Raw genomic sequence first — 115,343 nt, 5'->3', positions numbered from 1 at the left:
ATTGCCAACTCCTTCACCCAGTTCGTGCCCGGCCACGTGCACCTGAAGGACCTGGGCCAGCTGGTGGCGCGCGAGATCGAGAAGGCGGGCGGCGTGGCCAAGGAATTCAACACCATCGCGGTGGACGACGGCATTGCGATGGGCCACGACGGCATGCTGTATTCGCTGCCCAGCCGCGACATCATTGCCGACTCGGTCGAATACATGGTGAATGCCCACTGCGCCGATGCGCTGGTGTGCATCTCCAACTGCGACAAGATCACCCCCGGCATGCTGATGGCCGCGATGCGCCTGAACATCCCGGTGATCTTCGTGTCGGGCGGCCCGATGGAGGCCGGCAAGGTGCGCCTGGCCAATCCCACCACGCACAAGATCGAGTTCAAGAAGCTCGACCTGGTCGACGCGATGGTCATGGCCGCCGACGACCAGTACACCGACGAGCAGGTCGCCGAAGTCGAACGCTCGGCCTGCCCGACCTGCGGTTCGTGCTCGGGCATGTTCACCGCCAACTCGATGAACTGCCTGACCGAAGCGCTGGGCCTGTCGCTGCCGGGCAATGGCACGGTGCTGGCCACGCACGCCGACCGCGAGCAGCTGTTCCTGCGCGCCGGCCGCACCATCGTCGAACTGGCCAAGCGCTATTACGAAGGCGACGACGAGCGCGCGCTGCCGCGCGCGGTGGGCAAGAAGGCCTTCGAGAACGCGATCACGCTGGACATCGCGATGGGCGGCTCGACAAATACCATCCTGCACCTGCTGGCCATTGCCCAGGAAGCCGAGATCGACTTCGGCATGGCCGACATCGACCGCATGTCGCGCACCGTGCCGCAGCTGTGCAAGGTCGCGCCCAACACCAACAAGTACCACATCGAGGACGTGCACCGCGCGGGCGGCATCATGGCCATCCTGGGCGAGCTCGACCGCGCCGGCCGCCTGCACACCGACGTGCCTACGGTCTATGGCGCTTCGCTCCAGGAAGCCCTGGACGAATGGGACATCGCGCGCGCGCCCAGCGAAGCCGTGCAGACCTTCTACAAGGCCGGCCCCGCGGGCATTCCGACGCAGACCGCGTTCAGCCAGGCCACGCGCTGGCCGAGCCTGGACCTCGACCGCGCCGAAGGCTGCATCCGCTCGTACGAGCATGCGTTCTCCAAGGAAGGCGGCCTGGCCGTGCTCACGGGCAACATCGCCCTCGACGGCTGCGTGGTCAAGACCGCGGGGGTCGACGATTCGCTGCTGGTGTTCGAAGGCCGCGCGCATGTGACCGAATCGCAGGACGAAGCCGTCGAGAACATCCTGGCCGACAAGGTCGTCGCCGGCGACATCGTTATCGTGCGCTACGAAGGTCCCAAGGGCGGCCCGGGCATGCAGGAAATGCTCTACCCGACCAGCTACATCAAGTCCAAGGGCCTGGGCAAGGCCTGCGCGCTGCTGACCGACGGCCGCTTCTCGGGCGGCACCTCGGGCCTGTCCATCGGCCACTGCTCGCCCGAAGCCGCGGCCGGCGGCGCGATCGGCCTGGTGCAGGACGGCGACCGCATCCTGATCGACATCCCGAACCGCGCGATCAACGTGCTCGTCAGCGACGAGGAACTCGCGCGCCGCCGCGAAGCCCAGAACGCCAAGGGCTGGAAACCCGCCAAACCGCGCCCACGCAAGGTCTCGGCCGCGCTCAAGGCGTATGCCAAGCTGGTGATGTCGGCGGACAAGGGCGCGGTGCGCGATCTGTCGCTGCTGGATTGAGCTGTTTTTCGCGTCTAAGCGGCGCCAAAACGTGGCTTGTCCCTCACGGGGGGCACCGAGCAAGGGCCGCCCCGCAGCGATGGTGCCGTCCCCCTCCACCGAAGGATGAGAGGGGGAAGCGGCGAAGCCGCTCAGGGGGTGCTATTCATACTGCACAATCAGCGGATGCTGACCTATCCCCATATCGATCCCGTCGCGCTGCAGCTCGGCCCCATTGCCGTGCACTGGTACGGACTCACCTATCTGGCCGCGTTCGGCCTGTTCCTGTTCCTGGGCACGCGGCGCCTGCGCCATCCGCCGTTCTCGCGGCTCACGGGCGAGCAGGCCTGGACGCGCAAGGATGTCGAGGACATCCTGTTCCTGGGCGTGGTCGGCGTCGTGGTCGGCGGCCGGCTGGGCTACTGCCTGTTCTACAAGCCCGGCTATTACCTGTCGCATCCGCTCGAGATCTTTGCCGTCTGGCAGGGCGGCATGGCTTTCCATGGCGGGCTGCTGGGCGTGATTTGCGCGATGCTGTGGTTTGCGCATTCGCGCCGCCGCTCCTGGCTGCAGGTCGCGGACTTCGTTGCCCCGTGCGTGCCCACAGGCCTCGCGGCCGGGCGCATCGGCAACTTCATCAACGGCGAGCTCTGGGGCCGCTTTTCGAGCCCGGACCTGCCCTGGGGCATGGTGTTCCCGCAAAGCGGCTCGATGCTGCCGCGCCACCCCTCGCAGATCTACCAGTTCCTGCTCGAAGGCCTGCTGCTGTTCGTGCTGCTGTGGCTCTATGCGCGCAAGGAGCACCGCCAGGGCCAGGTCGCGGCGGCCTTCCTGTTCGGCTATGGCCTGCTGCGCTTCATCGCTGAGTACTTCCGCGAGCCCGATGACTACCTGGGCCTGCTGTCGATGGGCCTGAGCATGGGCCAGTGGCTGTGCCTGCCGATGATGGCCGCCGGCGTGGCCATGTGGGTCTGGGCCGGGCGCCAGCCGCAGCGCAGCATCGCCTGAGGTCGCGCGCGCGACAGCGCGCGCGCTGCCCGCGGGCAGGAGGTCGGGGCAGGGCAACCCATAATGGCGCCAGGGCCATGAGGATGCGATCCTGTGGTTATCTGTCATAAGGACCTGCTGCATGAATCTCGCATCGGAATGGATTGCGCGCGGGGTGTCTAAGCTGCGCACCTCGGAGCCGGCCACGGCCGCATCCGAGGACCCCAAGCCCGCGCCCAAGGCGGCGCCCGTGCGTTCCACGCATGAACGGCTCAAGGCCACGCTGCGCCGCGGCGCGGAGGTGCTGCCGCCGCGTGTGCTGCGCCGGCTGATGGAGGACCTGCAGGCGGCTTCCGCCGAGCAGGTCAGCGAAGTCGAGGGCGGGCGCCGTGCCCGGGATGTGATCGACTGGTACGCCAGCGCGGCGCCCGAGGCGCGCCAGGACCTGTGGCTGCTGATCTGCGAGCAGTTCGGCCCCGATGCCGAGCGCTTGCAGCGCGCGCGCCAGCACTATGACGAAGCCGATTCCGAAGTCGAGCGCAGCCAGGCCGAGATCGCGCTGCGCCGCGCGCTGACCTCGGCGCGCACGCGGCTGCTGCAGCGCTTCGCGGTGCCCTCAGGCGGCATGCGCTTCCTGCTCGACCTGCGCGCCGAACTGCTGGAGTTGCCCAAGTCGGACCGGCGCTTTGCGGCGCTCGATGCCGAGCTGGAGCATCTGTTTTCGACCTGGTTCGACGTCGCCTTCCTCGAACTGCAGCGGCTGAGCTGGGACTCGCCGGCCTCTCTGCTGGAGAAGCTGATCCAGTATGAGGCGGTGCATGACATCCGCAGCTGGACCGACCTGAAGAACCGGCTCGACAGCGACCGCCGCTGCTACGGCTTCTTCCACCCGCGGCTGCCGGGCGAGCCGCTGATCTTCGTCGAGGTGGCGCTGGTCGATGATCTGTCCGACAGCATCACGCCGCTGCTCGACGAGAACGCCGCCACCGCCGACATCAGCCGCGCCAGCACCGCCATCTTCTACTCGATCAGCAACACCCAGGCCGGGCTGCGCGGCGTGAGCTTCGGCGATTCGCTGATCAAGCATGTCGCGCAGACGCTCAGCGCCGAGTTCCCGCGGCTGCGCACCTTTGCCACGCTCTCGCCGATTCCGGGCTTCCGCTCCTGGCTGGCCAAGAACGGCACGCCGCTGCTCGCAAAGATGAGCGACAAGCCGCGCGGCGAACTCGCGCGCGCGCTGGGACTGGCGCCACAGGCCACGCTCGATGCGGCCATCCTGCTCGAAGCCGCCGAGAAGGCCGCGCAGCTGCCCCAGCAGTCGCCGGTGCGCCGCGCGCTGCTGTGGTGCGCCGCGCATTACCTGGGCAAGGAAAGCCACAACGGCCGGCCGCTCGATCCGGTGGCGCGCTTTCACCTGGGCAATGGCGCGCGCGTCGAGCGCCTGAACTGGGGCGGCGATCCGTCGGCCAAGGGCGCCAGGCAGTCCTTCGGGCTGATGGTCAACTATCTCTACGACCTGAAGAAGATCGACAAGCACCGCAGCCTGCTGGCGCAGGGCCGGCTGCCGGTCTCGCGCGACATAGAAACGCTTCTCAAGGGGTGATTTCTGCGCGCGCTGAACAACAACCACCAAAGGAGACAAGCGATGCCGGATATCTCTATGCAGCGCCGCGATGCGCTGCGCGCCGCGGCCGCGGCCATGGTCGCGCTCACGGGCCGCAGCTGGGCGCAGGGGTCGGGTTGGCCGACCAAGCCGGTCAACATGGTCGTGCCCTTTCCCGCGGGCGGCGGCACCGATGCGTTTGCGCGGCCGCTGGCGGCGCAGTTCGCCAAGAGCACCGGCAAGACGCTGGTCATCGACAACCGCGGCGGCGCGGGCGGCACCGTGGGCGCGAGCTATGCGGCCAAGGCGCACGCCGACGGCTACAACTATTTCATGGGCGGCACCCACCATGTGATCGCGCCCTCGGTCTATGCCCGGCTCGACTATGACCTCGAACGCGACTTCGTGCCGCTGGCGCTGCTGGCCAGCGTGCCGCAGGTGATCGTGGTCAATCCGCGCACCGTCGGCGCCAAGACCATCCAGGACCTGATTGCCGAGCTGCGGCGCAAACCCGGCAGCTTCAACTATGCCTCGGCCGGGGCGGGCACTTCGCACCATCTCGCGGGCGAGCTGTTCAAGCTGCAGACCAATACCTTCATCACGCACATTCCCTACCGCGGCGCGGGTCCGGCCTTGCAGGACCTGATCGCCGGCAATGTCGACATGATGTTCGACGGCCTGGGCTCGTCGGCGGCGCACATCAAGGGCGGGCGCATCAAGGCGCTGATGGTCTCCGGCGCCAAGCGCAACCCCTCGCTGCCCGACGTGCCCTGCGCGGCCGAGGTCGGCCTGCCCGAGTACAACATCACCACCTGGTACGGCCTGTGGGCGCCGAAGAACACGCCCGTCGAGCAGCAGAACCAGATGATCGAGGAGCTGCGCCGGCTGGGCCAGACCAGCGAGATCAAGGCCATCTGGGCGCAAAACGGCGCCGACTACGGCAGCCTGACCAAGGAGCAGTTCGCGGCCATGGTGTCGGGCGAGATCAAGCGCTGGGCCCAGGTGGTCAAGGCCTCGGGAGCAAAGGTGGAGTGAAGGCATGTCGGGTGAAGTGAAGGTGGTGCCGCCGGATGCGGCAGGCATCGTGCGCGTGCAGCTGTGCCATGCAGGCAAGCGCAATGCGATGTCGGTGCAGATGTGGCGCGAGCTGCGCGCGGCGTTTGCGGTGTTCCAGACCGATGCGCAGCTGCGCTGCGTGCTGGTCGAGGGCGGCAGCGACGGCGGCGAAGCCGCGTTCTGCGCGGGTGGCGACATCTCCGAATACCCGGGCTTTCGCTTCGATGCGGCGGCGCTGCGCGACTTCCATGAAAACGCGGTCTGGGGCGGGCTGTCGGCCATGCTGGACTGCGACGTGCCCATCGTCGCCGCCATCTCCGGCGCCTGCATGGGCGCGGGCGTGGAGATCGCGGCCTGCGCCGACCTGCGCGTGGCGGCGCAGTCGGCGCGCTTTGGCGCACCCATCGCGCGCCTCGGATTTCCCATGGCGCCGCGCGAAGCCGCGCTGGTCGCGACGGCCGTGGGCGCGCTTACCGCGCGGCAGATGCTGCTGGAAGCAGCGACCTTCAGCGCCGCCGAGATGGCCGCGCGCGGCTTCATCGGCAGCGTGGTCGAAGACGGCGCCGTGACCGCCGCCGCCGAAGCCAGTGCCCGGCGCATTGCCGCGCTCGCGCCGCAGGCCGCGCGGCACAATAAGCAGATCCTGCGCGCGCTGCTGGCCGCACCGCTGGGCGCGGCGCAAGCCATGGCGGCGCAAGGCGTGCACGGCATGCCCGGCAGCGACGTGTATGGCTACGCCGATGGCGCCGAACACCGCGAAGGCATTGCCGCCTTCCTGGGCAAGCGCACCCCGAATTTTTGAACGTTGACGAACCTTTTGCGGGATTTCCATGCTTTCTGACGACAACCTGTTTGCTGCGCTGCGCGCCGCCTTTCCCGCTGACCTCGACGCCACCGCCATCGAAGCCATTGGCGCAGACGGCCAAAGCCTGTTCTACAGCTGGCGCGACCTGGACCAGGCCAGCGCGCGCATCGCCAACCTGCTCGCGGCGCTGAACCTGCCGGCGCGCAGCCGCATCGCGGTCCAGGTCGAGAAGTCGGTCGAAGCCCTGCTGCTGTACCTCGCCACGCTGCGCGCCGGCCATGTGTTCCTGCCGCTCAACACCGCCTACCAGAGCGCCGAGATCGAGTACTTCATTGCCAATGCCGAACCCGCGGTGGTGGTCTGCGCGCCGGCCAACTTCGGCTGGGTCTCGAAGATCGCCTTCCAGGCCGGCACGCAGTCGGTGTTCACGCTCGGCGACGACCGCAGCGGCAGCCTGCTCGAGCGCGCCGCGCACTGCAGCGACCAGCATGAGCCCGTGGCCAGCGGCAAGGACGAGCTCGCGGCGATTCTCTACACCAGCGGCACCACGGGCCGCAGCAAGGGCGCGATGCTCAGCCAGGGCAACCTGCTGTCGAACGCGCGCGTGCTCAAGGACTACTGGGGCTGGCAGAAGGACGACGTGCTGATCCACGCGCTGCCGATCTTCCATGTGCACGGGCTGTTCGTCGCCATCCATGGCGCGCTGCTCAATGGCAGCAAGATGCTCTGGTTCGCGAAGTTCGACCCGGCGGCGGTGATCGGCCGCATGCGCGATGCCACCGTGTTCATGGGCGTGCCCACGCTCTACGTGCGCATGCTGGCCGACGCGCGGCTCACGCGCGAAGCCACGGCGCACATGCGGCTGTTCATCTCGGGCTCGGCGCCGATGCTGCCCGAGACCCACCAGGCCTGGCAGCAGCGCACGGGCCATACGATTCTCGAGCGCTATGGCATGAGCGAGACCATCATGCTGACATCGAATCCCTGGACCGCCGATGCGCAGCATGGCGGCCAGTCCGAGCGCCGCCCCGGCACGGTGGGCTTTGCGCTGCCGGGCGTGGACGTACGCGTGCTGACCGATGCGGGCGAGGCCGCAGCCGTCGACGAGATCGGCAACATCCAGGTGCGCGGACCCAACGTGTTTTCCGGCTACTGGCGCATGCCCGAGAAAACCGCCGAGGAGTTCACCGCCGATGGCTGGTTCAAGACCGGCGACGTCGGCCGGCTCGACGCGCGCGGCTACCTGAGCATCGTCGGGCGCAGCAAGGACCTGATCATTTCGGGCGGCTACAACGTCTACCCCGCGGAAATCGAAAGCTTCATCAACGACCTGCCCGGAGTTGCCGAGAGCGCGCTGGTGGGCGTGCCGCATCCGGACTTTGGCGAAGTCGGCGTGGCGGTTGTGGTGGCCAAGCCCGGTGCCCGGATCGAGGCCCAGCCGCTGGTGGATGCGCTCAAGGGCCAGCTGGCGAACTTCAAGATCCCCAAGCGCTGCTTCGTGGTCGACGAACTGCCGCGCAACACCATGGGCAAGGTGCAGAAGAACCTGCTGCGTGCGCAGTACCAGGAACTGTTCAAGGCTTGACGACGGCCGGCACCGGCCGCCAGGGCCGGTGCGTTCAGCGCAGCACGAGGACCGGAACGGTCGAATGCGTCAGCACATGCTGGGTTTCGCTGCCCAGCAGCAGGCGCTTGAGGCCCTTGCGGCCGTGCGAGGCCATCACGATCAGGTCGCAATCGTGTTCCTTGGCGACGTCAATGAGCGTCTCCGCGACCAGATCCGACTTCATCACGCTGGTTTTGACCGTGACGCCACGCGCTGCGCCGGTCGCTGCGATGTCGGCAAGCTGCTGTTGTGCGCTGTGCACCCACTGGTCCTCGATGCGCTTCACATCGTCGAGGCTGGTGTAGTCACCGCCCTCGAGATAGCTGCGCGAATAGAGCGGCACGACCTTGACGACGATCACGCCGGCCTTGCACAGCGCCGCGAGTGAGAGCCCACTTTCAATCGCCTGGTCGGACAGCGGGGAACCATCGGTTGCAATGAGAATGCGTCGGTACATACGGCCTCCTGGAATGAAACTTGGATGGATCGCAGGGTAAGCTTATCTGGGTTTTCGCAATTGATGAAGATCAATACGCGTATGATGCGCCCGAGTTACGCTTGCGCCATGTCCTACAAGAATCCCGAACCGTCCCCCGCGGCGGAGACGGTAGCGCTCGATTCCGGCCCCATGTCCCCCGAAGCCAGCGCTTCGCTGCTGGACGATCCACACGAGTGGAGTGCCTTTGGGCGGCCGGTCGGGCCGTCTGCCACCCACGATCCCGAACCTGATGCCTCCCGCCCCTGGGACTCCCATGTGGTCCTGCAGGGAATGCATTGTGCCGCCTGTGCCTTGACCATCGAGGAGGCGCTGCGGCGCGTGCCCGGCGTCGAGCGCGCCGAGGTCAGCGCCGCCACGCAGCGCGCGCGCGTGGTCTGGCATCCCGCCCAGGTGCTGCCTTCGCAGTGGATGGCGGCCGTGGGGCGCGCGGGCTACCAGGCGTTTCCCGCGCGCGATGCGTTTGCGCGCGAGGTCCGCAAGCGCGAAAGCCGGCGAGCGCTGTGGCGCTGGCTGGTCGCTGGCCTGTGCATGATGCAGGTCATGATGTACGCCTGGCCCGCGTACTCGTCCAAGCCTGGCGACCTGACGCAGGAGATGGAAGCGCTGCTGCGCTGGGCCTCGTGGGTGCTGTCGCTGCCGGTGGTGCTGTTTGCCTGCGGGCCGTTCTTCTCCAATGCGCTGCGCGACGTGCGCGCGCGGCGCGTGAGCATGGACCTGCCGGTGGCCCTCGGCATGCTGATCACATTTGTCGTGAGCACGCTGGGTACCTTCGATCCCTCGGGTCCGTTCGGCGCCGAGGTGTTCTTCGACTCGCTGACGATGTTCGTGTTCTTCCTGCTCTCGGGCCGGCTGCTCGAGATGCGGCTGCGCGACCGCACCGCGGGCGCGCTCGAAGCGGTGATGAACCGCCTGCCCGACAGCGTCGAGCGGCGCGCCGCCGACGGCCGCTGGGAGCGCGTGGCCACACGCCGGCTGCAGGCCGGCGACACGGTGCGCGTGCTGGCTGGCGAAGCCTTTCCTGCCGATGGCGAGATCTGCGAAGGCAGCACCCATGCCGACGAGGCGCTGCTGACCGGCGAATCGACTCCCGTGCTGCGCCATGCGGGCGACCGCGTGGCGGCCGGCAGCTACAACCTCGATGCGGCCGTGCTGGTGAAGCTCACGGCCGTGGGCGAGGGCACGCAGTTCGCGCAGATCGTGGCGCTGATGGAAAGCGCCTCGATGCAAAAGCCGCGGCTGGCGCAGCTGGCCGACCGCGTCGCGCGGCCGTTCCTGGTCGCGGTGCTGGCGGCGGCGGCGCTGGCTGCAGCGTGGTGGTGGTCCACCAGTCCGAGCCAGGCGCTAATGGTCGCGGCCGCGGTGCTGATCGTGACCTGCCCCTGCGCGCTGTCGCTGGCCACGCCCGTGGCCATGCTTACGGCCGCGGGCACGCTGGCGCGCAGCGGCGTGCTGGTGCGCAATCTGCAAGGCCTCGAGGCGCTGGCCGCGGTCGACACGCTGGTGTTCGACAAGACCGGCACGCTCACGCGCGACGGCATGGCCGTGCGCAGCCTGCAGCCAGGCAGCGGCGTCGATGCCGCCGAGGCGCTGGCGCTGGCCGGCTTGCTGGCGCGCCAGTCGGTGCATCCCGCGTCCCGCGCCGTGGCGCGTGCCGCTGACGCCAATGCAGATGCCGCCGCGCTCGCCGACCGCTGGCAGATCATGCAGGTGCACGAACGTGCGGGCTTCGGCATGCTTGCCACCGTAAGCGACATCGAACATCCCGCAAAGCCGCGCCATCTGCGCCTGGGTTCGCTGCGCCACACGGGCGCGCTGGAACAGGCCGGATCGGCGTTGCAGCAGGTCGTGCTGACCGAAGATGGCGAAGGCGCGCCGCGCGAGCTGCTGCGCTTTGATCTCAGCGAAGACCTGCGTGCCGAGGCACCTGCCGTGGTCGCGCAGTTGCGTGCCGCGGGTATCGAGGTGATGCTGCTGTCGGGCGACCGCGATGCGGCCGTGCAGCGCGTCGCCGCGCAGACCGGCATCGCCACCGCCGTGGGGGACTGCACGCCGCAGGACAAGCTCGCGCGCCTGCAGGCGGCGCAGGCCGCGGGCCGCCAGGTTGCGATGGTGGGCGACGGCCTCAATGACGGCCCGGTGCTTGCCGGCGCCCATGTCTCGTTTGCGTTTGGCCGGGCGGTGCCGCTGGCACGGTCGCGCTCCGATTTCGTCGTGCTGGGCGACCATCTGGAGCTGGTGGCCCAGACCCTGCTGCTCGCGCGGCGCACGCTGCGCATCGTGCGCCAGAACCTGGGCTGGGCCGCCGCCTACAACGCGGTGTCGGTGCCGCTGGCGCTGGCCGGCTGGATGCCGGCCTGGCTCGCCGGCCTGGGCATGGCGCTCAGCTCGCTGCTGGTGGTGCTCAACGCCGCGCGGCTGGCGCGCGCCATGCCGCTGCAGCCATCCGCTGCCGCCGCGCCCGCCGTGACGGGGCCGGCGCCAGCGCTTTCGGGAGCCGTCTGATGGAAGTCCTGTATCTACTCATTCCGTTGTCAGTGGTCCTGGTCCTGGCCATTGTCGCCGCCCTGTGGTGGGCGGTTTACCGGGGACAGTTCGAGAGTGTGGAACAAGAGGGGGAGCGGATTCTGAGAAACGATTGACATGTATCAATACACCAGAAGTCCGATGGATGAACACTTTGCAAGCAATACAAGAGGTGCGCGATGGATGCTCTAAAAAACAGTGCTGTGCATTACGACGACAAGGTCGTAAGACAGTTTTCAATCATGGCGGTCGTGTGGGGGGTGATCGGCATGGCCGTCGGCGTGCTCGTCGCCGCCCAGCTGGCATGGCCCGAACTCAATTTCGGCGTGCCATGGCTCAGCTTCGGCCGCCTGCGGCCGCTGCACACCAATGCGGTGATCTTTGCGTTTGGCGGCAGTGCGCTGTTCGCCACCAGCTACTACGTGGTGCAGCGCACCTGCCAGACCGGGCTGTTCATGCCCAAGCTCGCGAGCCTGACTTTCTGGTGCTGGCAGCTGGTGATCGTCGGCGCCGTGATCAGCCTGCCCATGGGCTATACCCAGGGCAAGGAATACGCTGAACTCGAGTGGCCGATCGACCTGCTGATCCTGGTGACCTGGGTCAGCTACGCCATCGTGTTCTTCGGCACCATCGGCATCCGCAAGGTCAAGCACATCTACGTGGCCAACTGGTTCTTCGGCGCCTACATCATCGCCATCGCGCTGCTGCACATCTTCAACAACATCTCCATGCCCGCAGGCCTGATGAAGAGCTACTCGGCCTATGCCGGCGTGCAGGATGCGATGATCCAGTGGTGGTACGGCCACAACGCCGTGGGCTTCCTGCTCACGGCAGGCTTCCTGGGCATGATGTACTACTTCATCCCGAAGCAAGCCGGCCGTCCGGTGTACAGCTACCGCCTGTCGATCGTGCACTTCTGGGCGCTGATCTTCACCTACATGTGGGCCGGCCCGCACCACCTGCACTACACGGCGCTGCCCGACTGGACGCAGTCCGTCGGCATGGTGTTCTCCATCATCCTGCTGGCGCCGAGCTGGGGCGGCATGATCAACGGCGTGATGACGCTGTCGGGCGCCTGGCACAAGCTGCGCGACGACCCCATCCTGCGCTTCCTGATCGTCGCGCTGTCGTTCTACGGCATGTCGACCTTCGAGGGCCCGATGATGGCCATCAAGACCGTCAACGCGCTGTCGCACTACACCGACTGGACCATTGGCCACGTGCACTCCGGCGCGCTCGGCTGGGTCGGCCTGATCACCATGGGCTCGCTGTACTACCTGATCCCGCGCCTGTTCGGCAAGGACAAGATGTACTCGGTGCCGGCCATCGAGCTGCACTTCTGGATGGCGACCATCGGCATCGTGCTGTACATCGCCGCGATGTGGATTGCCGGCGTGATGCAGGGCCTGATGTGGCGTGCGGTCAACCCCGACGGCACGCTGACCTATACCTTTGTGGAAAGCGTCAAGGCGACCTATCCGTTCTACGTGATCCGCGTGGTCGGCGGCCTGCTGTACCTGGGCGGCATGCTGGTCATGGCCTGGAACACCTGGATGACTGCCATCAACGGCCGCTCGGTCAAGGTGCTGATTCCCGCAGTGAACCCGTCGCACGCCTGAGGAGCCCACATGTCTGAACAAAACAAGAAAACCAGCGGCTTCTCCCACGAGAAGGTCGAAACCAGCAACTTCTGGCTGATCGTGCTGACGCTGCTGACGGTGGCTATCGGCGGCCTCGCCGAGATCGTGCCGCTGTTCTACCAGAAGTCCACCACCGAGGCGGTGCAGGGCGTCAAGCCCTACACCTCGCTGCAGCTGGTCGGCCGCGACATCTACCAGCGCGAAGGCTGCTACAACTGCCACTCGCAGATGATCCGCCCGTTCTACGCCGAGACGCTGCGCTATGGCCACTACTCGGTGGCCGGCGAGTTCGTCTATGACCACCCGTTCCAGTGGGGCTCGAAGCGCACCGGACCCGACCTGCACCGCGTGGGCGGCAAGTACAGCGACGAATGGCACCGCATCCACCTGAACAACCCGCGCGACGTGGTGCCCGAGTCGAACATGCCGGCCTACTCGTGGCTGGAGAAGACGCCGGCGGACCACGCGACCATTGCTTCGCACATGACCGCGCTGCGCAAGGTCGGCGTGCCGTACACGGACGACGAGATCAAGGCGTCGACCGATGAGGTCAAGGGCAAGACGGAAATGGAAGCCGTGATCGCCTATCTGCAGGTGCTGGGCACCGCGCTCAAGTAGGGAGGCCACACATGGACATCATCACTACCATGCGCATCGTGGTCACGCTGGCGTCGTTTGCCATCTTTGTCGGCATCTGGTGGTGGGCCTATGCCCGCCGCAACCAGGCACGCTTCGACGAGGCAGCGCAACTGCCGTTCGCGCAGGACTGAAGCGTCCTGCCTGCATAACGAGAACCACCCATGAGCGATTTCGTAAACAATTTCTGGTCGATCTTCGTGATCGTACTGACCCTCGGCGGCATCCTGTTTTGCGCGTTGCTGCTGTTCTTCACGGGCCGCAAGAAGGTCGTGTCCGCCGAAGACAGCACCACCGGCCATGTCTGGGACGGCGACCTGCGCGAGCTGAACAACCCGCTGCCGCGCTGGTGGGTCTGGCTGTTCGTGATCACCGTGATCTTCGGCATCGTCTATCTCGCGGCCTATCCGGGCCTGGGATCGATGTCGGGCAAGCTCGGCTGGTCGCAAGTCGGCGCCTACGAGGCCGAGATGGCCAAGGCCAAGGCGCAGATCGAGCCGCTGTATGCGCGCTTCGCGGGCATGACGCCCGAGCAGCGCGCCGAGGATCCGCAGGCGATGGCCATTGGCGAGCGCCTGTTCATGAACAACTGCGCGCAGTGCCATGGCTCGGACGCGCGTGGCGGCAAGAGCTTTCCCAACCTGACGGATGGCGACTGGCTGCATGGCGGCGCGCCCGAGCAGATCCAGCAGACCATCACCGAAGGCCGTTTCGGCATCATGCCGCCGATGGCCGCTGCGGTGGGCACGCCCGAAGACGTGCGCAACCTGGCGCACTACGTGCTGAGCCTGTCGGGCAGCCCGAACGACTCGCTGCGCGCCTCGCTGGGCAAGTCGCATTTCACGGCCTGCGCGGCCTGCCACGGCATGGACGGCAAGGGCAACCAGGCCATGGGCGCGCCCAACCTGACCGACGACGTCTGGCTGCACGGCTGGGGTGAGGCGGCGATCATCGACATCGTCACCCACGGCAAGCAAAACCAGATGCCGGCGCAAAAGGACAAGCTGACCGAAGGCCAGATCGGCGTCCTGACGTCCTATGTCTGGAGCCTCTCCAACAAGGCAGGCGCTGCTCACTGAGCACGCCAGGCCGGGGGCGATGCGCGTGCATCGCCCTTTTTCCGTTCAGCGTGCCGCGCGCTGGGCGCCCCATTGAAAGCCCCCCATGACACAGAAAACCTCTCCCGCACACGATCCCCGCCCCTGGTGGAAATTCGGTTTCGTCTGGATGGTCATCGGCGGCCCGGCCGTCGTGGTCGTGGCGGGCGTGGTCACCTTCTGGATTGCCGCCACGCACCCCGATCCGGTGATCGACCCGGATTACTACCGCCACGGCAGCGAGATCAACAAGACGCTGTCAGAGACCCCCGACATGCGCCTGGCGCCCGCGATGACCGGCCGCAACCATGCGGCCACCCCGGCCGAACTCGCGCCCGTCGACCGCTGAAACCCGTCCGCGGGTTTTCCGCAGCGTCCTCCTGCGTGCTTGCCGGCAGAATGAAAGCCTGGCTGCAAAAGGAGTTCCCGATGTGGGCAAGACGCTTGATGTGGATTCTCTGGCCGGCATTTCTCGCTGCCTGCGCAATGGAAATGCTGGTGTTTGCCGTGGTCGATCCCGCCCAGATCCAGTGGCAGGGCGCCGCGCTCGACTGGAGCCGGCAGGCTTTCTACACGCTGTCCTTCTTCGTGTTCTGGCTGGTCATCAGCGCCGCCGGGGCCTTGACCTGTCTGCTCGGCCTGCGCCCGGCCGAGGTCAACAGCTGGGGCAGTGAAGGGCCCCTGCGGCATCGCCGCCGCACCCCGGTGCGTCCTTCCTGAGACGACGCCTAGTCGCAGCGCTGGCTGTTGACGATGCGCTTGAGTGCGTCCGTATCCAGGATGCGGATATGCCGCTGCTTGACCTCGACGATGCCGTCCTCGACGAATTTCGAGAAGGTGCGGCTCACGGTTTCAAGCTTGAGGCCCAGGTAGCTGCCGATTTCCTCGCGCGTCATGCGCAGCACCAGTTCCGACTGCGAGAAGCCGCGCGCATGCAGGCGCTGCACCAGGTTCAGCACAAAGGCCGCGAGCCGTTCCTCGGCCCGCATGCTGCCCAGCAGCAGCATGACGCCATGCTCGCGCACGATCTCGCGGCTCATGACCTTGTGCACGTGGTTCTGCAGCACCGTGACCTCGCGCGAGAGCTCCTCCAGCCGGTCGAACGGCATCACGCAGACTTCGGCGTCCTCGAGCGCCACGGCGTCGCAGGTATGGCGGTCGTTGACGATGCCGTCGAGGCCGATGATCTCCCCGGCCATCTGGAACCCGGTGACCTGGTCGCGGCCGTCTTCGGTCGCCACGCAGGTCTTGAAAAAGCCCGTGCGGATCGCGTACAGCGAGGAAAACGGCTCGCCGTTGTGGAACAGCAGGCTGCCGCGCTTGACCTTGCGCCGCACCGCGACGATGGTGTCGATGCGCTGCATCTGGTCTTCGTTCAGGCCGATGGGCAGGCACAGCTCGCGCAGGTTGCAGTTGGAACAGGAGGCTTTGATCGCTTGTAGACTCATTGATGGGACCTCGGGGTGGACGGGGCCAACCCCCTTTATCGCATGGAACGCCGGCGCGTGCAGCGTCCGATACCTCTGGCCGCCGCTGACATGCATCAAATTGTCGCAGGCGTGGCGTGCGCAAGTCTTGATCGACATCAAGGTCCGGCAGGGTGCCTTGCGGCACAGTAGCCCAAAGCCCAAGGAAACCCCCCATGACCGCAATCACCCCCGAGCTGTTGCAGCGCTTTGACGTGCCGGGCCCGCGCTATACCTCGTTCCCTACCGCCGACCGTTTTGTCGAGGCCTTCGGCCAGGAGGACTACATCCTGGCGCTTCAGCAGCGCCGCCAGGGCGCGCCCGGTCTGGCGCGGCCGCTGTCGCTGTATGTGCACATCCCGTTTTGCGAGTCGCTGTGCTACTACTGCGCCTGCAACAAGATCGTCACGCGCCATCCCGAGCGCGCGCAGACCTATCTGCAATACCTGGCGCGCGAGATCGCGCTGCATACCGAACACTGCGGCACCGGCCAGCCCGTGAGCCAGCTGCATCTGGGCGGCGGCACGCCGACCTTTCTGAGCGACGCCGGCCTGGCGGAGTTGATGGCGCTGCTGCGCAGCCATTTCAACTTCCAGCCCGGCGGCGAGTATTCGATCGAGGTCGATCCGCGCACCGTCACGCCCGAACGCCTGGCCTATCTGGCGCAGCTGGGCTTCAACCGCTTGAGCTTCGGCGTGCAGGACTTCGACGCCGACGTGCAGAAGGCCGTGCACCGCGAGCAACCGGCGAGCCAGGTCTTCGCGCTGGTGCAGGCGGCGCGCGCGCTGGGTTTCGAATCGGTCAATGTCGACCTGATCTACGGCCTGCCATGCCAGACGCCGCAGTCGTTCGAGCGCACGCTGGCCCAGGTCGGCGAGCTGCGGCCCGACCGCATCGCGCTCTATGCCTATGCCCACCTGCCCGAGCGCTTCAAGCCGCAGCGGCGCATCGATACCGCGGCGCTGCCGGGCGCGGCCGCCAAGCTGGCGATGCTGGCGCGCGCGCTGGAGAGCTTCGAGCAGGCCGGCTATGTCTATGTGGGCATGGACCATTTCGCGCTGCCCACGGACGCGCTGGCCGTGGCCAAGCGCCAGGGACGCCTGCACCGCAACTTCCAGGGCTACAGCACCCAGCCCGACTGCGACCTGATTGCGCTGGGCGTCTCGGCCATCGGCCGGGTAGGGGCGACCTACAGCCAGAATGCGAAGGACCTCGACGAGTACTACGACTTCCTCGACCAGGGCCGGCTGCCCGTGGTGCGCGGGCTGGCGCTGGGCCGCGACGACCTGATCCGGCGCGCCGTGATCATGGCGCTGATGTGCCAGGGCGAAGTGCTGTTCGAGGCGCTGGACCAGGCCTGGCTGATCGATTCGCGGCGCTATTTCGCAGCCGAACTGGAGATGCTGGCCGAGTTGCAGTCCCAGGGCATGGTGGAAATCGACGCCGAAAGCCTGCGCGTGACCGCGATGGGCTGGTATTTCGTGCGCGCAGTAGCCATGACGTTCGACCGCTATTTGCAGGCCGACCGCAACCGCGCACGGTTTTCACGCATCATCTAGGTACCTCTGCACAAATCCCTGCGGCTGTTGGCAGCACGGCTCGCGAGGTTTGTGCAAAGCATCCCTAGGTTTTTTTGCCGCGCGTCAGGTTAAGCTGGCCGCAGCCTGGACGGCCGCAGCGCCGTCTTTCCACCCCTCTTTCCTGCCACCATGTTGCTTAGCCTGATCTGGACTGCTGCCGTGATGGGCCTCATGGGCGGCCCGCATTGCCTTGCCATGTGCGCCGCGCCCTGCGCCGTGGTCACGTCGGCGGGGGCCACGGGGGGCAGCGTGGTGCAGGTGCATGGCCGGCGCAGCCGGCTATGGCTGCGCGGCACGCTGTTTCACGCGGGCCGGGTCGCAGGTTACGCCAGCCTGGGCGCGCTGGCCGCCGTCGCGGTCGAAGGGCTGGCCTGGCTCAATATGCGCACCACGGCCATGCAGCCGGTCTGGACCTTCATGCATCTGGGCATCATGCTCTGGGGCATCCTGATGATGGTGCAGGCGCGCCAGCCAGCATGGATCGAAGGCGCGGGCCGCGCGCTGTGGCGGCGCGTGCAGCCCGTGGTGGCGGCGCCGGGAGGCAGCTTTGCCTCGGGCTTCGTCTGGGCGTTGATGCCCTGCGGCCTGCTGTATTCGGCGCTGCTCGTGGCCGCGCTCAGCGGCGGGGCGCTGGCGGGTGCGTTGTCCATGGCGGCATTTGCGCTGGGCAGCGGGCTTTGGCTGCTGGCCGCCCCCTGGCTCTGGGGCCGTCTGCGCGGCCGGCTCAATGGCTTGCGCGCGCATTGGGGCAGCCGCGCCGCAGGGCTGCTGCTGTTTGGCGTGGCCGCCTGGGCGCTGTGGATGGACCTGGTCTACAAGCCTTCGCTTTGGTGCCGCTAGGCCGGGCATCGCAATGCCGGGCAGCGTAATGCCGGGCAGCGCAATGCCGGGCAGCGCGGTGCTGCATCAGGCCCCATCAGTGGCCCCGCTGACGCCTGTCTCGCGGGTTCCTTCAACTGGCGCATGATCGCCTGGCCCGGTGCAAAAAAGCTGCACACTATCGCAAAGCCACGCCCACCCCTCAAGAACTGGCGATAATCGTCGAAACAAACGGGCAGTTGTGCAACCTTTTGTACAGTACGCTTTCAGTGTGAACTCATCTGTCCTGATCAATCCGCAAGCCTTGCGCGTAGGCATGTACATCCAGCTGGAAGTCGGCTGGATGCGCCATCCTTTTCCCGTCAACAGCTTTCGCATTGCCTCCGATAGCCAGCTCCAGACCGTCCAGGCGCTCGGGCTGGATGCCATCCGTTATTTTCCCGACCGCAGCGACATCGTTGCTTCCGAAGCTGCGGATGCCGGCATTGCCGATGCTGTCTCCGATGCGCATGCGACCATCGATGCGCGTGTGGAGGCGCAGCAACTCCCGGCTCCCGCTTCGGATGCAGCCGCGCCAGAGCCCGAGGCAGCGCCGGCGCGCAGCGCGCAGCGCTGGCAGTGCTGCGATGCACGCTATCGCGCTGCCGCGCAGGACTACTTGCAGCTCCAGGCCAATGCCGCCACCGAACCGGCGCAGGCCATGGCCCGCGCCGGCGCCATGGTGCAGAGCTACCTGCAGGATGTGCTGCCCACGGGCGACCTGGTGATCCGGCTGCTGTCCGAAACCTCGGGCAACCGCCAGGCCGAGCATCCGATCAACGTCACCGTGCTGAGCCTGCTGCTGGGCAAGGCGCTGGGCATGGGTGCCGCCCAGTTGCAGGAGCTGGGCATGGCAGCGCTCTTGCACGACATAGGCAAGGACTCGGCGCCCGGGGCGCCTTTGCCGACGCGTGCGCAATACGAGCGCCATGTGGGCGATTCGGTGGCTCTGGCGATGGGCATGGGGGCATCCAGCGAGGTGCTGACGGCCATTGCCCAGCACCACGAATTTGCCGACGGCAGCGGCTTTCCGCTGCACCTGATCGACGAGGACCTGAGCCCGGCGGGCAAGGTGCTGTGCCTGGTCAACGCCTATGACCGCCAGTGCAATCCCGAGCATGCGCAGACCGGCCAGACCCCGCACGAGGCCTTGTCCGCGCTGTACTCCCAGCAACGCGAGCGCTTCGACGCCGTGATGCTGCGCGCCTTCATCCGCATGATGGGCGTCTATCCGCCCGGCTCGGTGGTGCAGCTCGCCGATGGGCGTTACGCGATGGTGGTATCGGTCAACAGCTCGCGTCCGCTCAAGCCCGAGGTGCTGGTGTACGACGCCAGCGTGCCGGCAGCGCTGGCGCAGCCGCTGGATCTCGAGAAGTGCGCCGGGATCAGCATCCGGCGCAGCCTGCGCCTCGACCAGTTGCCGCGCGAGGTGCTGAGCTATCTCTCGCCGCGCCAGCGTATCTGCTATTTCTTCGAACGTGCGGTGGAGCCCGGCAATGCGCAGGCGGGCGCAGCATGAGCCATCCGTTCGAAGCTTTCTGGCACCAGACTCTCGATGCGCTGCTCGAAGCCGTGTGGTTGATCGACGAAGACACGCTGTGCATCCGCTTTGCCAACCGCGCGGCCGCGAAGCTCTCGGGCTACGACCGCCAAGCCATGCATGGCATGCCGGTGCAGGCGCTGGCCGCGACGCCGCAGGACCTGTGCCTCTGGGAGGATGCGAGCCAGTGGCAGACGGGCTCGCAGACACTGACCCAGGTGCAGTGCCGCGATGGCCTGCTGCGTCCGGTCGAACAGCGCCTGGAGCGCATTGCCGGCCCCTCGGGCAGCGATTCTGGCTGGCTGCTGCTGACGATGCTGGACCGCAGCGAGCAGGCGCATACCGAGCATGAACTCGAAGGCCTGCTGTCCGACCTGCGCGCCACGCTGGATTCGACGGCCGACGGCATGCTGGTCTGCAGCCAGGACGGCAGCATCCGCGCCTTCAACCACCGCCTGGCGGCGATCTGGGACCTGCCCCGGCACATGCTGGTGGAGCGCAACGATGCCTCCATCCTCGACTACATGGCCGCCAAGGTGCTGGACCGCGAGGGCTATGCGCTGCGCCTCGAGGAACTGCGGCGCCAGCCGCTGATCGACAGCACCGACGTGCTGGCGCTCGAAGGCGGGAAGATCATCGAGCGCCGCTCCGTGCCCCAGCTCAAGCGCGGCGCGCCCGTGGGCCGGATCCACACCTACCGCGACATCACGCGCGAAGTCGAGGTCCAGGCCGGATTGCAGCTGGCAGCGCGCGTGTTCGACTGCAGCCTTGACGCGATCTTCATTGCCGATGCCGGGCACCGGCTGGTGCGTGCCAATCCCGCGTGCCTGCGGCTGATGGGCGACCACGAGGTCGCCGGACGCAGCGTGCGCGAGATGTTCGGCTGCAGCGCACCGGCCAACTGGTACGGCGCCGCGGCCCAGGAGTGGAGCAGCGGCGGCTTCTGGCAGGGCAATCTCTGGCTGGAGCAGGGCGCGCAGCAGCGCTGCGCGGTGCGCCTGTCCTGGGTGGCGCTGCGCGATGCGCAGGACGTGGTGTTCCAGACCATCGGCTTCATGCGCGACCTGACGCAGCAGCAGCAGGCCCAACAGCGCATCGAGGAGCTGGCCTTCAGCGATGCGCTCACCGGGCTGCCCAACCGCCTGAGCCTGGCCGCTCATGTGGCCCAGGCCATCGAGCGGGCCGCGGACACGCGCGAAGTGTTTGCCATCCTGTTCATCGATCTCGACCACTTCAAGATCATCAACGACTCGCTGGGCCACCAGTTCGGCGACCGCGTGCTGAAGCTGGTCGCGGAGCGCCTGCTGTCCTGCCTGCGCTCGGACGATATGCTCAGCCGGCTGGGGGGCGATGAGTTCGTGCTCTATCTGCAGGGCTGCGACGAGGCCCTGGCCGCGAGCGTCGCGCAGCGCATCCTGCGCGAGATGCTGCGCCCCTTCCTGCTGGACGGAATCGGATTCTCGGTGCAGTGCAGCATCGGCGTGGCCCAGTATCCAGGCCATGGCCACACGCTCGATGAACTGATCATGCAGGCCGATACCGCGATGTACCGCGTCAAGGAACGCGGCCGCGGGCACTACAGCTTCTACCAGCCGCAGATGAACTCGGGGCTGCTGTCGCGCATGAAGCTCGAGCATGCGATGCGCCAGGCGCTCGAGCACGGGCGCATGGCGGTTTTCTTCCAGCCGCAGGTGCATATCGGCAGCAACCGGATCGTGGGCGCCGAGGCGCTGCTGCGCTGGACCGATCCCGATTTCGGCGTGGTGTCGCCCGGGGTCTTCATTCCCATGGCCGAGGAGTCGGGCTACATCGTCACGCTGGGCGCCTGGGTGCTCGAGCAGTCGATCCGCGAGGCTGCGCGCTGGAGCGAAAAGGGACTGCCGCTGAAGGTGTCGGTCAATGTGTCCGCACTGGAGTTCCGCCAGCCCGACTTCGTCGAGCGGCTTCGGTCGCTGCTGGCGCACCATGGCCTGCCCTCCCATCTGCTGGAACTGGAATTGACCGAAAGCATCCTGCTGCAGGACGCGCAGGAGATGGCGGCGCGCGTGCGCTCGATTGCCGATCTGGGCGTGGGCCTGGTCATCGATGATTTCGGCACCGGCTACTCCAGCCTCGGCTATCTCAAGAAGCTGCCGATCGCCAAGATCAAGATCGACCAGTCCTTCGTGCGCGGCCTGCCGCATGACGCAGGCGACCGCGCCATCGTCAGTGCGATCATCAGCCTGGGCAAGGCCCTGGGCACCGAGGTCGTTGCCGAAGGCGTGGAGACGGGGGAGCAGCGCGACTGCCTGCGGGCGCTGCATTGCCATTTCTTCCAGGGTTTCCTGTGTTCTCCCGGGTTGCCGCCCGATGCCTTTGGTGCGCGCATGAGCGAGCTGGGCGTCTTGGTGGAGGACGACTGGCGCGCCGCGCTGCACGGCGGCGCCGAGGTGGACCTGCAAGGCGGCAGCGCTGAGCGGCAATAACGGCTGCTGCGGACGGCCTGCAGAGTCGTCACGCCAAGCGGGTGGCGAGGGCCCGGGCAACTGGGCTTGCCCACCACCGGCAACTGATTTGCGGCGCGGGTAATGCCCTGTATCGATGCCGCTTCTGCAAGCGGCCAGGCTCCACAATCGCTCGATATCAATCAATTCCAGCTATTGTCTGTATTTTTCGGTTGATTTCATTTAAATCGGCTGTAGGCAAAAGCCGACTGCGTCAAAACTTCCTTTCCCACAATGCGCCGTTGAAACCCGTCATACATTAACTACACATTTCGCTTTCGAGTGAATGTGTTTTGAAACAGCGGGCTGGGTGACCGGCTCGCTAATATAAAAAGGATTTTGTATGAACGAAGATCGAGTTGCAGGAAACTGGAAACAATTCAAGGGCAAGATCCGTGAGCAATGGGGCAAGCTCACCGATGACGATCTTGATGTCGTTGCCGGCAAGCGAGACCAGTTCATCGGCCGCATCCAGGAGCGCCAGGGTCTGGTCAAGGAAGAGGCGGAGAACCAGTTGAAGGACTGGCAAGCCCGCAATCCCGATTTCCGTTTCGACGATTAAACGGCCTGACAATACCAATTCATTAACTCGCGGTTTCAAACGGCAAAACCAAAAATAATCCATTTTCGCCGTGATCCGCTGGAAACGAAAATAAGGAGATAATCATGAAATTCAAGCATAAAATTACCGCTGTCTTCGCTGTCGCCTGCATGTCCTCGGTGTTTGCGGTGACTCCCGCAGAGCACAAGGCCGCCAAGGACCAGATCAGCGCCGATTACAAGGCGGCCAAAGCCCAGTGCAACACCTTGAAGGACAATGCCAAGGATGTGTGCGAGAAGGAAGCCAAGGGCCGCGAAAAGGTCGCCGAAGCCGAACTCGAGTACCGCCGCGATGCCAGCGAGCGCCATCGCCACAATGTCGCCAAGGCCAAGGCCGATGCCGACTACGACGTCGCCAAGGAAAAGTGTGACGACCTGAAGGGCAACCCCAAGGACGTCTGCGTCAAGGACGCCAAGGCCGCCCATGTGAAGGCTCTCGAAGCCGCCAAGGTCTCCGAGGCGCGCAACGAAAGCAACGTCTCTGGCACCAAGCGCGCCGCCGATGTCTCCGAAGCCCGCAAGGACGCCAACGAGAACGTGCGCGAAGCCGAGTACAAGGCAGCCCGCGAGCGCTGCGATGCCCTGAGCGGCGACGTCAAGGACAAGTGCGTGGCCGATGCCAAGCGTATCCACGGCCAGTGAGTGGATGAGCAGGCCCGGGCCGCTCGCGGCCCAGGGCTGACAGCCTGATTTCAGGCGCAAAAGCCGCAGTTTCCTTCGCCGGGAACTGCGGCTTTTTGTCGCGCCTGACTTGCATCGCAGGCAAAAAAAAGTCCGCAACAAGCGGACTTTTCAAAACAACGGATTTCCAGAAGCAGGCTTTGAAAGCAGCGGCTCTCCAGAAAAGAACTCCGCGGAGCAACGGCCCTGCGGGCCGTCATTCATGTTGGTGTCTGCAAATTCCACCAGACCGGCATCCTGAACCGGGGTTCAGGTGGGCAAGGGCAGCTTGACGTTGGGTTCATCTGACGCGAGACGATCACGCTCACCAAGCGATGTACCAAGCCCGGGCTCAATGAGCATTGGTTCAAGGAAATATAAAGCCCAGCAGATTTGCAGACGTCTTCATTGTAATCTGGATGGTCCGACCCCACTGCTGGAGGCGCAAATTTTTACAGCAGTTGCGCGTCGGCTTCAAGCGCCTGATCGAGGCGCTCGAGCAGGGCCACGATGCGTTGCGCATCGGCCTGCTGCTGGATCATTGCCGCCTGGGCCCAGGCTTCGTCTTCCGCGCTGGTTTCAGGCACGGGTTCAGGTTCGGCAGCCGCGGGCGCGGGTCTGCGCTCCAGCGTCACGATGTCGAAGGCCATGTTGAGCGCAGCCAGCACGGCCACGCGTTCGCGCGAGCGCACCTTGCCGGCGTCGCGGATGCGGCCCATGGTGTCGTTGACACGGTCCACCGCTTCAAGCAGCCGCTCCTCGTGGCCCTCGGGGCAGCTCAGCAGGTAGTTCTGGTGCAGGATCTGGACATCGAGCTGCTTCATGCGCCGGCCCCTTCGTTGCTGGGCAGGCGCTCGATCAACGCATCGACGCGGGCCCGCGCCGCGCTCAGCCGCGAACGCAGCGAATCGCGCTCCTGGGTCAAGGCTGCAACCTGCTCGGCAAGCAGGGCGTTGGTGCGCTGGAGCTCCTCGTGGCGCAACAAAAGTCGCTCCACGCGGTCGGAGATAAGGTCGAGGGGTGACGGGGCAGACATAGACGGACCGATTGTAGAACCTGTAGCCCTGGATGAACGTAAGAAACAGTAGCACAGGGAGTGGTTCCATGCGCGTTTTCTCCGTTGTCCTACAAGCATCCCATCCCAGTGTGCCCAGTACGAGCCCGGGTGTGCGAAACCCCGTGCGGCAGGGCGCGGCTACAATGGCCGCCGTTGGTGCTCATGTGCCTGGTTCGCAGGCACGCAGTTCAACGGGAAGCAGGGAGGAATGCGCGCCCGCGTTCCGTGCCTGCGCTGCCCCCGCAACGGTCAGCGGATGAGTGTTTCCAATGCTCGCCTCTTCTTCACTGCCACTGGCCTTGCGCTGGGAAGGCCTGCAAGAGTGTGCTCCGCCCAGCCCGGATACCGGCCAACGAGGTGTGGCCCGCCGTCGCCTGCGACGCGGACCGCTTTAAACCCATTTGCCGACGGGGAGGTCGGCGCCGGGTGGCTTCATGTTGATTTTCATGCTTCACGCTTTTTCCGGCACGGCAGCGCCTCTGGCTGCGTGCAGCTGCGCCCTGGCGCTTGCCATCGCCTGTTCGGGCACGCAGGCCTGGGGTGAGGTTCCGGCCATGACCGAAACCGTGGTCACGGCCGCACGCGCGCCGCAGTCCGCCGAGCAACTGCTGGCCGACCTGTCGGTGATCGACCGCGCGACCATCGAGGCCAGTGGCGCCACCGGGGTCGCCGATCTGCTGGTGCGCGTGCCAGGCATACAGATGGTGCGCAATGGCGGCATCGGCAACACCACCAGCCTGATGCTGCGCGGCGCCGACACGGCCTATACCGCGGTTTATATCGACGGCGTGCGCTTTTCCTCGCAAAGCGGCAGCGGCGGCCCGAGCTGGGAAAGCATTCCGCTGGCCATGATCGATCGCATCGAAGTGCTGCGCGGACCCGCGGCCGCGATCTACGGCTCCGATGCGATGGGCGGCGTGGTGCAGATCTTCACGCGCCGTGGCGAGCAGGCACCGACAGGGTCCTTGTCGCTGGGTCTGGGCTCGAACGGCACGCGGCGCGCTCAAGCCGGCATCAGCGGCGTGCATCAGGCCTGGGACTATGCGCTGGATATCGCCAGCGAGCGCAGCGACGGATTCGACGTGCGCCCCAGCCGCAACCCTGACCGCGACGGCTATGACAGCCTGTCGGGCGCGGCCCGCCTGGGCTGGCGCATCGATGCGCGCCACCGGCTGAGTGCTTCGCTGCTGGCCAGCGACATGGATGCGGCCTACGACAACAGTCCGCGGCTTGGCGTGGATGACCGCGCAAAGCACCGCATGCATGCTGCGGGCCTGGACTGGAGCGCGCAGTGGAGCGAGCGCTGGAGCAGCCAGCTGGCGCTGAACACGTCGGAAGACCGGTATGAAACCACGCCCACGCCCTATCTGACCACCACGCAGCTGCGCGGCTTGTCGTGGCAGAACCAGTGGCGCCTGGGCGCCCAGAGCCTCTCGGCCACGCTGGAGCGGCGCGAAGACGCGCTGCAGAATGCGCCCATCGACCGCAAGCGCGCGCAGAACGCGCTCGCACTCGGCTACCAGTGGCATGCGGGCGCGCAGCACCTCCAGGCCCAGCTGCGGCATGACGATGACAGCGAGTTCGGCGGCAAGAACACCGGCAGCCTGAGCTATGGCTACGATCTCACGCCGCGGTGGCGTGCGACGGCGACGGCGGCAACGGCGTTTCGCGCGCCGACGCTCTTCCAGCGTTTCAGCAGTTACGGCAGCGCCGCGCTGACCCCGGAAAACGGCCGCAACCTGGAACTGGGCCTGCGTTACCAGGCCGGGCGCGACGCGTTTTCCGCCACCGCGTATCGCAACCGCATCAGCGACCAGGTATCGTTCCAGACCGGTGCGCGCGGCTGTGCGAGTTCGCAAGGCTGCTATGTCAGTGTCGCCCAGGCCGAATACCAGGGCGTGACGCTGGCCGGTTCCACCCATGCCGCCGGCACACGCTGGCATGCGTCGCTGGACTTCAACGCGGCGCGCGATGGCGCCACCGGCCTGTACCTGGCGCGCCGCCCGCGCCAGTTCGGCACGCTGGGCGCAAGCCGCAGCATTGCCGGCTGGCAGTGGGCTGCCGATGTGCAGTGGAGCGCGCGCCGTTACGACGATGCCGCCAACACCCGCGTGCTGGGCGGGTATGCGCTGTGGAATCTTTCGGCCACGCGGCAGCTGGCGCGCGACTGGAAGCTGCTGGCGCGCCTGGACAATGCATTCGACAAGTATTACGAAACCGCTGCCACCTACGCCACCGAAGGCCGGCGCTTCTTCATGAGCCTGCAATGGACTTCCACGCCTTGAATTCCATACGCTGCCCGGCGCTGCTGATCACCGCACCGGCCTCGGGCCAGGGCAAGACCACGCTCACGGCCGCGCTGGCGCGGCTGCACGCGCGCGCCGGCCGGCGCGTGCAGGTGTTCAAATGCGGGCCCGACTATCTCGACCCGCATTGGCATCAGCTGGCCAGCGGCGCGCCGGTGCATTCGCTGGACCTGTGGATGACGGGCGAAGCGGACGTGCGTGCGCGGCTGCATGCGGCGGCGTTGCGCGCCGACCTGATATTGATCGAGGGCGTGATGGGCCTGTTCGACGGCCAGCCAAGCGCCGCCGACCTGGCGCGGCTGCTGGATATTCCCGTGCTCGCGGTGATCGACGCCTCGGGCATGTCGGCCACGCTGGGCGCGGTGGCTTTCGGCCTGCAGCACTTCCAGCCTGGATTGCGCTGGGCCGGCGTGCTGGCCAACCGTGTGGCCAGCGCGCGCCATGCGCAGCTGCTGCAGGGCGGAGTACACGCCGACAGCCGCTGGCTGGGCGCGGTGCAGCGCATCGCCGCCGATGCGGGCACGGCCGCGCTGCTGCCGCAACGCCATCTGGGGCTGGTCGCGGCGCAGGAACTCGGTGACGGCCTGCAGCGGCTCGACGCGGCCGCCGATGCGCTGGCGCAGACGCCGCTGGGCCAGCGCAGCTGGGAGGACTGGCAGGAATGGAGCGTGTCATTTGCACCGCCCGCCCCAGCGTCGGCAGCGGCTGATGCGCCCGAAGCAATGGGGCCGTGGCTTGCGGGCCGCACCATTGCCGTGGCGCGCGACGCGGCCTTCAGTTTCATCTATCCCGCCAACCTCGACTGCCTGCAGGCCATGGGCGCGCAGCTGCGCTTTTTCTCGCCGCTCGCCGGCGAGCGGCTGCCCGACTGCGATGCGCTGTGGCTGCCTGGCGGTTATCCCGAACTGCACGCCGCGCGGCTGGCGGCGCAGACCGGCTTGCGGTCCGACCTGCTGGCCCACTGGCAGGCGGGCAAGGCGATCTGGGCCGAATGCGGCGGCATGCTGGCGCTGTGCGAAGGCATTGCCGCGAGCGACGGCCAGTACACGCCCCTGTGGGGCCTGATGCCCGGCAAGGCGCAGATGCAAAAGCGCCTCGCCGGCCTGGGCATGCAGCAGCTGCCCACGCCCTGGGGCACGCTGCGCGGCCATAGCTTCCACTACGCCCGGCTCGACAGCTCCGCGCCCGTGGCCGGGCGCAGCGCGCGTCCCAATGCCGATGCGGCCGATGCTGGCGGTGAATGGCTGTACCGGCATGGCAGCCTGCACGCGAGTTTTTTCCATGCCTGGTTTGCGTCGCATCCGCGCGCCATTGCCGCGCTGCTGGGCGCGCACGAAGCATCGCAGGAGGGCGCATGAGCGCAGCCCGCAGTGAACTGATCCTGGGCGGCCAGAAAAGCGGCAAGTCGCGGCGGGCCGAGGAGCTGGCGCGGGCATGGATGACGCAGTCGCCCGCGCACAGCGCCTGGCTGCTCGCGACGGGCCGCGCCTACGATGCCGAGATGCAGGCCCGGATCACGCGCCATCGGCACGACCGCGCCGAGCGCGTGCCCGGCATGCGCACGGCCGAGGTACCGCTCGATCTCGCGGCGGCATTGCGCCTGCACAGCCAGCCCGGTTGCCTGGTGGTCATCGACTGCCTCACGATGTGGCTCACCAACTGGATGATGCCCATGCCAGACGCGCCAGCCCCGGCCCAGGACTGGCCAGCGCAGCGCACGGCGTTCCTGGCCGCGCTGGCGCAGGCGCCCGGGCCGGTGGTGATCGTCGGCAATGAGATCGGCCTGGGCGTGATTCCGCTGGGCCGCGAAGTGCGCGCCTTTGTCGATGCGCTGGGCGCGCTCAACCAGCAGGTGGCTGCGGCCTGCAGCCATGCAACGCTGATGTGTGCGGGCTTGCCGCTCGTGTTGAAGGCGGGCCAATGACTGCTGAATTCAGCTTACATGCAAGGGGGAGGCAGCGGGTGTCGGTGTGGATGCCGGTGCTTGCTGCTGCGCTGGGGTTGGGGCTGGGGGGCTTGCCCGCAATGGCAGTGGGCGCTGGCCCGGCCGACGGCTCGGCCGGTGCGGCGCCGGTGGCGGCTCCTGCAATTGCGGTGGAGGCGCGGGCCGGCCAGCGCGTGGCTGCGCCCATCGTTCTGACGGACGCGCGTGGCAAGGTGGTGCGGCTGTCGGCATCGCCGCAGCGCATCGTGAGCCTGCTGCCGTCGCTGGCCGAATCGGTGTGCGCGCTGGGCGCGTGCGCGCGCATCGTGGGTGTCGACCGCTATACGACCTGGCCGCCGGCGCTGGCGCAACTGCCGCGCCTGGGCGGCAATCTGGAGCCGAATGTCGAGGCGGTGCTGGCGCTGCGCCCGGACGTGGTGCTGGTGTCGGTGGCGTCGCGCGCCATTCCACGGCTGGAGGCGCTGGGCCTGAAGGTGATTGCTTTCGAGCCGCGCACGCATGCCGACGTGCGCGCGGTGCTGCGGACACTGGCGGCCATGCTGGCGCTGCCACCGGAGCAGGGCGCCGAGCCGCTTTGGGCGAGGATCGAACAAGGACTGGTCCAGGCCGCGCAGGCGGTACCCGCCCAGGCGCGCGGCCAGCGCGTGTATTTCGATGCCAGCCGCGGCCCGGTCGCCGCGGGCGAAAGCTCCTTCATCGGCGAGACGCTGACGCGGCTGGGGCTGGTGAATATCGTGCCCGCGGCGCTCGGGCCGTTTCCGCGGCTCAATCCCGAGTATGTCGTGCGTGCCGATCCAGACCTGCTGATGGGCGCGCAGCGCAGCCTGGGCGACAGCCGCGAGCCCTATCCCGGCTGGTCCTCGCTGCGCGCCATGCAGTCCGGCCGCGTGTGCCGCTTTGCGGGGACGCAAGCGGATCTGATGATCCGCCCCAGCCCGCGACTGCCCGAAGCGGCGATGGCCATGGCGCGCTGCCTGCAAAGGCTTTATCCATGAATGCCCACCGGCTGCATCCGCGCTGGCTCGCGCTGGCATTGCTGCTGGCGAGCCTGATGCTGCTGTTGCTGGGCGCGGGGGTCGGCAGCACCGGCTGGGAAAGCGTCTGGAATCTGCGCGCCGATCCACTGGCCTGGCAGATCGTGCGCGACATCCGCCTGCCGCGCACGCTCGGCGCCTGGCTGGCCGGCGCGCTCTTGGGGCTCGCGGGTGCGGTGGCCCAGGGCGTGTTCCGCAATCCGTTGGCTGACCCCTATCTGCTGGGCAGTGCCTCCGGTGCTTCGCTGGGCGTGGCGCTGTCGATGGCGGCGCTCGGGGCATCGCCGTTTGCGCTGCAGGGCCTGCTGCGCCTGGGCATCACCGGCGCAGCGTTTGCCGGGGCCGCGGGCGCGGTGCTGCTGACGCTGGTGCTGGCCAAAGGCGCGCATGACACGCTGCGGCTGCTGCTGGCCGGCGTGGTGGTGGGCGTGGTGCTGGGCGCGGCCTCGTCGATGGTGCTGCTGCTGACGCCCGAGATCCTGCAGTCCATGCAATCGTTCATGCTCGGCAGCACGGCCTTCATTGGCTGGGATGCGTGTGCGCTGATGGCTGCGGTGCTGGCTGCCGTGCTGCTTGCGGCCTGGGCGCTGGGCCGCGTGCTGGACGGGCTCGCGCTGGGCGAAGCCACGGCGCAAAGCCTGGGCTTGCCGCTGGCGCCGCTGCGTCTGCTGCTGATCCTGCTGCTGGCGCTGGCCACGGGCACGGCCGTGGCGCAATGCGGGCTGATTGCTTTTGTGGGCCTGGCCGCGCCGCACCTGGTGCGCTCGCTGGTGCGCGCCATGCACCGCTGGCTGCTGCTGCTGAGCGCCGGCATGGGCGCGGTGCTGCTGCTGGGCGCCGACCTGTTGGCGCGCTGGCTCGTGGCGCCGCAGGAGCTGCCGGTGGGCGTGCTCACGGCGGTGCTGGGCGGCAGCTATCTGCTGTGGCTGATGCACCGGCGTCCACTGCAGGAGAGCGCATGAGTACGCTGCAGGCCGGCGGCGCCTGGGCGCTGCAGACGCAAGGATTGTCGGTCTCGCTGGGCGGCCGGCCGGTGCTGCACGATCTCACGCTGCGCCTTGCCACGGGCCGCTGGACCAGCATCGTCGGCCCGAACGGCGCGGGCAAATCGACGCTGCTGCGCGCGCTGGCCGGCATGGGCGAGGCCCGCGGGCAGGTGCTGCTGCAGGGCCGCGCGCTGGCGCACTGGCCAGGGCGCGAGCGCGCAAGAACGCTGGCCTGGCTGGGGCAGAACCAGGCCGCGCCCACGGAAATGTCGGTGTACGACGTGGCCATGCTGGGCCGGCTGCCGCACCAATCCTGGCTCGCCGCGCCCTCGGCGCACGACCATGCCGCCGTCGAGCAGGCGCTGCGCCGCACGCAGGCCTGGGACTGGCGCGCGCGCAGCCTGGGCCAGCTGTCGGGCGGCGAACGCCAGCGCGTGCTGCTGGCGCGCGCGCTGGCGGTGCAGGCCCCGGTGCTGCTGATGGACGAGCCGCTGGCCAATCTCGATCCGCCGCACCAGACCGACTGGCTGCATTGCATGCGGGAACTCGTGGCGCGCGGCACCACGGTGGTGAGCGTGCTGCACGAGATCTCGATGGCGCTGCAGTCGCAGGACCTGCTGGTGCTGGCGCAGGGCCGGGTGCTGCACCACGGCCGCAGCGCCGACGCGGCCTCGCATGCGGCGCTCGAGCAGGTTTTCGACCACCGCATCCAGGTGCGCGCCATCGATGACCAGTGGGTGGCCTTGCCGCGCCTGGCCCCGCGCGCGCACCCGTCGTGACGCCTGCGCGACCTTTTACAAACGTCGCAGCTGCGGCGTTGCTCACTCTTACGCATTGGAAGTGGAAAACCATGGAAATCGAACAAGCCCCCACCGTGAAGCCCTATGAGAAGCCCGAAGGCGAACGCCGCGGGCTGGTGCTGGTCAACACCGGCAATGGCAAGGGCAAGAGCACGGCCGCCTTCGGCCTGGCGCTGCGCGCGCACGGCCGTGGCAAGTCGGTGAAGATCTTTCAGTTCATGAAGGTGCCCACGGCGCGCTTCGGCGAGCACCGCATGTTCGAACAGCTGGGCATGCCCATCCAGGGCCTGGGCGACGGCTTCAGCTGGAAGAGCCAGGACCAGGAACACTCGGCGCAGCTCGCGCGCGAGGGCTGGGAGCGCGCGCGCGCGGCCATCCTGTCGGGCGAGCATTTCATGGTGGTGCTCGACGAGATCACCTATCCGCTGATCTATGGCTGGCTGCCGCTGGAGCCCGTGCTGCAGACGCTGCGCGAACGCCCGCGCGACGTGCATGTGGTGCTGACGGGCCGGCGCTGCCCGCCCGAGATCATCGAGATTGCCGATACCGTGACCGAGATGACGCTGATCAAGCACGCATTCCAGGCCGGCGTGCCCGCGCAACGCGGCATTGAAGACTGATCCCGGGGCGGGGAAAATGACCCCAGACATGAGCCATCTTCCATCCTCTGACGCGCCCGGCGGGCTTCCCGGGCCCACGCTGGCGGCGCAGCCGTTCGATGCGGCGGACCGCGCCGCGGTCTATCGCGCCATTCACGAGCGCCGCGACATGCGCCACTTCAGCGGCGGCGTGGTGGCGCCGCAGGTGCTGCTGCGCCTGCTGCGCGCCGCGCACCACGCGCCCAGCGTCGGCTTCATGCAGCCCTGGCGCTTCTTGCGCGTGCGCGACCGGGCGATGCGCGAACGCATCCATGCGCTGGTCGAGGCCGAACGCCTGTGCACCGCCGAGGCCCTGGGCGAGCGCGAAGGCGAGTTCATGCGCCTGAAGGTGCAGGGCGTGCTCGATGCCGCCGAAGTGCTGGTGCTGGCCATGCCGCCCGGCCGCGAGCAGCATGTGTTCGGCCGGCGCACGCTGCCCGAGATGGATGTGGCCTCGGCGGCCTGCGCCATCCAGAACCTGTGGCTGGCGGCGCGCGCGGAGGGGCTGGGCATGGGCTGGGTGTCGCTGTTCGATCCCGTGGCGCTGGCCGCGCTGCTGGGCATGCCCGAGGGCAGCCGCCCGCTGGCGGTGCTGTGCCTGGGGCCGGTGCCGGCGTTCTATGCCGAGCCCATGCTGCAGCAGGAGAAATGGGCGCAGCGCGCGGACCTCGCCGACATGCTGTTCGATGAAACCTGGGGCCGGCAGGCCGCGGGTGGCGAGGGTGGCGATGTGGGCTGAGGGCGTGGGCGTGGGCGGCGCGGGCGCCGCCGCGGCGGCGCTGCTGCTGGCGCTGCTGATCGACTCCCTGTGGGGCGAGCCGCCGGCGCGCGTGCATCCCGTGGTCGGCATGGGGCAGCTGCTGGGCGGCGCCAGCCGCTGGGTGGGCGCACCCGAAGCCACCGATCCCGATCTGGCGTGCTGGGCGCGTGGCGCCTTCGCCTGGTGCCTGATGGCCGCAGGCATTGCGGCCCTCTACGCGGCACTGCAATGCGGGCTCGCGCTGGCGCCGGCCTGGCTGGCCGTGCCGCTGCTGGCCCTGCTGCTCAAGCCGCTGTTTGCCTGGCGCATGCTGCAATCCGAGGTGCAGGCCGTGGAGGCGGCACTGCAGCAATCGCTGGCCGCGGGGCGCGAGCGCCTGTCGTGGCTGGTGAGCCGCGATGTGACGCAGCTGAGCGCGGCCGAAGTGCGCGAAAGCGCGCTCGAGACACTGGCCGAGAACCTCAACGATTCGCTGGTGGCGCCGCTGTTCTGGTTTGCGCTGCTGGGCCTTCCGGGTGCGGCGCTGTACCGCTTTGCCAACACCGCCGACGCGATGTGGGGCTATCCCGGCTGGCGCGGCGGGCGCTACTGGCAGTGGGGCGGCAAATGGGCCGCGCATGCCGACGATCTGCTGTCATGGATTCCGGCGCGCATCACGGCGCTGTTGCTGGCGCTGGCCGCCGGTGGATTGCCATGGGCGCGGCTGCGGCAGGAAAGCCGGCGCACGCCATCGCCCAACGGCGGCTGGCCCATGGCCGCGCTGGCGCTGGCGCTCGATGTGCGCCTGGGCAAGCCCGGCGCCTACGTGCTGCACGCCCAGGGCCGCGCGCCCGACGCGCAGGATTTGGTGCGCGGCCTGTGCATGGCGCGCCGCGCCGTGCATTGGCTGGCCGGGCTGGCACTGCTGGCCGGCCTGGCCGCACTGGGGAGTTCCCATGGCTGACAACCTGCATGGCGGCCCCGATGCGCTGGGCGTGGCCGCGCATGATTTCTCGACCAACGCCAACAGCTGCGGCCCCTGTCCCGATGCCGTGCAGGCGTTGCAGGCCGCGCATGCGCAGCAGTATCCCGATCCGGCCTACACGGCGCTGCGCGCGCGGCTTGGCGTCTTCCACGGCGTCGATGGCGCACGCATCGTGCCGGCCGGCAGCGCCAGCGAGTTCATCCACCGCATCAGCGCGCATGCGGCGCGCCGGGGCCTGCGCCACGCCGTGCTGCCCGACCACAGCTATGGCGACTATGCGCAGGCGGCCCGCGTCTGGGGACTGACAATCTCACGCCGGCTCGCGCTGGATGGCCCTGCGCCGGCGCTGCACTGGGCGTGCGAACCCTCGAGTCCGCTGGGCCGTGCCGACCCGGCGCTGGCGCAGTGGCTCGCGTGCGCCCAGCCTGGCCCGCATCTGCATGTGCTCGACTGCGCCTACCAGCCGCTGCGTCTCGACGGCCAGCGCAGCGCCTTGCCCGCGGGCGCCTGGCAGGTCTGGACACCCAACAAGGCGCTGGGCATGACCGGCGTGCGCGCTGCCTATGCCATTGCGCCGGAAGGCGCGCAGGCCGATGTCGAGGCGCTGCTGGCCCTCGCGCCGTCGTGGGTCGTGGGCGCGCATGGCGTGGCCTTTCTCGAAGCCTGGACCTTGCCGGCGGTGCAGCAGTGGCTGGCCGCCAGCCGGGTGCAGCTCGCGCAGTGGAAAACGGCGCAGATCGCACTGTGTGCGGCGCTGGGCTGGCAGATAGAAGCTGGCAGCCTGGCGAACTACCTGGTGGCGCGCTGGCCGCAGGCCGAGGCCGCGCGCATGGGCGCGCGCCTGGCCTGGCTGCGCCGCGAACATGGCATCAAATTGCGCGACACGGGCAGCTTCGGGCTGGCCGGCGCGGTACGGCTGGGGGTGCTGCCCCCGGCATCGCAGCAGGCGCTGGCCCGGGCCTGGCAGGCTGCTGAGCTTCTCGATGGAAACACATGAAGACCCACTCGACGCACCTTCCGTTGCCCACACCCGGCCAGCGCCCGGCCCTTTGCGTGATGGTGCTCGGCACCAGCAGCGGCGCGGGCAAGAGCTGGGTGGCCACGGCGCTGTGCCGCTGGTACCGCCAGCAGGGTTTCAAGGTGGCGCCGTTCAAGGCGCAGAACATGAGCAACCACGCGCGCGTGGTGCCCGCCGCAGGCGGCGCCTGGGGCGAGATCGGCACGGCGCAATACCTGCAGGCGCTGGCCGCGGGCTGCGTGCCCGAGGTGCGCATGAATCCGCTGCTGCTCAAGCCCGAGGCCGACATGCGCAGCCAGGTGGTGTTGCTCGGGCAGGTCGACCACGCGCTGACCCAACTGCCCTGGCGCGAGCGCGGCGCCCATGTCTGGCCGCACATCGCGCAGGCGCTCGACGCGCTGCGCGGCGAGAACGATGTCGTCGTGATCGAGGGCGCGGGCTCGCCGGCCGAGATCAACCTGCACAGCAGCGATATCGTCAACATGCGCGTCGCACGCCATGCGCAGGCGCACTGCCTGCTGGTCAGCGACATCGACCGCGGCGGCGCATTTGCGCACCTCTACGGCACCTGGGCGCTGCTGCCGGCCGACGAGCGCGCGCTGATCCGGGGTTTCGTGCTCAACAAATTCCGCGGCGACGCGCGGCTGCTGGCGCCCGGCCCGCAGATGCTCGAGGAACTGACAGGCGTGCCGGTCGTGGCGACGATTCCGCGGCTGGCGCAGCACGGCCTGCCCGAGGAGGATGGGGCGCACGACGCTGCCACCGCCGACGGCGCGGCGGGCGCGCCGGTGCAGGCCACGGTGGCGGTGATCGCCTATCCGCGCGCCAGCAATCTCGACGAGTTCCAGCCGCTGCTGAACGTTCCCGGCGTGCGCGTGGTCTGGGCGCGCAGCCCGGCGCAGCTGCTGGGCGCCGACTGGGTGATCCTGCCCGGCTCCAAGGCCACGGCCAGCGACCTGCGCTGGCTGCGCGCCCAGGGGCTCGATGCCGCGCTCGCCGCCCATGTGGCGCGAGGCGGGCGGCTCTGGGGCATCTGCGGCGGACTGCAGATGCTGGGCGAGGCCTTGATCGACCTGCATGGCGTCGACGGCAATGAAGCCGGGCTGGGGTTGCTGCCGCTGGTGACGGTGTTCGATGTGGAAAAGCGGCTGCTGCATGCCCAGGTGCGCCTGCCGGACATCGCGCCGCCGTGGCAGGCGCTGTCGCAGCTGGAGTTGCAGGTCTATGAGATCCACCACGGCCAGACCCGCTTGCGCGGCGACATGCTGGCGGCCGGCATGGTCGCGCATGAACGCGTGCCCGGCTTGCTGTGGCAGAGCGCCGACGGCCGCATCCTGGGCAGCTACTGGCATGGCATGCTGGAGAACGCCGCGGTGGTGCAGGCCCTGCTGGGCGCCGACGTGCCCACGCTGGACAGTGTCTTCGAGCGGCTTGCCGCGGGGGTCGACAGCTGGTTCGCGCAGGGCTGAAAAGAGGTTGTAGGTTCACTCCTTCAACCTCAGGCGGGCTGAACTGATAAGGCGCAAAAGGGAACGGCCTCAAGCTTGGTACGTACCGACGAGGTTGTCGCAGCAGCTTCTTCTGTCCGAACCCTTCACTATGAGGAAAGCCACCATGACCCAGCAATCGACCCTGTCCCGTACCCTGCAACTGACCCTGTGCGCCGTGGCCTTCGGCGCCGCCGGCATGGCCAGCGCCCAGCAGCCCAACAAGCTGCAGGAGTCGTCGAGCACTCAGACGCCTTCGCAGGCTTCGCCCAGCCAGGCCCGCAATCCGGACGGCGTGCGCGACCACACGCCGCAAGCCACCGCACCTTCGAAGTCGTCCATGGAAGCGCGCCAGCCCTCGCAGGCTTCGCCCACCAACGCCCGTTCGACCGATGGCCGCAAGGACGCACCTGCATCGCACTCGACGAACCACGGTCCTTCGCAGTCGCAAATGGAAGCGATGAAGCCTTCGCAGGCTTCGCCCTCGACCGCCGGTTCGCCCACGGGCCGATAAGCCCTGCTGCGGCGCAAGCCGCAGGTGCTGTCGAAAAGGCCCTGCGGGGCCTTTTTCTCGCTCTGCCGCTGCGGCACCGGGAATGTAGGTTCGCTCCTGCAACCGCAGGCGGGCTGAACTGATAAGGCTGGACAGTGAACTGCCCCAAGCTCTGGAATGTAACGCCGCAGTGGTCTCGCCACCGTCCATTCTTCCATTTACCGAGGAGATAACCACCATGACATCCACCTGGTCCCGCTCCGTTCAAATGACTCTGTGTGCCGCCGCGATCTGCGCCCTGGGCGCCGTCCAAGCACAGGAGACGCCCCGGCCGCTGTCCGCCACCACCACCAATGCCCAGACGGCGACTCAGCCTGCTGCCACGGGCACCTCGGCTGCGCAAGCGCAAATGCCGTCCCAGGCTGCGCCTTCGCAAGCGCGCAGCGCCGAAGGCCAGAAGATGCAACGTGCGCCCAAGGGGGAGCGTCACCAGGGCCAGCGCGGCAAGTACGCCAACCCGCAGCAGCACGAAGCTGCTGCCGTGCGCGCCGAAGAACGCGCCGGCCGCATGCCGCGTGGCCAGGACATGGACCAGTACCAGCGCAATGCGCTGGCCCGCTGCGATGTGTTCCGCAATGCCGATGACCGTCGCTCCTGCGCCGAGCGGGTGCGCTCGGGTGAAAGCAGCGGCAGCGTGCGCGACGGCGGCATGCTGCGCGAATACACCGAGCAGGTTCCCGTGCGTCCCTGAGCGCCGCCTGGCATTGCATGAGGGCCCCGCGGGGCCCTTTTTCTTGCGCGCGGCAAGACCATGCGGATCGCGCGCGGTTGATGCAGCATCTTCGCCGATGCTGCGCCGCCCGGCGATACTCCTTTCTTTGGACTTCCGCCGGCCGGTTTGCAATGACTCGTTTTTTGCCTGAAATCCCTTCCATCCACGACCCCGCATGGAACGCGCGCGTGCAAGCGCTGATCGACCAGAAGACCAAGCCGCTGGGCGCGCTGGGAATGCTCGAGCGCCTCGCGCACCGGCTGGCCTGCATCCTGCACTCCGAAGCGCCGCGGCTCGAACAGCCGCAGATGGTGGTGTTTGCCGCCGACCATGGCCTGGCGGCGCGCGGCGTCTCGGCCTATCCCGTCGATGTCACCTGGCAGATGGTGGAGAACTTTCTCGCGGGCGGTGCGGCGGTGAGTGTGCTGGCGCGGCAGAACGGGCTGGCGCTGCATGTCGCCGATTGCGGCGTGGCGCGCGATCTGCCCCAGCGGCCCTATGTGGCCGGCCAGCCCCGGCTGTGGGACTGCAAGGTGGCGCATGGCACGCGCGACTGTTCTTCGGCGGCGGCCATGAACGCCGCGCAATGCGACACCGCCATGCACGAGGGCGCGCAGCTGGTGCGCGCGCTGCCGGGCAATGCCCTGCTGCTGGGTGAGATGGGCATTGGCAATACCTCCAGCGCCTCGCTGCTGCTGGCGCGGCTGTGCGCAGTGGATGTGGCGCAGGTCACGGGCGCGGGCACCGGGCTCAATGCCGCGGGCGTGGCGCGCAAGATCGCGGTGCTGCGCAGCGTGCTGGCCTTCCACCACCAGGCGCAGGAGCCGCTCGAGGTACTGGCCGCCATGGGCGGTTTCGAGATCGCGGCCATGGTCGGGGCCGTGCTGCAGGCGGCGCAGGAGCGGCGCGTGATCGTCGTCGATGGCTTCATCACGACGGCCGCGGTGCTGGTGGCGAGCCGGCTGCGCCCGGCCGTGCTCGAGCGCTGCGTGTTTGCCCACCGTTCGGGCGAGCCGGGCCACACCATCATGCTGCAGGCACTGGGCGCCGAGCCGCTGCTGGACTGGGGACTGCGCCTGGGCGAAGGCTCGGGCGCGGCGCTGGCCTGGCCGCTGCTGCAATCGGCTTGCGCCATGCTCGGCGAGATGGCCAGCTTCGACTCTGCCGGCGTCGCGCGCCAGCAGGCCGAAACGGCCAGCGCCTGAACGCTCAACGCCGGCCCGAGGCAGCCGGGCGCTGCTTTTTCACCACCGACTGCAGGTGGCCCAGCAGGATAGGCACCAGCGGGTGTTCGGGGTCAGGGCGCCACATCGCCTGCAGCACCGACAGCGGCGCCTTGCGGGCCAGCGGCTTGAACACCAGCCCTTGCATGCCCGCGCGCTGCAGGCAGGCGGGCACCAGCGACACGCCCTGGCCCGTGCCGACCAGCGACAGCACCGACAACCAGTGGCGCACCTCATGCCGCAGTTCGGGATCGAACCCCGCCTTCTGGCACATGCTGCGGATCACACCGAAGTACTCGGGCGACACGGCTTCGGAAAACAGGATCAGGCGTTCATTGGCCAGCTGCGCCATCGCGATCCTGTCCTGCGCCGCCAGCGGGTGGCGCGCCGGAAGGCAGGCAATGAAAGGCTCGCTGACCACCACCTGCGCGCGCATCCCTGCGGGCGGCGCGAGCGTATGCATCAGCCCCAGGTCGATCTTGCCGCTTTGCAGCGCCGCGAGCTGGTCGATGCTGTTGAGTTCCAGCAGGTCCACGCGCACATCGGGGTATTGGGCGCGCATCAGTTCCAGCGCCTCGGGCAGGCCGCGGTACATGCTCGAGCCGACAAAACCCAGGCGCAGGCTGCCGGCCATGCCCTGCGCCACGGCGCGCGTGTCGGCCGCGGCGCGGCGCGTGCGTTCAAGGATGTCGCGCGCCTGCGCCAGCAGGTGCCGGCCCGCATGCGTCAGGCGCACGCCGCGGCTGTTGCGCTCGAACAGCTGGGCTTGGAGCGTGCCTTCGAGCTGCTTGATGGCCATGCTCAGCGGCGGCTGGGAAATGCACAGGCGCTTGGCCGCGCGGCTGAAATGCAGCTCCTCGGCCAGCACCACGAAGTACTGCAGCTGGCGGGTTTCGAGATGGATCATGCGGGGTGGTGACACGGGACGGGCCGTTCCATCCATTGCTTGGAAATATGAATCAATACTTTAATAATATTTGACGCGAATGGCTTGAGTTTCCAGAATTTGTTCCATGCGGCCGTGGAGGCCGCCTGGTTTCGAGGAGACAAAGCACATGCAAACCGCCGAGGGCGCCCGCAGCGCCGCCACATCCCATCCGGTTCCCGACCGCCATGGCAGCAACCTGTACACCACCGACGCGCAGTTCGCGCCGCTGCTGCAGCTGTATCTGCCGCCCGACGTGAATGCGCACCTCCAGCCCTACCTGTCGCGCATGGGCGCGCTGGCCGGCGGCCGGCTCGATGAACTGGCTCTGGTGGCCGACAAGAACCCCCCGACGCTGGCCCACCGCACGCGCAGCGGGCGCGACGCCCAGCGCATCGACAAGCACCCGGCCTATGTGGAGATGGAGCGCGTGGCCTATGGCGAATTCAGCCTGGCCATCATGTCGCACCGCGAGGGCGTGCTGGACTGGGCCGGCAAGCTGCCGCCGCTGGCCAAGTACGCGCTGACCTATCTGTTCGTGCAGGCCGAGTTCGGACTGTGCTGCCCGCTGTCCATGACCGACTCGCTGACGCGCACGCTGCGCAAGTTCGGTGCGCCGGAATTGGTCGCCAAATACTGGCCGCAACTCACCGCCACCGATTTCGACGACCAGGCCCAGGGCGCGATGTTCATGACCGAGCAGGCCGCCGGCTCCGACATCGCCAACACGCAGACGCTGGCGCGGCGCGATGCCGACGGCGCCTGGCGCCTCACCGGCGACAAATGGTTCTGCTCCAACCCCGATGCGGCGTTTGCCATGGTGCTGGCGCGCGTCGAAGGTGATCCCGCGGGCATGAAGGGGGTGTCGCTGTTCCTGCTGCCGCGCACGCTCGACGACGGCAGCAGCAACCACTACCGCATCATTCGGCTCAAGGAAAAGCTCGGCACGCGCTCCATGGCGAGCGGCGAGATCCAGCTCGACGGCGCGGTGGCCTATCTGGTCGGCGAGCAGGGCCGCGGCTTCGCGCAGATGGCCGACATGGTGAACAACTCGCGCCTGTCGAACGGCGTGCGCGCCGCGGGCATGATGCGCCGCGCCGTCGCCGAAGCCGAGTACATCGCGCAGCAACGACAGGCCTTCGGCAAGGCGCTGCAGGACATGCCGCTGATGCGCCGCCAGCTCGACAAGCTGCGCATCCGCTCGGAGCAGGCGCGCAGCATGCTGCTGCAGACCGCGCAGGCACTGCAGCGATCGGACGCGGGCGAGGAGGGCGGCTACGCGCTGCTGCGCATTCTCACGCCGCTGATCAAGTTCCGCGCCTGCCGCGATGCGCGCCAGGTCACGGGCGATGCGATGGAAGTGCGCGGCGGCTGCGGCTACATCGAGGAGTGGAGCGATCCGCGGCTGGTGCGCGATGCCCACCTGGGCTCGATCTGGGAAGGCACCAGCAACATTGTCGCGCTCGACGTGCTGCGCGCGATCCGCCGCGAAGGCTCGCTGCCCGCGCTGCAGCAGCACGCAGCCGGGCTGCTCGCGCAGACCGATGCCGCGCCCGCGTTCAAACAGGCATTGCACGCTGCGCTCGAGCGCGCGGCGGCGTTTGCCGCGGCCGCGGTCGATGCCAATGCCGAGGGCGAGCGCCTGGCGCGCACCGCGGCCTCGGCGCTCTACAACAGCTTCACGGCGATTGCCATGGCCTGGGAGGCCAGCCGCACCGCCAGCGCCGAACGCATGCGCTGGGCCCAGCTGGTGCTGGTGCACCGCGTGCTGCCGCGCGATCCGCTGCAGGACCTGCAAATACCCGCGGACTGGGCGCAGCCGGCGCATTGAGGCTTGCGCAAGAGATTCATAAAAGGAGACAACACCATGACCACCCGTCGATTCCTGCTGGCCTGTGCGCTGGCCTGCACCGCCGCCACCCCGGCCCTGGCCCAGGGCGAGGCCTTTCCATCGAAGCCGATCAACTTCGTCGTGCCGTTTCCGCCGGGCGGGCCCACTGACGCGATGGCGCGCACGCTGGCCGCGGCACTGACCGAGGAAATCGGCCAGAGCGTGATCGTCGAGAACAAGGCCGGCGCCGGCGGCAACATCGGCGCCGATGGCGTGGCGCGCGCCAAGCCCGATGGCTACACCATCATGTTCGGCACCTCGGGGCCGCTGGCCATCAACAAGAGCCTCTACAGCAAGATCACCTACGATCCCGCGACCAGCTTCGCACCCATCATCCGCGTCGGCTACCTGCCCAACATCCTGGTGGTGAATCCGAGCGTCAAGGCCAGCAACCTCAAGGAACTGATCGCGCTCGACAAGGCCCAGCCGAAAAGCCTCAACTACGCCTCGTCGGGCAACGGCGCCTCCTCGCATCTCGCGGGCGTGCTGTTCAACCGCATGGCCGGTACCTCGCTCCAGCATGTGCCCTACAAGGGCACGGGCCCGGCCCTCAACGACCTGATTGCCGGCCAGGTGCAGATGAGCTTCACCGACATCCTCACGGCCATGCCCTACATCAAGGCCGGCCGGCTCAAGGCGATTGGCGTGGCGACGGAAAAGCGTTCGCAGGCCATGCCCGACATCCCGTCCATTGCCGAGCAGGGCCTGCCGGGCTACGACGTGAGCGTGTTCTTTGGCGTGGTGGCGCCCGCGGGCACGCCGCCCGAGCGCATCGCCAGGCTCAACAGCGCTTTCGTGCAGGCGCTGCAAAAGGACAAGGTGCGCAGCAGCTTCGCCGCGCAAGGCCTCGAAGCCGCATCGGACCAGACCCCTGAAGGCCTGGCGCGCTTCATCAAGGAAGAAATGGCCAAGTGGAAAACCGTGGTCGACGCCTCGGGTGCAAAACTGGATTGAAACCCCCATGGACACGACAAGAATCCCGACGACCGGCGCGCTGCAGGGCCTGCGCGTGCTCGATCTCTCGCGCATCCTGGGCGGCCCGCTGTGCGGGCAGATCCTGGGCGACCATGGCGCGGACGTGCTCAAGGTCGAGCCGCCCAGCGGCGACGACACGCGCGCCTGGGGCCCGCCGTTCAAGGACGGCGTGGCCTCGTACTACCATGGCCTCAACCGCAACAAGCGCCTGCAGTTCCTCGACCTGTCTTCGGCGTCGGGCCAGGAAAAGCTGCTGGCGCTGATGGCGCAGGCCGATGTGCTGATCGAGAACTTCAAGATCGGCACGATGGAGAAATGGGGCGTTGGCTACGCGCAGATGCGCGAGCGCTTTCCGCGGCTGGTCTGGTGCCGCGTCAGTGGCTTCGGCGAGGACGGCCCGCTGGGCGCCTGGCCCGGCTACGACGCCGCGATCCAGGCCATGACCGGACTGATGAGCGTCAACGGCGAGCGCGATGGCGGGCCACTGCGCGTCGGCCTGCCGGTCGTGGACATGGTCACCGGCATGAACGCGGTGATCGGCGTGATGATGGCGCTGCACGAGCGCCAGCGCAGCGGCCTGGGCCAGCTCGTCGACGCCGCGCTCTACGACAGCGGCATCTCGCTGCTGCACCCGCATGCGGCCAACTGGTTCATGGACGGCAAGACGCCGCAGCGCTCGGGCAATGCCCATCCCAACATCGCGCCCTACGACGTGCTGCAGACCGGCACCATCCCGGTGTTCTTTGCCGTCGGCAACGACCGGCAGTTCCGGCTGCTGTGCGCGCACATTGGCTGCGCGGCGCTGGTGCAGGACGCGCGCTTTGTCACGGCGGGCCAGCGCTCGGTGCACCGCGACGCGCTCAAGGCGTTGCTGGAGCAGGCCCTCGCAGGCTTCGATGGCGACAGGCTGGCCACCGAGCTGATGGAAATCGGCGTGCCGGCCGCGCCGGTGCAGGCCGTCGATGCGGCGCTCGACCATCCGCATACGCTGCACCGCGGCTTGCGCGTGGAGCTGCCGGGCTACCAGGGCGTGGGTGCGCCGGTGAAGCTCTCGCGCACGCCGGCCAGCTACCGCCATGCGCCCCTGACGCGGGGCGACGACTTCGCGTGAAACCGCCGCGGCGCCCGCGTCAGCCCTGCGGCGCGGGCGTTTTCGGCTGGAAGTCGCAGTAGCTGGCCACGATGCACTCCCAGCAGCGCGGCTTGCGCGCCTGGCAGACATAGCGGCCCAGCAGGATCAGCCAGTGGTGCGAGTCGACCGCGTACTGCGCGGGCACGCGCTTGAGCAGCTGCTTTTCGACGGCCAGCGGATTGGCGCCCGGCGCCAGGCCGGTGCGGTTGCTGACGCGAAAGATGTGCGTGTCCACGGCCATGGTCGGCTCGCCGAACGCGACATTGAGCACCACATTGGCGGTCTTGCGGCCCACGCCCGGCAGGTCCTCCAGCGCCTCGCGCGTGCGCGGCACCTGCCCGCCATGGCGCTCGATCAACCGGCGGCAGGTCTCCATCAGATGCCGGGCCTTGCTGTGGTACAGCCCGATGGTCTTGATATACGACTCCAGCCCCTCGAGTCCCAGGTCCAGGATCGCCTGCGGCGTATTGGCCACGGGAAACAGCCGGCGCGTTGCCTTGTTGACGCCGACATCGGTGGCCTGGGCCGAAAGCAGCACGGCCGTCAGCAGCTCGAACACCGTCGTGTACTCGAGCTCGGTGTTGGGCATGGGATTGGCGGCCTTGAGCGTGGCGAAAAAGGGAACGATCTGCGCAGTCTTCATGGCGGGAACGCGGGGCAAAAGCCGATTGTGGGGCAAAACCCGCTGGCCGCGCGGCGCCGTTTCCGGGGGGGGCGTGCGCCAGCGCGCGCACGCGATGTGAATTTGATGAAAAATGCAGGGTTGGCAGCCCGAACGACTGCCATTGATTTTTGTTGCTGAAACGGACCATCTATGCAATTCGCCGAGCGCCTGAACAATGTGGAGACCTCCGCAATCCGTGAACTTTTCAAGCTGCTGGGCAAGCCGGGCATCATCAGCTTTGCCGGCGGCTTTCCCGACAGCGCGATGTTCGACGTCGCCGGCATCCGCGCCGCCACCGAGGCCGCGCTGACCGAAGAGGCGGGCGGTGCGCTGCAGTACGGTGCCACCGAAGGCTACCAGCCGCTGCGTGAACAGCTGGCCGCGCTGATGTCCGCCAAGGGCGTGACGGGCGTGGCTCCGACCGACCTGCTGGTCACCACCGGCAGCCAGCAGGCGCTGGACCTGCTGGGCAAGACCATGATCAGCCCCGGGGACAAGGTGATCGTCGAAGGACCGACCTTTCTGGCCACCATCCAGTGCTTCCGCCTCTATGGCGCGGAAGTGATCAGCGCGCCGATCGACGACCACGGCGTCGATGTCGAGCAGCTGGAAAAGCTGATTGCCGAGCACAAGCCCAAGCTGGTCTACCTGATTCCCACCTTCGGCAACCCCAGCGGCGCCACGCTGTCGCTCGAGCGCCGCCGCAAGGTGCTGGAGCTGGCCGTCAAGTACCAGACCCTGGTGGTCGAGGACGATCCCTATGGCGATCTGTACTTCGACGCGGCGCCGCCGCCGAGCCTGCTGGCGCTGTCGTTCGAAGTGCCGGGCAGCCGCGAGTGGCTCGCGCATTGCGGCAGCCTGAGCAAGGTGCTGAGCCCGGGCCTGCGCATCGGCTGGCTGGTGGCGCCGGCCGAGCTGCGCGACCGCGCGGTGATGTGCAAGCAGTTCAGCGATGCCCACACCAGCACGTTTGCGCAGGCCACGGCGGCCCAGTACCTGCGCGCCGGCCACATGCCGGCCACGCTGGCCAAGGTGCGCGCGGTCTACGCCGAGCGCGCACGCGCCATGGGCGCCGCGCTGCAACGCGAGCTCGGCGACGCGGTGAGCTTTGTCGCGCCCCAGGGCGGCCTGTTCCTGTGGGTGAAGCTCACCGGCGCGCGCGGCCAGCTGCAGGACGCGAATGTGCTGGCCCAGCGCGCCATCGCGCAGGGCGTGGCCTTCGTGCCCGGCGCGCCGTTCTTTGCGCAGAATCCCGATGTCTCGACCTTCCGCCTGTCGTTTGCCACGGCCGATGTGGCGAAGATCGAAGACGGCATCGCGCGCCTGGGCCAGGCGCTGCGGGCGCAGGCATGAGCGAGACACAGGGCGCGGGTGATGGCGCCGAGGAACGCATCACCGAACTGGAGATCAAGGCCAGCTATGTCGAGGACACGCTGGACCAGCTCAACATGACGATCTACCGCCAGCAGCAGCAGATCGACGCGCTGCTCGCCGAAGTCCGCCACCTGCGCCAGCAGGTGCCGGCGGACGGGGTGGGCGGCGGGCGCAATCTGCGCGATGAGCTGCCGCCGCATTACTGATTGCCTGCCAGGCTCGCCATGGACGGGCATCCCTGGCAGCCGGTCGGCGGTTCAGGACGCTACTCCGGCACCTTGTTCGCGATGCTCTTCATCTTCCCCAGGAACAGCCGCAGGAAGAAGCCGCCCATGCAGAGGATCAGCACGATGGCGATCAGGCTCATCAGGCCATAGTCGGTAGAAAACAGGTCGATCCACAATTTCATCCAGGTGCTCCAGTGAGGCCGGGGTGTTCCGGCGCGATGCCAGCACTATCGCCGGACGGTGCAGTGCGGCCATTGCGGCAGATCAAGCGCGCAGGCTTCTGTGCCGCGGTACTCCATTTGCCCGCAGCGCCGCCGCCCTTTGGACTACACGCGAGCTCGAAGCGCTCATGCAAGCTGGAGGTGTTGCGCGTGGAGGCGGAAAACTACTGCCCCATGCGTCTCGTCCCACCATTTCAGCAGGAGCCAACATGAGCACACCCGACCACAAGAACCTGAACCTGGATCCCATCACCGACGAACCCGGCGCCCACCCCGTGGGCACGGGCGTCGGCGCAGGTGGCGGCGCGCTGGCCGGTGCGGCAGCGGGCGCGATCGGCGGCCCGGTGGGCGCCGCCGTCGGCGCCGTGGTGGGCGCGGTGGCCGGTGGCCTGGCGGGGCACAGCGTGGCCGAGGCCATCAACCCGACGGCCGAGGAAGCCTACTGGCGCGGCGCCTACGACCAGGAAGAGTATTTCCGCGCCGACTACACCTATGACGACTATGCCCCGGCCTACCGCGCCGGCTGGGAAGGCCGCGCCGCGGGCCGCGAGACCTGGGAGGAAGTACGCAACGACTGGTCGTCGCGCTGGGACGGCGGCCGCCTGGGCTCGCGCCTGAAGTGGGACGAAGCCGAGCCCGCGGCCAAGGCCGCCTGGGAGCGCGCCAACCGCCACTACGTCTTCAACAAGCAGGAGTGAAACCGCGGCGCGGCAGGCTGTTTCAGCCTGCGCGCCGATCCGGCGCCCTGTCGTCTTCGGACGGCTGCGCATCGGGCAGAGGTTCGAGCCAGCCGGCCGCGGCGGTGATCACGCAATGCGTGAGCCGTTGCAGGCCGGCTTGCGCATTGCGCGCATGCGCCCAGTAAAGCGGCACGTCGACGGCCGTATCGGGCAGCACTTCCACCAGCGTTCCCGCATCGAGATAGCGCTGGATCATGAGCGTCGGCTGCATCGCCCAGCCGACCCCGGCCTCGCAGGCGCGCACGAACGCATAGGCCGATGGCAGCCAGTGCTTGGGCGGGCCGTGGCGCGAAGCCAGCCCCTGGGCCTGCAGCCACTTGTCCTGCATCGCATCCTTGCGGTCGTAGCTGAGCATGGGCGCGCGCGCGATGGTCTCGGGCGTCACGCCTTGCGCGAAATGCTGCTGCATGAATTCCGGGCTGGCCGCGGCTACATAGCGCATCGACCCCAGCGGCCAGGTATTGCAGCCGGTGATGCTGGTGGAGGTGGCGGTCACGGCGGCCATGACCGCGCCTTCCTTGATGCGCTTGGCGGTGTGGTCCTGGTCATCGATGCTGATGTCCAGCAGTTCGTTGCCCGCGCGCGTGAAGCTGGCCATCGCCTCCATGAACCACGATGACAGCGAGTCGGCATTGACCGCGAGCTTGAGCGTGGGCGGCATGGACTGGCCTTCGGCCACCAGCGCGGGATTGGTGCGGCGCAATTCGTTTTCCAGCAGCGCCACCTGCTCCACATGCAGGCACAGCCGGCGCCCGGCTTCGGTGCCGGTGCAGGGCTGGCCGCGCAGCACCAGCACCTGTCCCACGCGCTCCTCGAGCAGCTTGATGCGCTGCGAGACCGCCGAGGGCGTGATGTGCAGCTTGCGCGCGGCGCGCTCGAAGCTGCCTTCGCGCACCACGGCGGCAAGCGCTTCGAGTCCGGAATAGTCGAGCATTAGTTTGTCTCAAGTGGTTGCAATTAGTTTAATTTTACTTAATTTCTGCCGGGATCGACAATTTCCCTTATGTGGACAAACCTGATCTCCTCTTCCTGGATTGCCGGCTTCACGGTGTGCCTGTCGCTGCTCATCTCCATCGGCGCGCAAAACCTCTATGTGCTGCGCCAGGCGGTGCAGGGCCGGCATGTGCGGGCCTGCGTCGCATGGTGCGTGCTCAGCGATGCCTTGCTGATCGGCATTGGCGTGGCCGGCATGGCGCAACTGCTGGCAAGCATGCCCGGGCTGTCGTTCTGGCTGTCCGCGGGCGGGGCGCTGTTTCTGCTGTGCTATGGGCTCTATGCGCTGTGGCGCGTGGCCTATGCGCCCGATGTGGCCATCCAGGAGCCGCAGGCGGCGCAGCGCGGGCTGGTCGGCGTGCTTGGCACGCTGGTCGTGATCACGCTGTTCAATCCGCATGTCTATCTGGACACCGTGCTGCTGGTAGGCAGCATCGGTGCGCGCCAGGACGGTGCGCTCAAGGCGGTATTCGTGGCCGGCGCGGCCAGCGCCAGCCTGCTGTGGTTCCTGCTGCTGGCCAGCGCGGGCCGGCGCCTGCAGCAGGTGTTCGCGCACCCGCTGCCCTGGCGCGTGCTCGATGCACTGACGGGCGTGATGATGCTCGCGCTGTCATGGTGGATCTGGAGCGGGATCGAGACCGCGGCGTGAACTCCGCGCCATGAAAAAAGCGCTGCCGGGGCAGCGCTTTTCGTGCGGTCAGAAGGTTCAGAACGCGGGAACGACCGCGCCCTGGTACTTGTCCGCGAGGAACTTCTTCACATCGTCGGAATGCAGCGCCTGGATCAGCTTGGCGATCGCCGGGTCGTTGGCGCGGTCCTTGCGCGCGGCGACGATGTTGGCGTAGGGCGAATCCTTGCCTTCGATGAACAGCGCATCCTTGGTCGGGTTGAGCTTGGCTTCGATCGCGTAGTTGGTGTTGATCAGCGCCAGGTCCACATCGGCCAGCGCGCGCGGCAGCAGCGGGGCCTCGAGTTCGCGGAACTTGAGCTTCTTCGGGTTCTTCACCACGTCCAGCGGCGTGGGGGTCAGGCTCTTCGGGTCCTTGAGCTCGATCAAGCCCTGCTTGGCCAGCAGCAGCAGCGCGCGGCCGCCATTCGACGGGTCATTCGGGATGGCCACGGTCGCGCCGTCCTTGAGGTCCTTGACGTTCTTGACCTTGCGCGAATAGGCGCCGAAGGGCTCGACATGGATCTTGCCGTTCGGCACGGCCACGAGCGAGCTCTTGCGGTCCTTGTTGTAGCTGTCGAGGTAGGGCTGGTGCTGGAAGAAGTTCGCGTCCAGCTGCTTGTCCTCGACGGCGGCATTGGGCTGCACATAGTCGCTGAATTCGCGCACCTGCAGTTCGACCCCTTGCTTTTGCAATGCCGGCTTGACGTGGTTCAGGATCTCGGCGTGCGGCACGGCGGTGGCTGCCACCTTGAGCACCACATCGGCGGCATTGGCGGTGAGCGCCAGGGTGGCAAGAGCAATCGCGGAAAGGGTTTTCTTCAGCATGACAAAGGCTTTCTTCGGGAAGTTGCAATGGCGCTCTGCGCCGTAACTTGTGGCGCGCAGCCCGTAGTTTAGTGGGATGCGCCACAGTCCAACGGCAAAAACAGCATTCTGGTTATAAGAATGTGGTTTTTTATGCAATCCAGGCGTTTCCATCCTGTCGTCTGCCGCGATTTCGTCCTGGGCGAAAGTGTGTCTTTCCGTGATAATCGCGGCCAGGCGCCAGAAGGCGCCCAGATCCAGAGGTGCCCTGTTTCAGGGTTCAACGATAAGCAGGTGCGCCTGGCCGTCCGGCCGGCAATTCCTGCGCTGCCCCCGCAACGGTAGGCGAAATCTCAGGTCCTCACGCTGGTCGCAGCCGACCGGCAGTCACTGCGTGCCCTGGCGCGTGGGAAGGCGAGGGCTGAGCCGCAGTGCTGTCAATCGACAGCCCGCGGCGTTTCGCAAGCCCGGATGCCGGCCTTTGCGATCGCTTCGGACGCCGCGGGAGTGCGCATGTCTGGGCAGGCATGCTGGCTTGGGTGCGCGCAGGGGCGCGGCCCGCTTGTGCCTGCGTTCTTGCAAGCGTGCTGCCGCGGTGGTTTTTGGTCCCTGGGCTTCGCGGGTGAGCGAAGCCGCGCCTTGAAATCATCCCATGCAATCCTACCGATCGCGGCCGGCACGTGGCCGCGCCGCCCGCTCATTCTCTCTTTCGCCCGCCATCGCGCTGAGCCTGCTGGCCGGCGCCGCCCAGGCCGCCGCGCCTCAGGCGGCCGCGCTGGGCGAGGTGTTCGTCACCGCCACCGCGCGTCCCGAAGAGCGCTCGCGCATTGCCGCCACCACCCAGACCATCGAGCGCGCCGATATCGAGCGTTCGTCGGCGCAATCGGTCACCGACCTGTTGGCCGAGCATGCGGTGGGCTTTCTCAGTGAATGGACCGCCGCGCAGACCTCGATGAACCTGCGCGGCGCGGCCACCGACGGCCAGGGCCGCGACTACCGCGGCCAGGTTGCGGTCTTGCTCAACGGCCGGCGCGCGGGCACGGCCAACCTGTCGAAACTGAGCCTGTCGGATGTGGAGCGCATCGAGATCGTGCGCGGCCCGGGCTCGGTGGTCTATGGCAGCCAGAACATGGGCGGCGTGATCAATATCATCCTGCGCACCGGCGCCAGTGGCGGCGGCAATCGCGCATCGGTGGCCGGCGGCAGTGCCGGGCTGTGGCGCGCGGACGCGCAGCTCGGCGGCGCCGACGAGCGCTGGGACTGGTATCTGGGCGCCAACCTCGGCGGGCGCGACGACTACAGCTCGGGCAGCGGCGGCGGCGAACTGAAGAACACCAGCTACAAGCGCCGCGGCGCGGCCGGCGCGCTGGGCTGGCAACTGGCCGACCTGCACCGCATCGAGCTGCAGCTGCGCACGGACGGCATCTACAACGCTGGTTTCCGCGGCTCGGGCGCCAACATCTACAGCCGCGACAACCGCGACAACCGCTCGGCCGACCTGCGCTACGAAGGCGGCCTGCCCGGCGGGCGCGTGAGCTGGCTGGCGCATCTCTACACCTTCGAGGACGTGGATGAATTCAACTGGGCCTCGCCGGTGATCAGGTCGGGCACGGCGGCCGTGCCCGGCACCGCGCGCGACTACAACCTGCGCAAGCTCGACGCGGCCGGCCTGCGGCTGCAGCCGCGACTGCGCCTGTCCGACACGAACGACCTGCTGCTGGGCTTCGACTATGAAAAGAACCGGCTGCGCTCCGAGCGCGAGCGCGTGGCCATGCCCGGCGGACCCGCGGGCCAGGTCGCGCCCTATGACAACAACCAGACCGAGCACACGCATGCGCTGTATCTCGAGGATGCGCAGACCTTTCTCGACAACCGCCTGACGCTGCGCGCCGGCGTGCGCAAGACCTGGGGCGAGACGCGCTTCGACCAGACGCCCAATGTGGCGGCGGCGCTGACCACGGCGCGCGACTACGACCAGACCACCTGGTCGACCGGCGCGACCTGGAAGGTCAATGACGCCTGGGCGCTGCGCGCCAGTGCCTCGACCGGTTTTCGCGCGCCGACGGCCAGCGAACTGTCGGCCGATTTCACGGCCGTGGGCGGCGGGCGCAGCTTCGGCAACCCGAACCTGAAGCCGGAATCAAGCCGCCAGTTCGAAGTCGGCACCACGCTGCGCCAGGCGGCGTGGCGCGTCGATGCCGCGCTGTTCCAGAACACGATCTCCGACCGCATCATCACCGTCTCGCGCGGCCCGAGCACCAATACCTCGGACTACGCCAACAACGCCGCCGACATCGTGGCGCGCGGGCTCGAACTGAGCGCCAACGGCGATCTTGGCCGACTGGCGGGCGGCGCCACGCTCAGCGCGTTCGGCAATGGCTACTACCACTTCACGATGAAGGACCAGGGCGCGGCGGCTTCTGCCAACACCGACCGCGTGCAGCGCATGTACCAGTACGAGGCCGCGGCCGGCCTGCGCCTGGCACGTGGCGCGGACCGCAATGCCGGCGACTGGAGCGCGCAGCTCACGGCGCTGCTGCGCGGGCCGATGTGGTACGACACCGAGGAAAACCTGCTGATCCCGCAAGGCGAGCCGAGCAGCACGTTCATCCACCGCAAGGGCGCGTTCACGGTATGGAACCTGCGCGGCGAGTACCGCCTGAGCCGCGGCGTGAAGCTGTTCGCGGGCATCAACAACCTGTTCGACCTGAACCGCCATCCGATCTTCATTGCATTGGACCAGCGGCCCTGCATCGCCAATCCCATCTTCCAGAACGGCGGCTGCGGCACCTCGATGCCAGGGCGCGAGTGGCTGGTCGGGCTGCAGGCGGACTTCTGACGACCATGCCACGCACTGCCACTGCGCTGCCTGATCGGCGCGCGCTGCTGCAAGCCGGCGCGGCGCTGGGCCTGGCTGCGCTTCCCGGACGGCCGCGGGCCGCGGCGTCGGCGCCCGCTGCCGCACCCATCCGCCTGCGCGATGCGCTGGGGCGCGAGCTGCGGCTGGCGCGGCCCGCGCAGCGCATCGTCACGATCTTCTCGTCCAACACCGAGCTGGTCGCGGCGCTGGGACTGGTGGATCGCATCGTTGGTGTCGAGGAGTACACGCGCTTTCCGCCGGAAGTGGCGGCGCTGCCGCGCGTCGGCGGGCGGCTGGGCTTCTCGGTCGATGCGGTGGTGGCGCAGCGGCCCGATCTGGTGATCGTCACGCCTGCGCGCCAGGCCGCGCACCAATTGGTCGATCCCATGGAGCGCATCGGCGTGCCGGTCATGGTGCTGCTGAGCCGCAGCCTGGACGAGGTGATGGGCAATGTGCGCCTGGTGGCGCAGGCCGCGGGCGTCGAGGCGCGGGGCGAAGCGCTGGCCGGCGCACTGGCGCAGCGCCTGCGCGCCGTGGACCAGGGCCTGGCGCAACCGGGCCACGCCGCGCCGCGCAGCCTGATGATCACCGGGCGCATGGGCAACGGCATGCTGCTGGTCGCGCGTCCGGGCACCTATACCCACGAGGCGATGCTGCGCGCGGGCACGCAGCCGGCCCTGCCCGGCATCGGCGCGCTGGCCCAGGTCTCGCCCGAGGCGGCGCTGGCGGCCGATCCCGACTTGCTGCTGTTTGCCGGCACGCAGGCCGGGCTGGACGAACTCGTGCGCCGCCCGGGCTGGCGCGACATGCGCGCGGTGCGCGCGCAGCGCGCGATCACGGTGTCGCGCGCTGAATTCCTGATCCCTGGACCGCGCACCTTCGATGGCATCGAATCGCTCGCGCGCCAGGTGCTGCAGCTGCAGCGGAAAGGCTGGACATGAAGTCATGGTGGCCCGCGTGGGCGCTGCTGGTGTTGGCCCTGGCGCTGGGCGTGTGTGCCGGGCACGAATGGGCCGCGCCCGCGCAGATCTGGAGTGCATTCGCCGAGCGCGACACGCTGCGCGCGCGCCTGCTGTGGGAATGGCGCGTGCCGCGCGTGCTGGCCGCCGCCTGCGTCGGCGCGTTGCTCGGGTTGTCGGGTGCGGTATTCCAGGGCGTGTTCCGCAATCCGCTGGCCGAACCCTATCTGCTGGGCGCTTCGGGCGGCGCGGCGCTGGGTGCCACGGTGGCGCTGCTGGTGCCGCTGGGCCTGCCGCAGTCGTGGCTGCTGCCGCTGCTGGCATTCGCGGGCGCCTGGGGCTCGACGCTGCTGGTGCTGGGCGTGGCGCGCGTCGCGGGCGCGCTCGATGCCGCGGGCATGCTGCTGGCCGGCGTGGCGATGGCGGCGATGCTGGGCGCGATCCGCTCGTTTCTGATGCTGGCGCTGTCCGATGAAACCGTGAGCCTGCAGGTCGTGATGAGCTGGGTGCTGGGCGGAATCCAGACTCCCGGCTGGAGCGGGCTGGGCTGGCTGGCGCTGATCACGCTGGGCTGCCTCGCGGGCACGCAGGCGCTGGCGCGCGGGCTCGATCTGCTGGGCCTGGGCGATGCCACGGCGCAATCCTTCGGACTCGATGTCGCGCGCTTCGTGCCGCGCGCCGTGCTGCTGGGTTCGCTGGTGGTGGCGGCGGCCGTGGCCTATGGCGGCCTGGTGGCATTCGTCGGCCTGGCCGCGCCGCATATCGCGCGCTGGTGGGTCGGCCCGCTGCACCGCCGCGTGCTGCCGGCCAGCGCGCTGGCGGGGGCGGTCGTCGTGGCGCTGGCCGATGCGCTGGCGCGCAGCGTGCTGCCGCCGGCCGAGGTGCCGCTGGGCCTGATCACCGCCGTGGCCGGCGGGCCGTTTTTCATCGTGCTGCTGGCGCGTCGGCTGCGCGCGCATGGAGGCCGCGCATGACTCCCATGCTGACCGCTGCGGGCCTGTGCGTGGAACGCCAGGGACGCCGCCTGCTCGACGGCATTGCGCTCGATTTGCCGCAGCGCGGCGCGGTGGCGCTGGTCGGGCCCAATGGCGCGGGCAAGTCCACGCTGCTGCATGTGCTGGCCGGGCAGTTGTTGCCGGACCGGGGTGGCGTGCAACTGCAGGGCGCGCCGCTGCGGGCAATGGGCGTCGCCGCGCGCGCCGCGCATATTGGCTACATGCCCCAGCGCTTCGAGCCGCATTGGGATGTGACGCTGCATGAACTGGTGCAGATGCGCGTGCCGGATGCGGCGCCGGTGCTGGCGCGCGCCGGGCTGCAGCCGCTGGCGCAGCGGCGCTGGAGCACGCTGTCGGGCGGCGAGCGCGCGCGCGGCATGCTGGCCGCGGTGCTGGCCACCGATCCGCCGCTGCTGCTGGCCGACGAGCCGGGCGCGGCGCTCGATGTGCAGCACCGGCTGGCTTTGGTGCAGGCGCTCGCGCGGCGCGGGCGCGAACACCTGGTGGTGGTGGCGATGCACGATCTCGACCTGGCCTTTGAATGCTTCGAGCGCGTGATCGTCATGCAGCAGGGCCGCGTGGCCCTGGATGGCGCGCCCTCCGAACTGCTGCAGGACCCGCGGCTCGATGCCGTGTTTGGCGTGCATTTCGAGCGCATCGCGGTGCCGCCCCACACGCTGCTGCGGGCGCGCAGCCAGGAGGATTCCAATGCGCATTGACATCGCCGGCTGGACGCGCGAGGCCATGGCGGGCGATGCCCGGGCCTTTGCGGCGATCTTCGAGCAGGCCGATCGCTGGGGCTACGACGGCGTATGGTTCAGCGAGTTTCGCGTGCCGCAAAGCGACTGGCCCTACCCGTCGCCGCTGCTGCTGGCGGCCGCGCTGCTGGCACGCACCGAGCGGCTGCGCGTGGGCACGGCGGTGCTGGTGCTGCCGCTGCACCACCCGCTGATGCTGGCCGAGGAGATCGCGCAGCTCGACTTCCAGAGCGGCGGACGCATCGACGTGGGCATAGGCCGCGGCACCGAACCGGCGTCGCTGGAATGCCTTGAAATCGATTCCGCGAGCACGCGCGCGCGCTTCGAGCAGGGCGCGCGGCTGCTGCGCAATGCCTTGCGTGGCGATAGCGTGGCATCGGACGGCACGCTGTGGAATTTCGCGCCCCGCCAGCTGATGGCGCGGCCCGTGCAGCGGCCCCATCCGCCGGTCTACGTCGCCGGCTCGACCCCCGAAACCCTGGGCTTTGCACTGGCCGAAGACCTGCCCCTGCTGCTGAGCCTGGAGCCGCCCGAGGGTGCGCAACTGGAGCGGCTGGCGGGCCTGGCCGCGCAGCAGGGCGCCGACGTCTCCGCGCTGCTGGCGCGTTCGTCGCTGGCGCGCTATGTCTGCATTGGCGCCAATGCAGCCCAGGTGCAGCAGCAGCTGGACGGCCTCTGGGACAAGCTCCATGCGCGCCGTATCTATTACGCCGGCAAGCGCGGCGTGCTCCCGGCCGATGTGCCGCCGATCGACAGGGCCAAGCTGCTGCGCGAGCAGTTCATCCATGGCACGCCGGAGCAATGCCATGCGCAGATCCGCGCGCTGCAGATGCGCACGGGCATCGGCAGCCTGCGCTGCGTGTTCAATGCCAACGGGCTGTGGAGCAATGAGGCCGCGCTGGCCGCCATGCAGCTGTTCGCGCAGCAGGTGCTGCCGGCTTTGCGCGGCGCTGCCACGGGCTGAAGCACAATCCCGGAATGGACTCGGAACAACTTCAGCGCCTTCTCACCGTGCAGATGCCCTATGGCAAATACCAGGGCCGCTGCATTGCCGATCTGCCCGGCCACTACCTGATGTGGATGGCACGCGAAGGATTTCCGCGCGGAGACCTGGGGCGGCTGCTGGCGCTGATGTATGAGCTCGACCACAACGGGCTCGCGCATTTGCTGGAGCCGTTGAGAAGGTGAGTGGCGTGGGGAACAGTGCGTGAAAAGAGCATTGGACGCGACCCCCGCCCACAAAAAACGGAGCCCTGAGGCTCCGTTTCGTTTGGCATGTCCGGGTCAAGCCCGGACACCGGTTTACTTCACCGCAGCGCGTGCGGCTTCGGCCTTGGCCTTGGCTTCGTCGGCCTTGCGTTGCAGGTCGGCGGCCTCGGCTTCTGCTGCCTTGGCTTCGGCGGCCTTGGCTTCCGCCGCCTTGTCGCCCGAGGGGCCGGCAATGGCGTTGCCGACCATGCTGCCGGCCACGGCGCCAACCGCGGCCGCGCCCATGGTGCCCATCATGCCCGGGCCGCTGCGCACGGGCGCTGCGGCGGCTGCGGGCGCTGCCGCTGCAGCAGGTGCGGCCGGAGCGGCGGCTGCCGGCGTGGCGGCCGGAGCCGGACGTGCGGCAGCCGTAGGCGCTGCCACCGGTGCCGGCGCAGGGGCCGTGCGGCCAATGGTCGCGGGACGCACGGACTTGGAGCCGCCCATGCGTTTGGCGTGTGCCAGGCTGGGTGCCAGCAGGGCAGCGCAGGTCATGGCAAGCACGGAAACAGTGGCGCGGTAGGAAATGTTCACGGAGATTCCTCAAATGAAAAGTCAACAAAGAATGTGACCCATGCGGCGGCTGCGGTCGGCTGCGCAGGCAGCCAGGCCATCAGGCTCACGATAGATACATGGGGGGGCTGCGCGGAAATTCAAGCCGTGCCGCGAAAACGGGCAGGGCATGGCAGCGATGCGCACGCTGGAGGAAATCGTTGTATGCGCGCGAGCCCTGATTCTAGGGGCGCGCGCCGGGCGCCGCGGGCAAATGCCCTGGCGCCCCATAGGCTACCGCGGGCGTGCGCTCAGCGCAGCACTTCCAGCAGGCGGTCGAGGCCGCCCTGGTTGATCGCGATCTGCGCCTCGGCGCGCACGCGCGGCTTGGCGTGGAAGGCCACCGACAGGCCGGAAGCCGCCATCATCGGCAGGTCGTTCGAGCCGTCGCCCACCGCAATGCACTGCGCGGGCGCGATGCCCAGCAGCGAGGCGACTTCGAGCATGGTGCGGCGCTTTTCCGCGCCGTCGCAGATATCGCCCCAGGGCTGGTCGACCATCGCGCCGGTCAGCACGCCGTCCTTCATCTCCAGCACGTTGGCGCGCACGAAGTCGATGTCCAGCAGGCCGCGCACATGTTCGGCGAAGTAGGTGAACCCGCCCGAGACCAGCAGTACCTTGAGCCCGGCCTGCTTGCAGGCCTGCACCAGCGCCTGCGCGCCCGGCGACAGTTGCAGGCGCTCGCTGCGCACGCCGGCCATGTCGGCTTCGGTCACGCCCTTGAGCAGCGCCACGCGCTGGCGCAGGCTTTCCTTGAAGTCGGCGATCTCGCCGCGCATCGTGGCTTCGGTGATGGCCGCGACTTCGGCCTTCTTGCCGGTGGCATCGGCAATCTCGTCGACGCACTCGATGTTGATCAGCGTCGAGTCCATGTCGAAGCAGATGAGCCGGTAGTCGCTCAGGCGCAGGGGCACGGGGGTACGCTGGACCATCAGGCCCAGGGCAAATTCGGTAGCGGCGCTCATTGTGGGGCGGGAAAGTGGAAGGGATGAAAAGGCGGCGCGCAGGCAGCGCCAGGAGCGAGCATTATCGCCTCGAGCACCGCGCCCGGCGCCCGCGCAGGGGTTCACTGCGGCGTGATGCCCGCGGCCTTGACCAGTTCGGCATGCAGCTTGATTTCCTCGGCAATGGCCTGCTGCAGCTGCTGCGGTGTCGAGGGCGCGACTTCCATGCCGTTCTCGCCGAGCCTGGCCTTGATGTCGCCGGCCAGGATGCCCTGCACCGCGCGCTGCAGCTTGTCGATCACCGGCTGCGGCGTCTTGGCCGGTGCCAGCAGGCCGACCCAGGCGGACAGGTTCAAGTCGGGGTAGCCGCTTTCGGCCATCGTGGGCGTGCCGGTCAGCACCGGCGAGCGTTGCGGGCTGAGCAGGCCCAGCGCATGCAGCTTGCCGGCCTGGATATGCGGCAGCGCTTCGGGCAGCACCGCGAACAGCATGTCGACATTGCCGGCCAGCGTGTCGTTGACCGCGGGCGCGCCGCCCTTGTAGGGCACGTGCAGCATGCTGGCCTTGGTGCGGGTCTCGAACATCAGCGCCGCCAGATGCTGGGGACTGCCGTCGCCGGATGAAGCATAGGTCAGCTTGCCGGGCGCGGCCCGGGCAGCGGCCACCACGGCGGCGACGCTGGGGAATTTCTGCTTGTCCTTGACGACCAGCACCATCGGCTGGTTGACCAGCCGCGTGACGGGCACGAAGTCGGCCTGCGGATCGTAGGGCAGGGACTTGAAGATCGCCTTGTTGGTGGTGAGGAACGATGCGGGCGAGACCGTGAGCGTGTAGCCGTCGGCCGGCGCGCGCGCCACCGCGCCCAGGCCGATCTGGCCCGAGGCGCCGGCGCGGTTTTCCACCACGAAGGGCTGGCCCAGCTCGGCGGCCAGCTTCTGGCTCACCGTGCGCGCGATCATGTCGGCACTGCCGCCCGCGGGCAGCGCCACCACGACCTTCACGGGATGGTCGGGATAGGCGCCCTGCCCCAGTGCGGCAGAGGCGGCCGCGCCCGCAAGCAGCGCGCAGGCAAGGGCGGGAATCAGGCGACGAATGTGCATGGACAGACCTTTGCAAAGGAAGCAGCGGCAGGCAACGCGCCTGCCGCTGGACTTTTGCAATTCTTGTGCCAGGCAGCGGCATCCAGGCTGGTAGTTCCCGTCCAGGACCTTTTTGCCACAGCTGCAGGAAATTCCCGAGGCGCCGGTGTGCGCCCTCGGGTATCTACGCGGCGACGGCGGCGTCGGCCTTGAGCGGCTGGCCCAGGCTGCGCAGCACGTCGCGCACCAGCTGGGCGCGCGCCATCGGGTCGGGCAGCGCGCGCTCGATGCGCAGCTTCTCGTTGCCCGCGAGCTTGATGTGCTTGTTCTTCTGGATCAGGCCGATGATGCTCATCGGGTCGATCGGCGGCTGCGGCTTGAAGGTGATGTTGATCACACCCGGCGCGGCATCGACCTTCACCACGCCATAGGGCTGGCTCAGCACGCGCAGGCGGTGCACGTCGATCAGCGTCTGCGCCTGCGGCGGCAGCTTGCCGAAACGGTCGACGATCTCCTCGAGCAGGTTGTCGATCTGCTCGCTGGTCCTGGCTGTGGCCAGCTTCTTGTAGAACGACAGGCGCAGATGCACATCGCCGCAATAGCTGTCGGGCAGCAGGGCCGGTGCATGCAGGTTGATATCGGTGGAGGCCGACATCGGCGACAGCAGGTCGGGCTCCTTGCCCTCCTTGAGCGAGCGCACGGCCTCGGACAGCATCTCGTTGTAGAGCTGGAAACCGACCTCGAGCATGTTGCCGCTCTGGTTCTCGCCCAGCACCTCGCCCGCGCCGCGGATCTCGAGGTCGTGCATCGCCAGGTAGAAGCCGCTGCCCAGTTCCTCCATCTGCTGGATCGCATCGAGGCGCTGCTGCGCCTGCTTGGTCAGGCTGTCGATGTCGGGCACCATCAGATAGGCATAGGCCTGGTGGTGGCTGCGGCCCACGCGCCCGCGCAACTGGTGCAGCTGCGCCAGGCCGAACTTGTCGGCGCGGCTGATCAGGATGGTGTTGGCGCTGGGCACGTCGATGCCGGTCTCGATGATGGTCGAGCACAGCAGGATGTTGTAGCGCTGGGCGACGAAATCGCGCATCACGCGCTCGAGCTCGCGCTCGGGCATCTGGCCGTGGGCCACGGCAATGCGCGCCTCGGGCAGGATCTCCTCGAGCTTCTGGCGCCGGTTCTCAATGGTCTCGACCTCGTTGTGCAGGAAGTAGCACTGGCCGCCGCGCTTGAGTTCGCGCAGCACGGCTTCGCGGATCACGCCCGTGCCCTCGTTGCGCACGAAGGTCTTGATCGCCAGGCGGCGCTGCGGCGCGGTGGCGATGACGCTCAGGTCGCGCAGGCCTTCGAGCGCCATGCCCATGGTGCGCGGAATCGGCGTGGCGGTGAGCGTGAGCACATCGACTTCGGCGCGCAGCGCCTTCATCTGCTCCTTGTGGCGCACGCCGAAGCGGTGCTCCTCGTCGATGATCAGCAGGCCCAGGTTGTGGAACTGCGTGGACTCCGACAGCAGCTTGTGCGTGCCGACCACGATGTCCACCGTGCCGTCGGCAATGCCCTTGACGGCGGCCGTGATCTCCTTGCCCGAGCGAAAGCGCGAGACCTCGGCGACGCGGATCGGCCACTTGGCGAAGCGGTCGACCAGCGTGCGGTAGTGCTGCTCGGCCAAGAGCGTGGTGGGCGCGAGGAACGCCACCTGCCGGCCGCCCGTGACGGCAATGAACGCCGCGCGCAGCGCGACCTCGGTCTTGCCGAAACCGACATCGCCGCAGACCAGCCGGTCCATGGGCTGGGGGCTGATCATGTCATGCACCACGGCGTGGATCGCGGCCTTCTGGTCGGCGGTTTCCTCGAAGCCGAAGTCGTTGGCAAAGGTCTCGTAGTCCTGCGGGCTGTAGCGGAAGGCATGGCCCTGGCGCGCGGCGCGGCGCGCGTAGATGTTGAGCAGCTCGGCGGCCGAGTCGCGCACCTGTTCGGCGGCCTTGCGCTTGGCTTTTTCCCACTGGTTGCCGCCGAGCTTGTGCAGCGGCGCGTCCTCGGGCGACATGCCGGTGTAGCGGCTGATCAGCTGCAGCTGGCTCACCGGCACATACAGCACGGCGTCGCCCGCGTAGGCCAGGTGCAGGAACTCCTGCAGCGCCGGGCTGCCGTCCGGGTTCTGCTGGCCGATGTCCATGTTGACCAGGCCCTGGTAGCGGCCGATGCCATGCTGGCTGTGCACCACCGGGTCGCCGATGTTCAGCTCGGACAGGTCCTTGATCAGTGCCTCGACATCGCTGACCTGCTCCTGCTTCTTGCGCCGGCGCGTGGTCGGGCCGGCCGCGAACAGTTCGGTTTCGGTGACGAAGTCGATGCCGGCGCTGCCCCAGCGAAAGCCCGCGGCCAGCGGCGCGGTGGCAATGCCGATGCTCTCGCCGGTATCGGCCTCGAACTGGGCCAGCGAATCGAAGGCCGGCGGATTGAGCTGCGAGGCGCGGAAGAAGTCCAGCAGGCTTTCGCGCCGGCCGTCGCTTTCGGCCAGCAGCAGCGTGCGCTGCGTGGTCGCGCGCAGATGCGCATGCAGGCGCCCCAGCGGATCGTCCGCGCCGCGCACCACGGACAGGTCGGGCAAGGGCTGGAACTCGCCCGTGGCCAGCTGGTCGGCGGGCACCTCGACGCCGCGCACGGCCAGCTGCGCATAGCTCTTGGCGCGCAGGTAGAACTGCTCGGCGCTCAGGAACAGCGCCTCGGGCGGCAGCGCGGGGCGTTCGGGGTCGCCCTGCACCAGGCGGTAGCGCTCGCGCGTGTCCTGCCAGAAATGCTGGAACGCGGGCTCGAGGTCGCCATGCAGCACCACCGTGGCCTGCTCGCCCAGGTAGTCGAATACCGTCGCCGTCTCGCTGAAGAACAGCGGCATGTAGTACTCGATGCCGGCCGTGGCCACGCCATTGCCCATGTCCTTGTAGACGCGGCTGCGCGTCGGATCGCCCTCGAGCAGCTCGCGCCAGCGGCTGCGAAACAGCGTGCGCGCGTCGTCGTCCATCGGGAACTCGCGCCCGGGCAGCAGGCGCACTTCGGGCACCGGATAGAGGCTGCGCTGGGTGTCGGGGTCGAAGGTGCGGATCGAGTCGATCTCGTCGTCGAACAGGTCGACGCGGTAGGGCACGGGCGAGCCCATGGGGAACAGGTCGATGAGCCCGCCGCGCACCGCGTACTCGCCATGGCTCACGACCTGCGAGACATGCGAATAGCCGGCCAGCGTGAGCTGCGCCTTGAGCTTGGCCTCGTCGAGCTTTTGCCGCAGCTTGAAGTGAAAGGTGTAGCCGGCCAGGAAGCTTGGCGGCGCCAGCCGGTAGAGCGCGGTCGTTGCCGGCACCAGCACCACATCGGCGCCGGTCGCATGGTCGTGCTGGCTGATGCGCCACAGCGTCGCGAGGCGTTCGCTGATCAGGTCCTGGTGCGGGGAGAAGGTGTCGTAGGGCAGGGTTTCCCAATCGGGAAACAACGCGCAGCGCAGCTCGGGCGCGAAGAACGCGATCTCTTCCATGAGCCGCTGCGCATCGCTGGCGTCGGCCGTGACGATGGCCGTGACGCGGCCCGCGGCCTTTTCGCGGGCTCCGACGCGCGCCAGCAGCAGCGCGTCGGCGCTGCCCACGGGACGGGGGAGGGTGAATCGTTTGCCGGGAGTGAGTTTGGGCAGTTCCATGCGGTAATTCGTTGGCGCCGGCGGGTTGCCTGGTCGCGTTTCAGGGCGCAAGAAGCGATTCTAGAATGGCGCCCATGAACGAATCCCTGCCGCCCTCAATTGACCCGTCCGCCAAAGCTGCTACCCCGGCCGCACCTGCCAGGCTCTGGGCCTTCGTGCCCTGTGCCGGCGTCGGTGCGCGCGCGCTGGCCGCGGGCCAGCGTGCCGATCTGCCCAAGCAGTACCAGCCGGTCGCGGGCCAGCCGCTGGTGCTGCACACGCTGGCGGCGCTGGCGCAGGTCGCGCGCCTGTCGGGCACCTTGGTGGGCGTGAGCGCAGGCGACCGCTTCTTCGAGTCGCTGGAGCCGGCAGCGGCGACGTGGAGCGTGGCCGCCTGCGGCGGCGCGACGCGCGCCGATACCGTGCTTGGCGGCCTCGCGGAACTCGCCGCGCGCGGCGCGGCCGATACCGACTGGGTGCTGGTGCATGATGCGGCGCGCTGCCTGCTGACGCCGGAGCTCGTGGACCGGCTGATCGATGCCTGCCTTGGCGACCCGGTGGGCGGGCTGCTGGCGCTGCCGCTGCCCGATACGCTCAAGTCGGCGCATGCCGAGGGCGCAGTGGCGCGGGTTGCGGCAACGCTGCCGCGCGCAGGCAAATGGCTCGCGCAGACGCCGCAGATGTTCCGCCTGGGCCCGCTGCGCGCGGCGCTGCAGGCCGTGGGCGCGGCGGCGACCGATGAATCCAGCGCCATCGAGGCGCAGGGCCGGCAGCCGCGCCTGGTCGCGGGCAGCGCGCAGAACTTCAAGGTCACCTACCCGGAGGACTTCGCGCTGGCCGCGGCCGTGCTCGAGTCGCGCGGCCGTGCGCGCAACGGATAATCGGCGTTTTTGCAGACGGGTCAACGCATGTCAATTCAATTCCGTATCGGAGAGGGCTGGGACACCCATGCCCTGGTGCCAGGGCGCAAGCTGATCATCGGCGGGGTGGACATTCCGCACAGCATGGGCCTGCTCGGGCATTCCGATGCCGACGTGCTGCTGCACGCCATCACCGACGCGCTGCTCGGCGGCGCGGGGCTGGGCGACATCGGCCGGCATTTTCCCGACACCGATGCGCAGTTCAAGGGCGCGGACTCGGTCAAGCTGCTGGTCGAGGCCGCGCGGCGCGTGCGCGCCACGGGCCTGGAGATCGGCAACATCGACAGCACGGTGATTGCGCAGGCGCCCAAGCTCGCACCCCATATCGGCGCGATGTGCGCGTGCATCGCGCAGGCGTTGGGGCTGGAGGTGGGCCAGGTCAACGTCAAGGCCAAGACCGCCGAGAAGCTGGGCCCGGTGGGCCAGCTTCAGGCCATGGAGGCGCGTGCCGCGGTGCTGCTGTTCAGGCCTGCTTGGGCGGGCGCGGCGGCAACTGGCGCTTGACCTGCGGGCGCTGCAGGCGCTGCTCGGGGTCCTTGCCGTCGGGCAGGTTCGGCGCGCGCTGCAGCTGGATATGCGCGGCCAGGCCGCCCGAGGAGGCGTTCGACAGCGCGAACACGCCGCCCATGCGCTGCACGGTCTTGTCGACGATGGACAAGCCCAGGCCCGCGCCCGCGGCCGCGGTGCGCGCCGAGTCGCCGCGGAAGAAGGGCTGCGTGAGCCGCGCGAGCTGCTCGGGCGGCACGCCGCGGCCGTGGTCGCGGATGCGCACCACGACCCAGTGCTCGCGTGCCTTGGCCGTGACTTCGACCTGGGTGGTCTCGGTATCGGCGGTCTTGCCATAGCGGCGCGCATTCTCCAGCAGGTTGGAGACCACGCGCGCCAGTTCGATCTCGTCGGCCAGCACGTACAGGCCTTCGGGCACGTTCATCGTGATCTGCAGCTCGCGGTGGTCTTGCACCGCGTACACGCATGACGACACCACGGCATGCAGGTTGACCGTGGTCAGCGTGACATGGTCGGGACGCGCGTAATCGAGGAACTTGTCGATGGTCGCGTCGAGCTGCACGATGTCGGCCACCATGTGGTCGCGCGCCACGTCGTCGGCCACGCTCATCTCGGTTTCAAGCCGCAGCCGTGCGAGCGGCGTGCGCAGGTCGTGCGAGATGCCGGCCAGCATCACGGCCCGGTCCTGCTCCAGCTTGGAGAGCTTCTGCGCCATGCGGTTGAAGCCGATGTTGACCTCGCGGATCTCGCTGGTCACGGCCTGCTCGTCGAGCTGGCTGGCATCGAAGTCGCCGTCGCGCACGCGGTTGGCCGCGTCGCTGAGCTGTTTCAGCGGCCGGTTGATCAGGCGCGCGATCACGGCGGCGCCGGCCAGCGACAGCACGCCCGCGGTGATGAGCCAGACCAGCCAGGTGCGCCCGCCCGCGGGACTGAAGCGCGAGCGGTCCATGAGCAGCCAGTTCGGGTCGCCATTGATGGTGAAGCCCACCCACAGGCCGGCCTCGCCGTTGACGCTGCGTGCAACGATGGTGCCCGGGCCCAGGCGCGAGGTCAGCTCCTCGTTGAGGCGTCCGCCAAGCGCGCTCGGGTCGAGCAGCTCGAACTTGTCGCCCGGCTCGCGCGGCAGGATGCGCACGCCTTCCTGGTCGGCCATGGTCTTGATCAGCGAGACGCGCGCGATCGCGTCGGCGTGCACCAGCGCCGCGCGGCTCAGATTGACCAGCGATGCCACCTGCTGCGCGGTGTGCAGCGTGCGCGGCTCGAATTCGAAGGCGCGCAGCGTCTGCAGCCAGGCCAGGATGCTGCCGATCAGCAGCAGCGCCAGCAGGCAGAAGGTGCGCCAGAAAAGGTTCAGATTCAGCCGCGAGCGCGAACGCGCACCGCCGCCGCCATGCGGATATTCAAGCGGGACCGGGCTGGTGGCGTCGGGCGCTGGAGCAGTGGAAACAGTCATCGGTGGCTTGCGCCTGGGCGGGGTGGGGAAGCAGATGGTCCTGGCAGGAAAAGGTGATCAGGGTGATCAGTTGTTGCCGTCGGGCACGAACACATAGCCCACGCCCCACACCGTCTGGATGTAGCGCGGCGCGGCCGGATCTTCCTCGATCAGCTTGCGCAGGCGCGACACCTGCACGTCGAGGCTGCGGTCGAAAGGCTCGAACTCGCGCCCGCGCGCCAGCAGCGCCAGCTTCTCGCGCGACAGCGGCTGGCGCGGGTGGCGCACCAGGGCCTTGAGCATGGCGAATTCGCCCGTGGTCAGCGGCAGTTCCTCGCCGTTCTTCTGCAGCACGCGCGTGCCCAGGTCGAAGGCAAACGGGCCGAAGCTCACGATCTCGTTGTCGCCGGAAGGGGCGCCAGGCGCTTCCTGCGGCGGGCGGCGGCGCAGCACGGCGTGGATGCGCGCCAGCAGTTCGCGTGGATTGAAGGGCTTGCCCAGGTAGTCGTCGGCGCCGACTTCGAGGCCGACGATGCGGTCGACATCCTCGCCCTTGGCGGTCAGCATGATGATCGGCGTGCGGTCGTTGGCGGCGCGCAGGCGGCGGCAGATGGACAGGCCGTCTTCGCCCGGCATCATCAGGTCCAGCACGATCAGATCCACGGTCTCACGCAGCAAAATGCGGTTCAAGGCCTTGCCGTCCTCGGCAATCATGATCTCGAAACCTTCCTGAGTCAGGTAGCGGCGCAGCAGATCGCGGATGCGCGCGTCGTCGTCGACCACCAGGATCTTGTCGGTGCGGTTGGTCTGTGTGCCCATGTTTTCTTCCTCGGTCCAATTTGTAACAGAGCCCATTCTGACCAGCTTGATCCGCGAAATCCGTGTTTTTGCCAGAACCTTCACCAAGTGTTACAAGTTTTGCCCGACATGCTTAATCGTGTCGCCAGGACTTACATCCATGCACGCCGCGCTCTGCCACGGCGGGGTGTGCTTTACCGCTATGCTTTGGCGCCTGAACTGAAGGAGCACCAATGAACAAATTCTCCCAATGGCTCGTGGCGGGCGCGCTGTGCACCGGCGCCGGGCTGGCGGCCGCGCAAACCCTGCCCGAACCCGCCAATGTGCTGCAACTGTCGAGCACGGGCAGCGTCGAGGTGACGCAGGATCTGCTGGTCATGACGCTGGCCGCCACGCGCGAGGGCCGCGATGCGGCCGCCGTGCAGTCGCAGCTGCAGCAGGTGCTGGATGCGGCACTGGCCACGGCCCGTGCAGAAGCACAGCCGAGGCAGTTGGAAGTGCGCACCGGCAACTTCGGTATCTATCCGCGCAATGACAAGGACGGCAAGATCACCGGCTGGCAGGGCCGCGCCGAACTCGTGCTGCAGGGCCGCGACTTCGACCGCATCACGCGCACCGCGGCGAAGATCAACGGCATGCCCGTGAGCCAGACCGGCTTCGGCCTGTCGCGCGAGGCCCGCGAAAAGGTCGAGGGCCAGGCCCAGACCGAAGCCATCCAGAGCTTCCAGGCCAAGGCCAAGGCACTGGCCCAGTCCTTCGGCTTCGAGCGCTATACGGTGCGCGAGGTGTCGGTCAATACCAACGACATGGGCTTCGCGCCGCGCGTGGCGATGATGGCCAAGAGCATGACTGCCGAAGCCGCGCCGCCGATTCCCGTCGAAGCCGGCAAGAGCCAGGTCATGGTGAATGTGTCGGGGTCGGTGCAGATGCTGAAGTAAGCCGCATCCGGAGGGACTTTGCCCCCAGCCAGATACGCTCGAAGTGGGCGAACGTGGGCGGTGGTTTTGCCGCCGGGCCGCCCCAAGGCAAAACGCGCCCCCTCGGGGGGCAGAGAGCCACACGAAGTGGGCGAACGTGGGGGCTACATTACTGCGCCGCCCAGCCCCCGTCCATATTCCAGGCCACGCCGCGCACATTCGCGCCCGCCGGCGAGCAGAAGAACACCGCCAGCGCGCCCAGCTCCTCGGGCGTGGTGAACTGCAGCGAGGGTTCCTTTTCCGCGAGCAGCTGCTTCGTCGCATCGGCCACGCTGATGCCCTGGTCGGCGGCCTTGGCGTCGACTTGTTTTTGCACCAGCGGCGTGAGCACCCAGCCCGGGCAGATGGCGTTGCAGGTGATGCCCGTCGTGGCATTTTCCAGCGCGCAGACCTTGGTGAGTCCGACCAGGCCGTGCTTGGCGGCGACATAGGCCGACTTCTGCGCCGAGCCGACCAGGCCGTGCACCGAGGCCACGTTGATGATGCGGCCCCAGCCCTTGCCGTTGTCGGCGGCCTGCATGGACGGCAGCACCAGGCGCGTGGCATGGAAGGCGCTCGACAGGTTGATCGCAATGACCGCGTCCCAGCGCTCGGGCGCGAAATCCTCGATGGGCGCGACATGCTGGATGCCGGCGTTGTTCACCAGGATGTCGACCTGGCCGAAATTGCGCACGCTGTAGGCCACCATGTCTTCGATGTCGGCCACGCGCGACATGTCCGCGCCGTGGTAGGCGACCTTTGCGCCATGCGCCCGGCCTGCGGCCTGCACCTCGGCGCGCGGGCCCTCGACATCGCCAAAGCCGTTGAGCACGACGTTCGCGCCCTGTTGGGCCAGCGCCTTGGCGATGCCAAGGCCGATGCCGCTGGTGGATCCTGTGACTAACGCAGTTTTGCCTTTCAGCATGGAAGGTCTCCGAATGAATTACGATGCATTATCGAACCGTGCTGCTGGATTGTGCCCCCATGAATGAACCTACGCTCAACTACGTACTGTGCCCCGGTGCCGCCACCGCGGCGCAGGCCGAGGGGTCCGATGTGCACCGCATGGCCTACTGGGAGTGGAACGCGACGGGCAACCCCGATCACCCGCATGTGATCATCTGCGTGCATGGGCTCTCGCGCCAGGCACGCGACTTCGACGTGCTGGCGCGCGCGCTGAGCCGCCATGCGCGCGTGGTCTGCCCCGATGTCGCCGGCCGCGGCCACAGCGACTGGCTGGCCGACCCCATGGACTATGGCCTGCCGCGCTACGCCGCCGACATGCAGGCGCTGATCGCGCAGCTGCAGGCGCGCGCGCCGATCGCCACGCTCGACTGGGTCGGCACCAGCATGGGCGGGCTGATCGGCATGCTGCTGGCCAGCGATACGCCCTTTGCGTCGCCCGTGCCCATCCATCGCCTGGTGCTCAACGATGTCGGCCCGCGCGTGCAATGGCAGGCGCTGCTGCGCATCGGCGAGTACCTGGGCAAGCCCATGGTCTTCACCACGCTGCTGCAGGCGGCCGACGCGCTGCGCCTGATTTCCGCGGGCTTCGGGCCGCACACCGAGCAGCAGTGGCTGGACCTCACGGCGCCGATGCTCAGGCCGCGCCTCGAAGGCGGGCTGCAGCTGCATTACGACCCCGACATAGCCATGCCGCTGCAGGCCATGAACCCCGAAATGGCATTGGCCAGCGAGGCCTGGCTGTGGGCGGCCTATGACAGCATCCGGGCGCAGACGCTGCTGATCCGCGGCGCGCAGTCCGATCTGCTGTCGGTCGAGACCGCGCAGGCCATGGCCGAGCGCGGGCCGCGCGCGCGCATCGTGTCACTGTCGGGTGTCGGGCATGCGCCCACGCTGGTCGCCGACGACCAGGTGGCGCTGGTCGCGCGCTTCCTGTTGCCCGGCTGGACCGCGCCGCAATCCGATACGCCGGAGGCGGCGCTGGCCACGGGAGCACAGCCATGAAAAGCGGACTCACCATTGCCCCCGGCGGCGATGACGCCCACAGCGCGCCTGTTCCGCAGCTGATCAAGGCCACCTCCGCCAATATGCCCGACCAGGCCAATGCGCTGGCGCGCGCGCGCTCGTTTGCCGAGCCGCTGCTGGCCAACGAAACCATGGCCTCGGGCGAGAACATCCTGGCCCATGCCGACGCGGTGGCTGCCATCCTCAAGGGCATCGGCGGCTCCGAAACCATGCAGGCGGCGTGCTACCTGGTGCATGCCAGCTTCCACCTGAACCGGCCGCAGGAAGTGATCTCCAAGGTGTTCGGCGAGAACTTCGCCACGCTGGCCGTCGAAACCACCAAGCTGATGCGCGTGCAGCAGCAGGCGCGCGCCGCCGAGAACAGCTCCCACCATGTCGACGACGCGGCGGCGCAGACCGAGACCGTGCGCAAGATGCTGCTGGGTTTCTCGCGCGACCTGCGCGTGGTGCTGCTGCGCCTGGCCTCGCGCCTGCAGACGCTGCGCTACTACGCCGCCAGCAAGCATCCGGTGTCGCCGGGCATCGCACGCGAGGCGCTGCACGTGTTCGCGCCGCTGGCCAACCGGCTGGGCATCTGGCAGATCAAGTGGGAGCTCGAGGACCTGTCGTTCCGCTTTCTCGAGCCCGATACCTACCGCGAGATCGCGCGCCTGCTCGACGAGAAGCGCACCGAGCGTGAAGTCTTCATGGAGCAGCTGCGCGGGCGGCTCGAGAGCGATCTGCGCGCCTACAGCATCAGCGCCACGGTGCAGGGCCGGCCCAAGCATATCTACAGCATCGTCAAGAAGATGCGCGGCAAGTCGCTGGACTTCGACCAAGTGTTCGATATCCGCGCGCTGCGCGTGGTGGTGCCGACCGTCAAGGACTGCTATGCGGCGCTGTCGTGGGTGCACGAGCATTTCACGCCCATCGAGGCCGAGTTCGACGACTACATCGCGCGCCCCAAGGCCAACGGCTACCAGTCGCTGCACACCGTGGTGCGCGACGAGAACGGCCGTGCCATCGAGATCCAGATCCGCACCCAGGCCATGCACGACCACGCCGAGCATGGCGTGGCCGCGCACTGGGCCTACAAGGAAGCCGGCGCCAAGGGCTATGCAGGGGTCAGCGCGAGCAGCGAGTACGACGCCAAGATCGCGGTGCTGCGCCAGCTGCTGGCCTGGGGCAGCGACCTGGCGGGTACGCCCTCGCATCGCGGCTTGTTCGAGGACCGCATCTATGTGCTCACGCCCGATGCGGCCGTGATCGAGCTGCCCCAGGGCGCCACGCCCGTCGACTTCGCCTATTCGGTGCACACCAGCCTGGGCCACCGCTGCCGCGGCGCGCGCGTCGACGGCGCGATGGTGCCGCTGAACACGCCGCTGAAAAACGGCCAGACCGTGGAGATCACCACCGTCAAGGAAGACCGGCCTTCGCGCGACTGGCTCAACGCCGAGCTGGGCTACCTGATCAGCCACCGCGCGCGCGCAAAGGTGCGCGCCTGGTTCAACGCCCAGGCCACGCACGAGACCGTGGCGCGCGGGCGCGAGGCCGTGGAAAAGCTGCTGCAGCGCGAAGGCAAGACCGCGGTCAAGCTCGAGGATCTTGCGGTGCAGCTCGGCTTCAAGTCGGCCGATGCGCTGTTCGAGGTCGTGGGCAAGGATGAATACTCGCTGCGCAACATCGAAGCCGTGCTGCGCCCGCCCGAGCCCGAGGAGGAGGAAGAGGCCTTCTCGCCGGTGCGCAAGGCGCGCGGCAGCGACACCGTGCCCAAGGGCGGGGTGCTGGTGGTGGGCATCGACTCGCTGATGACGCAGCTGGCCAAGTGCTGCAAGCCGGCGCCGCCCGACGATATCCGCGGCTTCGTCACGCGCGGCAAGGGTGTGAGCGTGCACCGCAGCGACTGCTCCAACTTCCGCGAGATGGCCGCGCGCAGCAGCGAGCGCGTCATCGATGTCGCCTGGGGCATGCCCAAGGCGGCGGTGGGCGCGGCGGTCTACCCGGTTGACGTCGCCGTCGAAGCCACCGACCGCCAGGGCCTGCTGCGCGACATCTCCGATGTGTTTGCGCGCGAGAAAACCAATGTGATCGGCGTGCAGACGCAATCGGTGAAGGGCACGGCCTGGATGACGTTCACCGTCGAGGTCTCCGACTCGGGCCGGCTCAGCAAGGTGCTGGGCATCGTCGCCGGCGTCGAGGGCGTGCGCTCGGCGCGCCGGCGCTGATGAAAACCGCGCGATCTGCAAAAAAGTCGCGCGGTTCGGAAAAAACGGGTGGTTCCCGATGCTATACTTATTGAATCGAACAACAGGCGCGTAGCTCAGCTGGTTAGAGCACCACCTTGACATGGTGGGGGTCGTTGGTTCGAGTCCAATCGCGCCTACCAATTAACCACTGGTGCAAAACCTCCCCGACCGAACGGTCCGGGAGGTTTTTTGTTTTCTCGGTTCGTCCCCTTGGCGGCTTGTCCTCAACCCTATATGTGCGTGTGTCCCTGAAGTAATCGCTTGTAACATTTCTGCTAAATGATTGAGAATCCAAAGCATCTTGGGTCTTCTTTCAATCAGCAATGCAAAAGCCCGTGGGATCGTTCTTTCAAGCGCTGGTGCGAAACGTCGGCAAGCTGGTCCTCGCAGTGGGCATTGCAGCGCTGGCCGGCACGGCATGGCTGGCGATCTCGCATACCCGGGAGGCCGCCCAGCGGGATCTGATGCAGGCGCTGGACCGCTCCGAGGAGCGGCTGCGCATGCTGCTCGAGGCCACCGAGATGACGGCCGCCTCCGTGGAGCGCGTGGCGCGCGGCGCGGAGTTTGCCGACGGCAACGCTGCGGGGCTTCGCAGGGTGTTGGAGATGTCGCTGTCGGCGTTCGAGCAGCGCCCCGAGCTGAGCTATCTGGGCGTGGTGCTGGACCGGTATGGCGAATACGGCACGCTCGAGCGCACGGCGCAGGGCGATATCCTGCTCTGGCTGCATCCGGGTACCCGGCCCGACGCGGTCCGCATCGAGAACTTCCTGCTCACGGACCGGGGCTTCGAGCCGCATGCGACCCAGCCGGTCAGCGGCTACGACGCGCGGCAGCGGCCCTTCTACCAGGCGGCGCAGCGCAGAACGCAGCAGGGCCTGTGGCTGCCTTCGTACCAATGGCTGCTGCACACCCGCGAAGGAACGCCGCCCTGGGGACTGAGCTACGTCAAGGCCTTGCGCGACGCGCAGGGCGGGCTGATCGGCGCGCTCGATGTCGATATCGACCTGCCGGCGCTCAACCGTTTCCTGCGCTACCTGTCGAGTGAGTATGGCGTGCAGCTGCAGATCGTGGAGCAGGGCGCGAACCCGAGGCTGATCGGCGATCTGGCGGTCGACGCCCATCCGCTGGCCGTCCCGGAGGCGCTTGCCGCATGGCTGCAGCGCCCGGGCGGCGCCGGTGCCCGCAAGCTGCGCTCGGGCGACACGGAGCATTGGGCGGCAAGCAGGACCATCGAGCTCAAGGGCGGGCTGCCGTGGACGGTGGTGGCGACGCGCCAGGCACCGCTGATCGACGGGCCGCTGCGCACCCAGCTCTACCAGATGGCCGGCATGGCGTTGGCCATGGCGCTGGGCCTGATGCTGGTCGCGGCACGCATGGCGCGGCGCATCGGCCGGCCGCTGGCGGAACTGGCGCAAAGCGTCGAACGCGCGGGTGAATCGGGCACGGCGGATGCGCTGGTGCTCGCGCCATCGTCGGGGCAATACCGCGAAACCGCGCGCCTCGGAGAAGCGCTGGTGCGCATGGCGGATGCCCTGGGATTGCGCGAGACGCAGCTCGCGGCGCAAACCGCGGCGCTGCGCCAGGAGCGCAACTACGCCGACGCCGTGCTCAACAGCCTGCCCGGCGTGTTCTACCACTGCGACGAAAACGCGCGGCTGCAGCGCTGGAACCGCAATCTCGAGCAGGTGACGGGCATGAGCGCGCAGCAGCTCGAGGGCATGGAACTGACCCGCCTCATGCCTGTGGATGAACGCGAGCGTGCCGCGGCCAAGATTGCCGAGGTGCTGGAAACCGGCATGGCGCATTTCGAAGCCAGCTACGAGATGTCGGATGGCACGCGCGTGCCCTGCCTGTTCACGGGCGTGGGCTTCTCGCATGAAGGCGTGCGCGGCTTCGTCGGGCTGGGCAGCGACATCTCGCAGCGCAAGCGTGCCGAGCGGCGGCTGCGCCATCTGGCCACGCACGATGCGCTCACCGACCTGCCCAACCGGCATCTGCTGCAGGACCGGCTGCAGCGCCTGATTGCCCAGGCCCAGGTTTCCGGCAAGACGGTGGCGGTGCTGCTGCTCGACCTCGACCGTTTCAAGCTGGTCAATGACGCATACGGCCATCCGTTTGGCGACGAAGTCATCAAGGCCATCAGCGCGCGGCTGGTGGCCGCGCTGCCCGAGGGCCACACCGTGGCGCGCCACGGTGGCGACGAATTCCTGGTACTGCTCGACGGGCTGTACGACGTGAGCCAGGCGCAGGCCATTGCCGAGGGCCTGATTGCCTGCATCCGGCCGCCGCTGGCGCTGCAGGGGCGCGAGATCCATCTGTCGGTCAGCATCGGCGTGAGCGCCTACCCCCAGGATGGCGTCGATCCGGAAACGCTGATCCGCAATGCCGACCAGGCCATGTACCGGGCCAAGCACGGCGGCCGCAACACCTACGCCAAGTTCTCGCCCGAGATGGACGAGCGCATGCAGGAGCGCGTGCACCTCGAGACGCTGCTGCGCCTGGCGCCGGCGGCAGGGCAGCTGCGCCTGGTGTACCAGCCCAAGGTCAACCTGTGCAGCGGCGAGATCATCGGCTGCGAGGCGCTGGTGCGCTGGCACCATCCGCAGTTGGGGCTCATTCCACCGGGCAAGTTCATTCCGGTGGCCGAGGAATCCGGGTTGATCCTGCCGATCAGCGACTGGGTGCTGCGCACGGCCTGCATGCAGGCCAGGGCCTGGTCGGATGCGGGCCTGCCGCGCATCCCCGTGGCTGTGAACATTTCCGCGGCCCAGCTGCTGCAGCAGGATCTGGCGCAGTGGGCGCTGGGCATGCTGGCGGAGACCGGGCTCGCGCCCGAGCTGCTGGAGCTGGAGCTGACGGAAAGCCTGATCGCGCAGGACGTCGAGCGCATGATCGCGACCTTCGACCAGCTCAAGGCCGCGGGCGTGAAGCTGTCCATCGACGACTTCGGCACCGGCTATTCCAACCTCAGCCACCTGAAGAACTTCCGTGTCGATACGCTGAAGATCGACCAGTCCTTCGTGCAGAACATGCTCGACAAGCCCGATGATGCGACCATCGTGCGTGCCGTCATCACGCTGGCGCACAACCTGCGGCTCAAGGTGATTGCCGAAGGCGTGGAAACCGCCGAGCACTGCCGCATGCTGCGCGCCCACGGCTGCGACGAGATCCAGGGCTACTACTTCAGCAAGCCGGTGTCGGCGCAGGAGTTCGAAGCAATGGTCAGGCAAGGGCGCAGGCTGCGCCTCGACGACATCGAGCCCTGATGCCCGCGCGGCGCCCGCCTGCCGGCGCCCGGTTGGCTACCTGCAGACCCGGTAGCGCCCGTTGTCGAAATGGAAATGGTCGGCATGCGCCTGGTTGTATTCGGGGCCCAGCGCGCCGCTGAAAAAGCGGCATGCGCCCTGGTGCACGGTGTGCAGGAACGTCGCAGCCGGAGTGTCGCCCTGCCACTGGCGCGCCACCGTGATGCGCCGGCCGTCGTCCAGCACGAAGCCGGCGATGTCCAGCGCGTTGGCCGTGGCGTGCTGGCTGCGGTTGCCGGCTTCGCGGCCGTAGACATTGCGGCACGAATAGCTGCCCAGATGCTCCAGCCGGCGCACCCCGGTGCCCAGCGTCTGCTGCGCCGCGGGCTGCAGCACATGGCGCTCCCACAGGGCCAGCGAGGCGGAGGCCGGGCAACTCAGGGTAAAGGAGGAACTCAGGCCGACCGAGGTCTGCCGCACCTGGAGGGCGTTGCTGAAGCCGCAGCCCTGGCCGGTGTCGCGGTCGGGAACGGCCTGGAAGCGCCAGGGGGTCGTGGCCATGAAGGCCTGGCAGGCCGCTGGCTCCGCCTTCAGGCGCTGCAGCTTGAAACCCGTGAGCCAGTCGGGCGCGGCTTCATAGGCCAGCGGCGCCCAGGGGTTGAGGTGGTCAGGAAGCGTCCAATGGCGGCCGTGCGACCAGGTTCCGATCCCCAGCACCAGCAGCAGGAAGGCAAGCAGTTTCATCCTTGCCATCATCCCGCAGCGGGTGCCGCATTCCGCGCATGCGGCGCAGCTTGCGGCACGCTCCTACAGCGGCCGCCGCGCAGCGCATTTTTTACGGCCAGCGGCCGAGCATGGCGTCCAACTCCTAGCGCCTGCAGGATGACAGTTGCTGCTCGGGCGGGGGCGCCTGCGGTTCGGGCAATGCCGCCAGCGCCGCCAGCTAGCTTTGCTCCAGCGACTGCCGGCGCAGATGCTTGAGCCGCCGCCGCGCTCCCGTGGCGAGGTAGGCGCGCGGCTCGTGCAGGCCTTGCACCGGCATCAGACGGCGCGCCGGCACGGTCAACAGGCGCAAAAACGCGTCCTGGGCGAGCTTGGCGGCATCCACGGCGTTGCCGACTTTCCGGCGCAGCCAGCCGTGCCATTTCTCTTGTTGGAAAGTAAGTGTTTGCATCCGCCGATGGGTGCTTCCTCACTGGCATGGGGTTAATCAGCTTTCTAACTGGCAGTGTGTAATTGAATTTTGCAATTGAAACAATAGTTTTAATTGCTATCATCTCGGATTGCGTTCGGCTGCCAGCAAGTTTCCAATCACGCCATCCCTGAAACAGGTGATTTGCCATATCGAGTAAGACAAACGCTAGATTCAGGGTAGGCGACTGGAAAGACTGTGGGCCACCCAATGCCGATACGGCAATATTGGCTGGTTTTAAGACATATTGCGAATGTTTTGGATGCATTTGCTCACAATCTGTGTGCTACGCTTGCATCCAAAAACCGCCTTCGTGCGAAGACGTGAACATGGGTATTCCTTGCGAATACCGCTCGCGCTGCGTGCGGCATGGGGCCGTGCGCGCGTGTTGGAAGGTGGTCGGCAGCGATCGGCGATCGATGCCTCCCGGGTTTGCGATGCTCCTGGCTTGAGTGGCAGCCGGGCACATGGGGTTCCAGTATTTTTTGACAAGGGTTGAGGACAGCGGCGGCACAAGCGTCCTGCCGTCCATTCAGGCTTCAGGCAGGGCCGGGCGGCTTCGCATTGTCCCGGCGGAGCCCATCATCAAGGGGATAGAAGTAAATGAAGTTCAAGCAGATTGCACGCGTCGTGGCATCGTTGGGTCTGGCATCGGGGGCTGCAGGAAGCATGGCCCAGACCGCGTTGACCGTGCAGCAGGCCGATGCCCAGGGCGCGGCCTTGCAGAAGGTGGTCGAGAAGGTGCTGATGACGCACCCCGAGATCCAGGTGCGTTTCCAGGATCTGAATTCTTCCCTCGAAGGCCAGAACGTCGCGCGCGGCGCCTTGCTGCCGCAGGTGTCGGCCCAGGCCTGGGCGGGCCGCGAATGGCGCAGCAGCACCGAGGGCTCGGCGGCCACCGACTGGAACCGCCCCGGCTGGAACCTGCAGTTGCGCCAGCTGATTTTCGACGGTTTCACCACCAGCAATGGCATCCGCCAGCTGGGCTTCGAGAAGCTGTCCAAGTTCTATGACCTGCGTGCGACGACCGAGAGCCTGGCCTATGAGTCCGTCGGCGCCTATCTCGATGTACAGCGCTACCGCGAGATGGAGCGCCTGGCGCGCGAGAATTTCACCACCCATCAGGTGACGCTGGGCCAGTTGCGCGAGCGCCAGCAGTCGGGCGTGGGCCGTGGCGTTGACCTGGAGCAATCGGCCGGGCGCGTCTCGCTGGCACAGTCCAACCTGATGACCGAGTCCAACAACCTCAACGACGTGCAGCAGCGCTACCGCCGCCTGGTCGGCGAGTTCCCGCCCGCGGTGCTGGACCCGGTGCCCGATGTCACCAGCCGCGTGCCCGCACCCGGCATGGCGCGCGACTTCGGCGATGCACTGCGCGCCAATCCGCAGCTGCTGTCCAAGCAGGCGCTGCTGCAGGCTGCCGATGCCGGACAGAAGGCCGCCAAGGGCGCGAATCTGCCCAAGGTGGAGTTCGTGGCCTCGACGGGCCGCGACCGCGAGCAGTCGACGCCCGCCTACTGGAACGTGCAGAGCTCGCGCGTGCAGGTCATGATGACCTACAACCTGTACCGCGGCGGCGCGGACGAGGCGCGCGTGCGCCAGACCATTGCGCAGGGTTATGCGGCCCACGACGTGCGCGACTACACCTGCCGCAATCTGCTGCAGGAAATGTCGATCAACTGGAACAACATGCAGCGCCTGCGCCAGCAGCTGCCGTTCCTGGAGGAGCATGTGCTGTCGACCTCCAAGGTGCGCGTGGCCTACCAGCAGCAGTTCCGCATCGGCCAGCGCTCGCTGCTCGATCTGCTGAACACCGAAAACGAGCTGTTCGATGCGCAGCGCGCGCTGGTCAATGCGCAGTACGACCTGAAGAAGGCGCAGTACCAGTGGCTGTTCCAGTCCAGCGAGATCCTGCCGGTGCTGGGCCTGGCCCAGCCGCATGACGCGAGCCGCCCGCAGGAGCAGCAGGCGCTGGTGGTGCCCGACGATGTGCTGCGCAGCTGCAATGCCGCCGTGCCGGACACCTCGAATCTGCTGCCGGTGGCGGCGATGGCGATGCCCGCCGCAGACCCCGCGGCTTTGGCCGTCCCCGCGACGGCGCCAGCGGCTGTGACGCCGCCGACCATCGTTCCGAACACCACGCTGTCGGCGCCCATCCGCCGTTGAGGACTTCACGCGCCAGGAGCCATACCGCCATGGAAAAAAGCACACCGCCCCCCTCCGAGGAATCCCGGCGCGAGCTGTCCGCGCTGGACGCGGACTTCATCCGCGTCCTGGAGGATCTGATCGAGGCCTTGCTGGCCAATGGCACCTTGCGCCTGACCGACCTGCCGCCGCAGGCGCTGGAGAAGCTGAACCAGCGCAAGCGGGTGCGCGAGAAAGTACGTGGTTCGCTGGACCTGATAGACGACGACGAAGAGCTTTTGTAGTGGGGAAGGGTGACGATGCCGTATTCAGAACTTGAGAACCCCGAGGATCCGCCGGCGGTGCCCGACCAGGGTGCCGGCCCGCCGCCCGCGCCCGCCGCTGGGGCTGCGGGTGCGGTCCATTCCGATCCACTGCTCGATTGCCTGGTGCAGCTGACGCAGCTGCATGGCCACCCCTATTCGGCGCAGGCCCTGAGCAATGGGCTGCCGCTGGTCGACCAGCGCCTCACGCCCTCGCTGCTGGCGCGTGCGGCCGCGCGCGCCAACTTCACGACGCGCATCGTGCAGCGCGAGCTCGACGGCGTGCCCGAAGGCCTGCTGCCAGCCATCCTGCTGCTCGAAGGCAACCGCGCCTGCCTGCTGCTCAAGGCCCTTCCCGAAGGCCGTTTCCTGGTCCAGTATCCCGAGATCGGCAGCCCGGTCGAGGTCGAGCGCGCCACGCTGCTGCAGGAGTACGCCGGCATGATGTGCTTCGTGCGCCCGCAGTTCCGCTTCGAGCAGCGCTCGGTGCAGCCGGGGCTCGAGCCGCGCAGCGGCCACTGGTTCTGGGCCGTGGTGCTGGACAACCGCCGCCTGTACCGCGATGCGCTGATGGCTGCGATCCTGATCAATCTGTTCGCGCTGGCGATGCCGCTGTTCAGCATGAACGTCTATGACCGTGTCGTGCCCAACAATGCGGTGGAAACGCTGTGGGTGCTGGCCATCGGCATCTCGCTGGTGCTGGTCTTCAATTTCGTGCTGAGCACGGCGCGTGCCTATGTGGTCGATGCGGCGAGCAAGCGCGTCGACGTGCAGCTGTCGGCGCAGATCATGGAGCGCGTGCTGGACCTGCGCATGGAAGCCCGGCCGGCGTCGGTGGGCTCGTTTGCCGCCAACCTGCGCTCGTTCGAATCGGTGCGCGACTTCATTGCCTCGGCCAGCCTGACCACGCTGGTCGACCTGCCGTTCGTGCTGCTGTTCCTGCTGGCGTTGGTGTGGATCTCGCCGTGGATGCTGATTCCGCCCATCGTGGCGATCCTGGCCATCCTGGCGGTGTCGTTCTGGGCCCAGGCGCGCATGGAAAGCCTCACGCTCAAGACCTTCCAGGCCTCGTCGCAGCGCAATGCGCTGCTGGTGGAGTCGCTCACCAACCTCGAAGCCGTCAAGACGCTCAATGCCCAGAGCGGCGTGCAGCGGCTGTGGGAGAGCTCGACCCAGTACATCGCCTACATGGGCGGCAAGATCAAGTTCATCTCCTCGGGCACGGTGAACTTCGTGCAGACCATGCAGCAACTGGTGAGCGTGGCGGTGGTGATCATCGGCGTGTACCAGGTGCAGGAATCGGCGCTGTCGATGGGCGGCATCATTGCCGCGTCGATGATTGCCGGCCGCTGCCTCGCGCCCTTCGGCCAGGTGGCGGGGCTGATGATGCAGTTCCACAATGCGCGCACCTCGCTGCATTCGATCGACAACTACATGAAGATGCCGGTCGAGCACGCCGCCGACCGCGAGTTCGTGTCGCGGCCCGATCTGCGCGGCGCCATCGAGTTCCGCAACGTGAGCTTCAGCTATCCGGGCAGCGACCAGGCCAGCCTGTCGGGCGTGAGCTTTGCCGTCAAGCCCGGCGAGCGCGTGGGACTGATCGGGCGCATCGGTTCGGGCAAGACCACGCTGGAGAAGCTGGTGCTGGGCCTGTACCAGCCGACCGAAGGCGCGGTGCTGATCGACGGCATCGATGCGCGCCAGATCGACCCCGTGGACCTGCGCCGCGCGATCGGCCATGTGCCCCAGGATCCGATGCTGTTCTACGGCAGCCTCAAGCACAACCTGCTGATCGGCGCGCCGCAGGCCGGCGAGCGCGAGATGCTGCAGGCGGCGCGCATTGCGGGCGTCGATGAATTCGCGGCCCAGCATCCAAAGGGCTATGGCATGAACATCGGCGAGCGCGGCGAGTCGCTTTCGGGCGGCCAGCGCCAGTCGATCGCGGTGGCGCGCGCGCTGATCAACGACCCGCCCATGCTGCTGCTCGATGAGCCCAGCAGCAACCTCGACAACCAGAGCGAAGCCCAGCTCAAGCGCCGCCTGCAGGACGCATCCGCGGGCAAGACCGTGCTGCTGGTGACGCACCGCACGGCGCTGTTGACTCTGGTCGACCGCCTGATCGTGATCGACGGCGGACGCATCGTCGCCGATGGCGCCAAGGACCAGGTCATTGAAGCCCTGAAGCAGGGCCGCATTGGCGCAACGGGAGCCCGGGCATGAAAGAAAACAAACCAACACCCGCCGAAAAGCCCGTGGCACGCGAAGGCCGGCTCAAGGCCGCGCTGCGCGCGCGCTCGCAGCAGCTGTCGCGCTGGCTGCTCGATGGCAGCGAAAGCGTGGGCACGCACCAGAGCGACGATCTCAAGGCCGATGCCCAGTGGGCGGCGGGCCAGCAGCAGGCGCGCGGCTCGCGGCTGCTGATCTGGGCGTCGCTGCTCGCGCTGCTGGCGCTGTTGATCTGGGCCGCGTTCGGCCGCATCGACGAAGTGGTGCGCGGCCAGGGCAAGGTCGTGCCGTCGCGCCAGGTGCAGGTGGTGCAAAGCCTCGACGGCGGTATCGTGCAGGAACTGCTGGTGCGTCCCGGCCAGCGCGTGGAGAAGGACCAGGTGCTGCTGCGCATCGACCCGACGCGCTACAGCTCGTCGCTGGGCGAGAACCGCGCCGAACTGTTGTCGCTGCAGGCCAAGGCCGCGCGGCTGCAGGCGCTGGCCAATGGCGATGCGTTCAGCGTGCCGGCGGAACTGCAGGCCGCGGCGCCGCAGATCGTGGAGCAGGAGCGCCGGCTGTGGGAGACCCGCACCCAGGAACTCAACGCCACCGTCAACATCGCACGCGATCAGCTGCGCCAACGCCAGCAGGAGCTGCGCGAGAGCCAGGCCAACCGCGACCAGGCGACGTCGAGCTGCAACCTCACGTCGGAAGAACTCAACGTGACCCGGCCGCTGCTCAAGAGCGGCGCGGTGTCCGAAGTCGACCTGCTGCGCCTGCAGCGCGATGTCGCACGCTTTTGCGGCGAGGCGCGTGCCGCCGGCGCGCAGATCGGCCGCATCCAGGCCGCGATCCAGGAAGCCGAACGCAAGATCCAGGAGTCGGAGCTGACCGCGCGCAACCTGGCGCGGGCCGAGCTGTCCGAAACCCGCGCCAAGCTGGGCACGCTGGAGCAGGGCCAGGTGGCGCTGGAAAACCGCGTGCGCCTGGCCGAAGTGCGCTCGCCGGTGCGCGGCACCGTCAACACGCTGATGGCCAACACCGTCGGCGGCGTGGTGCAGCCGGGCAAGGACATCCTGGATATCGTGCCGCTGGACGACACGCTGCTGATGGAGGTGCAGATCAATCCGCGCGACATCGGATTCCTGCACCCGGGCCAGGAGGCCGAGGTCAAGTTCTCGGCCTATGACTTCGCGATCTATGGCGGCTTGAAGGGCCGGCTCGAGCAGATCGGCGCCAACACCATCACCGACGAGAAGGGCAACTCCTTCTATGTGGTGAAGGTGCGCACCGACCGCGCCGACGTGGGCGACAACTCGCGCCCGATCATTCCCGGCATGCAGGCCGAGGTGCACATCCTCACCGGCAAGCGCACGCTGCTGCAGTATCTGCTCAAGCCCATTCTGCGCACCAAGGCCAACGCATTGACCGAGCGCTGAGCCAGGCGCGTGACAACAGACAACAGGCAGGTAGACACGACGTGCAGAGCCCTTCGCAAGAAAATCGTATGAATGCATTGCCGGTATTGATGCTGACCCAGGACGCCGCGTTGTGGCAAGCCTGGCAGCGGATTGCAGGCCCGCAGTGGCTGCCGGCGCGTGGCCAGGGCCTCGCCGATCTGCAACGTTGGAAGCAGCAGGGCCGCAGCCTGGTCGTGCTCGATGCGGCCTTGCCGCAACTGCCGGCCAGCGGCGACGCCGCATGGAGCGGCCTGCTGCAAGACGCCAAGGTGCTGGTGCTGAGCAACCGTCCGAGCGACGACGAGGGCCGGCAGCTGTTGGCCAAGGGCGCCAGCGGCTACGCCCATGCACAGTCGGGCGCCGAGGTGCTGGCGCAGATGCTGCAGAGCCTGGCGGGCGGCAATATCTGGCTGGGGCGCTCGCTGCTGCAGCGCCTGCTGCGCGATGTCGACGCCCGCCTGCCCGAGCCCGGAGACCACTGGGCGCAGGCGCTGTCGCCGCGCGAGCAGGAGGTGGCGCGCTATGCCTCGCTGGGCGAGAGCAATGCGCAGATCGCCGAACGCATGTCGATCAGCGAACGCACGGTGCGCGCCCACCTGTCGGCGGTCTTCGAGAAGCTGCAGGTCGAAGACCGGCTGATGCTGGCGCTCAAGGTCCACGGCATAGGCCGTCCGCAGCCGGCCTGAGCGCGCCTCGCTTGTATCTACCGAACCCAGGTCCCGCCGCTGCAGGACCGGGGTTTTTTTATTTCCGCACGCCGAAAACCTGGGCGTATTGGCTTTGGCGCCAATAGCCCAGCTCCCAACCAATCCCTACTATCTGTTGCAATTATTGGAGGAAGACCGTCTGGCGCTTCCTCTCCCCCTGACTGGAGTTTCAGAGCACCATGGCCGCAGCACAAACCGTTCTCGTCACGCAACTCACCGGGCAAGCCTGGATCCGGGGCACCGATGGCAGCCTGACTCCCATCCACGAAGGCATGCGCATTCCGGCCGACGCGGTGATCGTCACCTCGTCTGGCGGCTCGGTGCAGTTGCAGGCCGACGGCCAGCCGCCGCTGATCATCGGCGAGAACCAGGAACTGCTGCTCACGGCCGATCTGGTCAACCCGCCGCAGCCGCAGGAAGCCGCGGTCGCACCGCCGGTGCCCACGGAAATCGACCAGATCCTTGCCGCCATCAACGCCGGCCAGGATCCGTTTGCCGACCTCGATCCCACGGCTGCCGGTCTGACGGGCGGCAGTGAAGGCGGCAGCACCTTCGTGCGCCTGGCCGGCATCCTGGAAAACACCGTGCCGCTGGCGATTGCCTACGACAACGTGGCGACCCCCACGCCCGAGCTGCAGCAGTTCAGCGGCGCAGGCGTGGCGCTCGACGCCACACCACCGGTGGCCGAACCTGCTCCTGCCATCCCCCAGGCGAATGCCGATGCGGGCTCGACCCTTGAAGATGCGGCCCAGCCGCTGACCGGCAATGTGCTGGCCAACGACACGCTGGGCACGGGTTCGCAGGCCCAGCACCAGGTGGTGCTGGCGGGCAACGGCCAGGGCCAATACGGCCAGCTCACGCTGAACGCCGATGGCAGCTACAGCTACCAACTCGACAACGGCCTGACGGCGGTGCAATCGCTGGCCGAGGGCGAAACCGTCACGGAAAGCTTCACCTACACCCTGGTCGATGCCAATGGCGTGAGCTCGTCGAGCAGCCTGACGATCACCATCGTCGGCACCAACGATGCGCCCGTGCTGTCGGGCCAGATCTCGCTGGAGGTATCGGAAGACCAGACCACGCCGGTCACTGGCCAGCTGGTGGTGACCGATGTCGACGCCAGCGACACCCACACCTGGACCGTGGAGAACGGCGGCCAGGGCCAGTACGGCAATTTCACCGTCGACCAGTCGGGCCGCTGGACCTATGTGCCAGGCGCCGGCAATCCCGATGTGCAGGGCCTGAAGGCGGGCGAGCAGCTTGCCGACACCATCACCGTCACCGTGAACGACGGCCATGGCGGCACGGCCACGCAGACCGTCACCGTGATCATCGAGGGTGCGGACGACGGCGCGGTCATCACGCCGGCCACGCCGGGCTCCGATCTGGGTTCCGTTACCGAAGACGGCCAGCTGACGGCGGGCGGCAAGCTCAATGTGACCGACCCCGATGCGGGCCAGGCCGTGTTTGTTGCGCAGAATGTGGCGACGACCTATGGCCAGTTCACCATCGGCACCGATGGCACCTGGACCTATGCGCTGGACAACGCCAACCCGGCTGTTCAGGCGCTGGGGGCGGGCCAGACCCTGACCGAGACGCGCGAAGTGCGCACCGCCGACGGCACGGCGGCCAATGTGGTGATCACCATCAATGGCACGAATGATGTGCCGACCCTGGGCACGGGTGTGGGTTCTGTCACGGAAGATGTGGCGGTGACCAATGGTCAGCTCGTCACGTCGGGCTTGGTGTCGATCAGCGATATCGATGCGGGTCAGAGCAGCTTCCAACCGACCGCAGTGTTTACCGGCTCGGGCACGGCATTGGGCACGCTGGTGTTCAACACCGATGGCAGCTATAGCTACTCGGTCGACAACAGCGCGGTGCAATACCTCAAGACTGGCGATTCGGTCGTTGAAACCTACACCGTCACCAGCCTTGACGGCTCGGCCCGCACGACCATCACCATCACCATCAATGGCGCCGATGACGGCGCGGTGATCGTTCCGGCAACTCCAGGCTCGGATCTGGGTTCCGTTACCGAAGACGGCCAACTGACGGCGGGCGGCAAGCTCAATGTGACCGACCCCGATGCGGGCCAGGCCGTGTTCGTTGCGCAGAATGTGACGACGACCTATGGCCAGTTCACCATCGGCACCGATGGCACCTGGACCTATGCGCTGAACAACGCCAACCCGGCTGTGCAGGCACTGGGCGCGGGCCAGACCCTGACCGAGACGCGTGAAGTGCGCACCGCCGACGGCACGATGGCCAATGTGGTGATCACCATCAATGGCACGAATGATGTGCCGACCCTGGGCACCGGTGTGGGTTCTGTCACGGAAGATGTGGCTGTCGTGAACGGCCAGCTCGTGACTTCGGGTGCGGTGTCGATCAGCGATATCGATGCGGGCCAGAACAGCTTCCAGCCGACCGCAGTGTTTACCGGCTCGGGCACGGCATTGGGCACGCTGGTGTTCAACACCGATGGCACCTACAGCTATTCGGTCGACAACAGCGCGGTGCAATATCTCAAGACTGGCGATTCGGTCGTTGAGACCTATACCGTCACCAGCCTCGACGGCTCGGCCAGCACGACCATCACCATCACCATCAATGGCGCCGATGACGGCGCGGTGATCGTTCCGGCCACGCCGGGCTCCGATCTGGGTTCCGTTACCGAAGACGGCCAGTTGACGGCGGGTGGCAAGCTCAATGTGACCGATCCCGATGCGGGCCAGGCCGTGTTCGTTGCGCAGAATGTGGCGACCACTTATGGCCAGTTCACCATTGGCACCGATGGCACTTGGACCTACGCGCTGAACAACGCCAACCCGGCTGTGCAGGCCCTGGGCGCTGGCCAGACCCTGACCGAGACGCGCGAAGTGCGCACCGCCGACGGCACGACAGCCAATGTGGTGATCACCATCAATGGCACGAATGATGTGCCGACGCTGGGCACCGGTGTTGGTTCGGTGACCGAAGATGTGGCAGTGGCCAATGGTCAGTTGGTGACCTCGGGTTCGGTGTCGATCAGCGATATCGATGCGGGCCAGAGCAGCTTCCAGCCGACCGCAGTGTTTACCGGCTCGGGCACGGCATTGGGCACACTGGTGTTCAACACCGATGGCAGCTACAGCTACTCGGTCGACAACAGCGCGGTGCAATATCTCAAGACCGGCGATTCGGTCGTTGAAACTTACACCGTCACCAGCCTTGATGGCTCGGCCAGCACGACCATCACCATCACCATCAATGGCGCCGATGACGGCGCGGTGATTGCGCCGGCAACTCCGGGTTCCGATCTCGGTTCCGTTACCGAAGACGGCCAGTTGACGGCGGGCGGCAAGCTCAATGTGACCGACCCCGATGCGGGCCAGGCGGTGTTCGTTGCGCAGAATGTGACGACGGCCTATGGCCAGTTCACCATCGGCACCGATGGCACCTGGACCTATGCGCTGAACAACGCCAACCCGGCTGTGCAGGCACTGGGCGCGGGTCAGACCCTGACTGAAACGCGTGAAGTGCGCACCGCCGACGGCACGACGGCCAATGTGGTGATCACCATCAATGGCACAAATGATGTGCCGACCCTGGGCACCGGTGTGGGTTCTGTCACGGAAGATGTGGCGGTGACCAATGGTCAGCTCGTCACGTCGGGCGTGGTGTCGATCAGCGATATCGATGCGGGTCAGAGCAGCTTCCACCCCAATGCCGTTTTCAACGGCACCGGCACAGCACTGGGCACGCTGGTGTTCAATACCGACGGCACGTACAGCTACTCGGTCGACAACAGCGCGGTGCAATACCTGAAGACCGGCGATTCGGTCGTTGAGACCTATACCGTTACCAGCCTCGACGGCTCGGCCAGCACGACCATTACCATCACGATCAATGGCGCCGATGACGGCGCGGTGATTGCGCCGGCAACTCCGGGTTCCGATCTGGGTTCCGTCACCGAAGACGGCCAGCTGACGGCGGGCGGCAAGCTCAATGTGACCGACCCCGATGCGGGCCAGGCCGTGTTCGTTGCGCAGAATGTGGCGACGACCTATGGCCAGTTCACCATCGGCACCGATGGCACGTGGACCTATGCGCTGGACAACGCCAACCCGGCTGTTCAGGCACTGGGCGCTGGCCAGACCCTGACCGAGACGCGCGAAGTGCGCACCGCCGACGGCACGACGGCCAATGTGGTGATCACCATCAATGGCACGAATGATGTGCCGACCCTGGGCACCGGTGTGGGTTCGGTCACGGAAGATGTGGCTGTCGTGAACGGCCAGCTCGTGACTTCGGGCGTGGTGTCGATCAGCGATATCGACGCGGGCCAGAACAGCTTCCAGCCGACCGCAGTGTTTACCGGCTCGGGCACGGCACTGGGCACGCTGGTGTTCAACACCGATGGCAGCTATAGCTACTCGGTCGACAACAGCGCGGTGCAATACCTCAAGACTGGCGATTCGGTCGTTGAGACCTACACCGTCACCAGCCTTGACGGCTCGGCCCGCACGACCATCACCATCACCATCAATGGCGCCGATGACGGCGCGGTGATCGTTCCGGCCACGCCCGGCTCCGACTTGGGTTCCGTCACCGAAGACGGTCAGTTGACGGCGGGCGGCAAGCTCAATGTGACCGATCCCGATGCGGGCCAGGCCGTGTTCGTTGCGCAGAATGTGGCGACGACCTATGGCCAGTTCACCATCGGCACCGATGGCACTTGGACCTACGCGCTGAACAACGCCAACCCGGCTGTGCAGGCCCTGGGCGCGGGCCAGACCCTGACCGAAACGCGTGAAGTGCGCACCGCCGACGGCACGACGGCCAATGTGGTGATCACCATCAATGGCACGAATGATGTGCCTACGCTGGGCACGGGTGTGGGTTCGGTCACGGAAGATGTGGCCGTCGTGAACGGCCAACTCGTGACTTCGGGCTCCGTATCGATTGCAGATATCGATGCCGGCCAGAGCAGTTTCCAGTCCAATGCCGTTTTCAACGGCACCGGCACAGCACTGGGCACGCTGGTGTTCAACACCGATGGCAGCTATAGCTACTCGGTCGACAACAGCGCGGTGCAATACCTCAAGACCGGTGATTCGGTCGTTGAGACCTACACCGTTACCAGCCTCGACGGCTCGGCCAGCACGACCATCACCATCACGATCAATGGCGCCGATGACGGCGCGGTGATCGTTCCGGCCACGCCCGGCTCCGATCTGGGTTCGGTGACCGAAGATGGCCAGCTGACGGCGGGCGGCAAGCTCAATGTGACCGATCCCGATGCGGGCCAGGCCGTGTTTGTTGCGCAGAATGTGGCGACGACCTATGGCCAGTTCACCATCGGCACCGATGGCACCTGGACCTATGCGCTGGACAACGCCAACCCGGCTGTTCAGGCGCTGGGCGCGGGCCAGACCCTGACCGAGACACGTGAAGTGCGCACCGCCGACGGCACGGCGGCCAATGTGGTGATCACCATCAATGGCACGAATGATGTGCCGACCCTGGGCACGGGTGTGGGTTCTGTCACGGAAGATGTGGCGGTGACCAATGGTCAGCTCGTCACGTCGGGCTTGGTGTCGATCAGCGATATCGATGCGGGTCAGAGCAGCTTCCAACCCAATGCCGTTTTCAATGGCACCGGCACAGCACTGGGCACGCTGGTGTTCAACACCGATGGCAGCTATAGCTACTCGGTCGACAACAGCGCGGTGCAATATCTCAAGACCGGTGATTCGGTCGTTGAGACCTACACCGTCACCAGCCTCGATGGCTCGGCCAGCACGACCATCACCATCACGATCAATGGCGCCGATGACGGCGCGGTGATCGTCCCGGCAACTCCAGGCTCCGATCTGGGTTCCGTTACCGAAGACGGCCAGTTGACGGCGGGCGGCAAGCTCAATGTGACTGATCCCGATGCGGGCCAGGCCGTGTTCGTTGCGCAGAATGTGGCGACGACCTATGGCCAGTTCACCATTGGCACCGATGGCACCTGGACCTACGCGCTGAACAACGCCAACCCGGCTGTTCAGGCCCTGGGCGCGGGCCAGAGCCTGACCGAAACGCGTGAAGTGCGCACGGCCGACGGCACGACAGCCAATGTGGTGATCACCATCAATGGCACGAATGATGTGCCGACCCTGGGCACCGGTGTGGGTTCGGTCACGGAAGATGTGGCCGTCGTGAACGGCAAGCTTGTGACTTCGGGTGCGGTGTCGATCAGCGATATCGATGCGGGTCAGAGCAGCTTCCAACCGACCGCAGTGTTTACCGGCTCGGGCACGGCATTGGGCACGCTGGTGTTCAACACCGATGGCAGCTACAGCTATTCGGTCGACAACAGCGCGGTGCAATATCTCAAGACTGGCGATTCGGTCGTTGAGACCTATACCGTCACCAGCCTCGACGGCTCGGCCAGCACGACCATCACCATCACCATCAATGGCGCCGATGACGCGCCCTCAATCACCGGCGCCGCCACCGGCGCGGTCACCGAAGACCTGTCTCTGACAGCCACCGGCAAACTAACCGTGGTCGATGCCGATGCCGGCCAGTCCAGCTTTGTTGCGCAGACCGGCGAAGCCATGACCTATGGCACCTTCACCATCAATGCCAATGGCAACTGGACCTATGCGCTGGACAATGCCAACGCCACCGTCCAGGCGCTGGGCCAGGGCAAGACGCTGACCGAAGTGCGTGAGGTGTTCACGGCCGATGGCACCAAGACCAGCGTCACGATCACCATCACGGGCAATAACGACGAGCCGACGATCTCGGGCACCAGCACGGGTACGGTGACCGAAGATGGCACCACCACCATCGATGGCCAGCTGGCGGTGTCCGATGTGGACTCGACGGACAGCCACACCTGGAGCGTGAATAACAATGGCGCGGGCCAGTACGGCAGCTTCTCGGTGGACAACACCGGCAAGTGGACTTACACCCTCGATAACTCCAGCGCTGCAGTGCAGGCACTGATTGCCGGCCAGAGCGTCAGCGACACCATCACCGTCACGGTCAATGATGGCAATGGCGGCACGGATACCCAACTGATCACGGTCACGATCAATGGCGCGAACGACGCTCCGGTGATCACGGGCGCCGCCACCGGCGCCGTCACCGAAGACCTGGCTCTGACAGCCACCGGCAAACTCACCGTGGTCGATGCCGATGCGGGTCAGTCCAGCTTTGTGGCGCAGACCGGCGAAGCGATGACCTATGGCACCTTCACCATCGACGCCAATGGCAACTGGACCTATGCGCTGGACAACACCAACGCCACTGTCCAGGCACTGGGCCAGGGCAAGACGCTGACCGAAGTGCGTGAGGTGTTCACGGCCGACGGTACCAAGACCAGCGTCACCATCACCATCACCGGCAATAACGACGAGCCAACCATCTCTGGCACCAGCACCGGTGCGGTGACCGAAGACGGTACGACGACCATTGACGGCCAGCTGGCCGTGGCGGATGTGGACTCCACCGACACCCATACCTGGAGCGTGAATAACAATGGCGCGGGCCAGTACGGCAGCTTCACGGTGGACAACACCGGCAAGTGGACCTACACCCTCGACAACTCCAGCGCCGCAGTGCAGGCGCTGACTGCCGGCCAGAGCGTCAGCGACACCATCACCGTCACGGTTGATGATGGCAATGGCGGCACCGACACCCAGCAGATCACGGTCACGATCAATGGCGCGAATGACGCGCCGGTGATCACGGGCGCCGCCACCGGCGCCGTCACCGAAGACCTGGCGTTGACGGCCACCGGCAAGCTGACCGTGGTCGATGCCGATGCGGGCCAGTCCAGCTTTGTGGCGCAGACCGGCGAAGCCATGACCTATGGCACCTTCACCATCGACGCCAACGGCAACTGGACCTATGCGCTGGACAATGCCAATGCCACCGTCCAGGCACTGGGCCAGGGCAAGACGCTGACCGAAGTGCGCGAAGTGTTTACGGCCGATGGCACCAAGACCAGCGTCACGATCACCATCACGGGCAATAACGACGAGCCGACGATCTCGGGCACCAGCACGGGTACGGTGACCGAAGATGGCACCACCACCATCGATGGCCAGCTGGCGGTGTCCGATGTGGACTCGACGGACAGCCACACCTGGAGCGTGAACAACAATGGTGCGGGCCAGTACGGCAGCTTCTCTGTGGACAACACCGGCAAGTGGACCTACACCCTCGACAACTCCAGCGCCGCAGTGCAGGCCCTGATCGCCGGACAGAGCGTCAGCGATACCATTACCGTCACGGTCAATGATGGCAATGGCGGCACGGATACCCAACTGATCACGGTCACGATCAATGGCGCGAACGACGCTCCGGTGATCACGGGCGCCGCCACCGGCGCCGTCACCGAAGACCTGGCTCTGACAGCCACCGGCAAACTCACCGTGGTCGATGCCGATGCGGGTCAGTCCAGCTTTGTGGCGCAGACCGGCGAAGCCATGACCTATGGCACCTTCACCATCGACGCCAATGGCAACTGGACCTATGCGCTGGACAACACCAACGCCACTGTCCAGGCACTGGGCCAGGGCAAGACGCTGACCGAAGTGCGTGAAGTGTTCACGGCCGATGGCACCAAGACCAGCGTCACGATCACCATCACCGGCAATAACGACGAGCCGACGATCAGCGGTGTGAGCACCGGTGCAGTCACCGAAGATAGCACCACGACCATTGACGGCCAACTGGCGGTGTCCGATGTGGACTCGACGGACAGCCACACCTGGTCGGTCAACAACAATGGTGCTGGCCAGTACGGCAGCTTCACGGTGGACAACACCGGCAAGTGGACTTACACCCTCGACAATTCCAGCGCCGCAGTGCAGGCCCTGATCGCCGGCCAGAGCGTCAGCGACACCATCACCGTCACAGTTGATGACGGCAATGGCGGCACCGACACCCAGCAGATCACGGTCACGATCAATGGCGCCAACGACGCGCCGGTGATCACCGGCGCTGCTACGGGCGCCGTCACCGAAGACTTGGCTCTGACAGCCACTGGCAAGCTGACCGTGGTCGATGCTGATGCGGGTCAGTCGTCGTTCGTGGCGCAGACCGATGCGCCGATGACCTATGGCACGTTCACCATCGACGCCAACGGCAACTGGACCTATGCGCTGGACAATGCCAATGCCACTGTCCAGGCACTGGGCCAGGGCAAGACGCTGACCGAAGTGCGCGAAGTGTTTACGGCCGATGGCACCAAGACCAGCGTCACGATCACCATCACCGGTAATAACGATGAGCCAACGATCTCTGGCACCAGCACGGGTACGGTGACCGAAGATGGCACCACTACCATTGACGGCCAGCTGGCTGTCTCGGATGTGGACTCGACGGATAGCCACACCTGGAGCGTGAATAACAATGGCGCGGGCCAGTACGGCAGCTTCACGGTGGACAACACCGGCAAGTGGACCTACACCCTCGACAACTCCAGCGCCGCAGTGCAGGCGCTGACTGCCGGCCAGAGCGTCAGCGACACCATCACCGTCACGGTTGATGATGGCAATGGCGGCACCGACACCCAGCAGATCACGGTCACAATCAATGGCGCCAACGACGCTCCGGTGATCACCGGCGCCGCTACGGGCACGGTCACCGAGGATCTGTCTTTGACGACGACCGGCAAGCTGACCGTGGTCGATGCCGATGCGGGTCAGTCGAGCTTTGTGGCGCAGACCGGCGTAGCCACAACCTATGGCACGTTCACCATCGATGCCAATGGCAACTGGACCTATGCGCTGAACAACACCAACGCCGACGTGCAAGCACTGGGCAAGGGCGAGACCATGAGCGAGGTGGTGCAAGTGACCACCGCCGATGGCAGCAAGACCAGCGTCACGATCACCATCCAGGGCAACAACGACGCGCCGACGATCAGCGGCGTCAGCACCGGCACCGTCACCGAAGACGGCGTCACACGCATCGACGGCCAGTTGACCGTGTCCGACGTCGACACCAACGACACCCATACCTGGTCCGTCAACAACAATGGCGCGGGCCAGTACGGCTCTTTCACGGTGGACGGCACCGGCAAGTGGACCTACGCATTGGACAACGACAGCGCCGCCGTCCAGGCACTGGTGGCGAACCAGCAGGTCAGCGACACCATCACCGTCACGGTCAATGATGGCAATGGCGGCACCAAGACCCAGCAGATCACGGTCACCATCAACGGCGCCAACGATGGCGCGGTCGTCACCGGCAACAACACCGCAACGCTGAAGGAGGACGTCACGACCGATGCCAGCGGCAAGCTGAACGTGACCGATGCCGATGCCAACCAGTCCTATTTCGTCGAACAGCGCGATGTGGCGGTGCAGTACGGCAAGTTCACCATCACCAACGATGGCAACTGGAACTACCGCCTGAACAACAACGACCCGGTCATCCAGCAACTGCGCGAAGGCCAGACGCTGACCGAGACGGTGACCGTGCGCACGGCGGACGGCACGCTGGCTCAGGTCAATGTGACGATTACCGGCACCAACGACCTGCCGCAGCTGAGCCAGGCGGACAGGACCATCACCGAGAATCCGAACGCGGCCGGTGGCGTGCTGACGGCGATCGGCGCGCTGACCATCACCGATGCCGATGCCGGCGAAGCCCGGTTCCAGACGGGCGCCGTGCTGACCAGGGTCGACGGCCCGGTCGCCAACGCCAACACCGCTCTGGGCACGCTGACCTTCAATGCCGATGGCTCCTACAGCTACTCGGTCGACAACAGCAAGGTGGCGTACCTGAAGAGCGGCGAGTCCGTGGTCGAGACCTATACGGTCACCAGCTTCGATCAGACCAGGACCAGCACCATCGTCATCCGCATCCAGGGCCAGGATTCGGGCGCCGTGGTCACGCCGGCCACCCCCGGCTCCGACAAGGGCAGCGTCACCGAGGACGGCACGCTCACCACGGGCGGCAAGCTCGATGTGGTGGATCCCGATGCGGGCCAGGCGGTGTTCGTGGCGCAGAACGTGACGACCACCTATGGCCAGTTCACCATCGGCAGCAATGGCACCTGGACCTATACGCTGAACAACGCCAACCCGGCCGTGCAGGCGCTGGGCGCGGGCCAGACGCTGACCGAGACCCGCGAAGTGAGCACGGCCGATGGCACCAAGGCCAATGTCGTGATCACCATCAACGGCACCAACGACGTGCCCACGCTGGGCACGGGCGTGTCCGCGGTGACGGAGGACGTGAACGTGGTCGGCGGCAAGCTGCTGGCTTCGGGCTCGGTCTCGATCTCGGACGTGGATGCGGGCCAGAGCAGCTTCAAGGCCGGCGCGGTCTATGGCGGCAGCGGCACGGCGCTGGGCACGCTGGTGTTCAACACCAACGGCACCTACAGCTACTCAGTCGACAACAGCAAGGTCCAGTACCTCAAGACCGGCGAATCGGTGGTGGAGACCTACACGGTCACCAGCAGCGACGGCTCGGCGACCACGACCATCAAGATCACCATCAACGGTGCCGATGATGGCGCGATCATCTCGCCAGCCACCCCCGGCTCCGACAAGGGCAGCGTCACCGAAGACGGCACGCTCACCACGGGCGGCAAGCTCGATGTGGTGGACCCGGATGCGGGCCAGGCGGTGTTCGTGGCGCAGAACGTGACGACCACCTACGGCCAGTTCACCATCGGCAGCAACGGCACCTGGACCTATACGCTGAACAACGCCAACCCGGCCGTGCAGGCGCTGGGCGCAGGCCAGACGCTGACCGAGACCCGCGAAGTGAGCACGGCCGATGGCACCAAGGCCAATGTCGTGATCACCATCAACGGCACCAACGACGTGCCCACGCTGGGCACGGGCGTGTCGGCGGTGACGGAGGACGTGAACGTGGTCGGCGGCAAGCTGCTGGCTTCGGGCTCGGTCTCGATCTCGGATGTGGATGCGGGCCAGAGCAGCTTCAAGGCCGGCGCGGTCTACGGCGGCAGCGGCACGGCGCTGGGCACGCTGGTGTTCAACACCAACGGCACCTACAGCTACTCGGTCGACAACAGCAAGGTCCAGTACCTCAAGACCGGCGAATCGGTGGTGGAGACCTACACGGTCACCAGCAGCGACGGTTCGGCGACCACGACCATCAAGATCACCATCAACGGTGCCGATGATGGCGCGATCATCTCGCCGGCCACCCCCGGCTCCGACAAGGGCAGCGTCACCGAAGACGGTACGCTCACCACGGGCGGCAAGCTCGATGTGGTGGACCCCGATGCGGGCCAGGCGGTGTTCGTGGCGCAGAACGTGACGACCACCTACGGCCAGTTCACGATCGGCAGCAATGGCACCTGGACCTATACGCTGAACAACGCCAACCCGGCTGTGCAGGCGCTGGGCGCGGGCCAGACGCTGACCGAAACCCGCGAAGTGAGCACGGCCGATGGCACCAAGGCCAATGTCGTGATCACCATCAACGGCACTAACGACGTGCCCACGCTGGGCACGGGCGTGTCCGCGGTGACGGAGGACGTGAACGTGGTCGGCGGCAAGCTGCTGGCTTCGGGCTCGGTCTCGATCTCGGACGTGGATGCGGGCCAGAGCAGCTTCAAGGCCGGCGCGGTCTATGGCGGCAGCGGCACGGCGCTGGGCACGCTGGTGTTCAACACCAATGGCACCTACAGCTACTCGGTCGACAACAGCAAGGTCCAGTACCTCAAGACCGGCGAATCGGTGGTGGAGACCTACACGGTCACCAGCAGCGACGGCTCGGCGACCACGACCATCAAGATCACCATCAACGGTGCCGATGATGGCGCGATCATCTCGCCGGCCACCCCCGGCTCCGACAAGGGCAGCGTTACCGAAGACGGTACGCTCACCACGGGCGGCAAGCTCGATGTGGTGGACCCCGATGCGGGCCAGGCGGTGTTCGTGGCGCAGAACGTGACGACCACCTACGGCCAGTTCACCATCGGCAGCAACGGCACCTGGACCTATACGCTCAACAACGCCAACCCGGCCGTGCAGGCGCTGGGCGCAGGCCAGACGCTGACCGAGACCCGCGAAGTGAGCACGGCCGATGGCACCAAGGCCAATGTCGTGATCACCATCAACGGCACCAACGACGTGCCCACGCTGGGCACGGGCGTCGCCGCGGTGACGGAGGACGTGGGCGTGGTCGGCGGCAGGCTGGTCACTTCGGGATCGGTGAGCATCGCCGATACCGACACGGGCGAGAGCAGCTTCAAGGCCGGCGCCGTGTACAACGGCACGGGCACGGCGCTGGGTACGCTGGTGTTCAACACCGACGGCACCTACAGCTACTCGGTGGACAACAGCAAGGTCCAGTACCTGCAAGCCGGCGAGAAGCTGGTCGAGACCTATACCGTCACCAGCAAGGATGGCACGGCCTCGACCACCATCGCCATCACCATCACCGGGGCCAACGACATTCCGACGCTCAGCGGCACCGTCACCGGCGCGGTCAAGGAAGATGTCACGACCACCGTGTCGGGCCAATTGAGCGTGACCGATGTCGATCTCAAGGACACGCACACCTGGTCCGTGAACAACAGTGGCAAGGGCCAGTACGGCAGCTTCACCGTCGATGCCACAGGCAAGTGGACCTATGTGCTGGACAACGCCAGCGCCAAGGTGCAGGCACTGACCGAAGGCCAGAAGGTGTCCGATACCATCACCGTGACGGTCAACGACGGCAAGGGCGGTACGGCGGAAAAGACCATCACGGTCGAAATCACCGGCACCAACGAGGCTCCCGTGGCCCAGGCGGTCACGGGCACGGCGCCCGAAGACAACACCGTGGCCATCGCGCTGCGTGGCTCCGATGCGGACGGCACCGTGGTCAGCTTCCAGCTCACCAGCCTGGCGGCCAATGGAACGCTCTACAAGGATGCTGCGGGCACCCAGGTGCTGACGACCAAGGATGTGATCACCGCGACCAGCAACGGCGCGACGATCTACTTCAAACCAACGCAGGACTGGAGCGGCACGACCAGCTTCAACTACAGCGCGAAGGACAACCTGGGCCAGGTCTCGACCAGCACTGCCACGGGCACCATCACCGTCACGCCGGTGGCCGACACGCCGACGGTGAGCCTGAGCGTGGGCGCGGGCTCGAACCCGGTGACGACGGTGATCAATACCGCGACGGTATCGACCACCAACACCGGCCATACGGTGACCGCCAACAATGCCGATGGCAGCAAGGGCACGGTCAGCATCGTCACGGGCACGGACCATGACGGTTTTGGCGTGAGCGGCAATGTCTCGAGCAACACCGGCGCGGCTTCGACCGAACTCGCGGGCAACGGCACGGTTTCCGAATCGCTGACCGTGGCCTTCAAGGTGCCGGTCACGAAGATCACCGTGCAGTTCGCCTGGCTGGCCTCGGGCGAGCAGGCACGCTACAAGATGTATGACGAAGCCGGCAACCTGATCAAGACCGCCGTGGTGCAGGGCAAGACCGATACCGTCGAGGAGCAGTTCTCGCTGACCGCGCCCGTGGGCACGACCATCGGCAAGATCGTGTTCGACGCGCCGCGCAATGGCGACGACTATCTGGTGCACAAGGTGACCTACACCACGGCCACCACCTATCCGCTGACCATCACGGCCGATCCGCGCGACATCGATTTCTCGGAGACGATCAGCAAGGTGGTCGTGGAAGTGCCGGTCGGCGTGACGCTGTCGGCGGGCACGCAGATCGATGCCACGCACTGGTCGGTGCCGCTGACCAGCAGCGGCAGCTACTCGGTGTCGGTGGATGCCACGACCAAGGCCGTCACGATCACCGGCCTCAACATGACCGTGCCCGAGAATGTGACCGTGGGCGATATCAAGGTCGTGGCCACCGCATCGGATGGCGCCAGCACGGCGGATGCGACGTATGTCTACCATGGCGTGCCGGTGGCGAACGACGATACCGCGACTGCGGCGTTGACTTCGCGTACGGTGACGACTGCGGCCAAGCAAGACACGCTGGCGGCGTTCTCCAACAACGAGACAACCGCCTGGCGTTTCACGAGCGCCACCACGGTGGACAAGGACAGGGTCGAGCTGTCGAGCACCGCGGTACTGAAGACGGACCTGGGCAAATGGTTGTCGACTTCGCTCCAGGGGACGACGCTCGATGCGCAGACCAGCGGCAACGCGCTGATACTGCGCGACAACAACGACAGCAGTTCGGGCGATGCGCAGCTCGTGACGCCGGTGTATTCACCGACGGTCGATGGCACCACGCTGCAGTTCCGAGTCACCGGCTTCAGCAACTTCAGCAGCTACTTCGACATTGCCAATTGGCAGCTGTACAAGAGCGCCGACGGCGGCACGACCTGGTCTTCGCAGCCCGTGCAACGCGGTGACATCACATCGTCGGGCACCATCATTACCGGTGCGCTCGAAGCCAATGCCAGCTATCGCATCGTCTTCACCGTGGAAGACAACATCGGTTGGGGCACAGGTAGCGCCGCAATCGGCCTCGACGACTTCCAGGCCAATGTCCCTGCCACGTCCTCGATCGAGTGGAGCACGACAGCCATCAACGGCTCGGTCACCGCCAACGACACGCTCGGCACGCTGGGTGAGACGTCGACGGTCTCGGTCAAGGTCGGCTCGACCTGGGTCGATGCATCGGCGGGCGGCACCACCGTCACCGGCAGCTACGGCACGCTGGTGCTCAAGAGCGATGGTTCCTACACCTACACGCCGACGGCCAGCGCCGCGGGTGCGGGCAAGGTCGATCACTTCGAGTACAAGCTGACGCAGGCCGACGGCGACACCGCCAATGCGAATCTCGACATCACCCTCAGCGCCACGGGCCCGGGCGCTCCGGTGGCCACGCTCTCCGCACGGATGGTGGATACCACCAGCACCCACGAAGTGCACGGCACCTCGGGCAGCGATACGCTGCTCGGCACGGCGGAAGACGACTTGTTTGTCTGGCACCAGGGCGATGCGGGCACGGCAGCCAAGCCGGTCACCGATGTGGTCAAGAACTTCGGCGCGTCGGGCAACGACAGCCTGGATCTTTCGGACCTGCTGCAGGGCGAGGAATCGTCGACCGATCTGAGCAAGTTCCTGCATCTCGAGACCAAGACCGAGGCCGATGGCAAGACCATCGACACCGTGATCAAGGTGTCGAGCGCGGGCGCGCTGGATGCGGATGGCAACGGCTTCAACCAGCAGATCCTGCTCGAGGGCGTGAACCTGACGACGGCCGGCCATGACCAGAACAGCATGATCAAGGACCTGATCGACCAGGGCAAGCTGAAGATCGATCACAGCTGATGCGGGGCAGGGCGGTGAACACCGCCCTGCGGTCCCGGAAAGTCGCAGGGATTGCATGCAGATGTCGATGCGATTGGTTACAGTGAGGCGCTATCCACACCGCTGTATTGCCATCGCGTCAGGCGCTGCATGCAGGCCTGCTCACCACCGGGTCCTTCCATTGAGCCGTTTGCCTTGTCCTTTGCTGCCAAGCCCGCCGCGCCTGTCGCGCCGGGCTTGGCTTGGCATTGGCGCGGCGGCGCTGGGCGTCGGCGTGCTGCGGCCGGTCAGAAAGGCCCTGGCGCTGGATTTCGACGCGGCGCGCATGCAGTCGAGCATGCAGTCGCGCTACGGCGCCAAGGGCGCGCAGGCGCTGCGGCAGTGGCTCGAGATGTTGCAGCAGCAAGCCGGCAAACCCTTGCCGCAGCAGCTGCCAGCGGTCAACCAGTTCTGGAACCGGGCGGTGGTGCAGTCGGACGACAGCGTTCTTTGGGGCCAGCCCGACTACTGGGCGACGCCACTCGAGACGCTGGGCCGCGGCGCGGGCGATTGCGAGGACTATGTGATCGGCAAGTATTTCTCGCTGCTGCGCCTGGGCGTGGCCGAGGAGAACCTGCGCATGATCTATGTGCGCGCGCGCATGGGCGGCGCGGGCAGCACGCAGAGCATCGCGCACATGGTGCTGGGCCACTACGCCACGCCGACGGCCGAGCCGCTGGTGCTCGACAGCATGGTCGATGCGATCATGCCCGCGGGCCAGCGCCGCGATCTGACGCCCGTGTTCAGCTTCAATGCGCAGGGCGTCTACGTGGCGGGCGCGCAGCCCTCGCCGGTCGACCGCATCACGCGCTGGCGCGATCTGCTGGCGCGCATGCAGCAGGAAGGATTTTTGCCATGAATTGCAGAGGACGGGCGCGATGCGCCGGGAGGGTCGCACGATGTCTTTGTTGAAGCAGCTTTTGTTGAGTGTCACCGTGGCCATCGTCGCCATCCTGATCGGCACGCTGGTGTTCAGCATCGATGCTGCGCGCGAGTACCTCGATGGGCAGTTGCAGTCCGAGAGCGAGAACTCGGCCTCCTCGCTGGCGTTGTCGCTGTCGCAGCCCGCGAACCAGGACCCGGTGACGCGCGAGTTGCTGATGATGGCGCTGTTCGACAGCGGACAGTTCCAGCGCATCCGCCTGGCGTCGCCGCAGGGCGAGACGCTGTTCGAGCGCACGCGCGCAACCAGCCCGTCGGGCGCTGCGGACCGTGCGCGCCACCGCACGCCCGGCTGGTTTGCCGATGCGCTGCCGCTGCGCCAGGCGCGTGCCGAGCGCGTGATCAGCGACGGCTGGACCCAGGTCGGGCAGCTCACGCTGGAAGTCGACGACAGCTATGCGCGCGAGGCGCTGTGGAGCAGCAGCGTGCGCATGGCCAGCCTGGTGGTGGGCGCGGGCCTGGCGTGGGCGCTGTTCGTGGTGCTGCTGCTCCAATGGTTCCGCCGCGTGCTGCAGCAGGAGATCGCGGCGCAGGTGCAATCCATCGACGCGGGACAGGGCGTGAAGGCCGCTGGGGGCGGCTCGGACCGGGCCATGGTCGAGGAACTGATGCCGGTGATCGAGGCCATTGCCGCCACGCGCGAGCGCGTGCAGGCAACCTCGATGGAGCAGATGGCACGCATCGAATCGCTGGAACTCGAAGTCAACCGCGACCCCGTCACGCAGCTGCCCAACCGCAAGTACTTCGTCAACGAATTGCGCCGTGCGCTCAGCGGCGCCGATGGCGCGGTGGCGCACGGCCATGTGATGCTGATGCGCCAGCGCGACCTGCTGGCGCTCAACATCCAGATGACGCGCGCCGGCGCCGATGCCTGGCTGGCCGCGGTGGGCGCGCAGGTCGGGCAGGTGCTGCAGGCGCAGGCCGGCAGCGGCATGCAGCTGGCGCGCCTCAACGGCTCGGACTTCGTGGTGCTGATGCCGGCGCTTGCCGGGCCGCAGGCGATGTCGCTGGTGCAGCAGATCCGCGAGGTGCTGCTGTCCACGCGCGTGACGCTGGCGGGCGGCCAATGGTGCCGCTGGAGTTTCGCGCTGACCGATTATTCGGCGTCGAGCAGCGTCACGGGCGTGCTGTCGCGCCTGGATTATGGGCTGATGCGCTCCGAAAGCTCGGGCCAGGCGGATGTCGAGTATGTGCCCTATGGCGATGACGAAGTCGCCTCGAACACCGCCGGCGAGACGCAGTGGCGCGAGATGCTGGCCGAGGCGCTGGAGTCGCCCGAGGCGCTGTCGCTGGCCATACAGCCGCTGGCGCTCAAGGGACCGGCCGGCATGGAGATGCGCAGCGAGGCCTCGCTGATGCTGCGCACCGGGACGGGCGAGGTGCTGCGCGGCTCGCTGATCCTGCCGGTCGCGGTGCGGCTGGGCTTGTCGGCGGTCTTCGATCTGCGCGCGGTGGCGCTGGGGCTGGCCTGGGTGGAGCAGCAGGCCAACTCGGAGCTGGTGATCCGCATCTCGCTGCCTTCCGTCGCGCAAAACGATTTCCTGCCGCGACTGCGCGAACTGCTGCGCGGCCAGCAGGCGCTCTCGCGCCTGTGCCTGGAGCTCGATGCCCACGGCTTGATTGCCTATCCGCAGGAAGTCGCCGACTTCTGCAGCGCGATGGCGCTCGAGGGCGTGGCCGTGGGGCTGCGCCGGCTGGACCAGCAGCCCATGGCACTGGCCCACCTGCATACGCTGGCGCTGCGCTATGTGAAGCTCGGCGGCGACTTCTGCGAACAGGCACTGCACAGCCCGGGTGGCCTGCGCCTGCTGCAGGCCATGGCGCAGACCGCGGCGGCGCTGGGCGTTCAGGTGGTGGTCACCGATGCGGTGAACGCCGAGAGCGCGCGCATGCTGCATGCGCAGCAGGTGATGACGCTTTCGGCATGACAAACGGCAAAAACTTGCGCAGTTTGCCAAAACGCTCGATTTGGCCTGCTATACTTGCGGCTTCAACGACAGGCGCGTAGCTCAGCTGGTTAGAGCACCACCTTGACATGGTGGGGGTCGTTGGTTCGAGTCCAATCGCGCCTACCAAATAACCATTGGTAAAAAGCCTTTCAGATCCACGGTCTGAGAGGCTTTTTCATTGGCGTGGGCTTTTGCTGCGGTATGCATGGTCCAGTATGCGCGCCAGGCTGGAAATGCTGCCGTCGAATTCAAGCTTTGCTCCATCCAGGAACAGTGTCGGTGTGCCCCGGATACCGAATTCCTCGTAGGCCTGCCGGGTCAGCCTTTGCAGGGCTTGAAGCCGGGCCTGATCCTGCATCGCACGGGTAAAGTCCGCGGGGTCCACGCCGGCTTCCGCGGCGACTTGAAACAGCGCCAGCTGCATGTCCTTTGCGGCCATCAGCCGCGCACGCCTGGCGCGCAAATGCGCCAGCATGGCGTCGCGGTGTTCGCTGCCGCGGGCGTCGGCCAGCAGCAAGATCGTGGCATCCAGGGCGCTGTTGAGGATCGGCCGCATGGCAATCCTGAGCCGGCCGCTGTCGACATACCGGGATTTGATCTGCGGCAGCAGTTCCTGCTCGAAACGGATGCAATGCACGCAGGTGGGTGAGGTATAGACGATCAGCGTCGAAGGAGCGTTGCTGGCGCCGATGAAGCGGTCTGGCACGCCGGCCGGCTCCATGAGCGAAGCGGCCACGGCGCCGCCGGCGAGGCCGGCCCACAGGGCCATGAGAAACAGGAATCTGGTGATCATGGTGTCAAAGGAGTGGAAGCCGCCGCCCTGCGGGACTGCCATGCCAGCAGGGCGGCAACGGAAGAAAACAGCACGTTCCAGGCCGCAAGCGAGATCCCGAACACGGAGAAACCAGGTTCCTGGCAGCGCGGCAGTTGCGTGGTCTGAAGTTGCTCAATGAGGTTCGCAGTCGTCGCCGATAGTATGTCGTTAGTCACACTGCATCTATCAGGGCCAACCCATAGATTCCATTGAATTCCCGCGTGATACAGCGAGATCGCGGCACTCGCCGCCATGGCAATGGCGATGAGGCCAAGGCAGGCATGCATGAGCGGCCCCGATGGACGCCGTGTGCTGATCAACAGCACAGTTGCTGCTGGCAGCAGTGCGAGGTAGTAGGGAATGCGTGCCAGGCTGCACAGATGGCAGGGCGGCGCACCCGCAAACACTTCGAGCATCCAGGCCGCCGCCAGCGCAACCGCCACATAAAGGGCTGCGAGCGCGGCGCAGGGGTGAGCCTGTGAGAGGGAGGTGCGGGCAGGCATCGGTCTTTTCTGGCTTTGCAGCCGGTTCTTGCGTGGCGATGCCACCCAGCCGCCACCATCCATGGAACGAAAGGCGCGGCGCGCGCCATCAGGGCCTCGCTGCTGCGCTTTCGCCGGATGGCAAGAGCGCGCCCGCAATGAGTGCCCGCATGCCGTGTTCCAGTTCCAACTCCCTCTCGGCTTCTTCCTGGGCGCGGTCGGCATCGACCATGGGTTCCTGGCCAGCCACCAGCGGCTTGAGCGCCTCAAGGCATGGAGACATGCTGGTACAGGGCCATGCGCGGCCCGGCCTGCGCGGCTCGGCCTGCGCGGCCCGGCCTGCGCGGCCCGGCCTGCGCGGCCCGGCCTGCGCGGCCCGGTCGAAGTCAGGGAGAACGCAATGAACTTTCAGAACTCGTAGCGCATATTGACGCTGGCGCTGCGCGGCGCACCCCAGGTGTACTGCACGCGGCCGAAATCGCGCATGCCGCTGAAGTAGCTTTTGTCGAACGCGTTGCGCACGTTCAGGCTCACGCTCAGCTGGCGATTGATGCGGTAGCGCGCCATCAGGTCGACGACCCAGAACGACGGCTGGACCAGCGCGCCGGCCGTGGTCTGGCTCTGCCAGCGCGTGGCCGCGCCCAGCGTGAGGCCGCTGGCGCCCAGCGCATAGGTGGTGCCCAGCTTGAACTGGTTCTTGGGCAGATAGCGCGTGCTGTCCAGGTTGCTGCTGTTTTGCACATAGCTGCCCTGGGCCTGCCAGCCGCGCGCGAGCTCACCCGAGAGTTCCAGTTCATAGCCGCGCCGCGTCACGCCCGAAACCGAACGGTAGATGCTGATGCCGTCCGGCGTGACTTGCCCGGTGGCTTCTGCCACGTTGTCGGTCTTCATCCAGAAGTACGCCAGGCTGGCATTGAGGCGCTTGTCGAGGAATTCGCCCTTGGCGCCGATCTCGCGCGTCTGGCCTTCTTCGGGATCCAGCGAGCGGCCCTGGGCGTCCATTGCGCTTTGCGGCTTGAAGATGCTGGCATAGCTGCCGTAGAGCGAGATGTTCTCGCTCACATCCACCACCAGGCCTGCGTAGGGCGTGACGACATCGCTTCGCTTGATGTCGAAATTCGAATACGCATAGGGCGTGAGATCGTATTGCTGGTAGCTGGTGATGCGTGCGCCGGCGATCAGTTTCACGGGATCGGCCAGGCTGAAGTTGCCGGCGGCGTAGGCCGAATGCCGGCGCGAGCTGAAGTAGCTGTGGTTGTTCATGGGAATGCTTTCCAGGCCGGCTGGACGCACGATGGCGGCTCCGCCCGCCGCATAGTCGTAAGGGGCGTTGTTGATGCGCTGGCTGCCCGAATAGGTATCGGAGCTGGTGCGCATGGTGTCGGCGCCCAGCAGCAGCTCATGGGTGCGGCCGAACAGCTGCACCGGGCCCTGCAGGTCCAGCGCCACGCTGGTGTTGTCGTTCACATGGTCGCGGGCCCAGCCGATGTCCACCACGGACGGGATGCCGGTGAACCAGATGCCGGTCTCGCCATACGGCTGCTCGGTTTTTTCGTCGCTGGCGCGCAGCCGGGCGCTCCAGCCGTTGCCAAACCGGTGTTCGAGGCTGGCGAACAGCGTGCGCGAGTCCTGCTCGTAGCCTGACCAGGGCGCGCCCACATTGAACGAGCGCGGCTGCAGGCCCAGCGACTGCCCCGTGGCGGCATAGGCCTGGATCATGCTGGTGCTGCCCGCGCCGTAGTACTCGCGGTGGCGCTGCGTGAAGCCGACGTTGAGCAGCGTGCGATCGCTCAGGTCGATGTCCAGCGTGCCGAACAGCGTCTGGTTGCTGCGCTTCGCGTGGTCGCGGAAATCCTTGCCGTCGGCGGCCGCGGCCACGATACGGCCGCGAATGCTGCCGCTGGCGTTGAGCGCACCGCCGATGTCCACGTCGGCCCGGTAGCTGTCCCAGCTGCCCACCCCGGCGCCCACGCTGGCCTTGAACTCCTGCGTCGGGCGCTTGCGGATCATGTTCACGGTGCCGCCGTACTTGCCGTCGCCGCTGACCAGGCCCGACGAGCCCTTGAGCACTTCGATGCGGTCCATTTCCACCATGTCGTCCATGGTGTAAAGCGTCTGCGTGTTCGCATACCAGCCGCTGGCCATCTGGCGCATGCCATCGACCTGCAGGTTGACGCTGTCGCCGCGCACCAGGATGTTGTTGCCGTCGCCCTGGCGGTCGATGGTCACGCCGGGCGTCTGCTCCATGACATCGGTCAGCGTCTCGAGCTTGAAGTCGTCCATGCGCTGGCGCGTCATCACGCTCACCGACTGCGGCGTCTCGCGCAGCGTGAGGTTCAGGCCGGTGGAGGTGCGGCTGGGCCCGGTCTGGGCGTAGCTGCCCGTGCCTTCGGTCGCGCCATCGCGCTGGGCCTGGGCCGTCACGGTGACGGCATCGAGCTGCGCCGCGCGGATCAGATAGGTGCCCGGCGTTGACTGCACGAACTCCAGGCCGCTGCCGCGCAGCAGCTGGCGCAGGCCGTCCGAGAGTTCGAGCTGGCCGCGCACCGCGGGTGCCTGGCGGCCGGCGAGCAGGGCGCCATCGGCGGCAATGGTGACGCCGGCGCTGCGCGCCAGCGACTTGAGCGCGTCGCCCAGCGGCTGGGCCGGCAGGTCGATGGCGAGCGGCGCGGCCCAGGCGGACGCGCACAGCATTGACAGGGCGGCGATGCGCAGGGGACGACCTGCGCGCGAAAACTTCGGCATGGAAAGTGGCTCCTGAGAGGTCATTTGCTCGTCCCGCGGACAAGCCTTCCTGTATGACGCGGATGCCGCCCCAAACCCTGAGCCCGCAAGTGAAAGATTTTTCTCAGCGCGCCGACAGCAGGATCGCGCCGCCCGCGCGCTGCACGCGCACCGCGCCCAGATGCGGCAGCGCGCGCAGAAAATCGTCGATCTGGCGCAGTTGCACCGCGGCGGTGATGCGCGGCATGTGCGTTGCCGGCAACGACTGCACGCGCACCGGCACCGGGTGGTAGCGCGACAGCGTGGCCGCGATCTCGTCGAGCGTTGCCAGCTCGAACACGATGACACCGCACTCGATGGCAAACGCATCCTCGGCGCGCAGGCCGGCCAGGCGCTGCGGGGGGCTTCCGGGGACGGCGCCGTCGAACCACGCACCGACGTCGCCCGCGCGCAGTTCCAATGGCGCCTGGGCGCTGCCGCGCGCGGCCACGCGCACGAGGCCTTGCTGCACGCTCACGCGCACGCTGCCCGGCAGGCGATCGACCGAGAACTGCGTGCCCACCACGGTGATGCGTGCGCCCGCGCAATCGACGATGAATGGCCGCGCGGCATCATGCGCCACGTCGAACAGCGCCTGGCCGCGCAGCAGTTGCACTTCGCGGCCATGGCGGCTGAAACGCACGCCGATACTGGACGATCCGCCCAGGCGCAGCCGGCTGCCATCGGGCAGCGTGAGCGGCGCGGACTCGCCGACACCCGTTTCGCGCGCGAGCACGAACCGGGCTGCATGGGCCGCGCGCCATTGGGAATGCACCAGCCAGCCGAGCACGCCAAATCCTCCAAGCCCCAGCAAGCCATGCGTGAACTGGCGGCGCTGGCGCCGGCGCTGCGCCTGGGCCGCCGAGGCCAGCGCCTGGCTGCGGGAGGTGCTGCCGAAGTCCTGCCACAGCAGATCGAAGCCCGCGTATTCACGCGCGTGATCGGGGTGGGCCTGGAGCCAGGCATCGAAGGCCTGGCGCTCGCCGGGTGCGGGTTGTGCCTCGCGCATGCGCAGGAACCAGCGGGCCGCTTCTTCGCGTGCGCAGCAGGGGGCGGCCCGCTTCACGCAATGACCTGTTCGCGCAGCGCGCGCAGATCGACCAGCGCGCGGATCAGATGCCGCTCCACCGCGTTGAGCGTGATGCCCAGCTGGCGCGCGATCTCGGGCTGGGTCAGCCCCTCGATGCGGCACAGCCAGAACACTTCGCGGCAACGCGGCGGCAGGCCGTTGATCGTGGCCTGCACCGCATTCAGCCGCTGCTGCAGATCGAGCAGGAACTCGGCCGAAGGCGCAGTCAGCAGCGCGGCTTCGGCCATCTCGCCGGGCAGCTGTACGGGATCATCGGGCAAGGCGCACCAGCGCCGCGCTTCGCTGGCATGGTCGGCCAGCACCGACTGCACCACGCGGCGCAGATAGGCGTGCGGGCTGTTGAGTTCGGCATGCCGCCCGCTGAGCGCGTAGCGCACGAAGGCATCGTGCAGCACGTCCTGCGCGCGGTGCACGCAGCGCGTGCTGCGCCAGATCGCCGGCAGCAGCGCCTGGTAGGCCCAGCCCAGGTCGAGGCCGAGCCATACGGGGGAAGCGGTGGAAGTCACGGACAGGAGGATTATCTGTAATGAGAAATATTCTCAATATCGATTATCCATGAATTCGCCGGTCCTGTTGATTCCGTTCCGGCGCTGGTGGCAAGCGCTGCGGTGCTGCCCCTGGCGTATTTACGGCGCTCCGCGCATCTTTCGCCGCGCGCGCTGGCGTCACAGCCCGGGCGTGTACTTCAGTGTGACCATCACATTGCGCGGCTCGCCATAGCTGGCCCCGGTATAGCCGACGTAACCGGGCAGCACATAGCGCTTGTCGAACACATTGTTGACGTTGACCGCGAGATTGAGTTCGCGCGTCGCCTGCCATGACATGCGCAGGTTGGCGACGGTGAAGCCCGCCAGCTTGAACGAGCGGTCATAGCCCAGCGTATGGCTTTGCGTGTTCACGCCGCCGCCCACCGTGAACTGGTTCCAGTCGCCGGGAAGGCGATAGGCCACCCAGGTGCGCAGCATGTGCTTTGGCGTGATGGTGCTGAAGACCTGGCCCTGCTCCTCGGGGTCGCTGAGGAATTCCGTGGTGTTGTAGGTGTAGCCTGCCAGCACCTGCAGATTGCGCAGCACCTCGCCGCTGACCTCGGCCTCGAAGCCCTGGCTGCGCACCTTGCCCGAGTTGCGCGAGCAATACCAGCCGTCGCAGGCAAAGCCGGCGTCCAGGTCGTTGACGGCGCGCTGGCTGTGGTCGTAGCGGAACAGGGCCAGCGAGGCGTTGACGCGGCCGTCCGCCAGTTCGCCCTTGAGACCCAGTTCGTAGTTCTTGCCGATGATGGGGTCGAGCACAGCGCCTGCCGCCGTGCGCTCGGACTGGGGCACGAACACGCCGGTGTAGCTGCCATAGGCCGACCATTGCGGCGTGAGCGCATACACCAGGCCGGCATAGGGCGTGATCTCGCGCGTCGCGGTGGTCTCGGAGCGCGTGCCGGCCGTGCGGTCGTCATAGATCGAGTCGTACCAGCTGGCGCGTGCGCCGAGAATGGCCGTCAGCGGCTCGGTCAGGCGGCTGCGCAGGCTGGCGTAGAGGCCTTTTTGCTGCACGTCGTAGCCGGCGCGGAACTGCCGGCCGCCATCGGCCAGCATGCTTTGCGCGGTGGGCCGGGGGCGGTTGTGGTCGATGGCAAACAGGTTGCCGCCGGCGGTAAAGGTGCGAGCGAACATGTCGTCGGAGGTGTACTTCGAATAGCTGGCGCCGAACGTGGTCTCATGGCGCAGTCCCAGGGCCTCGAACTTGCCGTTCACGAACGCATCGAGGCCGACCTTCTCGGAGTCGAAATCGGTGATCCAGTTGGCGTAGGTCATGCCGCTGCCGTCGGCGGCCACGTCGCCGTGCATGCGCTGGTGGGTGGAGGTGTTCTTCTCGCTCAGGCGCACGGCCGCGATCCTGAGCTTCCAGTCGGCGTTGAAACGGTGGTCGAGATCGGCATAGAGCATGGTCTGCTCGATGCTGCCCTGGTTCCACCAGGCCCCGGTGTAGGTGGAGCGGGGCAGGCCCACGTCGCTGCCATCGGCGCGCAGCGGCACGCCGTAGATCATCGGCCGCGACTGGCTGTCCGAATGGCTCACGCCCACGCCCACGGTGGTGTCGGGGCTGATGTCGTAGTCCAGCGCCGCATACAGCGAAGTGCTGCGGTCGTTGACGTAATCGATGAAGGAATGGCCTTGCGACTCGTCGACCACCAGGCGCCCGCGCAGCGTGCCTTCGTCGTTGAGCGGCCCGCCCGCGTCGAGCTGCAGGCCGTAGCGGTCCCAGGAGCCGGCACGCGCCGTGACCGTGACGGTCTTCTCGGACTGCCCGCGCTTGCGCACCAGGTTGACGGCGCCGCCCGGGCTGCCCGTGCCCTGCAGCAGGCCCGACGCGCCGCGCAGCACTTCCATGCGGTCGTAGAACACCATGCCTTCGGTGCCCCAGTTGCCGAGCGCGTAGTTGTTGCGCGGAATGGCCACGCCGTCGTACTGCCAGTCGTTGATCTCGAAGCCGCGCGCGAACAGCACCATGCCCTGGCCCACGCCCTGGGCGCCGACCATGCCGGTGATGCTGTTGGCGGCCACGCGCAGATCGGTGATGGCCTGCTCGTCGAGCTGCTTGCGCGTCACCACGCTGATCGACTGGGGAATGTCCTTGAGCGCCTGGTTGCCCTTGTTGATGCTCACGGCGCGCACCGCCAGCGAGTCCGAACCTTCGGTGGTGGCGCTGCGCTCGGCGCGCGCCGATACCGTCACCGCGGCCATGGACGCAGCGCTGCCTTCGCGCACCACGGCGGCCTTGCGCAGGACATACAGGCCGTCGCCGCGCGGCTGCGCCTCCAAGCCGCTGCCTGCAAGCACACGGCGCAGTGCTTCCTCGTTGCCATAGCTGCCGCGCAGGCCCGGGCTGCGCAGGCCTTCGACCAGCGCCGGCTCGAACGACAGGCCCAGGCCCGCGGCGGCCGACAGGCGCAGCAGCGCCTCATCGAGCGGGCCGGCGTCGATGGCAAAAGAGCGTTGCGCGGGCGCCGCAGCCGCGGGCGTCGACGCGCCGGGCTGCGCATGCGCGCCGGCCAGGGCGCAGGTGGCCAGCAGCGCGGCCAGGGCCAGCGCCGAGGGCTGGAAACGAAGCAAGGGCTTGGAAGACATTCTTTCCTTTCGTCATGTATTGATAGACACGACGAACGAAACGCAAAAAGGTATCAGCGGCCGGAGGCAAACGGCTCCACGGTGACCCAGTAGCTGCTGCGCTGGCGCAGCTGCACCGGCAGCGTTTCGGCCAGCAATTGCAGGCTGCGTTCTCGCGCCAGCGCGGGGAAGGTGCCCGAGATGCGCAGGTCGGCAACATCGGGGTGGCAGCGCAGGAAGCCGGGGTGGTAGCGGTCCAGCTCGGCAATCAGATCACTCAGCCGCATGCGGCGCGCCACGACCATGCCCTGCGTCCAGGCCTCGTCGCCGACGCCGGCATGGGCTTGCGCCCGGCCCGGGCCGCTGGCGCCGAACTCCAGCCGCTGCCCGGCATCGACGCGCGCACGTTGCCCGTGGCCCGTGACTTCCACCGCACCCTCGAACACCACGACGCGGCTGGCCTCATCGCCGTGCGCGCGCCGCACCGAGAAACGCGTGCCTATGGGACGCACGCTGCCATCCTGCGTCACGACGCGCAGCGGCCTGGGCACGGGGGACGGGTCGGGCGCGCTGGTCACCAGGATCTCGCCACCCAGCAGCCGTATCGTGCGCGCGCCGGTGTTGAAGTCCACCGCGATCTCGGTGTCGGTGTTGAGCAGCAAGCGCGTGCCGTCGGCCAGCGTGACCGGCCGCTGTTCGCCGGTGGCGCTGCGAAAGCGCTCTCCATCAATGCGCAGTTGTTGCCAGCCCAGCCAGCCCGCGGCCGGCAGCAGCGGCAGCCACAGCATGCGCAGCAGATGGCGGCGGCGCGCCGCGGTTCGTTCCAGCGTGGCGCGCAGCGGCCCGCCGGGCAGGGCGCGCAGATCGCCCAGCAAGGCCTCGGCGCGCTGCCAGGCGCGGCCATGCGCGGGGCTCGTCGTGCGCCAGCATTCAATGGCCTCCCAGTCGCGCGGCCCGGCATCGCCCTCATGCAGCCGGGTGAGCCACTCTGCGGCCTCGCGCAGGATGATGGGATCGATGGGCGGCTCGGCGCCGGCCGTGACGGCGCTGCTCATGCCGCGCTCAGGCAGGCGAGAAATGCCTGGCCCATATGGCGTTTGACGGTGGGCAGCGAGATGCCTTGCTGCGCGGCAATGTCGGCGTAGACCATGCCGTCGAGCTGCGAGTTGAGAAAGATGCGGCGCGTGAGCGCGGGCAGGGCGGCCAGGCAGGCGTCGATGCGCAGCAGGGTTTCCATGATCAGCAACTGCGCTTCGGGCGATGGCGCGAGCGCCTCGGGCTGGGCGGCCAGCGCATCCAGGTAGGCACGCTCGAGTTCCGCGCGCCGCCAGTGGTCCGCCATCAGATTGCGTGCAATGGTGGTGAGATAGGCGCGCGGCTCGCGCCAGGCGCTGGTGTCCGCGGCCTGGCGCGCGCTCAGCACGCGCACGAAGGTGTCTTGCGCCAGATCGGCCGCGCGTTCGCCACACCCCAGGCGCCGGCGCAGCCAGGCGCGCAGCCAGCCGTGGTGGTCGCTGTAGAGGGCGTGAACATCTTGCCGCAAGGCCGTACCGGCATCAGACATGGCAGTTGTGCGAATGAGAAGGGTTCTCATTCTATGTGAAGTGCCGGCAATTGCGTCAGGCCGGTGGCGCAGGACCTTACGGGAAACCTTACCAAACCGTCATGTGGAGTTCACACCGTGCGCGTAGGACCATTCCTATAGTCGGTAACAAATCACCTGGCGCAGTCCGTCCATGGCCTGCGTTGTTAACAAGAAAGCCGAGATATGCGTCGTTACCCACTTCCTGCTGCGCCTCACTGGCTGCAGCGCCACCGCGCCGCGGTATTGCTGGCCAGCGCGCTGTGCGCGGTGCCGGCCTTTGCGCAGAAGATCGCCGCCGTGCAGGTTGCCCCCGCGGCGCTGCGCATGCTCGAGATCGCACCCGTGCAGGCGCCGCAGGCCAACCAGTGGCTCTGGTCGCCCGCGCGCCTCGAGTATCCCTCGGGTCAGCTCGACAGCGTGGTCTCGCCCGCGCAGGCGCGGGTCACCGCCATCCATGTGCAGCCGGGGCAATCCGTCAAGGCCGGCGCGCCGCTGGCGACGCTGGTGAGCGCCGATGCGCTGCGCATGCGCCATGAAGTGAGCGCCGCCCAGCTGGCCTCCGACACCAGCCGCGCCGAACTGCAGCGCCAGCAGGACATGGTGGCGCGCGGCGTGGGCACCGAAACCGAACTGCGCGTGGCCCAGGCCCGCGCCAAGGAAACCGCGCAGGAGCTGGCGCGCGCACGCGGCACCGCGGCGCTGCTGGGCTCCGACGGCGGCGACCGCATCGTGCTGCGCGCTCCGCACGCGGGCGTCGTTGCCCAGCACCAGGTCAGCATGGGCCAGCTGGCCGAGGCCGGCGCGGTGCTGTTTGCCATCGGCAACCCGCAGGCGCTGGGCGTGGTCGCGGAAGTGTTCGAGGGCGACCTGGCACAGCTCAAGACCGGCGCCGCTGCGCAGGTCGAACTGCCGACGCGTTCGGCCCCGGTCGCGGCCAAGGTGCAGCAGATCGGCGCGGTGGTGAATGCCGAGTCGCGCCGCGCGCCGGTGCAACTGGCGCTGACCGACAAGGATCTGCCCGAGGGCCTGCGTGCCGGCATGCAGGCGCGCGTGGGCATTGCCGTGGAGCGCTCGGCCGAGATGCGCGTGCCGATCGGCGCGGTGCTGATCCAGGGCGAGAACCGCAGCGTGGTGTTCGTGCAGACCGGCGAGCATGCGTTCGAGGCCCGCACGGTGAAACTGGGCGCGCCGGTGCGCGGCTGGGTGCCGGTGATCTCCTGCCTCAAGAGCGGCGAGCGCATCGTGGTGCGCGGCGCGCTGCTGCTCGATGGCGCCGCGAGCCAGATGCTCTGAGGAATGGAATAGAGCATGTTGCGCGCATTGATTGATTTCGCCGTCCATCGGCGGCTGGTGGTGCTGTGCGCCACCGTTTTTATTGCCATCTACGGCATCTACTCGTACCTGCACACCGCGATCGAAGCCTACCCGGATGTGACCAACGTCCAGGTGGGCATCATCGCGCAGGCCCCGGGCCTCGCGCCCGAGGAAGTCGAGCGCCAGATCACCCAGCCGCTCGAGCGCGAGCTCAACGGCACGCCGGGCCTGGTCTCGCTGCGCTCGGAAAGCTACTTCGGCCTGTCGATGGTCAACATGGTCTTCGACGACCATGCCAACAGCTTCACGGCGCGCGCCGAAGTCGCGCAGCGCCTGCCCCAGGCGGACCTGCCGAACGGCGTGACGCCCGAGATGGCGCCCGACTACACGCCGCTGGGCAAGATCTATTACTACCGCCTTCGCAGCGACCGCCACACGCTGGACCAGCTGCGCACCGAGCAGGAGTGGCACATCGTGCGCACGCTCAAGCAGGTGCAGGGCGTGGCCGACGTGGTGAGCATCGGCGGCTTCGTCAAGGAGTACCACGTCGAAGTCGACCCGGACAAGCTCTATCGCCTGGGCCTGTCGCTGGCCGATGTGACCGAGGCGCTGGAGAAGTCCAACCGCAACGTCGGCGGCGGCCTGATGCGCCGCGGCGAGCAGTCGTTCATCATCCGCGGCATCGGCCTGCTGCGCTCGCCCCAGGAGATCAAGGGCGTGGTGGTGCAGCTGCGCGGCGGCGCGCCGATCACCATCGGCGACGTGGCCAGCGTGATCCAGTCGCATACGCCGCGCCAGGGCTCGGTCGGCATGGACGCCGAGAACGACGTGGTGCAGGGCGTGGTGCTGCTCAAGCGCGGCGAGAACCCTTCGGTGGTGCTCGACGGCCTGCACGAGAAGGTCGACCAGCTGAACAACGGCCTGCTGCCCGAAGGCATGCACATGGACGTCACCTACGACCGCTCTGACCTGGTGGGCCACACGCTGGCCACGGTGCAGCACAACCTGCTGTTCGGCGCGGGCCTGATCATCGGCGTGCTGTGGCTGGTGCTGCGCAGCCTGCGCGGCTCGCTGATCGTCGCCACGGTGATTCCGCTGTCGCTGCTGGTGGCCTTCATCGGCCTGCACTGGCTGGGCATGCCCGCCAACCTGATCTCCATGGGCGCGATCGACTTCGGCATCATGGTCGACGGGGCGGTGGTGCTGGCGGAGAACATCATCCGCAATGCACGCCTGCGCAAGCCGCAAAACCAGCGCGAGATGCGCGCCATCATCATCGATTCGACGATTGCCGTGGCCAAGCCGACGCTGTTCGCCATGGCCATCGTGATCGCCGCGCTGATCCCGGTGTTCTCGCTGCAGAGCATCGAGGGCCGCATCTTCCGCCCGCTGGCGATGACCTACAGCTTCGCGCTGCTGGGCGCGCTGGTGTTCGCGATGGGCCTGGTGCCCGCGCTGTGCGCACTGCTGCTCAAGCCCAAGCATGTCATGAAGCCCGAGCCCGAGCTGTTCGAGCGCATGGACCATGGCTACCAGAACTGGATCGGCCGCACGCTGGACCGCATTGCCAGCCAGCGCGTGGTGGTGATCGGCGCCATCGCCATCCTGGTCGTCGCCGGGCTGTCGGCAACCAAGCTGGGCACCGAGTTCCTGCCCCAGCTCGATGAGGGCGACGCCTACGTGCTGGTGCAGATGCCGCCGTCGATCTCGCTGGAGAAGGGCCAGGAGGTGCTGGCCGAGGTGCGCCACATCCTGGGCCAGTTCCCTGAAGTGACATCGGTCAGCAGCGAGCAGGGCCGGCCCGAATCGGGCACGGACAACGAGACGCTGAACATGGCCAAGGTGCTGATCCGCCTGAAGTCGCCCAAGGAATGGAGCAAGGGCCTGACCAAGCCCGAGCTGATCGAGCAGATGCGCGCGCAGCTGAACGTGATTCCCGGCGTGGCCTTCAACTTCTCGCAGCCGATCCGCGACAGCGTCGAGGAATCGACGTCCGGCGCGCGCGGCCAGGTCGTGCTCAAGGTGTTCGGCCCCGAGATCGAGCAGCTGCGCGCCATCCTGATGCAGACCATGGAGCAGGTGCGCCCGATCGAAGGCGTGGTGGACCTGGACCTGTACCGCGATGCCCCCGCGCCGCAGCTGCACGTCGAGTTCGACCGCATCGCGCTGGCACGCCAGGGCATTGCCATGGAAACCGCGCAGAAGACGCTGGAGCTGGCGCTGGCTGGCGAACTCGCCACCACGCTGTGGGAAGGCGAGCATCCGGTGCCGGTGCGCGTGCGCCTGCCCTACGTCAACCGCATGGATGAAGCCAGCATGCGCGAGATCGCGATCCCCACGCCCAACGGCGGCTCGGTGCCGCTGCACTCGGTCGGCCAGATCAGCGTGAAGATCGGCAAT

Annotated in this window: 90 protein-coding genes, 2 tRNA genes and 2 riboswitches (2 of these 94 cut by a window edge); of the genes, 65 read left to right on the top strand and 27 right to left on the bottom strand. The window is 67.4% G+C overall.

Translation table 11 applies throughout. The annotated features are described in order from the left end of the window. The 6 genes from ilvD to HUK68_RS12310 all read left to right on the top strand — a co-directional run. Window positions 1–1,743: the 3' portion of a dihydroxy-acid dehydratase gene (gene ilvD / locus HUK68_RS12335; protein ID WP_175504421.1), read on the top strand. It extends 114 nt beyond the left edge of the window; 1,743 of the gene's 1,857 nt are visible here — the last part of the coding sequence; its start codon lies beyond the left edge, outside the window; its stop codon occupies window positions 1,741–1,743. Between the two features lie 165 nt (window positions 1,744–1,908). After that, window positions 1,909–2,730 (top strand): prolipoprotein diacylglyceryl transferase, encoded by an 822-nt coding sequence (gene lgt, locus HUK68_RS12330; protein WP_175504420.1) that lies wholly within the window; start codon window positions 1,909–1,911, stop codon window positions 2,728–2,730. 121 nt (window positions 2,731–2,851) lie between these two features. Beyond that, window positions 2,852–4,312: a malonyl-CoA decarboxylase gene (locus HUK68_RS12325; RefSeq protein WP_175504419.1), complete on the top strand. Its 1,461-nt coding sequence runs from the start codon at window positions 2,852–2,854 to the stop codon at window positions 4,310–4,312. A gap of 42 nt (window positions 4,313–4,354) precedes the next feature. Further along, window positions 4,355–5,347, top strand: coding sequence for a Bug family tripartite tricarboxylate transporter substrate binding protein (locus tag HUK68_RS12320; protein WP_175504418.1), 993 nt, complete (start codon window positions 4,355–4,357; stop codon window positions 5,345–5,347). 4 nt (window positions 5,348–5,351) lie between these two features. Further along, window positions 5,352–6,170, top strand: coding sequence for an enoyl-CoA hydratase/isomerase family protein (locus HUK68_RS12315; protein WP_175504417.1), 819 nt, complete (start codon window positions 5,352–5,354; stop codon window positions 6,168–6,170). Window positions 6,171–6,198: 28 nt separating this feature from the next. Next, entirely contained in the window at window positions 6,199–7,758 is a 1,560-nt protein-coding gene (locus tag HUK68_RS12310) for a malonate--CoA ligase (protein WP_175504416.1), read from the top strand. 34 nt (window positions 7,759–7,792) lie between these two features. On the opposite strand, the gene HUK68_RS12305 is transcribed toward HUK68_RS12310, so the two are convergent. Then, window positions 7,793–8,236 carry a universal stress protein gene (locus HUK68_RS12305; RefSeq protein WP_175504415.1) on the bottom strand — a complete coding sequence of 148 codons (444 nt, stop codon included), beginning with the start codon at window positions 8,234–8,236 and terminating at the stop codon, window positions 7,793–7,795. 108 nt (window positions 8,237–8,344) lie between these two features. Between HUK68_RS12305 and HUK68_RS12300 the strand changes: the two genes are divergently transcribed. The 8 genes from HUK68_RS12300 (at window position 8,345) to HUK68_RS12265 (ending at window position 14,894) form a co-directional block, all read left to right on the top strand. Continuing rightward, on the top strand, window positions 8,345–10,780 hold the full coding sequence (locus tag HUK68_RS12300) for a heavy metal translocating P-type ATPase (protein ID WP_175504414.1): 2,436 nt from the start codon (window positions 8,345–8,347) through the stop codon (window positions 10,778–10,780). Beyond that, complete coding sequence (gene ccoS, locus HUK68_RS12295) at window positions 10,780–10,917, top strand: cbb3-type cytochrome oxidase assembly protein CcoS (RefSeq protein WP_175504413.1); 138 nt, start codon at window positions 10,780–10,782, stop codon at window positions 10,915–10,917. Before HUK68_RS12300 ends, ccoS begins: the two co-directional genes overlap by 1 nt. 63 nt (window positions 10,918–10,980) lie before the next feature. After that, window positions 10,981–12,420 carry a cytochrome-c oxidase, cbb3-type subunit I gene (ccoN, locus tag HUK68_RS12290; protein ID WP_175504412.1) on the top strand — a complete coding sequence of 480 codons (1,440 nt, stop codon included), beginning with the start codon at window positions 10,981–10,983 and terminating at the stop codon, window positions 12,418–12,420. A 9-nt stretch (window positions 12,421–12,429) separates the two neighbouring features. Then, window positions 12,430–13,059, top strand: a complete 630-nt coding sequence (gene ccoO / locus HUK68_RS12285; RefSeq protein WP_175504411.1) for a cytochrome-c oxidase, cbb3-type subunit II — start codon at window positions 12,430–12,432, stop codon at window positions 13,057–13,059. 11 nt (window positions 13,060–13,070) lie between these two features. After that, entirely contained in the window at window positions 13,071–13,211 is a 141-nt protein-coding gene (locus tag HUK68_RS12280) for a cbb3-type cytochrome oxidase subunit 3 (protein ID WP_175504410.1), read from the top strand. 30 nt (window positions 13,212–13,241) lie between these two features. Beyond that, window positions 13,242–14,156, top strand: coding sequence for a cytochrome-c oxidase, cbb3-type subunit III (gene ccoP / locus HUK68_RS12275; protein ID WP_175504409.1), 915 nt, complete (start codon window positions 13,242–13,244; stop codon window positions 14,154–14,156). 85 nt (window positions 14,157–14,241) lie between these two features. Next, window positions 14,242–14,523, top strand: a complete 282-nt coding sequence (locus tag HUK68_RS12270) for a FixH family protein (protein WP_175504408.1) — start codon at window positions 14,242–14,244, stop codon at window positions 14,521–14,523. Window positions 14,524–14,573: 50 nt separating this feature from the next. After that, complete coding sequence (locus HUK68_RS12265; protein WP_315127728.1) at window positions 14,574–14,894, top strand: hypothetical protein; 321 nt, start codon at window positions 14,574–14,576, stop codon at window positions 14,892–14,894. Window positions 14,895–14,902: 8 nt separating this feature from the next. Here the strand turns inward: HUK68_RS12265 and fnr are convergent, their stop codons facing one another. Continuing rightward, window positions 14,903–15,622, bottom strand: coding sequence for a fumarate/nitrate reduction transcriptional regulator Fnr (gene fnr / locus HUK68_RS12260; protein WP_175504407.1), 720 nt, complete (start codon window positions 15,620–15,622; stop codon window positions 14,903–14,905). A 194-nt stretch (window positions 15,623–15,816) separates the two neighbouring features. Here fnr and hemN point away from each other — a divergent pair, with 194 nt between their 5' ends. The 6 genes from hemN to HUK68_RS12230 all read left to right on the top strand — a co-directional run bounded on the left by hemN (window position 15,817) and on the right by HUK68_RS12230 (window position 23,343). Continuing rightward, a complete protein-coding gene (gene hemN / locus HUK68_RS12255; protein WP_175504406.1) occupies window positions 15,817–17,199 on the top strand; it encodes an oxygen-independent coproporphyrinogen III oxidase in 1,383 nt (460 codons plus the stop codon). A gap of 150 nt (window positions 17,200–17,349) precedes the next feature. Then, window positions 17,350–18,060 carry a sulfite exporter TauE/SafE family protein gene (locus HUK68_RS12250; protein ID WP_175504405.1) on the top strand — a complete coding sequence of 237 codons (711 nt, stop codon included), beginning with the start codon at window positions 17,350–17,352 and terminating at the stop codon, window positions 18,058–18,060. Window positions 18,061–18,310: 250 nt separating this feature from the next. Then, window positions 18,311–19,597, top strand: a complete 1,287-nt coding sequence (locus HUK68_RS12245) for a cyclic di-GMP phosphodiesterase (protein WP_175504404.1) — start codon at window positions 18,311–18,313, stop codon at window positions 19,595–19,597. Further along, entirely contained in the window at window positions 19,594–22,083 is a 2,490-nt protein-coding gene (locus HUK68_RS12240) for a sensor domain-containing protein (protein ID WP_175504403.1), read from the top strand. Before HUK68_RS12245 ends, HUK68_RS12240 begins: the two co-directional genes overlap by 4 nt. 361 nt (window positions 22,084–22,444) lie before the next feature. Continuing rightward, complete coding sequence (locus HUK68_RS12235) at window positions 22,445–22,663, top strand: CsbD family protein (RefSeq protein WP_175504402.1); 219 nt, start codon at window positions 22,445–22,447, stop codon at window positions 22,661–22,663. Between the two features lie 104 nt (window positions 22,664–22,767). Then, window positions 22,768–23,343 (top strand): hypothetical protein, encoded by a 576-nt coding sequence (locus tag HUK68_RS12230; RefSeq protein ID WP_175504401.1) that lies wholly within the window; start codon window positions 22,768–22,770, stop codon window positions 23,341–23,343. A 470-nt stretch (window positions 23,344–23,813) separates the two neighbouring features. On the opposite strand, the gene HUK68_RS12225 is transcribed toward HUK68_RS12230, so the two are convergent. Continuing rightward, window positions 23,814–24,185, bottom strand: a complete 372-nt coding sequence (locus tag HUK68_RS12225; RefSeq protein WP_175504400.1) for a cell division protein ZapA — start codon at window positions 24,183–24,185, stop codon at window positions 23,814–23,816. Continuing rightward, a complete protein-coding gene (locus HUK68_RS12220) occupies window positions 24,182–24,397 on the bottom strand; it encodes a DUF904 domain-containing protein (protein ID WP_175504399.1) in 216 nt (71 codons plus the stop codon). Before HUK68_RS12220 ends, HUK68_RS12225 begins: the two co-directional genes overlap by 4 nt. Before the next feature lie 158 nt (window positions 24,398–24,555). Beyond that, window positions 24,556–24,786, top strand: a riboswitch (cobalamin riboswitch). Window positions 24,787–24,972: 186 nt separating this feature from the next. Between HUK68_RS12220 and HUK68_RS12215 the strand changes: the two genes are divergently transcribed. The 14 genes from HUK68_RS12215 to cobT all read left to right on the top strand — a co-directional run bounded on the left by HUK68_RS12215 (window position 24,973) and on the right by cobT (window position 38,826). Then, the gene (locus HUK68_RS12215) at window positions 24,973–26,703 is read left to right on the top strand and encodes a TonB-dependent receptor domain-containing protein (RefSeq protein WP_244146159.1); all 1,731 of its coding nucleotides are present in this window, start codon (window positions 24,973–24,975) and stop codon (window positions 26,701–26,703) included. Continuing rightward, window positions 26,685–28,082: a cobyrinic acid a,c-diamide synthase CobB gene (locus tag HUK68_RS12210; RefSeq protein ID WP_175504397.1), complete on the top strand. Its 1,398-nt coding sequence runs from the start codon at window positions 26,685–26,687 to the stop codon at window positions 28,080–28,082. The genes HUK68_RS12215 and HUK68_RS12210 overlap by 19 nt, the downstream gene beginning before the upstream one ends. Then, window positions 28,079–28,648: a bifunctional adenosylcobinamide kinase/adenosylcobinamide-phosphate guanylyltransferase gene (locus HUK68_RS12205; protein WP_175504396.1), complete on the top strand. Its 570-nt coding sequence runs from the start codon at window positions 28,079–28,081 to the stop codon at window positions 28,646–28,648. Before HUK68_RS12210 ends, HUK68_RS12205 begins: the two co-directional genes overlap by 4 nt. Window positions 28,649–28,749: 101 nt before the next feature. After that, on the top strand, window positions 28,750–29,664 hold the full coding sequence (locus HUK68_RS12200) for an ABC transporter substrate-binding protein (RefSeq protein ID WP_175504395.1): 915 nt from the start codon (window positions 28,750–28,752) through the stop codon (window positions 29,662–29,664). After that, window positions 29,661–30,665: a FecCD family ABC transporter permease gene (locus HUK68_RS12195; RefSeq protein ID WP_175504394.1), complete on the top strand. Its 1,005-nt coding sequence runs from the start codon at window positions 29,661–29,663 to the stop codon at window positions 30,663–30,665. Before HUK68_RS12200 ends, HUK68_RS12195 begins: the two co-directional genes overlap by 4 nt. Then, window positions 30,662–31,468 carry an ABC transporter ATP-binding protein gene (locus HUK68_RS12190; RefSeq protein ID WP_175504393.1) on the top strand — a complete coding sequence of 269 codons (807 nt, stop codon included), beginning with the start codon at window positions 30,662–30,664 and terminating at the stop codon, window positions 31,466–31,468. Before HUK68_RS12195 ends, HUK68_RS12190 begins: the two co-directional genes overlap by 4 nt. 71 nt (window positions 31,469–31,539) lie before the next feature. After that, window positions 31,540–32,109, top strand: coding sequence for a cob(I)yrinic acid a,c-diamide adenosyltransferase (cobO, locus tag HUK68_RS12185; protein WP_175504392.1), 570 nt, complete (start codon window positions 31,540–31,542; stop codon window positions 32,107–32,109). A 28-nt stretch (window positions 32,110–32,137) separates the two neighbouring features. Then, window positions 32,138–32,866: a 5,6-dimethylbenzimidazole synthase gene (bluB, locus tag HUK68_RS12180; protein WP_175504391.1), complete on the top strand. Its 729-nt coding sequence runs from the start codon at window positions 32,138–32,140 to the stop codon at window positions 32,864–32,866. Further along, window positions 32,856–33,830 carry an adenosylcobinamide-phosphate synthase CbiB gene (gene cbiB / locus HUK68_RS12175; protein WP_244146157.1) on the top strand — a complete coding sequence of 325 codons (975 nt, stop codon included), beginning with the start codon at window positions 32,856–32,858 and terminating at the stop codon, window positions 33,828–33,830. Before bluB ends, cbiB begins: the two co-directional genes overlap by 11 nt. Further along, window positions 33,823–34,848: an aminotransferase class I/II-fold pyridoxal phosphate-dependent enzyme gene (locus HUK68_RS12170; protein WP_175504389.1), complete on the top strand. Its 1,026-nt coding sequence runs from the start codon at window positions 33,823–33,825 to the stop codon at window positions 34,846–34,848. Before cbiB ends, HUK68_RS12170 begins: the two co-directional genes overlap by 8 nt. Window positions 34,849–34,907: 59 nt before the next feature. After that, a complete protein-coding gene (locus tag HUK68_RS12165) occupies window positions 34,908–36,338 on the top strand; it encodes a cobyric acid synthase (protein ID WP_175505831.1) in 1,431 nt (476 codons plus the stop codon). Between the two features lie 145 nt (window positions 36,339–36,483). After that, window positions 36,484–36,870: a superantigen-like protein SSL4 gene (locus HUK68_RS12160; protein WP_175504388.1), complete on the top strand. Its 387-nt coding sequence runs from the start codon at window positions 36,484–36,486 to the stop codon at window positions 36,868–36,870. A 217-nt stretch (window positions 36,871–37,087) separates the two neighbouring features. Further along, entirely contained in the window at window positions 37,088–37,600 is a 513-nt protein-coding gene (locus HUK68_RS12155) for a hypothetical protein (RefSeq protein WP_175504387.1), read from the top strand. 152 nt (window positions 37,601–37,752) lie between these two features. Beyond that, a complete protein-coding gene (gene cobT / locus HUK68_RS12150; protein ID WP_175504386.1) occupies window positions 37,753–38,826 on the top strand; it encodes a nicotinate-nucleotide--dimethylbenzimidazole phosphoribosyltransferase in 1,074 nt (357 codons plus the stop codon). 4 nt (window positions 38,827–38,830) lie between these two features. Here the strand turns inward: cobT and HUK68_RS12145 are convergent, their stop codons facing one another. Next, window positions 38,831–39,751: a LysR family transcriptional regulator gene (locus HUK68_RS12145; RefSeq protein WP_175504385.1), complete on the bottom strand. Its 921-nt coding sequence runs from the start codon at window positions 39,749–39,751 to the stop codon at window positions 38,831–38,833. Between the two features lie 148 nt (window positions 39,752–39,899). On the opposite strand from HUK68_RS12145, the gene HUK68_RS12140 reads away from it, so the two are divergent. From HUK68_RS12140 to HUK68_RS12130, 3 genes are read left to right on the top strand one after another with little or no spacing between them, the layout of a single operon-like run. Then, window positions 39,900–41,600 (top strand): acyl-CoA dehydrogenase family protein, encoded by a 1,701-nt coding sequence (locus HUK68_RS12140; RefSeq protein WP_175504384.1) that lies wholly within the window; start codon window positions 39,900–39,902, stop codon window positions 41,598–41,600. A 36-nt stretch (window positions 41,601–41,636) separates the two neighbouring features. Next, on the top strand, window positions 41,637–42,614 hold the full coding sequence (locus HUK68_RS12135; RefSeq protein ID WP_175504383.1) for a Bug family tripartite tricarboxylate transporter substrate binding protein: 978 nt from the start codon (window positions 41,637–41,639) through the stop codon (window positions 42,612–42,614). Between the two features lie 7 nt (window positions 42,615–42,621). Next, window positions 42,622–43,746, top strand: a complete 1,125-nt coding sequence (locus HUK68_RS12130; RefSeq protein ID WP_175504382.1) for a CaiB/BaiF CoA transferase family protein — start codon at window positions 42,622–42,624, stop codon at window positions 43,744–43,746. A gap of 19 nt (window positions 43,747–43,765) precedes the next feature. Here HUK68_RS12130 and nth read toward each other — a convergent pair whose 3' ends face one another. Further along, entirely contained in the window at window positions 43,766–44,410 is a 645-nt protein-coding gene (nth, locus tag HUK68_RS12125) for an endonuclease III (RefSeq protein WP_175504381.1), read from the bottom strand. 171 nt (window positions 44,411–44,581) lie between these two features. Between nth and HUK68_RS12120 the strand changes: the two genes are divergently transcribed. Continuing rightward, window positions 44,582–45,784 (top strand): aminotransferase-like domain-containing protein, encoded by a 1,203-nt coding sequence (locus HUK68_RS12120; RefSeq protein ID WP_175504380.1) that lies wholly within the window; start codon window positions 44,582–44,584, stop codon window positions 45,782–45,784. Continuing rightward, the gene (locus tag HUK68_RS12115; protein WP_175504379.1) at window positions 45,781–46,011 is read left to right on the top strand and encodes a SlyX family protein; all 231 of its coding nucleotides are present in this window, start codon (window positions 45,781–45,783) and stop codon (window positions 46,009–46,011) included. Before HUK68_RS12120 ends, HUK68_RS12115 begins: the two co-directional genes overlap by 4 nt. 59 nt (window positions 46,012–46,070) lie before the next feature. Here HUK68_RS12115 and HUK68_RS12110 read toward each other — a convergent pair whose 3' ends face one another. Continuing rightward, window positions 46,071–46,214 carry a DUF3149 domain-containing protein gene (locus tag HUK68_RS12110; protein ID WP_175504378.1) on the bottom strand — a complete coding sequence of 48 codons (144 nt, stop codon included), beginning with the start codon at window positions 46,212–46,214 and terminating at the stop codon, window positions 46,071–46,073. A 248-nt stretch (window positions 46,215–46,462) separates the two neighbouring features. Here HUK68_RS12110 and HUK68_RS12105 point away from each other — a divergent pair, with 248 nt between their 5' ends. Further along, the gene (locus tag HUK68_RS12105; RefSeq protein WP_175504377.1) at window positions 46,463–46,951 is read left to right on the top strand and encodes a hypothetical protein; all 489 of its coding nucleotides are present in this window, start codon (window positions 46,463–46,465) and stop codon (window positions 46,949–46,951) included. Window positions 46,952–46,973: 22 nt separating this feature from the next. On the opposite strand, the gene HUK68_RS12100 is transcribed toward HUK68_RS12105, so the two are convergent. After that, window positions 46,974–47,927: an HTH-type transcriptional regulator ArgP gene (locus tag HUK68_RS12100; RefSeq protein WP_175504376.1), complete on the bottom strand. Its 954-nt coding sequence runs from the start codon at window positions 47,925–47,927 to the stop codon at window positions 46,974–46,976. A 69-nt stretch (window positions 47,928–47,996) separates the two neighbouring features. On the opposite strand from HUK68_RS12100, the gene HUK68_RS12095 reads away from it, so the two are divergent. Further along, entirely contained in the window at window positions 47,997–48,635 is a 639-nt protein-coding gene (locus HUK68_RS12095) for a LysE/ArgO family amino acid transporter (RefSeq protein ID WP_175504375.1), read from the top strand. A gap of 57 nt (window positions 48,636–48,692) precedes the next feature. Here HUK68_RS12095 and HUK68_RS12090 read toward each other — a convergent pair whose 3' ends face one another. Beyond that, a complete protein-coding gene (locus HUK68_RS12090) occupies window positions 48,693–49,481 on the bottom strand; it encodes a MetQ/NlpA family ABC transporter substrate-binding protein (protein WP_175504374.1) in 789 nt (262 codons plus the stop codon). Window positions 49,482–49,704: 223 nt separating this feature from the next. Continuing rightward, window positions 49,705–49,957: riboswitch (cobalamin riboswitch) on the top strand. 155 nt (window positions 49,958–50,112) lie between these two features. Between HUK68_RS12090 and HUK68_RS12085 the strand changes: the two genes are divergently transcribed. Genes HUK68_RS12085 through HUK68_RS12060 form a run of 6 tightly spaced genes read left to right on the top strand, consistent with a single transcriptional unit; the run spans window position 50,113 to window position 56,220 of the window. Then, a complete protein-coding gene (locus tag HUK68_RS12085; RefSeq protein WP_175504373.1) occupies window positions 50,113–52,299 on the top strand; it encodes a TonB-dependent receptor in 2,187 nt (728 codons plus the stop codon). Between the two features lie 5 nt (window positions 52,300–52,304). Next, complete coding sequence (locus tag HUK68_RS12080) at window positions 52,305–53,261, top strand: ABC transporter substrate-binding protein (protein WP_175504372.1); 957 nt, start codon at window positions 52,305–52,307, stop codon at window positions 53,259–53,261. Further along, window positions 53,258–54,253 carry a FecCD family ABC transporter permease gene (locus HUK68_RS12075; protein ID WP_175504371.1) on the top strand — a complete coding sequence of 332 codons (996 nt, stop codon included), beginning with the start codon at window positions 53,258–53,260 and terminating at the stop codon, window positions 54,251–54,253. Before HUK68_RS12080 ends, HUK68_RS12075 begins: the two co-directional genes overlap by 4 nt. Further along, on the top strand, window positions 54,250–54,993 hold the full coding sequence (locus tag HUK68_RS12070; RefSeq protein ID WP_175504370.1) for an ABC transporter ATP-binding protein: 744 nt from the start codon (window positions 54,250–54,252) through the stop codon (window positions 54,991–54,993). Before HUK68_RS12075 ends, HUK68_RS12070 begins: the two co-directional genes overlap by 4 nt. Then, complete coding sequence (locus tag HUK68_RS12065) at window positions 54,983–55,996, top strand: LLM class flavin-dependent oxidoreductase (protein ID WP_175504369.1); 1,014 nt, start codon at window positions 54,983–54,985, stop codon at window positions 55,994–55,996. The genes HUK68_RS12070 and HUK68_RS12065 overlap by 11 nt, the downstream gene beginning before the upstream one ends. A 14-nt stretch (window positions 55,997–56,010) precedes the next feature. After that, window positions 56,011–56,220, top strand: a complete 210-nt coding sequence (locus tag HUK68_RS12060) for a DUF3820 family protein (protein WP_175504368.1) — start codon at window positions 56,011–56,013, stop codon at window positions 56,218–56,220. Between the two features lie 114 nt (window positions 56,221–56,334). Here HUK68_RS12060 and HUK68_RS12055 read toward each other — a convergent pair whose 3' ends face one another. From HUK68_RS12055 to mfd, 4 genes are all read right to left on the bottom strand, one after another. Further along, entirely contained in the window at window positions 56,335–56,814 is a 480-nt protein-coding gene (locus HUK68_RS12055; RefSeq protein ID WP_175504367.1) for a hypothetical protein, read from the bottom strand. Between the two features lie 269 nt (window positions 56,815–57,083). Beyond that, the gene (gene serB / locus HUK68_RS12050) at window positions 57,084–57,797 is read right to left on the bottom strand and encodes a phosphoserine phosphatase SerB (RefSeq protein WP_175504366.1); all 714 of its coding nucleotides are present in this window, start codon (window positions 57,795–57,797) and stop codon (window positions 57,084–57,086) included. 101 nt (window positions 57,798–57,898) lie between these two features. Further along, entirely contained in the window at window positions 57,899–58,876 is a 978-nt protein-coding gene (locus HUK68_RS12045) for a Bug family tripartite tricarboxylate transporter substrate binding protein (protein WP_175504365.1), read from the bottom strand. Window positions 58,877–59,039: 163 nt separating this feature from the next. Beyond that, window positions 59,040–62,537, bottom strand: coding sequence for a transcription-repair coupling factor (gene mfd / locus HUK68_RS12040; protein ID WP_175504364.1), 3,498 nt, complete (start codon window positions 62,535–62,537; stop codon window positions 59,040–59,042). Between the two features lie 74 nt (window positions 62,538–62,611). On the opposite strand from mfd, the gene ispD reads away from it, so the two are divergent. Beyond that, window positions 62,612–63,397, top strand: a complete 786-nt coding sequence (gene ispD / locus HUK68_RS12035; protein WP_175504363.1) for a 2-C-methyl-D-erythritol 4-phosphate cytidylyltransferase — start codon at window positions 62,612–62,614, stop codon at window positions 63,395–63,397. Between the two features lie 33 nt (window positions 63,398–63,430). After that, on the top strand, window positions 63,431–63,940 hold the full coding sequence (gene ispF, locus HUK68_RS12030; protein ID WP_390887823.1) for a 2-C-methyl-D-erythritol 2,4-cyclodiphosphate synthase: 510 nt from the start codon (window positions 63,431–63,433) through the stop codon (window positions 63,938–63,940). Here the strand turns inward: ispF and HUK68_RS12025 are convergent. Further along, window positions 63,900–65,396, bottom strand: a complete 1,497-nt coding sequence (locus HUK68_RS12025) for an ATP-binding protein (RefSeq protein ID WP_175504361.1) — start codon at window positions 65,394–65,396, stop codon at window positions 63,900–63,902. The two genes, ispF and HUK68_RS12025, sit on opposite strands and share 41 nt — an antisense overlap. A gap of 66 nt (window positions 65,397–65,462) precedes the next feature. Continuing rightward, window positions 65,463–66,194, bottom strand: coding sequence for an osmolarity response regulator transcription factor OmpR (gene ompR / locus HUK68_RS12020; protein ID WP_175504360.1), 732 nt, complete (start codon window positions 66,192–66,194; stop codon window positions 65,463–65,465). 212 nt (window positions 66,195–66,406) lie between these two features. On the opposite strand from ompR, the gene HUK68_RS12015 reads away from it, so the two are divergent. Continuing rightward, window positions 66,407–67,111: an SIMPL domain-containing protein gene (locus HUK68_RS12015; RefSeq protein ID WP_175504359.1), complete on the top strand. Its 705-nt coding sequence runs from the start codon at window positions 66,407–66,409 to the stop codon at window positions 67,109–67,111. Window positions 67,112–67,259: 148 nt separating this feature from the next. Here HUK68_RS12015 and HUK68_RS12010 read toward each other — a convergent pair whose 3' ends face one another. Beyond that, window positions 67,260–68,054, bottom strand: coding sequence for a 3-hydroxybutyrate dehydrogenase (locus tag HUK68_RS12010; protein WP_175504358.1), 795 nt, complete (start codon window positions 68,052–68,054; stop codon window positions 67,260–67,262). Between the two features lie 59 nt (window positions 68,055–68,113). Here HUK68_RS12010 and HUK68_RS12005 point away from each other — a divergent pair, with 59 nt between their 5' ends. The 4 genes from HUK68_RS12005 to HUK68_RS11990 all read left to right on the top strand — a co-directional run bounded on the left by HUK68_RS12005 (window position 68,114) and on the right by HUK68_RS11990 (window position 74,609). Then, on the top strand, window positions 68,114–69,097 hold the full coding sequence (locus tag HUK68_RS12005) for an alpha/beta fold hydrolase (protein ID WP_175504357.1): 984 nt from the start codon (window positions 68,114–68,116) through the stop codon (window positions 69,095–69,097). Continuing rightward, window positions 69,094–71,322 carry a RelA/SpoT family protein gene (locus HUK68_RS12000; protein WP_175504356.1) on the top strand — a complete coding sequence of 743 codons (2,229 nt, stop codon included), beginning with the start codon at window positions 69,094–69,096 and terminating at the stop codon, window positions 71,320–71,322. The genes HUK68_RS12005 and HUK68_RS12000 overlap by 4 nt, the downstream gene beginning before the upstream one ends. Before the next feature lie 84 nt (window positions 71,323–71,406). Continuing rightward, a tRNA-Val gene (locus HUK68_RS11995) sits at window positions 71,407–71,483 on the top strand. 183 nt (window positions 71,484–71,666) lie between these two features. Further along, window positions 71,667–74,609, top strand: coding sequence for a bifunctional diguanylate cyclase/phosphodiesterase (locus HUK68_RS11990; RefSeq protein WP_175504355.1), 2,943 nt, complete (start codon window positions 71,667–71,669; stop codon window positions 74,607–74,609). A 36-nt stretch (window positions 74,610–74,645) separates the two neighbouring features. On the opposite strand, the gene HUK68_RS11985 is transcribed toward HUK68_RS11990, so the two are convergent. Next, entirely contained in the window at window positions 74,646–75,332 is a 687-nt protein-coding gene (locus HUK68_RS11985; protein WP_244146156.1) for an extensin-like domain-containing protein, read from the bottom strand. Between the two features lie 199 nt (window positions 75,333–75,531). Continuing rightward, on the bottom strand, window positions 75,532–75,762 hold the full coding sequence (locus tag HUK68_RS11980) for a sigma-70 family RNA polymerase sigma factor (protein ID WP_244146155.1): 231 nt from the start codon (window positions 75,760–75,762) through the stop codon (window positions 75,532–75,534). Between the two features lie 621 nt (window positions 75,763–76,383). Between HUK68_RS11980 and HUK68_RS11975 the strand changes: the two genes are divergently transcribed. From HUK68_RS11975 to HUK68_RS11935, 9 genes are all read left to right on the top strand, one after another. Then, on the top strand, window positions 76,384–77,946 hold the full coding sequence (locus HUK68_RS11975) for a TolC family outer membrane protein (RefSeq protein ID WP_175504353.1): 1,563 nt from the start codon (window positions 76,384–76,386) through the stop codon (window positions 77,944–77,946). Between the two features lie 29 nt (window positions 77,947–77,975). Then, window positions 77,976–78,209 carry a hypothetical protein gene (locus HUK68_RS11970; protein WP_175504352.1) on the top strand — a complete coding sequence of 78 codons (234 nt, stop codon included), beginning with the start codon at window positions 77,976–77,978 and terminating at the stop codon, window positions 78,207–78,209. Window positions 78,210–78,224: 15 nt separating this feature from the next. Next, the gene (locus tag HUK68_RS11965; RefSeq protein WP_175504351.1) at window positions 78,225–80,447 is read left to right on the top strand and encodes a type I secretion system permease/ATPase; all 2,223 of its coding nucleotides are present in this window, start codon (window positions 78,225–78,227) and stop codon (window positions 80,445–80,447) included. Further along, window positions 80,444–81,874 (top strand): HlyD family type I secretion periplasmic adaptor subunit, encoded by a 1,431-nt coding sequence (locus HUK68_RS11960; protein ID WP_175504350.1) that lies wholly within the window; start codon window positions 80,444–80,446, stop codon window positions 81,872–81,874. Before HUK68_RS11965 ends, HUK68_RS11960 begins: the two co-directional genes overlap by 4 nt. Window positions 81,875–81,942: 68 nt before the next feature. Then, window positions 81,943–82,581 (top strand): response regulator transcription factor, encoded by a 639-nt coding sequence (locus HUK68_RS11955; RefSeq protein ID WP_175504349.1) that lies wholly within the window; start codon window positions 81,943–81,945, stop codon window positions 82,579–82,581. A 200-nt stretch (window positions 82,582–82,781) separates the two neighbouring features. Next, the gene (locus HUK68_RS11950) at window positions 82,782–98,888 is read left to right on the top strand and encodes a VCBS domain-containing protein (RefSeq protein ID WP_175504348.1); all 16,107 of its coding nucleotides are present in this window, start codon (window positions 82,782–82,784) and stop codon (window positions 98,886–98,888) included. A gap of 160 nt (window positions 98,889–99,048) precedes the next feature. Next, a complete protein-coding gene (locus HUK68_RS11945) occupies window positions 99,049–99,765 on the top strand; it encodes a transglutaminase-like cysteine peptidase (RefSeq protein ID WP_390887786.1) in 717 nt (238 codons plus the stop codon). A gap of 40 nt (window positions 99,766–99,805) precedes the next feature. After that, window positions 99,806–101,776 carry a bifunctional diguanylate cyclase/phosphodiesterase gene (locus HUK68_RS11940; protein WP_175504346.1) on the top strand — a complete coding sequence of 657 codons (1,971 nt, stop codon included), beginning with the start codon at window positions 99,806–99,808 and terminating at the stop codon, window positions 101,774–101,776. A gap of 70 nt (window positions 101,777–101,846) precedes the next feature. After that, a tRNA-Val gene (locus HUK68_RS11935) sits at window positions 101,847–101,923 on the top strand. Between the two features lie 49 nt (window positions 101,924–101,972). On the opposite strand, the gene HUK68_RS11930 is transcribed toward HUK68_RS11935, so the two are convergent. The 9 genes from HUK68_RS11930 to HUK68_RS11890 form a co-directional block, all read right to left on the bottom strand. Continuing rightward, a complete protein-coding gene (locus tag HUK68_RS11930) occupies window positions 101,973–102,566 on the bottom strand; it encodes a DsbA family protein (protein WP_175504345.1) in 594 nt (197 codons plus the stop codon). A 20-nt stretch (window positions 102,567–102,586) separates the two neighbouring features. After that, complete coding sequence (locus tag HUK68_RS11925; protein ID WP_175504344.1) at window positions 102,587–103,114, bottom strand: disulfide bond formation protein B; 528 nt, start codon at window positions 103,112–103,114, stop codon at window positions 102,587–102,589. 88 nt (window positions 103,115–103,202) lie between these two features. Continuing rightward, window positions 103,203–103,376, bottom strand: a complete 174-nt coding sequence (locus HUK68_RS11920; protein ID WP_175504343.1) for a hypothetical protein — start codon at window positions 103,374–103,376, stop codon at window positions 103,203–103,205. A 125-nt stretch (window positions 103,377–103,501) separates the two neighbouring features. Continuing rightward, window positions 103,502–105,838 carry a TonB-dependent siderophore receptor gene (locus HUK68_RS11915; protein WP_244146154.1) on the bottom strand — a complete coding sequence of 779 codons (2,337 nt, stop codon included), beginning with the start codon at window positions 105,836–105,838 and terminating at the stop codon, window positions 103,502–103,504. A gap of 103 nt (window positions 105,839–105,941) precedes the next feature. Further along, window positions 105,942–106,922 carry a FecR family protein gene (locus HUK68_RS11910; protein WP_175504341.1) on the bottom strand — a complete coding sequence of 327 codons (981 nt, stop codon included), beginning with the start codon at window positions 106,920–106,922 and terminating at the stop codon, window positions 105,942–105,944. Beyond that, complete coding sequence (locus HUK68_RS11905; protein ID WP_175504340.1) at window positions 106,919–107,452, bottom strand: RNA polymerase sigma factor; 534 nt, start codon at window positions 107,450–107,452, stop codon at window positions 106,919–106,921. The genes HUK68_RS11910 and HUK68_RS11905 overlap by 4 nt, the downstream gene beginning before the upstream one ends. Before the next feature lie 159 nt (window positions 107,453–107,611). Further along, a complete protein-coding gene (locus HUK68_RS11900; RefSeq protein ID WP_175504339.1) occupies window positions 107,612–110,065 on the bottom strand; it encodes a TonB-dependent siderophore receptor in 2,454 nt (817 codons plus the stop codon). Window positions 110,066–110,118: 53 nt separating this feature from the next. After that, window positions 110,119–111,099 (bottom strand): FecR domain-containing protein, encoded by a 981-nt coding sequence (locus tag HUK68_RS11895; protein ID WP_175504338.1) that lies wholly within the window; start codon window positions 111,097–111,099, stop codon window positions 110,119–110,121. Beyond that, window positions 111,096–111,608 (bottom strand): sigma-70 family RNA polymerase sigma factor, encoded by a 513-nt coding sequence (locus HUK68_RS11890; RefSeq protein WP_175504337.1) that lies wholly within the window; start codon window positions 111,606–111,608, stop codon window positions 111,096–111,098. Before HUK68_RS11890 ends, HUK68_RS11895 begins: the two co-directional genes overlap by 4 nt. A gap of 204 nt (window positions 111,609–111,812) precedes the next feature. Here HUK68_RS11890 and HUK68_RS11885 point away from each other — a divergent pair, with 204 nt between their 5' ends. Next, complete coding sequence (locus tag HUK68_RS11885) at window positions 111,813–112,922, top strand: efflux RND transporter periplasmic adaptor subunit (RefSeq protein WP_175504336.1); 1,110 nt, start codon at window positions 111,813–111,815, stop codon at window positions 112,920–112,922. A 15-nt stretch (window positions 112,923–112,937) separates the two neighbouring features. Beyond that, on the top strand, window positions 112,938–115,343 hold the 5' portion of the coding sequence (locus tag HUK68_RS11880; RefSeq protein WP_175504335.1) for an efflux RND transporter permease subunit. It continues 699 nt past the right edge of the window; only the first 2,406 of its 3,105 coding nucleotides appear in the window; it begins with the start codon at window positions 112,938–112,940; its stop codon lies beyond the right edge, outside the window.

This window comes from Comamonas antarctica, assembly GCF_013363755.1.
Classification (GTDB): Bacteria; Pseudomonadota; Gammaproteobacteria; order Burkholderiales; family Burkholderiaceae_C; genus Comamonas; species Comamonas antarctica.
Note: the sequence above shows the minus strand (reverse complement) of the source record. Positions and strands in the feature narration are given on the sequence as shown.

Excerpts from the sequence above, each read along its gene's own strand:
- lgt (WP_175504420.1), top strand. The coding sequence starts at position 1,909 with ATGCTGACCTATCCCCATATCGATCCCGTCGCGCTGCAGCTCGGCCCC.
- HUK68_RS12325 (WP_175504419.1), top strand. The coding sequence starts at position 2,852 with ATGAATCTCGCATCGGAATGGATTGCGCGCGGGGTGTCTAAGCTGCGC.
- HUK68_RS12320 (WP_175504418.1), top strand. The coding sequence starts at position 4,355 with ATGCCGGATATCTCTATGCAGCGCCGCGATGCGCTGCGCGCCGCGGCC.
- HUK68_RS12315 (WP_175504417.1), top strand. The coding sequence starts at position 5,352 with ATGTCGGGTGAAGTGAAGGTGGTGCCGCCGGATGCGGCAGGCATCGTG.
- HUK68_RS12310 (WP_175504416.1), top strand. The coding sequence starts at position 6,199 with ATGCTTTCTGACGACAACCTGTTTGCTGCGCTGCGCGCCGCCTTTCCC.
- HUK68_RS12305 (WP_175504415.1), bottom strand. The coding sequence starts at position 8,236 with ATGTACCGACGCATTCTCATTGCAACCGATGGTTCCCCGCTGTCCGAC.
- HUK68_RS12300 (WP_175504414.1), top strand. The coding sequence starts at position 8,345 with ATGTCCTACAAGAATCCCGAACCGTCCCCCGCGGCGGAGACGGTAGCG.
- ccoS (WP_175504413.1), top strand. The coding sequence starts at position 10,780 with ATGGAAGTCCTGTATCTACTCATTCCGTTGTCAGTGGTCCTGGTCCTG.
- ccoN (WP_175504412.1), top strand. The coding sequence starts at position 10,981 with ATGGATGCTCTAAAAAACAGTGCTGTGCATTACGACGACAAGGTCGTA.
- ccoO (WP_175504411.1), top strand. The coding sequence starts at position 12,430 with ATGTCTGAACAAAACAAGAAAACCAGCGGCTTCTCCCACGAGAAGGTC.
- HUK68_RS12280 (WP_175504410.1), top strand. The coding sequence starts at position 13,071 with ATGGACATCATCACTACCATGCGCATCGTGGTCACGCTGGCGTCGTTT.
- ccoP (WP_175504409.1), top strand. The coding sequence starts at position 13,242 with ATGAGCGATTTCGTAAACAATTTCTGGTCGATCTTCGTGATCGTACTG.
- HUK68_RS12270 (WP_175504408.1), top strand. The coding sequence starts at position 14,242 with ATGACACAGAAAACCTCTCCCGCACACGATCCCCGCCCCTGGTGGAAA.
- HUK68_RS12265 (WP_315127728.1), top strand. The coding sequence starts at position 14,574 with ATGAAAGCCTGGCTGCAAAAGGAGTTCCCGATGTGGGCAAGACGCTTG.
- fnr (WP_175504407.1), bottom strand. The coding sequence starts at position 15,622 with ATGAGTCTACAAGCGATCAAAGCCTCCTGTTCCAACTGCAACCTGCGC.
- hemN (WP_175504406.1), top strand. The coding sequence starts at position 15,817 with ATGACCGCAATCACCCCCGAGCTGTTGCAGCGCTTTGACGTGCCGGGC.
- HUK68_RS12250 (WP_175504405.1), top strand. The coding sequence starts at position 17,350 with ATGTTGCTTAGCCTGATCTGGACTGCTGCCGTGATGGGCCTCATGGGC.
- HUK68_RS12240 (WP_175504403.1), top strand. The coding sequence starts at position 19,594 with ATGAGCCATCCGTTCGAAGCTTTCTGGCACCAGACTCTCGATGCGCTG.
- HUK68_RS12235 (WP_175504402.1), top strand. The coding sequence starts at position 22,445 with ATGAACGAAGATCGAGTTGCAGGAAACTGGAAACAATTCAAGGGCAAG.
- HUK68_RS12230 (WP_175504401.1), top strand. The coding sequence starts at position 22,768 with ATGAAATTCAAGCATAAAATTACCGCTGTCTTCGCTGTCGCCTGCATG.
- HUK68_RS12225 (WP_175504400.1), bottom strand. The coding sequence starts at position 24,185 with ATGAAGCAGCTCGATGTCCAGATCCTGCACCAGAACTACCTGCTGAGC.
- HUK68_RS12220 (WP_175504399.1), bottom strand. The coding sequence starts at position 24,397 with ATGTCTGCCCCGTCACCCCTCGACCTTATCTCCGACCGCGTGGAGCGA.
- HUK68_RS12215 (WP_244146159.1), top strand. The coding sequence starts at position 24,973 with ATGACCGAAACCGTGGTCACGGCCGCACGCGCGCCGCAGTCCGCCGAG.
- HUK68_RS12210 (WP_175504397.1), top strand. The coding sequence starts at position 26,685 with ATGGACTTCCACGCCTTGAATTCCATACGCTGCCCGGCGCTGCTGATC.
- HUK68_RS12205 (WP_175504396.1), top strand. The coding sequence starts at position 28,079 with ATGAGCGCAGCCCGCAGTGAACTGATCCTGGGCGGCCAGAAAAGCGGC.
- HUK68_RS12200 (WP_175504395.1), top strand. The coding sequence starts at position 28,750 with ATGGCAGTGGGCGCTGGCCCGGCCGACGGCTCGGCCGGTGCGGCGCCG.
- HUK68_RS12195 (WP_175504394.1), top strand. The coding sequence starts at position 29,661 with ATGAATGCCCACCGGCTGCATCCGCGCTGGCTCGCGCTGGCATTGCTG.
- HUK68_RS12190 (WP_175504393.1), top strand. The coding sequence starts at position 30,662 with ATGAGTACGCTGCAGGCCGGCGGCGCCTGGGCGCTGCAGACGCAAGGA.
- cobO (WP_175504392.1), top strand. The coding sequence starts at position 31,540 with ATGGAAATCGAACAAGCCCCCACCGTGAAGCCCTATGAGAAGCCCGAA.
- bluB (WP_175504391.1), top strand. The coding sequence starts at position 32,138 with ATGAGCCATCTTCCATCCTCTGACGCGCCCGGCGGGCTTCCCGGGCCC.
- cbiB (WP_244146157.1), top strand. The coding sequence starts at position 32,856 with ATGTGGGCTGAGGGCGTGGGCGTGGGCGGCGCGGGCGCCGCCGCGGCG.
- HUK68_RS12170 (WP_175504389.1), top strand. The coding sequence starts at position 33,823 with ATGGCTGACAACCTGCATGGCGGCCCCGATGCGCTGGGCGTGGCCGCG.
- HUK68_RS12165 (WP_175505831.1), top strand. The coding sequence starts at position 34,908 with ATGGTGCTCGGCACCAGCAGCGGCGCGGGCAAGAGCTGGGTGGCCACG.
- HUK68_RS12160 (WP_175504388.1), top strand. The coding sequence starts at position 36,484 with ATGACCCAGCAATCGACCCTGTCCCGTACCCTGCAACTGACCCTGTGC.
- HUK68_RS12155 (WP_175504387.1), top strand. The coding sequence starts at position 37,088 with ATGACATCCACCTGGTCCCGCTCCGTTCAAATGACTCTGTGTGCCGCC.
- cobT (WP_175504386.1), top strand. The coding sequence starts at position 37,753 with ATGACTCGTTTTTTGCCTGAAATCCCTTCCATCCACGACCCCGCATGG.
- HUK68_RS12145 (WP_175504385.1), bottom strand. The coding sequence starts at position 39,751 with ATGATCCATCTCGAAACCCGCCAGCTGCAGTACTTCGTGGTGCTGGCC.
- HUK68_RS12140 (WP_175504384.1), top strand. The coding sequence starts at position 39,900 with ATGCAAACCGCCGAGGGCGCCCGCAGCGCCGCCACATCCCATCCGGTT.
- HUK68_RS12135 (WP_175504383.1), top strand. The coding sequence starts at position 41,637 with ATGACCACCCGTCGATTCCTGCTGGCCTGTGCGCTGGCCTGCACCGCC.
- HUK68_RS12130 (WP_175504382.1), top strand. The coding sequence starts at position 42,622 with ATGGACACGACAAGAATCCCGACGACCGGCGCGCTGCAGGGCCTGCGC.
- nth (WP_175504381.1), bottom strand. The coding sequence starts at position 44,410 with ATGAAGACTGCGCAGATCGTTCCCTTTTTCGCCACGCTCAAGGCCGCC.
- HUK68_RS12120 (WP_175504380.1), top strand. The coding sequence starts at position 44,582 with ATGCAATTCGCCGAGCGCCTGAACAATGTGGAGACCTCCGCAATCCGT.
- HUK68_RS12115 (WP_175504379.1), top strand. The coding sequence starts at position 45,781 with ATGAGCGAGACACAGGGCGCGGGTGATGGCGCCGAGGAACGCATCACC.
- HUK68_RS12110 (WP_175504378.1), bottom strand. The coding sequence starts at position 46,214 with ATGAAATTGTGGATCGACCTGTTTTCTACCGACTATGGCCTGATGAGC.
- HUK68_RS12105 (WP_175504377.1), top strand. The coding sequence starts at position 46,463 with ATGAGCACACCCGACCACAAGAACCTGAACCTGGATCCCATCACCGAC.
- HUK68_RS12100 (WP_175504376.1), bottom strand. The coding sequence starts at position 47,927 with ATGCTCGACTATTCCGGACTCGAAGCGCTTGCCGCCGTGGTGCGCGAA.
- HUK68_RS12095 (WP_175504375.1), top strand. The coding sequence starts at position 47,997 with ATGTGGACAAACCTGATCTCCTCTTCCTGGATTGCCGGCTTCACGGTG.
- HUK68_RS12090 (WP_175504374.1), bottom strand. The coding sequence starts at position 49,481 with ATGCTGAAGAAAACCCTTTCCGCGATTGCTCTTGCCACCCTGGCGCTC.
- HUK68_RS12085 (WP_175504373.1), top strand. The coding sequence starts at position 50,113 with ATGCAATCCTACCGATCGCGGCCGGCACGTGGCCGCGCCGCCCGCTCA.
- HUK68_RS12080 (WP_175504372.1), top strand. The coding sequence starts at position 52,305 with ATGCCACGCACTGCCACTGCGCTGCCTGATCGGCGCGCGCTGCTGCAA.
- HUK68_RS12075 (WP_175504371.1), top strand. The coding sequence starts at position 53,258 with ATGAAGTCATGGTGGCCCGCGTGGGCGCTGCTGGTGTTGGCCCTGGCG.
- HUK68_RS12070 (WP_175504370.1), top strand. The coding sequence starts at position 54,250 with ATGACTCCCATGCTGACCGCTGCGGGCCTGTGCGTGGAACGCCAGGGA.
- HUK68_RS12065 (WP_175504369.1), top strand. The coding sequence starts at position 54,983 with ATGCGCATTGACATCGCCGGCTGGACGCGCGAGGCCATGGCGGGCGAT.
- HUK68_RS12060 (WP_175504368.1), top strand. The coding sequence starts at position 56,011 with ATGGACTCGGAACAACTTCAGCGCCTTCTCACCGTGCAGATGCCCTAT.
- serB (WP_175504366.1), bottom strand. The coding sequence starts at position 57,797 with ATGAGCGCCGCTACCGAATTTGCCCTGGGCCTGATGGTCCAGCGTACC.
- HUK68_RS12045 (WP_175504365.1), bottom strand. The coding sequence starts at position 58,876 with ATGCACATTCGTCGCCTGATTCCCGCCCTTGCCTGCGCGCTGCTTGCG.
- mfd (WP_175504364.1), bottom strand. The coding sequence starts at position 62,537 with ATGGAACTGCCCAAACTCACTCCCGGCAAACGATTCACCCTCCCCCGT.
- ispD (WP_175504363.1), top strand. The coding sequence starts at position 62,612 with ATGAACGAATCCCTGCCGCCCTCAATTGACCCGTCCGCCAAAGCTGCT.
- HUK68_RS12025 (WP_175504361.1), bottom strand. The coding sequence starts at position 65,396 with ATGACTGTTTCCACTGCTCCAGCGCCCGACGCCACCAGCCCGGTCCCG.
- ompR (WP_175504360.1), bottom strand. The coding sequence starts at position 66,194 with ATGGGCACACAGACCAACCGCACCGACAAGATCCTGGTGGTCGACGAC.
- HUK68_RS12015 (WP_175504359.1), top strand. The coding sequence starts at position 66,407 with ATGAACAAATTCTCCCAATGGCTCGTGGCGGGCGCGCTGTGCACCGGC.
- HUK68_RS12010 (WP_175504358.1), bottom strand. The coding sequence starts at position 68,054 with ATGCTGAAAGGCAAAACTGCGTTAGTCACAGGATCCACCAGCGGCATC.
- HUK68_RS12005 (WP_175504357.1), top strand. The coding sequence starts at position 68,114 with ATGAATGAACCTACGCTCAACTACGTACTGTGCCCCGGTGCCGCCACC.
- HUK68_RS12000 (WP_175504356.1), top strand. The coding sequence starts at position 69,094 with ATGAAAAGCGGACTCACCATTGCCCCCGGCGGCGATGACGCCCACAGC.
- HUK68_RS11990 (WP_175504355.1), top strand. The coding sequence starts at position 71,667 with ATGCAAAAGCCCGTGGGATCGTTCTTTCAAGCGCTGGTGCGAAACGTC.
- HUK68_RS11985 (WP_244146156.1), bottom strand. The coding sequence starts at position 75,332 with ATGAAACTGCTTGCCTTCCTGCTGCTGGTGCTGGGGATCGGAACCTGG.
- HUK68_RS11980 (WP_244146155.1), bottom strand. The coding sequence starts at position 75,762 with ATGCAAACACTTACTTTCCAACAAGAGAAATGGCACGGCTGGCTGCGC.
- HUK68_RS11975 (WP_175504353.1), top strand. The coding sequence starts at position 76,384 with ATGAAGTTCAAGCAGATTGCACGCGTCGTGGCATCGTTGGGTCTGGCA.
- HUK68_RS11970 (WP_175504352.1), top strand. The coding sequence starts at position 77,976 with ATGGAAAAAAGCACACCGCCCCCCTCCGAGGAATCCCGGCGCGAGCTG.
- HUK68_RS11965 (WP_175504351.1), top strand. The coding sequence starts at position 78,225 with ATGCCGTATTCAGAACTTGAGAACCCCGAGGATCCGCCGGCGGTGCCC.
- HUK68_RS11960 (WP_175504350.1), top strand. The coding sequence starts at position 80,444 with ATGAAAGAAAACAAACCAACACCCGCCGAAAAGCCCGTGGCACGCGAA.
- HUK68_RS11955 (WP_175504349.1), top strand. The coding sequence starts at position 81,943 with ATGAATGCATTGCCGGTATTGATGCTGACCCAGGACGCCGCGTTGTGG.
- HUK68_RS11950 (WP_175504348.1), top strand. The coding sequence starts at position 82,782 with ATGGCCGCAGCACAAACCGTTCTCGTCACGCAACTCACCGGGCAAGCC.
- HUK68_RS11940 (WP_175504346.1), top strand. The coding sequence starts at position 99,806 with ATGTCTTTGTTGAAGCAGCTTTTGTTGAGTGTCACCGTGGCCATCGTC.
- HUK68_RS11930 (WP_175504345.1), bottom strand. The coding sequence starts at position 102,566 with ATGGCCCTGTGGGCCGGCCTCGCCGGCGGCGCCGTGGCCGCTTCGCTC.
- HUK68_RS11925 (WP_175504344.1), bottom strand. The coding sequence starts at position 103,114 with ATGCCTGCCCGCACCTCCCTCTCACAGGCTCACCCCTGCGCCGCGCTC.
- HUK68_RS11920 (WP_175504343.1), bottom strand. The coding sequence starts at position 103,376 with ATGTCTCCATGCCTTGAGGCGCTCAAGCCGCTGGTGGCTGGCCAGGAA.
- HUK68_RS11915 (WP_244146154.1), bottom strand. The coding sequence starts at position 105,838 with ATGCCGAAGTTTTCGCGCGCAGGTCGTCCCCTGCGCATCGCCGCCCTG.
- HUK68_RS11900 (WP_175504339.1), bottom strand. The coding sequence starts at position 110,065 with ATGTCTTCCAAGCCCTTGCTTCGTTTCCAGCCCTCGGCGCTGGCCCTG.
- HUK68_RS11895 (WP_175504338.1), bottom strand. The coding sequence starts at position 111,099 with ATGAGCAGCGCCGTCACGGCCGGCGCCGAGCCGCCCATCGATCCCATC.
- HUK68_RS11890 (WP_175504337.1), bottom strand. The coding sequence starts at position 111,608 with ATGTCTGATGCCGGTACGGCCTTGCGGCAAGATGTTCACGCCCTCTAC.
- HUK68_RS11885 (WP_175504336.1), top strand. The coding sequence starts at position 111,813 with ATGCGTCGTTACCCACTTCCTGCTGCGCCTCACTGGCTGCAGCGCCAC.